Consider the following 115,343-nt stretch of genomic DNA (forward strand, 5'->3'; position numbering starts at 1 on the left):
CAATGCCGCCGCCGAGAGCTTCTTCGCGCTGCTGAAAGCGGAGATCGGCCCCCGCCGCTGGCCCGACCGGATTACCGCCCGCGCTGAGATCTTCACCTTCATCGAGACCTTCTACAACCGCAAACGGCTGCGGAGGCATCCAGTCTGGGGCTACCTCACCCCGCTGGAGACCCGGCAGCGACACGAATAAGAACACGCCCTCGCAGCGTAAGCATCGAGTGTCCAGCATCACGGGGAAACTTCAGGTGCTGATCTCTTCTTTGAGCAGGGCCCAGAAGCTCTCCGCGGCGTTGTCGAAGCACGATCCGGTGCGTCCGCAGTTCTGCCGCAGCCCGAACTTCCCTATGCGTTCGCGGAACTGGGTCGACGTGTATTCGCTGCTGCGATCGCTGTGGATCACGGAAGGTTCGCCGGCTTCCACAACACGCACCGACTACACAGCGTGTGCGGCTGCCAGGGTCCGATCGACGTCGAGCACGACCACAGGCCACCCCCTTGCCGGCCGCTTGGAAGACCTCCACAGTCCGAGGGGACTGACACTCTGCCACCTGTACTGTTCCGGCCGGGGCCGAGCGTCCGTTCTTTGCCGTGCGGCCTGAGGCGGTCACTGGAAGCTGAGACGGTGCGGGTGGGTTGGGTCGGTCTGGCAGGTGTGGACGCGCATCTGGCCGCGGCCGAGATAGACACCGACGGGATCGACGACTCCCGGGTCATCCGTCCGGTCCTCGATGGGCATCCAGCTTCGTGAGCCGCCGTCGCACTCCCATTTGTCGACGGTGAGCAGTGGCGGCATCGGGGTCCCGCACTGAGGGCAGTCGACGGGGGCGGGGTCGGTCAGGTGCCAGGAGGCGTAGCCGCCGACTTTCCAGCCCGGGGCGATGGAGAGGTCGCTCATGTAGTCGATCTCGTCCGGTTCCTCGGCGCGGGCGGCGGCCATGGCCGCTTCGTACTCCTCGTAGGTGGCGTAGCTCGCCGGAGCTGAGGAGTCGTAGGCGTCCTCGGCGTCTTCCTCGTCGAGGAGGCCTTCTTCCCACTCGGCGATCTCCTGCTGGAGGTCCTCGCTCAGCAGGCCGAGGTACTCGTGCTCCACGACCTGCTCCGGGTGGAGGACGCAGGTGGTCGGGACGCACTCCTCGCGACCGGCGACCGGCGGTTCGGGCTGCGGCATCAGTGCGGTGCCGACATCCTCTGCACGCCGCCACTTGAGGACCACCTTGATCGTGCGCTCCGGGCCGTGTACCTCGAAGGGGCACCAGAACACCTGGAGCAGGTCGCATCCGTCGGGCCCGACGAGGTCCGGCACGTCCCGTGCGTAGAGCTGGGCCACGGCCAGAAGCGGCAACGGGTCTGCGTCCTCCAGATCCGGGACGTGGAGTCCGGACGTCATACCCTCCAGGAGCAGTTGCTCCTCGTCGGTGAAGTCCCGTCCTCGCGCCTCGTTCTGGATGCGCCGCCGCAGGCGCACGTCGGACAGGAGGTGGCCCGTGCCCTTGGGGTGGACCGTGGTGCAGACCGGCCACGGCTCGTCGGCCGGCCACAGCAGGGGCCCGGCGACCGAACTCTCCTCCGTCTTGGGTGCACCAGGGCGCGGATGCAGCCGTGTCGCGGTCCGCCGGTGGGCGGCAAGGGCGGGGAAGACCGCCTCGACGTCGACAGGGCGCGGTGGCGTGGTGCGGGTCATGCGAGTCCTCCAAGGCGGTTCGGCGTCGATGCGATATGCCGGTTCGGACGTTGCCGTGATCGTCAAAGGTCTGCCGCCGGCTCGTGCCGTCGACGGCGGTCACTTCCAGGGGCTGGTGGCGCTCGTCATATCGGGCGGTCGCTGTGCTGCCGTCGGGCAACCGCACCCGTATGAGGTTCGCGGCCTCGTCGTAGGTCAGTTCGGTGGTGTGGCCGAGGGGATCGGTTCGGGTGAGGGGGCGGTCGTACGCGTCCCAGGTGAAGTGGGTGGTGTGGCCGAGGGGGTCGGTCTCTGCGACGACTTGGAGGCGGTCGTTGAGTACAAGGACGGCGGTGGCACCGGTGGAGTCTGTGTAGCGGGTGATGCGGTGGCCGGTGTCGGGTGGACGTCGTAGGCGAACCTCGAGGACAGGACGCCGTCGGGGCCGATGGTTCCCTCGACCCGCCCCTGGGCGTCGTACGCGTACTGGAAGGTCGCACCGTTGCGGTCCGTCCAGGACGTGACGCGGCTGTCGGCGTCGTAGGTGAAACGCATGGCCGGCCCGTCGGGACCGTCCGGACCGGTCAGCGTGATGAGGTCGCCGGGCGGGTCGTAGTCGTGGCCCACCACCGTGACAGGGCCTTCGGGGCCGCGGACGGCCAGCCCCGTGACGCGCGAGGCGTCCGCGGTGAGCTGCACGACGTAGTCGCCCGAGTGTGTGACCGCGAGGGGTGTCCCGTCGGGACGGCGGGAGAAAGTGATCTGGTGGCCGTGGCGGTCTTCGATGTCCGAGAGCCAGTAGGCGGTGGACGTGCGGTAGGGACTGCCGGTGAAGAAGTGGACGCGGCCGTTGTGCGGATCGTGGATCTCGTAGCAGGTCTCCTCGCCGTGCACGCCACCGTGGACGAGCGGGAGCTGGTCGCCCTCCAGGGGCAAGACGCGTTCCCCGTCGGACCCGGGCAGGCGGGGGTAGACCAGCAAGGAACCGTCCTCGCGTGCCCATATCGCACTGCGCACCCCGTCGAGCTCGATCCTCTCATCCAGGGTGGAGACCCAACCACGGCCGAACCAGTGGCCGAAGCGGTAGGTCGAGGCATGCGTACGGCGCGGTGCCCGGGGCAGCACCCCGGGCAGCGTCCGGGGCGCGTACCGTTGCCGGAGCTTGAACGGCTGTGACAGCCGGGCGCCTTGGGTCAGGACGGCGTCGCGGGTTGACGGTGGTGGGCCGGGCGAGTCGGCTTTCCGGAGAGTGCGGCGGACGCCGGCGGCGTGTCTCTGGAACGTCCAAGGCGGCGATGGTGACTTTCCGATTGGCTGCCGGACCGGGCCGACTGGCAGTCATAAGCTGGTGGCCGTAAGGAACAGAACGAGGGGCGGGGTGAAGGAGACCATGCGCGGCCTCACCGAGGCGAACCTCAGGACGCTGGCCGGTGCCCGTTCCTTCGAGCGCGGGCTCGGATACCTGGATGCGGTGGCCGGGGTCGAGATCGGTGACGGCTCGGTCATCGCGAGCGTCCACGGCACGGAGCGGTACGAGGTGGAGCTCGTCCTGGACGGGCCCGGCGGGCTGTCCGGTGAGTGCGACTGCCCGTACGGCCTGGAGGGCAACTTCTGCAAGCACCTGGTCGCCCTCGGCCTGACCGTGCTCGCCCGGCCGGAGAGCCTGCCCCGGCAGCGGAAAGCCGCCCGGGACCGTGCACGGGGCCTCGACGGTTGGCTGTCCGCCCTGTCCAAGGACGAGTTGCTCGCTCTGGTGCGGGAACAGATCGGTGAGGACCGGCAGTTGCGGCGCCGACTGGAGTTGCGGGCCGCGAGCGCCCGCGGAGACCTTGCCGCGGTCCGGGGCCGTGTCCGTGAGCTGCTGGACATCTCACCGTTCGCGCAGTACGGGTACGTGGAGTACGCCGATGCCCGCGCCTACGCGGACCAGGCCGGGCAGGCGGTGTCCGCGCTCGGCGCGCTGACGGGCTCCGGGCGGGCCGCCGACGCGATCACCCTGGCGCGGGAAGCGATGCGGCTGCTGGCCGAGGCGGTGGAGAGCGTTGACGACTCCGACGGCCGGCTCGGGCAGGTCGGTGCAGAGCTCGCCGAGGCCCATCTCGACGCGTGCCGTGCGGCGTGCCCCGACCCGGGGGAGCTCGCGGGCTGGCTCGTCGGCCATGCGCTGGGCGACTCGGACGACGGCCTCACCGACATCGATCCGCTCGACTACGAGGACGTCCTCGGTGAAGAGGGGATGGCCGTCCTGCGGAAGCTGGCGGTCGAGGCGTGGCGGGGCAACCGCCGAGGCTGGGCGGAGAAGTGCCTGATGGAGCGTTTGGCCAAGGCGGGAGGCGACGTCGACGCGGTGATCGCCGTGCACGCGGCCGACCTCGCGCCGGACGGCCACACGCACCTGGTCATCGCCCGCGAGCTGGATGCGGCCCGGCGCCCCGACGAGGCCCTGCGCTGGGCGGAACGCGGCATCCGGGACGCCCGGGACCTCGCTGCCGTCGACACAGCCCTCGTCGACCACCTCTGCGAGCGTTACACGCAGGCGGGCCGACTCGCCGACGCCGTCGGCCTGCGCCGCGACCACTTCGGCGCCCGCCGCACCCTGCTCGCGTACCAGCAGCTGCGTGCCGCCGCCCCGCGTCGGTCCGCAGCAGGGCCAACGCGCCCTCGCGCTCGGCCGGCCAGCAGTCCGCGACCACTTCGGCGCCCGCCGCACCCTGCTCGCGTACCAGCAGCTGCGTGCCGCCGCCCGGGCCGCGGACTGCTGGCCGGCCGAGCGCGAGGGCGCGTTGGCCCTGCTGCGGACCGACGCGGGGCGGCGGCAGCAGGGTTGGTACGGCGGCCTCGTCCTGGTCGACGCACTGCTCGACGACAAGGACGTCGACGCCGCCTGGCAGGCCGCCACCGAGACCGGCGCCCATGATCGGCAGTGGCTCACCCTCGCCGACCAGGCCCGTGGCACCCGCCCCGCCGACGCGCTCGGCGTGTACCTGCGCCTGGCCGAACCCCTGACGAAGCAGACCGGCAACCGGGTGTACGAAGGGTTGACCAGCCTGCTGTTGAGCATGCGTGACTGCCACCGCCGCCTGGGATCGCCGGAGGAGTTCACCGGGTACGTCACCACTCTGCGCACGACCCAGAAGCGCAAGCGGAACCTGATGCGGCTCCTGGACCAGCACGGTCTGTGACCCGGCAGGAGCGCTCGCCGCAGGCAGCGCTTGTCCCCCGGACAAGCGGTGACGCGGAGGGCCAGGGAGAGGGCCCCTGCTGGATCCGCGCTGGATCGTGATCCGTCACATGGCGTCTGCGCAGTTTACGGCGGGGTGCTGGTTCTGGCTCCTGCTTCTCGTGACGTGCCCGTTGCCGCACGGTGGTCCTTGAAGCGCGGGTCGATGAGTCGTGATCGTGAGCGACAGTCGGCGAGGCCACATACCGATGTCGGTACGGGCGGTGCCGAAGCCGATCCACGACGCGGCGGTGAAGCGGGAGCCCAACGCCCGTACCGGTGACCCGGCTGAGGGACGTCACCGAAGGACGGCTGCGGCTGGGGAGCGCAGAGAAGGGGGACTGGGCACGGTGGGCCGCGTTCTCGAAGCGGGCCCCCACCGGCTGCGGCATATCCCCGGTGTCGGGCAGCGCACAGTCGACCCGATGCCGGCGGGCGTGCGCCGACTCTCCGAGACTGTGCACGAGTCCGTAGCAATCGTGGACCGCAGGTGCCGCGGGCCACGCGGTGCTCCTGGCGCGGATCCCGGCAGCGGGCGTCGGCGCACGCCTGGACATGACGGACGCGGCGCTCACGCCGCCCGAGTGAGTGACGGGGGAAGCGGTGGCTCACCGCGCGGTCCCGTCCACGGGGGCGCCTCGGGAAGGCGGTCCGGGTCTGCCCGCGTGCCGGCCTTCCTCGCCGGTGCCCTGAGGGGCGACGGGGTGCGCTGACGCGTATGTCTTGGTGCCGGCCGAACCGTCACCCCCCGGCCGCGACCCCCGTCTTCACCCCCGCCCCGCACAGCGGCACCACCGCCGTGCGGCCCTCCAGACCGTGCGCCTGGATCGCCGCCCAGCAGGCCGCGCCCGTGGGCTCGACGAACAGGCCGCGGGCGGCGAGGTCGAGCTGGGCTGCGCGGATCCGGTCGTCCGTCACCGTGTGGAAGGTGCCGCCGCCGGCGCGTACGGCGGAGAGGATCTGACGGGCCCGGGGTGGGGCGGGGATGGCGATGCCCTCGGCGAGGGTGGGTGCCGCCTCCGCCGGGGTGATGTCGTCCGCCCCGGCGTGGAACGCCGAGGCCACGGGGGCGACCGCGGCCGCCTGGACCGCGACGAGCGCCGGACGTTCCGCGATGAGCCCGTGGGCGCGCAGTTCCTCGACGGCCAGGTGGGCGCCGAGCAGCAGGGTGCCGTTGCCGACGGGCAGGACCAGAACCTCGGGCAGTCTGCCGCCGAGGTCCTCCCAGATCTCGTACACATAGGTCTTCGTGCCGTGCAGGAAGTACGGGTTGTGGACGTGCGAGGCGTAGAAGACGCCGTCCTCGTCGGCGGCCGAGCGTGCGGCGCGTGCGGTCGCCTCCCGGTCGCCGGGGACGAGCTCCAGCCGGGCCCCGTGGGCGGCGATCTGCTCGACCTTCTTCGGGGAGGTCGCGGCCGGGACGTACACGGTGCAGTCCAGGCCCGCGCGGGCGCAGTAGGCGGCGATCGAGGTGCCCGCGTTGCCGCTGCTGTCGGCGATCACGCGGCGAGGCTTCAGCCGGCGGGCGAGCTCGGCGAGCATGACCGCGCCGCGGTCCTTGAAGGAAAGGGTCGGCATCAGGAAGTCGAGCTTCGCGGTGACGGTGGCGGTGAGGGGGACCAGCGGGGTCCGTCCCTCCCCGAGCGAGACGGCTCGGGGGCCGCCGCCCGTGGCCTCCGTGGCAGCGAGCGGCAGCGCCTCCTCGTACCGCCACAGTGAACCCACCCTGCCCGTGAGGGAGTCGAGGGAGACGGGCGCCGCGGCGAAGCCGAGGTCCCAGGGGCCGTGGCACTGGGGGCAGCGCCAGGCGAGCGACTTGACCGGCGAACGTACGCCGCACTTCGGGCACTGATAGTCCGTCATGTGATCCAGCATGGCAGTTGTGTGGCACACGTGTTACGGGCCGTCCGAACTCTTGTGGGATTCCTATGGATCAGCCAACCTTTCGGGACGGCAGTGGCGCGGCGAATTCGCGGGCACCCACCCCGTGTAGTTGTCATGCCCCTGTCGAATACCCCCACGACAGCGCACCACTTATGAGGAGGACCCCTCACATGTCCGTGATGCGTAACTCGCAGCGAAGACTGTCCGCGGTCAGCGTGACAGCCGTCGCCGCCCTGGCACTCGGTGCCGCCTCCGCCCTCCCGGCCACCGCGGCAGAGCCCGCCCCGGTGGGCGTGATCGAGAACGCGGGCGCCCCCGGTGCCATCGCAGGCAGCTACATCGTCACCCTCGACGAGTCGGCCGCCGACGCCAAATCCAAGGCGGGCAGGCAACTCGCCGCGGAGTACGGCGCCAAGATCAAGAAGACGTACAGCGCCGCCCTCAACGGATACGCCGTCGAGCTCTCCGAGTCGCAGGCCAGGAAGTTCGCCGCCGACCCCGCCGTCGAATCCGTCGTGCAGAACCGGGTGTTCACCATCTCCGGTACCCAGCCGAACCCGCCCTCCTGGGGCCTGGACCGCATCGACCAGCGCGCGCTGCCGCTCGACCAGAGCTACACCTACCCCGACTCCGCGGGCGAGGGCGTCACCGCGTACATCATCGACACCGGTGTGCGGATCACCCACAACGACTTCGGTGGCCGTGCCTCGTACGGCTACGACGCCATCGACAACGACAACACGGCGCAGGACGGCAACGGCCACGGCACGCACGTCGCCGCCACGGTCGCGGGCGGCTCCTACGGTGTCGCGAAGAAGGCGAAGGTCGTCGGCGTCCGGGTGCTCAACAACTCCGGTTCCGGCACGACCGCCCAGGTCGTCGCGGGCATCGACTGGGTGACGCAGAACGCCGTCAAGCCGGCCGTCGCCAACATGAGCCTCGGCGGCGGCGTCGACACGGCGCTGGACACCGCCGTCCGCAACTCCATCGCCTCCGGCGTCACGTACGCCGTGGCGGCGGGCAACAGCGGCGCCAACGCCTCCAACTACTCCCCGGCCCGGGTGGCCGAGGCCATCACCGTCGGTTCCACCACCAGCAGCGACGCCCGTTCCAGCTTCTCCAACTACGGCAGCGCGCTGGACGTCTTCGCCCCGGGCTCGTCCATCACCTCGGCGTGGAACAGCAGCGACACTGCGACCAACACCATCTCCGGCACCTCGATGGCCACTCCGCACGTCGCCGGTGCCGCCGCGCTCTACCTGGCGGACAACCGGACCGCCACCCCGGCACAGGTGTCCTCGGCGCTGACCACCGCGGCGACCCCGAACGTGGTCGGCAACCCGGGCTCCGGCTCGCCGAACCGGCTGCTGTACGTCGGCGGCGGCACGACCCCGCCGCCCGGGTCGAAGTTCGAGAACACCACGGACTACGCGATCAACGACAACTCCACGGTGGAGTCGCCCGTCACCGTCAGCGGCGTCTCGGGCAACGCGCCCGCCGCACTCCAGGTGCCGGTCAACATCGTCCACACCTACATCGGTGACCTCCGGGTCCAGCTCATCGCCCCGGACGGCACCGCGTACACGCTGAAGTCGTACGGCACCGGCGGCAGCAGCGACAACATCAACACCACGTACACCGTGAACGCGTCCTCGGAGGTCGCGAACGGCACCTGGAAGCTGCGGGTGAGCGACAACGCCTGGTGGGACACCGGCAAGATCGACTCCTGGGGTCTTCAGTTCTGACGCCCGGACCGCCGGACCGTGCCGGGTCCGGCACCTGATCGAGCAGTGAGGGGCGGCCGCGCCGAGCGGCCGCCCCTTCCGCGTATCAGGGCTGCCCGTCGCCCTGCTCCCGCCGTATGATCCGCTGACCCGCGCAGATGTTCGCATGATCTTCACAAGGAGCGCCGTACCCGTGGAACCGTCGTCGCAGGGATGGACGCCTCCGGGCGGGTCCGGCCCGGCGCAGCCGCCCGCCCCGTCCTCGCCGCAGCCCGCCCCGGCGTACCCGTACCCGATGCCGGCGGGCGTACAGCCGGGAATGCCCTACCCGCCCTACGGGGCGGTGCCGCAGCGGCGGGGCACCAACGGCTTCGCCGTCGGCTCCCTCGTGACGGGCATCGTGTGCTGTCTGCCCCCGCTCGGCCTCGTCCTCGGACTGGTCGCGCTGGCGCAGATCAGGAAGAGGGGCGACGAGGGCCGCGGCCTGGCGATCGCGGGCACCGTGCTCTCCGTCGTCAGCACGATCCTCATGACCGTCGCGTTCGCCACCGGCACCGCCGGTGAGGCGTGGGACGGCTTCCGCAGGGCGGCCCGCGACAGCGCCGCCGCGGACTCCACGTTCGACCTGCGGACCGGGCAGTGCTTCGACACCCCGGGCCGCGGCCTGGAGGACGAGGAGGCGGCGTCCGTCCGGATCGTGGACTGCGACAGACCGCACGAGGGCGAGGTGACCGGCACCTTCCCGCTCGACGGGTTCGACGAATGGCCCGGGGAGAAGACCGTCGAGACCGAGGCGGAGCGCCGGTGCGAGGACATCAACAGCGCCTACGCACTGGACCGGTGGGCCGTTCCCGGGACGGCGGAGCCCTACTACTACATGCCGACCAGGGACAGCTGGCGCTTCGGTGACCGCAGCGTCACCTGTGCGCTGGCGAGCGGCGGACCGAAGCTCGCGTCCTCCGTCCGCAGCGACCGGACGACGCTCGACCCGGCGCAAATCGCCTACCTGGAGGGTGAGCTGGCCGTCGACTCCGTCTGGTGGGAGGAGCCGGAGGACCTCTTCGAGGACGACCCGGAGGCCAACCGCGCCTGGGCGGAGCGGATGGCGCGGACGCTCGGAACCGAGGCCCGTGAACTGCGCGCCGGACCCTGGCCCGCGGCGGCCCGCACACACGCGCTGGCCCGCGCGAAGGAGTACGAAACGGCCCGCGGCCACTTCGGCCGGGCGGCGGCGGCCCAGGACGAGGAGAGCTTCTGGGACGCCATGTCGGAGGCGGGCGACGCCTTCCGCCAGGAGACCGAGATCGCCGTCCGGTCCGCTCTCGGCCTCGCCACGGACCCGCCGGAGGAGGCGGACGACGCGGAGGAGGGGGAACCGCTGCCGAGCGACGACACGACGGTCTGAGCCCCGCGGCTCGCAGGTACGCGTGAGCCGCGGTCCACCGCGCCGTGATGTGGGTGGGCTTCGCGGGCGCGCCGCTGGTGTCCAGGTCCTTCACCTGGAAAATCCGCCCGTAGACGTCCCATTGGGTGAAATGGCCGACACGTTTGTGGGCATGGGGCGCGGGTGGACGGTCGTGGCGGGTGCCGGCCGCGGCCGCGTGGGGAGAGCGGGGCGGGAGGGGCGAGGAGCGCGAGCGGGGCGGCGGCGATGGTCGGCCGGGCAAGGGCTCTTCGGCGCATGAGGCTCATTCCTCTGCGTGTGCCGGAGGGCTTCCACGGGCGGTCGTGCTGCCGTGCGCACCGAAGCTATTGGTCTGGACCATTATGGTCAAGGGTGCGGTGCACGTACGCGTGAAGCCGCTCGCCCGTCAGGGGTGAGTGCCCGCCTCCCTGGCGACTATGACTGCGTGTAGTGCTCAGGCCCATACTTGCGGGGATCAACCGTCGGTTGCCACGCTGTTGCTGTCTGTCAACCTGTTGGGAGTGGCCAGTGACATTCGGTGAGCAACCCGCCTATCTGCGCGTTGCGAGCGATCTCCGCCAGAAAATCGTCAGTGGCTCGCTGCCGCCGCACACCCGCCTTCCCTCGCAGGCCCGGATCCGGGAGGAGTACGGAGTCTCGGACACCGTCGCGCTGGAGGCGCGGAAGGTGCTGATGGCCGAGGGGCTCGTCGAGGGGCGATCCGGCTCGGGGACGTACGTGCGGGAGCGGCCGGTGCCGCGCCGCATCGCCCGGTCGGGCTACCGTCCGCCGTCGGGCGCCAGCCCCTTCCGCCAGGAGCAGGCCGCGGAGGGTGCCCGCGGTACCTGGGAGTCGAGCAGCGAGCAGGAGCCGGCGAGTGCCGCGGTCGCGGGCAGGCTCGGCGTCGCGCTCGGCGACCGCGTGATGCGCACGCGGTACGTCTTCCGGGACGCGGGCGAGCCGACGATGCTGTCCACCTCCTGGGAGCCGCTTTCGATCACGGGCCGCACGCCGGTGATGCTGCCCGAGGAGGGGCCGCTCGGCGGCTGCGGCGTCGTCGAGCGGATGGGCGCCATCGACCTCGTGGTGGACAACGTGGTGGAGGAGGTCGGCGCCCGGCCGGGGCTGGCGGAGGAGCTGCTGACCCTCGGCGGGGTGCCCGGCCATGTGGTCATGGTCATCCAGCGCACCTACTATGCGTCGGGCCGCGCTGTCGAGACGGCGGATGTGGTGGTCCCGGCCGACCGCTTCCGGATCGCGTACCACCTCCCGGTGCGCTGAACCGCGTGCCCCGGCCCGCGGCGCGCGCGTCATCGGCGTGTCGGTCTTCGCGGCCGGGGGAGGGGCGGCGCCCTCCGTCACCCTCGGAGTCGGTGGTGCACCGCCGGTTCGGGGGCGGTCCCCTTCGAAGTGGGCGGCGCACAGGGCGCGTTCACGGGCTCCGGGGCGCCGCGAGAGCCGGACCGGAGTTCTCCCGGACCGGCTTCGGGCCGTGCGTGGGTCTCCCGGCGCCGCCCTCCGGCCGCGCCTCTTTCCGTGGCTCGCACAGAGCTGGGGCCGGGAGGAACCGGCTCGGCGCAGGGGCGTCGTCCCCGGCGTCTCCCCGCGGCCGGACTCGCGCCGACGCACGGCCTGTTGAGCGCGCCGGCGTCGTAAGGTGAAGGGCCGCATCACCCGGTCCCGGTTCCGGGTCGTGAACCGCCGGGCCGTCTCGGCGCCGGCGAGCGGGGCGTCCCACCCTCCCCGGCGCGGTCGCCACTCGGCGGAGACGTGAGGCAGCGGGCGCACTCGGCCAGGTGCGCCCCTCGGACGGGAGCGGATGCTGGCCGGATCCGTCTCTCTTCGTGAAAACACGTATCCGCTGAGTGAAGGTCAGGCGTAGGCTCGGGCATATGCAGACTGCGGTTTCCTGGGGATCGTTAGAGAAGTGCAGGCCGGCGGCGGGAGAGGCGCGATGACCGACGGCGGCGCGATGCTGCCCTGGCTGGTGATCCGCCAGGACGACAACGGCAATCGCTATCGCGTGGGAAGGTACGCCACACAGGACGAGGCGCAGAAGATCGCGGACAGCCTCGGTGATCGCGGCCACAAGCAGCTCTACTGGGTGGAGTACATGGGGCAGACGGCACCCTCCTGAGCGCGCCCCGCAGCCGCCGTGCAGGCGACCGAGGGCCGGAGGGGCGCGCCGTGCGGGTTACGCTCCCGCGCATGACGGATCCTGTGAACGCCCGCGTCGTGGTGGCCGGCGCCCTCTACGACCAGGGGCGTCTGCTCGCCGCGCGCCGCAGCGCACCGCCCGAGTTCGCCGGACGGTGGGAGCTGCCCGGTGGCAAGCTCGAACCCGGTGAGTCCCCCGAGGAGGCCCTCGTGCGCGAGTTGCGCGAGGAGCTGGGAGTGGAGGCCGAGCCGGTCGAGCGGGTGCCCGGCGAGTGGCCGCTGGGTCCCGGCTATGTGCTCCAGGTCTGGACGGCACGGCTGATCTCGGGTCAGCCGCGTCCGCTGGAGGACCACGACGAACTGCGCTGGCTCGCCGTCGACGAACTGGACGCCGTGGACTGGCTGCCCCAGGATCGCCCCGCCGTCGAGGAGGCCGTGCGCCGGCTGCCCCGTGACCACCGGGGGAGAACGCGCGGCTGATTTCCTGCGCCGTTCGCGTCACCGCACGTCCCTCTCGGGGATATCTCGCACCGAATTTCGGGTATGTCCAGAATGCCGCCCCAAAGTGGACGGGATTCCGTGGCAGGTCCGGGAAGTGGTCGGCGTGGTCGACACCGAAGGCGCATGCGCCGAGTGGACCTTCCCTGCCGCCCCGGACGCCGTCCGTTCCGCCCGCCACGCCGTCCGTGACGCCCTGCGGAAGTGGGGTCTCGAGCCCGCCGTGGTCGATGTGACGGTGCTCCTGGTCAGTGAGCTGGTGACCAATTCCCTTCGTTACACCTCCGGGCCCATAGGGGTTCGTCTGGTCCGGCCGGCCGTCGACGGAACACCGCCGCCGCGATCCCCCGCGCTACTCGTGGAAGTCTCCGACCCGCTTCCGGATCCGCCCCTGGAGCGTCCCGCCGGGCCCGATGACGAGGGCGGACGCGGGCTGCAGCTGGTGGCCTGCGCGGCCTGCCGCTGGGGGACGCGGCGAGGCAGAACGGGCAAGACCGTGTGGTTCGAGCTGCCCCTGCCTGGTTAGGAGTGTGGGGGGACGACGATCACTGCCTGCTCGGCTCAAAACGAACGAGACCGTGCTGTGATCGTGAACGCCGTGCCGCCAGGTGCCGTAGTGCTGAATACTGCGGGCATGGCCGGTCCGGTGCGGTGAGCTGGAGGGGACGGTCGCGTGAGCGAGATACCTGAGACGGCGAGCGGCGTGGTGTGGCAGAGCAGTCCGCCCGGCTCCATCTACGACTACATCAAGGTCGCGTCGTTCTCGATCGGGCCGGACGGGCTGGTCGACCAGTGGAGCCGGCGTGCGGCCGAGCAGTTCGGCATCTCCGCCGAGGACGTCAGGGGCAAGGATCCGATCGACGTCTTCATCCCCTCCGAGCTCCGCCCGCGAGGCCACCGCAAGGTCTCCGAGATCCTGGACGGCAAGGAGTGGACGGGACTCGTCCCGTTCCGCCTGCCGGGCGAGGGCGGTGCGCACGGACTGGTCGAGGTCTACGTCATGCCGAGCGAGACGGAGAACGGCGAGCGTGCCGCACTCTGCATCGTCGTCGACGTACGCGCTCTCCGGCGGATCGAGACGGACCTCGCGGCTTCGCAGGCGATTTTCGGTCAATCTCCTTTTGGCTTTCTCCTGTTCGGTACGGACCTCACCGTGCTGCGGGCCAACGAGCGCTTCGCGACGGTCTTCGGCGGCGTCGCCGAGGACCACCGCGGCCGGACCGTGTACGACTACCTCTCCCGCCCCGAGGCGGAGCGGATGACCGCCGCCCTCCAGCGGGTGCTGGAAACCGGGGAGTCCGTCACCGACCTCCAGATCGTCGGCAGCGCCCCCGGCACCTCCGACCGGCGGCACTGGGCGGTCAACCTGTACCGCGTGCACAGCGGTTCCGGCCGGCCCGTCGGCGTCGCGGGGCTCGGCATCGACGTGACACGCCGCCACATCGCGGCCCGCGAGGCCGCCAGCGCCCGCCGCAACCTCGCCCTGCTCAACGAGGCCAGCGCACGGATCGGCAATTCCCTCGACCTGGAGACCACCGCGCGCGAGCTGCTCGACGTCGCCGTTCCCGGCTTCTGCGACCTCGCCTCCGTGGACCTCTACCAGGGACTGCTCACGGGCGACGAGGCCCCGCCCGGACGCTGGGGCCCCGCCCGGCCCGAGAGCTACGGCGGCAGCGCCGAGCTGCGCCGCGTCGCCTTCGCCAGCACCGTCTCCGAGACTCTGCTCGGGGGCGCCTCGGGGGCGGGCACGCCGGCCAGCCCCCAGGTCGGCGCCGTCCACCACTACCCCTTCAGCTCCTCCTGCGCCGACGCCCTGCGCACGGCCAGGGTCCGCGCCATCCCCGGCGAGGACGGCAGCCTCGTCCAGTCCACGCTGGCCGTGCCGATGGTCGCCCACGACACGGTGGTCGGACTCGTCCAGTTCTCCCGGGCCAAGGGCAGCGAGCCGTTCGGCGAACGCGACCGGGCGCTCGCCGTCGAGCTCGCCGCCCGAGCCGCGGTCTGCATCGACAACGCCCGCCTGTACCGGCGCGAGCACGAGCGCGCCCTGATCCTCCAGCGCAGCCTCCTGCCGCCCGGCGACCCGGAGGCCGCGGGCCTCGACATCGCCTGCCGCTACCTCCCCGGCAACACCGCCACCGAGGTCGGCGGGGACTGGTTCGACGTCATCGAGCTCCCCGGCCACCGCACCGCCCTCGTCGTCGGCGACGTCATGGGACGGGGCCTGCGCGCCGCCGTCGCCATGGGTGAACTCCGCACCGCTGTGAGGACGTTGGCCCTGCTGGACCTGGAGCCCGCGGAGGTGCTCTCCGCGCTCGACGAGATCGCCCGCGGACTCGGCACGCCGAGCGGCGCCCAGCAGGCCTCCCGGGTCGCCCACAAGTCCCGCGGGCCCGAACTCTCCGAGGTGTACCTGGCGACGTGCGTCTATGCCGTGTACGACCCCGTGACGCGGCGCTGCACCTTCGCCAACGCGGGCCATCTGCCACCCGTCCTCGTCGAACCGGGCGAGGAGGCGCTGATGCTCGACGTACCGCCCGGGATGCCGCTCGGGGTGGGCGGCGAGCCCTTCGAGGAGGTCCAGGTCGAGCTTCCGGAGGGCGCACTGCTCGCGCTGTACACGGACGGGCTCGTCGAGTCGCGTGACCATCCGCTGGACGAGGGGCTCAGTGCCTTCCGCCGCGCCCTGACCGAGCCGGCCCGCGCCGTACCGGAGCCCCGTTCCCCCGACGGTACGGCAGGTGGGGCGGACGGCGGAACGCCCGCCGCCCCCGACCGCGGGTCCCGCTCCCGTTCGCTCGAGGACGTCTGCGACCACGTGCTCGCCACGCTCGACACGAGGCACGGCGAGGACGACATCGCGCTGCTGATGGCCCGTATCCAGGGCCTGGCGACCGAGGCCGTGGGGGACTGGCGGCTGCCGCGCGAACCGCGGTCGGTGGGCCGCGCCCGCGAGCTGGCCCGGGCCCAGCTCAGTGCCTGGGACCTCGATCCGCTCGTCGACACGGTCGAGCTGCTCGTCAGCGAGCTCGTCACCAACGCCCTGCGCTACGGCGAGGGCGAGATCCGGCTGCGGCTGCTGCGTGACCGCACCCTCGTCTGCGAGGTGTGGGACGCCGGCCTCGTACAGCCGCGGCGCCGGCGGGCCCGGGACACCGACGAGGGCGGCCGGGGGCTGCAGCTGGTCGGCCTGCTGAGCGCCGCCTGGGGCTCCCGCCGCACGCCCCGGGGCAAGACGGTGTGGTTCGAACTCGCCCTGCCCGACGGGGACTCGGCGGCCGAACCGAGCGTGGAGCAGCTGCTGAGCATGTTCTGACGCCGGGGGGACGGTCAGGCGTTGCGGACCGTCCGCCCCCGCCGGACACGTCCGCCCCGGCCGGACATGTCCGTGCCCGGACGCGGACGTCCGGGCACGGAGGGGCGAGCGGGTGCTACGTGGTGTGCTCGCCCCGGCGGCGGATCTTGCTGCCCAGCCACACCAGTGGGTCGTACTTCCGGTCGACCGCGCGCTCCTTGAGCGGGATCAGGGCGTTGTCCGTGATGTGGATGCCTTCGGGGCACACCTCCGTGCAGCACTTGGTGATGTTGCAGTAGCCCAGACCGTGGTCCTCCTGGGCGGTGCGCTTGCGGTCGAGGCCCGACTCGGCGGCCGCGTCCAGCGGGTGCATGTCGAGTTCGGCCACGCGCATCAGGAAACGCGGCCCGGCGAAGGCCGCCTTGTTCTCCTCGTGGTCACGCACCACATGACAGGTGTCCTGGCACAGGAAGCACTCGATGCACTTGCGGAACTCCTGGGAGCGGTCCACATCGATCTGCTGCATCCGGTACTCACCCGCCGCGACGCCCTGCGGCGGCACGAAGGACGGCACCTCACGGGCCTTGGAGTAGTTGAAGGACACGTCCGTGACCAGGTCGCGCACCACCGGGAAGGCGCGCAGCGGGGTCACCGTGATGGTCTCGGCACGGTCGAAGACCGACATGCGGGTCATGCACAACAGCCGGGGACGTCCGTTGATCTCCGCGCTGCACGAACCGCATTTGCCGGCCTTGCAGTTCCAGCGCACCGCGAGGTCCGGTGCCTGGGTGGCCTGCAGCCGGTGGACGATGTCGAGGACGACCTCGCCGTCGTGGACCTCGACCGTGAAGTCCTCGAGGCCCCCGCCGTCCTGGTCGCCCCGCCAGACCCTGAACCGAGCGTCGTACGTGCTCATTCGTACAGCTCCTCTTCGGCGAGGTACTTGACCAGCTCTTCCTTCTCGAAGAGGGCGAGCAGGTCGTGGCGGATGGGCTCGGTGGTCTTCCGAACGAGCTCGATCTGGCCGCGGACGACGGGATCGGCGGCCGGAGCACCGGGCTCCACCGGCCCGAAGGACAGCGAGCGGTCGGCGAGTCGGCACAGCAGGTTGACCCGGCGCCACTCCCGCTCCATCGCGGGGTAGTCCTCGCGGGTGTGGCCGCCGCGGCTCTCGGTGCGCTCCAGGGCGGACCGGGCGATGCACTCGCTGACCAGGAGCATGTTCCGCAGGTCCAGGGCGAGGTGCCAGCCCGGATTGAACTGGCGGTGGCCCTCCACGCCCGCCCGCCGGGCTCGGCCCCGCAGATCGGCGAGCCGCTTCAGCGCCTGCCCCATCTCGGACTCCCGCCGGATGATGCCGACCAGGTCGTTCATCGTCTGCTGGAGCTCCTGGTGGAGCGTGTACGGGTTCTCCTGCGGGGCGTCCGGTTCGGGGCCCCCTGCGCTGAAGGGCCGCAGCGCCTCCGCCGCGGCCGCGTCGATCTGCCCCTCGTCGACCGGGGGCCGCTGCCCGGCGAGGCCGGCCGCGTACTCCGCGGCGTGCAGTCCGGCGCGCCGGCCGAAGACCAGCAGGTCCGAGAGGGAGTTGCCGCCGAGCCGGTTGGAGCCGTGCATGCCGCCGGCGACCTCGCCCGCCGCGTACAGGCCGGGCACGCCGACCGCCGACGCGGTGTCCGAGTCGACCGCGATACCGCCCATCACGTAGTGGCAGGTCGGCCCGACCTCCATGGCCTCCGCGGTGATGTCCACGTCCGCCAGCTCCTTGAACTGGTGGTACATGGACGGCAGCCGGCGTTTGATCACGTCGGCCGGCATCCGGGTGGAGACGTCCAGGAACACGCCGCCGTGCGGTGAGCCGCGACCCGCCTTCACCTCGGCGTTGATGGCCCGGGCGACCTCGTCGCGAGGGAGCAGCTCGGGAGGGCGCCGGTTGTTGTCCGGGTCCTCGTACCAGCGGTCTCCCTCCTCCTCCGTCTCCGCGTACTTCTCCTTGAAGACGTCCGGGACGTAGTCGAACATGAACCGCTTGCCCTCGGAGTTGCGCAGCACCCCTCCGTCGCCGCGCACCGACTCGGTGACGAGGATGCCCTTCACCGAGGGCGGCCAGACCATTCCGGTCGGATGGAACTGCACGAACTCCATGTTCAGCAGCGGCGCGCCCGCGAGCAGGGCCAGCGCGTGCCCGTCGCCGGTGTACTCCCAGGAGTTGGAGGTCACCTTGAAGGACTTGCCGATGCCGCCGGTGGCCAGCACGACCGCCGGGGCCTCCACCACGAAGAAGCGTCCGGACTCGCGCTCGTAGCAGAACGCGCCCGATACCCTGTCGCCGTCCTTGAGCACCCGGGTCACGGTGCACTCCTGGAAGACCTTGAGGCGGGCCTCGTAGTCGCCGAACTCCTTCTCGTCCTCCTGCTGGAGCGCGACGACCTTCTGCTGGAGGGTCCGGATCAGCTCCAGCCCGGTCCGGTCGCCGACGTGCGCCAGCCGTGGGTACTCGTGGCCGCCGAAGTTGCGCTGGGAGATCTTCCCGTCCTTGGTGCGGTCGAAGAGCGCGCCCCAGGTCTCCAGCTCCCAGACCCGGTCGGGAGCCTCCTGGGCGTGCAGCTCCGCCATCCGCCACTGGTTGAGGAACTTGCCCCCGCGCATGGTGTCGCGGAAGTGGACCTGCCAGTTGTCGTGGGAGTTCACGTTGCCCATGGAGGCGGCGATCCCGCCCTCCGCCATCACGGTGTGGGCCTTGCCGAACAGGGACTTGCAGATGACGGCCGTACGAGCGCCCGCCTCACGCGCCTCGATGGCGGCCCGCAGTCCCGCACCACCCGCGCCCACGACGACAACATCCCACTGCTGCCGTTCGAGCTCAGTCATCGGTGAGCACCTTTCCCCTAGAAGAAGCGCGGATCGGCGAAGGCGCCGGAGGCGAGCAGGTAGACGTAGAAGTCCGCGAGGGCGACACTGATCAACGACGCCCAGGCAAGCAGCATGTGACGCTCGTTCAGCCTGCCCACGAACCCCCACATCCGGTAGCGCACCGGGTGCTTGGAGAAGTGGCGCAGCCGGCCGCCGATGATGTGCCGGCAGGAGTGGCAGGACAGGGTGTACGCCCAGATCAGCACGATGTTGACGAGGAACACCAGGGTGCCGAGGCCCATGTGGCCCCAGGCGTAGGTCTCGTCGCGGAAGGCGAGCACCGTGTCGTACGTGAGGATGCCCGCCACCGGCAGCGCCGCGTAGAAGAAGTAGCGGTGCATGTTCTGCAGGATCAGCGGGAAGCGGGTCTCACCGGTGTACTTCGCGTGCGGCTCGGCGACCGCGCAGGCCGGGGGCGAGGCCCAGAAGCCCCGGTAGTAGGCCTTGCGGTAGTAGTAGCAGGTCAGCCGGAAGCCTAGCGGGAAGATCAGGATCAGCAGGGCGGGGGACAGGCCCCACCAGGTGCCGAAGATCTCCCAGTTGGGGCCGCCCCTCATGGGCACGCAGTTCTCGGCGAGACAGGGCGAGTAGAACGGCGAGACGTACGGCGCGGCGTAGTAGTCGCTGTTCGAGAAGGCCCGCCAGGTCGAGTAGACGATGAAGGCGAGCAGACCGCCGGCGGTCGCGGCGGGCGCGAGCCACCAGCGGTCGGTCCTGAGGTGGCGGGTGGCGATGGCGGCGCGCGTGGCGCCGCGTACACCCGTGTCGGTATGAGGTTCGGTGCCAGTGGCCAACGAAGCTCCTAGGGCGCGTGCCGGTCGCGCGCACCCAGGCCTTCGTCGTCCGAGTCCGTCCACAGTGAACTGTCGTACGGGGTGTCGGGAATGGTGACCAGGTCTTCGGGGCGGCCGGCCGGCTGGGTCCGGGGTGCGTCCTCCCGCGTGTGCGTGAGGCTCCGCTCCAGCCGTTCGACCGTTCGGGTCAGGTCGTCGAGACGGCGTTTGACGTCCGTCAACTCGTCCTGCAGGGACATGAACTGCCCTCGCTTCCGCGGTCGCGGGTGGCATGCGGGTGTCTGGGGCTGTCCCCCAGAGGGCTGTGCGTGCGCCTGCGAGTGTTGCGCGTCACATCCCTCCTTGTGAAGGCGTGTGCACCGATTCGCGGCGCGCGCCACCCGTTAGGGGCTCCCCGTACGGCCGCATGGGTGGGGTTTTCGGACCGCTCCGTCGTGTCGGCGTCACGCTCCGCCCTCCGTCCCCTTCAGTGTAGGCGCAATAGGTGTGATCATCTCCAAAATCCACCAAAGGTCCAGCTAACCGGACGAAGGGGTACATGTCATGTCCGAGGTCGACGCCCCACGCGGGAGGACATGCTCCCGTACGCCCTGCTTCCGCACCTCCCGGTCCCGGTCCGGCCGCTCCCGCACGCCGCGCTCGGTGGCACTGCTCGCGAGCGGCGTGCTCGTCCTGCCGGTGCTGGCCGGCTGCACGTCCGGGGAGGGCGGGGCCGAGGCCGTGGCGGTGCCCGCGGACATCGGCCAGGCCGGGCGCAACCAGGTCGAGCAGGGCGGCACACTGCGGTGGGCCGTCGACTCCGTACCCACCACGCTCAACGCGTTCCAGGCCGACGCGGACGGCGCCACCGCCCGCGTCGCCGGTGCCGTGCTCCCCTCCCTCTTCACGCTGGACCAGCGGGGCCGTCCGCAGCTCAACCCCGACTACCTGGAGTCGGCCGAACTCGTGGACCGCGAGCCCAAGCAGGTCGTGCTCTACAAGCTCAACCAGGAAGCCGTCTGGACCGACGGGCGGGAGATCGGCGCGCCGGACTTCGTCGCCCAGTGGCGGGCGCTGAACGGCAAGGACTCGGCGTACTGGACGGCGCGCAACGCCGGTTACGAGCGCATTGAGAAGATCGAGCGCGGCAAGAGCGACCTGGAGGTCAGGGTCACCTTCGCCCGGCCGTACGCCGACTGGCGGTCACTGTTCTCCCCGCTCTACCCGAAGGAGACCATGGGCGCCCCCGCGTCCTTCAACGACGGGGCCCGCACGGAGCTGCCGGTGACCGCGGGGCCGTTCGCCCTGCAGAAGGTCGACGGTGAGGACGGCACCGTCACGCTCGTCCGCAACCCGCGCTGGTGGGGTGACCCGGCCAAGCTCGACTCGCTCGTACTGCGGGCGGTGCCGCGCGACCGGCGTGCCGCGGCGCTCGCCACCGGCGCCGTCGATCTGGCCGAGATCGACCGGGGCGTCGCGGACCGTATCGCCGTGGCACGCAAGGGCCAGGGGGGCGGCGGCGGTGACAGCGGGCCGGGCGCGGCAGCGGAGGCGGGGGAGCCCGCCGACTCCGAGCAGGAACGTTCCGCCGGGAGGGTCGGCGAGGGCGGGAGCACGCTGCTCGCACGCGAGCGCGGAGACGCCGGACCGGCGAGGTTCGCCAGCGAGCAGACTGCGTTGCGCGGATTCGTGGTCCGCAAGTCCCTGGAGCCCGCGTACACCCAACTCGCGCTCAACGGCGAGTCGGGGCCGCTGGCGGACGAGCGGGTGCGGCGCGCCGTGGCCCGGGCCCTGGACCGCCGGGAGCTCGCCGAGACGGTGCTGAAGCCCCTCGGCCTGCCCGCGAAGCCCGTCGGCAGCCACCTCGCGCTCGCGGGGCAGCCGGGGTACGCCGACAGCAGCGGCGCCCTCGGCGGCCAGGACACCGCGGAGGCCCGGGCGCTGCTCGCCGACGCGGGCTGGACCCGGGAGGGTGCCCGGGCGGCCGAGTCCGACACGAAGGCGGGACCCGAGAAGAGCCCGGCGGCCGGGAGCAGCCCGACGGTGCAGGGTCCGTCCGCACAGAGTCCGGCGGCGCGGAGCGCGTCCCCGGGTGGTCCCGCCGCGGGCGGCTCGCCCTCCGCAAGTCGCCCGGCGTCGCCCAGCGCCTCGCCGAGCCCGGTGGCCGGAGGCGGTGCCCGCGCCGGGGCCGTCGGCGCGGTCGTCCCCGCCGCGGGCGGGGACGACAAGCCCGGCGCCGACCGTGGCGCGGCGGCCCCCGCAGGCAGTGACGGGGACAAGGCGATGCCCGAGGCGCACAAGCGGGAGGGCGGGGTCGCGGGTGCCTACGCGCCGGTCGGCACCAGGGCCCCGGGCCGGAGCCCGGTCGCGGGACCGCTCGGGAAGGACGGTGAGCCGCTCAGCCTCCGCTTCGTGCTGCCCTCCGGCCCGGGCTCCGAGCCGCTGCGCGCGGTCGGGGACCGCATCCGCAGGATGCTCGACGAGGTGGGGATCCGGACCGAGGTGAAGAAGGTCGCCGAGGACAGCTTCTTCAAGGACCACATCGCCTCCGGGCACTACGACCTCGCCCTCTGGTCCTGGCCGGCCACGGCCTACCCGGCGACGGACGCCCGTCCGATCTACGCCAAGCCCGAGCCCGCGACGGACGGGTCGCTGCTGGTGGAGCAGAACTACACCCGGGTCGGGACGGACCGTATCGACCAGCTCTTCGACGAGGCCGTCTCCGAGCTGGACGAGAGGAAGTCCCGCGACCTGATGAAGCAGGTCGACGCCCGCATCTGGGCCGCGGCGGCGTCCATCCCGCTCTACCAGCGCCCGGAGCTGGTGGCCGCCAAGCACGACCTCGCCAACGCAGGCGCCTTCGGCTTCTCGGCACCGCGCTACCAGGACATCGGCTTCGTGAAGGCGAAGCCGGCGCACGGGGCCGGGGCGGATTCCAGGAGGTAACGGCCCAGGCGGCGCGGCCGCCCCGGCGGGGCCGCCGGTCCCGGGTGCGCCGTGCGGCGGCCGCCCGGTGCCGGCCTACCCGTCCGGCGGAGGAAGCGTCGGCGCAGGCCCTGCCGGACCGGCTCCGCCGCCCCGGGCCCCGGGAGGCGCTGTTCCGCCCCGGCGGAACGATCCCCTCCGGTGATCCGGACCTCAGAAGCAGCTCAATTCCCTTGCCCGCCGGAGCTCCCGGCGGGCAAGGTCGTCCCGGGTCGGATCGGGCCGGGAAGCCCTCTGCGCGGCGGCCCCGTACCATGGACACAGCCGTGGCGCGTCCGCCCGGCGGGCGTAAGAGGAAACAGACGCCGCATCCCACGATCCGAGAGAAGCGCAAGCCACCCATGCCCACGCGCCACGACATCCGCAACGTCGCCATCGTCGCCCACGTCGACCACGGCAAGACGACCATCGTCGACGCCATGCTGAAGCAGGCCGGAGCCTTCGCCGCGCACCAGCTCGACTCCGTCGACGACCGGGTCATGGACTCGAACGACCTGGAGCGTGAGAAGGGCATCACGATCCTCGCCAAGAACACGGCGGTGAAGTACCACCCCAAGGACGGCGGGGCCCCGATCACCATCAACATCATCGACACCCCCGGCCACGCCGACTTCGGCGGCGAGGTCGAGCGCGGTCTGTCGATGGTCGACGGCGTGGTGCTGCTGGTGGACGCCTCCGAGGGCCCGCTCCCGCAGACGCGCTTCGTGCTCCGCAAGGCGCTCCAGCGCCGGATGCCCGTCATCCTGTGCATCAACAAGACCGACCGCCCGGACTCCCGGATCGACGAGGTCGTCAACGAGACCTACGACCTCTTCCTCGACCTGGACGCCGACGAGGACCAGATCGAGTTCCCGATCGTCTACGCCTGCGGCCGTGACGGCATCGCGTCGCTGACCAAGCCGGAGGACGGCACCGTCCCGGCCGACAGCGAGAACCTCGAGCCGTTCTTCTCCACCATCCTGGAGCACATCCCCGCCCCCACCTACGACGAGGACGCCCCCCTCCAGGCCCACGTCACCAACCTCGACGCCGACAACTTCCTCGGCCGTATCGCGCTGCTGCGCGTCGAGCAGGGCGAGCTCCGCAAGGGCCAGACCGTGGCGTGGATCAAGCGCGACGGCTCTATCTCCAACGTCCGCATCTCCGAGCTGATGATGACCGAGGCGCTCACCCGCAAGCCCGCCGAGGTCGCGGGCCCCGGCGACATCTGCGCCGTCGCGGGCATCCCCGACATCATGATCGGCGAGACCCTGGCCGACCCGGAGAACCCGGTCGCGCTGCCGCTGATCACGGTCGACGAGCCGGCCATCTCCATGACCATCGGTACGAACGCCTCGCCCCTGGTCGGCCGCGGCGGCACCGGCAAGGGCGCCGACGCCAAGGCCGCGGTGAAGGACCGCAAGGTCACCGCGCGCCAGGTGAAGGACCGCCTGGACCGCGAGCTCATCGGTAACGTCTCGCTCCGCGTCCTGGAGACCGAGCGCCCCGACGCCTGGGAGGTGCAGGGCCGCGGTGAGCTGGCGCTGGCCATCCTCGTCGAGACCATGCGCCGGGAGGGCTTCGAGCTGACCATCGGCAAGCCGCAGGTGGTCACCAAGGAGGTCGACGGCAAGGTCCACGAGCCGGTCGAGCGCATGACCATCGACGTGCCGGAGGAGCACATGGGCGCCGTGACGCAGCTCATGGGCGTCCGCAAGGGCCGCATGGACAACATGTCCAACCACGGCTCGGGGTGGGTCCGTATGGAGTTCGTGGTGCCGTCCCGCGGCCTCATCGGCTTCCGTACGGAGTTCCTGACGCAGACCCGCGGCACGGGCATCGCCCACTCCATCCACGAGGGCCACGAGCCGTGGTTCGGCACGCTGACGACCCGTAACAACGGCTCGCTGGTTGCCGACCGCTCCGGCGCGGTCACCGCCTTCGCGATGACCAATCTCCAGGAGCGCGGTGTGCTCTTCGTGGAGCCGGGCACCGAGGTGTACGAGGGCATGATCGTCGGTGAGAACTCCCGCTCCGACGACATGGACGTCAACATCACCAAGGAGAAGAAGCTCACCAACATGCGGTCGTCGACCGCCGACGTGTCCGAGTCGATCGTCCCGCCGCGGAAGCTGTCGCTGGAGCAGTCCCTGGAGTTCTGCCGCGACGACGAGTGCGTCGAGGTGACCCCGGAGGCCGTCCGCATCCGCAAGGTGAACCTGGACGCGCGTGAGCGCGCCCGCGCGGCCTCCCGCGCCAAGCACGGCTGACACACGGACGCTCGTCGAGCACGGCCTGATGCGCGCTTGGCCCGGCTGACGCGAGTCGAGCACGGCCAGACGCGCGCCTCATCCAGCCACTGCCGGCCCGGACACGTCTCTTCGGCCCGTAGGCGCTCCACGGAGCGGCTACGGGCCGAAGTGCTGCCCGCCGACCGCCGGGTGCACCCAGGCCGTGAAGAGCGGTCCCGTGCCCGCCGGAGGCGTGCCCCGGTGGTGAGGGGGTATCAGGAGCCGAGTCGGCCGTCGGCCCGCGCCCATGGACCCGGGACGTTCGTCAACTTGATTTGGGCCCTTGGCTCTGACCCTTGCGTCCGTTTAGCGAACGGTGATCACCGGAACATGGGTTAACAGTCCGTTTCGCGGCTGTCTGTCTGTGCTCGTTTTGTCCGGATTTCGGGCCGGACGCATGCGTCGATGTTGTCAAAACGAGACCCTTTAAGTGTGGTTTACAGCCCCAGCCTCCTTAATAGTTGGCTCCATTGAGCTCGGGTCAATGGGTCAAGCGCTGTGGGGAGCGCCGACTCGCGAGCACACTCGGGGCACTTGACAAGCACGCTGGCAGGGGTGTCAGCGCGCGTAGATCCGGTGCCCATCTTGTAGTGACTAGTGGACTCATGAGGAGGAACCCATGCGCGGTGCCAAGAGTGCCAAGTGGGTAGTGGGCGCGATCGTCGTCGCCCTGGCAGCGACCGCCTGCGGCGGGGGCAGTGACAGTGGCTCCAAGGCCGGCAAGGGTACGGTCGACCCCAACGGCATCTTCTCCGTCGAGCTCGGTGAGCCGGAGAAGCTCCTGCACACCGGTGACACGATGGAGTCCAACGGCTCCTTGGTCATGGACGGCCTGTTCTCGCGTCTCGTCGACTACAAGGCCGACGGCTCACTCGAGATGATCAACGCCGAGTCCGTGGAGACCACCGACTCGAAGACGTGGACTGTCAAGCTGAAGCCGGGCTGGACCTTCCACGACGGTACTCCGGTCACCGCCAAGTCCTACGTGGACGCGTGGAACTGGAACGCCGACATCACCAACGCCCAGGGCCTGGCGTCCTGGTTCGCTGACGTCAAGGGCTTCGAGGCCCTGCACCCGGAGAAGGAAGGCGCGAAGCCGACCGCCAAGGCCATGGAGGGCCTCAAGGTCGTCGACGACAACACCTTCACCATCGAGCTGAAGAACCCGGTTCCGTACTTCGCTCACAAGCTCGCCTACATCGTCTTCGCGCCGCTGCCGGAGTCCTTCTACAAGGACCCGAAGGCCGCGGGCGAGAAGCCGGTCGGCAACGGTCCCTACAAGTTCGAGAGCTGGGACCACAAGAAGCAGATCAAGATCGTCCGCTACGACGACTACAAGGGCCCGAACAAGGCGAAGAACGGCGGTGTGGTCTTCAAGAACTACACCAATCTCGAGGCCGCTTACGAGGACCTCAAGTCCGGCAACGTGGACGTCCTGCGCCAGCTCGCCCCGAAGGACCTGCCGGTCTACCGCCAGGACCTCGGCGACCGTGCCGTGGACCAGGCCTACTCCGCCGTCCAGACGCTGGCCATCGCGTTCTACGCCGACCAGTGGAAGAAGCCGAAGGCTGTCGACCCGAAGGTCATCCAGGGTCTGTCCATGGCCATCGACCGCGACACCATCACCAAGACGGTGCTGGAGGGTACGCGTGAGCCGGCCACCGGCTGGGTCGCCAAGGGCGTCCTCGGCTTCCAGCCGAACGCCACGGGCGACGTCACCAAGTTCGACGCCGCCAAGGCCAAGGAACTGATCAAGGCGGGTGGCGGCGTTCCGAACAACGCCATCACCATCCAGTACAACGCGGACGGCGGCCACAAGGAGTGGGTCGACGCGGTCTGCAACAGCATCACCCAGGCCACCGGTGTCAAGTGCACCGGCGACAGCAAGCCGGACTTCCAGGCCGACCTGACCGCTCGTAAGAACCAGCAGGTCAAGTCGATCTACCGCTCCGGCTGGGTGCTGGACTACCCGGTCAACTCCAACTTCATCAGCGACCTGTTCCGCACGGGCGCTGCCGGTAACCAGGGCGGCTTCACCAGCAAGACCCTGGACGCGCAGATCGCGAAGGCCGACTCCGCGTCGTCGCTCGAGGAGTCGGTGAAGCAGTTCCAGGCCATCGAGAAGGACCTGGTCAACTACATGCCGTCGATCCCGCTCTGGTACTACAAGGTCAACGCGGGCTACTCGGAGAAGGTCTCCGGCGTTCAGTACGGCCAGGACGGCGACCCGATCCTGACCGGCGTCGAGGTCAAGAAGTAATCACCCAAGCGTAGTCCGCACGCCGTGTGCGGGGCCGGCCTCCGCCGGTCCCGCCCCGGCGACTTAAGCAGCGGCTGGGGGCCCTTCCACGACATCCGCGTGCTCACTGGGGACGCGGATGCCGGGGGAGGGCTCGTCGGCTGCGGCGGTACATATCAACGGAGGCATGATGGGGCGCTATGTCGCACGACGACTGCTCCAGATGATCCCGGTATTCCTCGGGACAACCTTTCTGATCTTCTTCATGGTCTACAGCCTGCCCGGCGACCCTGTGGCGGGTCTGTTCGGTGACAAGGGCGTCGATCCGGCGACCCTGGCCGCGAAGAGAAAAGAGCTGGGTCTGGATCTTCCGATCTGGCAGCAGTACTGGAACTACATGACCGACATCATCCTGCACTTCGACTTCGGCAACCAGATCCGCAACGGTCGCCCGGTCACTGAAGTGCTGGGTGACGCGTTCCCCATCACCCTGCAGCTCGCCGCGCTGGCTTTCGCCTTCGAGCTGACTTTCGGCATCGCCCTGGGTGTCATCGCGGGCCTGCGCGCCGGACGTCTGGCCGACAACGCGGTCCTGATCTTCACCCTGCTGATCATCTCGGTCCCGGTCTTCGTCCTCGGCTTCATCATCAAGCTGGTCTTCGCCTTCGAACTGGGCTGGATCGCGCCGAACGTCAGCAACGAGCAGAACTGGTCCGAGCTGATCGCACCGGCCATCGTGCTCGGTGGCCTATCACTTGCCTATGTCGCCCGGCTCACCCGTACCTCCATGGCGGAGAACCTGCGCGCCGACTACATGCGCACGGCCGTCGCGAAGGGGCTGCCCAAGCGACGGGTCATCGGCGTGCATCTGATGCGCAACTCGATGATCCCCGTCGTCACCTTCCTGGGCACCGACATCGGCGCCCTGATGGGCGGCGCCGTCGTCACCGAGGGCATCTTCAACGTCAAGGGCGTCGGCGGTCTGATCTACGAGTCGATCACCCGACGTGAGGGCACCACCCTGGTCGGCCTCGTCACCATCCTGGTGCTCGTCTACCTCGTCACCAGCCTGCTCATCGACCTGCTGTACGCGGTCCTGGACCCGAGGATCCGTTATGCCTGACGTGACCAAGACCGCAGTCTCGGCCGAGACCGAGGCCGCCGCCCCCGTCGGCGCGGGCGTCGCGCCCGCGCCGAACAAGGAGAAGGCGCGCAGCCTCTGGGGCGACGCCTGGGCGGATCTGCGCCGCAACCCGTACTTCCTGGTGTCGTCGGTCCTGATCTTCATCCTGCTGGTCATCACCGCCTTCCCGGGCTGGTTCACCAGTGCCTCCCCGACGGCGGGCGACCTGGTGCACCACTACCTCGGCAAGCCGGAGCTCGGCAAGATCGGATCGGACGGCTGGCTGGGCTGGGACGGCCAGGGCCGGTCCGTGTACGCCCGACTGATCCACGGCACGCGTGCCTCGGTCATCGTCGGTATCTGCGTCACCATGATCGTCACCGTCGTCGGCGGCATCTTGGGCATGATCGCCGGATACTTCGGCGGCGTCGTCGACGCGCTCCTGTCGCGGCTCACCGACATCTTCTTCGGCGTCCCGTTCCTGCTCGGCGGCATGGTGATCCTGCAGTCCTTCACGGAACGCACCATCTGGGTGGTCGTCTTCGCCCTGGCGTTCCTCGGCTGGACCCAGATCGCCCGCGTCATGCGCGGTGCCGTGATCACCATCAAGCAGGCCGACTACGTCCACGCGGCGAAGGCGCTCGGCGCCGGCACGACCCGGATCCTGTTCCGGCACATCCTGCCGAACGCCGTGGCCCCGGTGATCGTGGTCGCGACCATCGCGCTCGGCGGTTACATCTCCGCCGAGGCGACCCTGTCGTACCTGGGTCTCGGGCTCTCGTCGCCCATCGTCTCCTGGGGTGTCGACGTTTCCGCCGGTGTCCAGCAGATCCGTACGGCGCAGCACATCCTGCTGTTCCCCTCGATCATGCTGAGCCTCACCGTTCTGGCGTTCATCATGCTCGGCGAAGCAGTCCGCAACGCCCTCGACCCGAAGCTGCGCTGAGGAGGGCGTACGTGACCATCATCGACAACACCGCGACGGTCCCCGCGCCGCGTGACGGCGCCGACAACGGGCCGCTGCTCGAAGTCCGCGACCTGCACGTGGAGTTCCACACCCGGGACGGCGTGGCGAAGGCCGTCAACGGCGTCAACTACTCGGTGAACGCCGGTGAGACGCTGGCCGTGCTGGGTGAGTCCGGCTCCGGCAAGTCCGTCACCGCGCAGGCCATCATGGGCATCCTCGACATGCCGCCCGGAAAGATCCCGCGCGGCGAGATCCTCTTCCGCGGCGAGGACATGCTCAGGATGTCCTACGAGGAGCGGCGGAAGATCCGCGGCCGGAAGATCGCGATGATCTTCCAGGACGCCCTCTCCTCGCTGAACCCGGTACTGACCGTCGGCTACCAGCTCGGCGAGATGTTCCGCGTGCATCACGGTCTCTCCAAGAAGGAGGCCAAGACCAAGGCCGTCGAGCTGATGGACAAGGTCAAGATCCCGGCCGCCGCGGCCCGGGTCGACGACTACCCGCACCAGTTCTCGGGCGGTATGCGCCAGCGCATCATGATCGCCATGGCACTGGCGCTGGAGCCGGACCTGATCATCGCGGACGAGCCGACCACCGCGCTCGACGTGACGGTCCAGGCCCAGGTGATGGACCTGCTCGCGGAGCTGCAGCGCGAGTACGAAATGGGTCTGATCCTGATCACCCACGACCTCGGCGTCGTCGCCGACGTGGCGGACAAGATCGCCGTGATGTACGCGGGCCGGATCGTCGAGACCGCGCCGGTGCACGAGCTCTACAAGCGCCCGGCCCACCCGTACACCCGGGGTCTGCTCGACTCGATCCCGCGCCTGGACCAGAAGGGTCAGGAACTGTACGCGATCAAGGGTCTGCCGCCCAACCTGCTGCGGGTGCCGACCGGTTGCGCCTTCAACCCGCGCTGTCCGAAGGCCGACGACATCTGCCGCACGGACATCCCGGCGCTGCACCCGGTGACCGAACAGGACGGCACCGGGCTGCCCGGCCGCGGCAGCGCGTGCCACTTCTGGAAGGAGACGATCCATGGCTGAGCTCAGCAAGAACGACGGGGCCGTGGACGCGACGCCGAACGTGACCGACGTCGAGACGGTCGCCGCCACCGAGGCGGATGCCGCGGCCGCCATCGAGGCGCCGGTCCACCGCGGTGAGCCGATCCTTCAGGTGCGCAACCTGGTCAAGCACTTCCCGTTGACCCAGGGCATCCTCTTCAAGAAGCAGGTCGGCGCGGTCAAGGCAGTGGACGGGGTCTCCTTCGACCTCTACCAGGGCGAGACCCTCGGCATCGTGGGCGAGTCCGGCTGCGGCAAGTCCACGATCGCCAAGCTGCTGATGTCGCTGGAGTCGGCGACGGCCGGTGAGGTCTTCTACAAGGGGCAGGACATCACCCGCCTCTCCGGGCGGGCGTTGAAGGCCGTGCGCCGGAACATCCAGATGGTGTTCCAGGACCCGTACACCTCGCTCAATCCGCGCATGACGGTCGGTGACATCATCGGCGAGCCCTTCGACATCCACCCCGAGGTCGCGCCCAAGGGCGACCGGCGCCGCAAGGTGCAGGAACTGCTGGACGTCGTCGGTCTGAACCCCGAGTACATCAACCGGTACCCGCACCAGTTCTCCGGCGGCCAGCGCCAGCGCATCGGCATCGCCCGCGGCCTCGCGCTGAACCCGGAGATCATCATCTGCGACGAGCCGGTGTCGGCGCTCGACGTCTCCGTGCAGGCGCAGGTGATCAACCTGATGGAGAAGCTGCAGGACGAGTTCAACCTCTCCTACGTCTTCATCGCGCACGACCTGTCGATCGTCCGGCACATCTCCGACCGGGTCGGCGTGATGTACCTGGGCAGGATGGCCGAGATCGGTACGGACGTCCAGATCTACGACCACCCGACGCACCCCTACACCCAGGCTCTGCTGTCGGCGGTGCCGGTCCCGGACCCCGAGGTCCGTGAGGGCCGCGAGCGGATCATCCTCACCGGTGACGTCCCGTCCCCGGCGAACCCGCCGTCCGGCTGCCGCTTCCGGACCCGGTGCTGGAAGGCCCAGGAGAAGTGCGCCACCGAGGTTCCGCTGCTGGCGGTTCCGGAGCGCTTCGTCGGCCAGAACACCCCGGCCGCACACGAGTCGGCGTGCCATTTCGCCGAGGAGAAGGACGTCGTCCACGCGGGATAGGCGCTCGCGGGCCGAACGTTTCGCGCGATGATCCCAGGGCGCCCTTCCGGCAGGGAGGGCGCCCTGGCGCGTGGTGTGCCGGCATGATCGATCGCATGAGGGGAGGCCCCCTGCCCGATTGGCCGTTGAGGCGGCCGGACGTCAGCGGCGCGACTGCTGCGGCCTCGTCGCGGCGCAGCGGGGACGGTTCGCCGAGGCGCTGGAGGCGGTCGGCGGCCGGCTGCCGTACGCCGAGGCGGTCGCGCACGAGGCCCTGGGCTGGGTGTTCGGTGACACCGGTCGTACGGGTCGGGCCGTCGCGTCGTTCGAGGAGGCGCTGCGCCTCGCCCAGCAGGTGGAGAACCGGACGTGCCAGGTGGACTCGCTCGTCGGCATGGCCAACGTCCACCTGGGGAGGACCGCCTCGACCGCGCCGCGGCGCGGCTCGAAGCCGCTCGCGAGGCCGCCCGGGGGACGGACGTCGGCCTCATCGGCGTGACCCTGGCCGCGGCCGAGGCCGAGCGACGCCTCGGCAGACACGCGGGGGCCCGGGAGGAGATGGAGCGTGCCCTGGGCCGGGCCGCTGCGGGCAGCCCGCTCGACCTCCCCCGGCTGTACCACCTCGGGGCAAGGGTCTGCCTGGACACGGACGACGCGGCAGCTGCCGCGCGGTACTGCCGTCTGGCACTTCGCCTTGCAAGGAGATCGGGCCAGGCACTCGAGCACGCTCGCGTCCTGATCACATTGGGGCACGCCCGCCGGGAGCTCGGCGGGGAGTACCCCGCCCGTGCCACCTGGGGGAGGGCTCACTCCGCCCTGGCCGCGCTCGGAGCGCCAGAACGGCACGAGACGGCCGCGCTGCTGGGCTGACGGCAGCCCCTTCGTACAGCAGCTCCGGTCGGTACCCGCCCGTGGCGTCGTGGCTGCCGTGTCCGCGGTACTCGTCCGGCGCACCGGACAGGCACGCGAGCGGCCCAGCGGTCACACACCCGTTGGGCCCAACGGATGTGTGCTTTCCCCTCCGCCGTCAACACATGAAGTGCCCAGGCCGGAGCTGCGATCATCTGGAGGCACGCCATGCGCGGAGCCGCTCACGTCACCCGGGCCGCCTGCGCGGTCGCCGTCGCCCTCGCGACCAGTGCCTGCGGGGGCGGCGGAGCCCCCGCAGGCGGGCCGGACGGGATCGTGACGTCGTCCTGGGGAGACCCCCAGAACCCCCTGGAACCGGCGAACACCAACGAGGTCCAGGGCGGCAAGGTCCTCGACATGATCTTCCGGGGACTGAAGCGCTACGACCCGAGGACGGGCGAGGCGGAGGACATGCTCGCCGAGCGGATCGACACGACCGACTCCGTCGACTTCACCGTCACGATCAAGAGCGGATGGACCTTCTCCAACGGCGAGCCCGTGACCGCGAAGTCCTTCGTCGACGCCTGGAACTACGGCGCACATCTGAGGAACAACCAGCGCAACGCCTACTTCTTCGGTTACATCGAGGGCTACGACCAGGTCCATCCAGCCTCCGGACAGCCCACCGCGCAGACCATGTCCGGGCTGAAGGTCACGGGCGAGCGGACGTTCACCGTCAAGCTCACCCAGAAGTTCTCCACCTGGCCCGAGACCCTCGGCTACGCCGCCTTCGCTCCGCTGCCGAGCAGCTTCTTCTCCGACCACGACGCCTGGCTGGCCCGCCCCGTCGGCAACGGCCCGTACGCCGTCGACAGCTACACCAGGGGCTCCCGGATGTCCCTGCGACGCTGGGACGGCTATCCGGGTGACGACAAGGCGCGCAACGGCGGCGTCGACCTGAAGGTCTACACCGACAGCAACACCGCCTACACCGACCTGACGGCGGGGCACCTCGACCTGGTCGACGACGTGCCGGCGTCCCAGCTCAGGAACGTCGAAGCCGACCTCGGCGACCGCTACATCAACGCCCCGGCCGGCATCATCCAGACCATCGCCTTCCCGTACTACGACCCGGACTGGAACAAGCCGGGGCAGGAGAAGGTCCGCAGGGGCCTGTCGATGGCGATCAACCGGCAGCAGATCACCGACACGATCTTCCAGCGGACCCGCACCCCCGCCAAGGACTGGACCTCCCCGGTCCTCGGCCCCGACGGCGGCTACGACGCGTCGTTGTGCGGCGGCTCGTGCACCTACGACCCCGCCCGGGCGAGGAAGCTGATCGCCGAGGGCGGCGGCATCCCCGGCGGCCAGGTGAAGATCACGTACAACGCCGACACCGGCTCCCACAAGGAGTGGGTCGACGCCGTGTGCAACTCCATCAACAACGCGCTCGGCAACGACCGGGCCTGCGTCGGCAACCCCGTCGGCACCTTCGCCGACTACCGCAACCAGATCACGCGGTCGAAGATGAGCGGCCCCTTCCGGGCGGGCTGGCAGATGGACTACCCGCTCATCCAGAACTTCCTCCAGCCGCTCTACTACACCAACGCCTCGTCCAACGACGGCAAATGGAGCAACGAGGAGTTCGACCGGCTGGTCGACCAGGCCAACGCGGAGACCGACCCCGCCAGGGCGATCGAGACCTTCAAGCAGGCGGAGGGCGTGGTACGGGACCAGATGGCGGCCATCCCGCTCTGGTACCAGAACGGCAGTGCCGGGTACTCCGAGCGGATCTCCAACGTCTCCCTGAACCAGTTCAGCGTCCCCGTCTACGAAGAGATCACCGTCGGCTGACGCACTCGCCCCGGACCCGAGGAGCGCCTCATGGGACGTTATGTGATCCGGCGTCTGCTCCAGATGATCCCGGTGTTCGTCGGAGCCACGCTGCTGATCTTCCTGATGGTCAACGTGATGGGCGACCCGGTCGCCGGGCTCTGCGGCGAGCGGGAGTGCGACCCGGCCACCGCGGCCCAGCTGCGCAAGGAGTTCGGCCTCGACAAGCCCGTATGGCAGCAGTACCTGACCTACATGGGCAACATCTTCACCGGGGACTTCGGCACCGCCTTCAACGGGCAGCCGGTCACCGAGCTGATGGCCGACGCCTTCCCGGTCACCATCCGGCTCACCCTGGTGGCGATCGTCTTCGAGATCGTCATCGGCATCGGCCTCGGCGTGCTCACCGGACTGCGCCGCGGCCGTCCCGTCGACACCGGCGCCCTGCTGGTGACCCTGGTCGTGATCGCCGTTCCCACCTTCGTCACCGGACTGCTGCTGCAACTTCTGCTCGGTGTGAGGTGGGGCTGGATCCGGCCTTCCGTGTCCTCCGAGGCCCCGCTCGACGAGCTGATCGTGCCCGGACTCGTCCTCGCCGCCGTCTCACTCGCCTACGTCACCCGGCTGACCAGGACCTCCATCGCCGAGAACCGCCGCGCCGACTACGTCCGCACGGCCGTCGCCAAGGGCCTTCCCCGCCGCCGCGTATTGACCCACCATCTGCTGCGCAACTCGCTGATCCCGGTGGTCACCTTCATCGGCGCCGACATCGGCGCGCTGATGGGAGGGGCCATCGTCACCGAGCGGATCTTCAACATCCACGGCGTCGGCTACCAGCTCTACCAGGGCATCCTCCGACAGAACACCCAGACCGTCGTCGGTTTCGTGACGGTGCTGGTGCTGGTGTTCCTGCTGGTGAACCTGTTCGTCGACCTGCTGTACGCCGTACTCGACCCGAGGATCCGCTATGCCTGAGGCCCAGTACGACGGAGGACGGGCCATCGCGCCGACCGGTGGCGGCGGAGTCATGGACCTGGCCACCGCAGAGGGGCAGACCCTGGAGAAGGCGCCCGCCGGCCCGCCCGGGCCCGGCCCCGGCGGCAGACCGCGCAGCCTGTGGTCCGACGCCTGGCACGATCTGCGCCGCAACCCCGTCTTCGTCATCGCGGCACTCGTCATCCTCTTCCTGGTCGTCATCTCGATCTGGCCGCAGCTGATCGCCTCCGGCAGTCCCCTCGACTGCGACCTGGCCAAGGCCCAGCAGGGTTCCCGGCCCGGCCATCCCTTCGGCTTCGACGGCCAGGGCTGCGACGTCTACACCCGGACCGTCTACGGCGCCCGCACCTCGGTGACCGTCGGTGTCTGCGCCACGCTCGGTGTGGCGCTGCTCGGGTCCGTACTCGGCGGGCTGGCCGGCTTCTTCGGCCGCGCCCCGGACGCGCTGCTGTCCCGGCTGACCGACGTCTTCTTCGCCATCCCGGTCGTCCTCGGCGGACTGGTGCTGCTGTCCGTCGTCACCAGCAACACCGTCTGGCCGGTGATCGGTTTCATGGTGCTGCTGGGCTGGCCGCAGATCTCCCGTATCGCCCGCGGCTCGGTGATCACCGTCAAGCAGAACGACTACGTGCAGGCCGCCCGGGCCCTCGGCGCCTCGTCGGCGCGGCTGTTGCTGAGGCACGTCCTGCCGAACGCCGTGGCACCGGTGATCGTCGTCGCCACCATCGCGCTCGGGACGTACATCTCGCTGGAGGCGACCCTGTCGTACCTCGGGGTCGGGCTGCGGCCGCCCACGGTGTCCTGGGGCATCGACATCTCCGCCGCGTCGCCCTACATCCGCAACGCGCCGCACATGCTGCTGTGGCCGGCCGGCGCGCTCGCCGTGACCGTGCTCGCGTTCATCATGCTCGGCGACGCGGTGCGCGACGCCCTCGACCCCAAGCTGCGCTGAGGAGCACCGCCATGAGTCCCGACTCCCCGCCCGACGGTCCCGCCACGCGAGCGCGGGGACCGGCCGTTCCGCCCGCCCGGCCCGGCACGCTGCTCGAAGTACGGGACCTGCGTGTGGAGTTCCGCACCCGCGACGGGATCGCCAGGCCGGTCGACGGCGTCTCCTGGTCCGTCGCCGCGGGCGAGACCCTCGCGGTGCTCGGCGAGTCCGGGTCCGGGAAGTCCGTCACCGCCCAGGCCGTCATGGGCATCCTCGACACCCCGCCCGCCAGGATCACCGGTGGGGAGATCCTCTTCCGGGGAAGGGACCTGCTGAAGCTGAAGGAGGACGAACGACGGAGGATCCGCGGCGCGGGAATGGCCATGATCTTCCAGGACGCGCTGTCCGCGCTGAACCCGGTGCTGACCGTCGGCGACCAGCTCGGCGAGATGTTCACCGTGCACCGCGGCATGTCGCGGAAGGACGCCCGAGTGAAGGCCGTCGAGCTGATGGACCGGGTCCGCATCCCGGCCGCGGGGCAGCGGGTCGGGCAGTACCCGCACCAGTTCAGCGGCGGAATGCGCCAGCGCATCATGATCGCGATGGCGCTGGCCCTGGAACCGGATCTGATCATCGCCGACGAACCCACGACAGCCCTGGACGTGACGGTCCAGGCGCAGGTGATGGACCTCCTCGCCGAGCTGCGCCGCGAACTCGGCACGGGGCTCGTCCTCATCACCCACGACCTCGGAGTCGTCGCGGACGTCGCCGACCGGATCGCCGTGATGTACGCGGGTCGGATCGTCGAGACCGCCCCCGTCCACGACCTCTACAAGGCCCCGGCCCATCCGTACACCCGCGGGCTGCTCGACTCGATCCCCCGCCTGGACCGCAAGGGCGAGGAGCTCTACGCCATCAAGGGTCTGCCGCCGAACCCGATGGACGTCCCGCCCGGCTGCGCCTTCCACCCGCGCTGTCCGATGGCCCGGGACATGTGCCGGACCGACGAGCCGGAGCTGTCCGAGGTGAGCCGCGACCGCGGGAGCGCCTGCTTCTTCTGGAGGGAGTGCCTCCGTGGCTGAGCCGGCCCGGCCGAGCGAGCCGATCATCGAGGTGCGCGGTCTGCACAAGCACTATCCGCTCACCCGGGGCGTCGTCGTCAGAAAACGGGTGGGGGAGGTCCGCGCGGTCGACGGTGTCGACCTCGACCTGTTCGCCGGTGAGACGCTCGGCGTCGTGGGGGAGTCCGGCTGCGGGAAGTCCACCCTCGCGAAACTGCTGGTCAACCTGGAGCGGCCGACCCGCGGCACCATCCGCTACAAGGGCGAGGACATCACCCGGCTGTCGGCGCGGGCGCTGAAGGCCGTGCGCCGCAACATCCAGATGGTGTTCCAGGACCCGTACACCTCGCTCAACCCGCGGATGACCGTCGGGGACATCGTCGGGGAGCCGTACGAGATCCATCCCGAGGTGGCGCCGAAGGGCGACCGGCGACGCCGGGTCCGGGAGCTGCTGGACGTCGTCGGGCTCGACCCCGGGTTCGTCAACCGCTACCCGCACCAGTTCTCCGGCGGCCAGCGCCAGCGCATCGGCATCGCGCGGGGCCTGGCGCTCCGGCCGGAGGTCATCGTCGCGGACGAGCCCGTGTCCGCCCTCGACGTGTCCGTCCAGGCGCAGGTCGTCAATCTGCTGGAGCGGCTGCAGGGCGAGTTCAGCCTCAGCTACGTGTTCATCGCCCACGACCTGTCGATCGTCCGGCACATCTCGGACCGGGTCGCGGTGATGTACCTGGGGCGGATCGTGGAGACCGGCGGGGACGCCGACATCTACGACCACCCCACGCATCCGTACACCCAGGCCCTGCTGTCCGCGGTGCCGGTCCCCGACCCGTCGCTCCGTGAGCGGCGCGCGGCCGCGGGCGGGAACGGCGGGCGGATCATCCTCTCCGGCGACGTGCCCTCGCCGACGAACGTCCCGTCGGGCTGCCGGTTCCGCACGCGCTGCTGGAAGGCGCGGGAGCGGTGCGCGCGGGAGGAGCCGGAACTGGCGGTGCCGGAGCGGTTCAGGGACGTGCGGAGTCCCGCGCGGCACGACTCGGCGTGCCACTTCGCCGAGGAGAGGCGCGTGGTGCCGGCCGGCGACGGGCCGCCCGCGGAGGACTGAGGCCCGCCCCGGAGGCGCCGGGGCGGCACGTGCCGGTCCTGCCTCAGGGCCTAGGCCGTCTCCCGGCGCAGGACGACCAGCCGGGCCTTCTTCTCCGGTAGGAACACCTCGGGCAGGTCGATCTCGGGGAGGACGATCTCCGGGCCCAGCTCGAAGCCGGTGCGGCGGAGCCGGTCGATCGCCTTGGCGTTGCGGACGTCCGGCTCGGCGACGATCCGCCGCACCCTCCCGTCGGCCAGGACGTGGCCGATGAGCACCCTGAGCATGGCTGCGGTGAAGCCCGGCCGCGGACTTCCCTTGGCGGGCCCGATCATCAGATGGAGGCCGATGTCGCCGGGCTCGACCTCGTAGCACTCGCTGACCCGGTCGGCCTCCGGTTCGTAGGTCTGGAACAGCATCACGGGCTCGTCGCCGAGGACGATCAGGAAGGCGTGGTGCGTGGTGAGCGAGTCCAGGTGCTCGTAGATCTCCCGGACCTCGTCGAGGCTCATCCCGCGCATGCCCCAGAAGCGGGCCCGCTCCTCGCCGACCCAGGAGTGGACGACGTCCGCGTCCCGTGCCGGGTCGAGCCGTCGCACGTGCACGGTGCCCAGCCCCTCGATGGTCTCCCGGTGCAGCGGTTCGGCGCTGTCCGCTCTTGCGGATGCCTCAGTGGTCATGTCTCTCCTCGGTGCGGTGCTCGGGGGTGAGCTGGTCGAAGTCGGTGACGACCGGGACGAACCCGCCACGCAGCCACAGCGGCAGCTGGTCGCGGTGGTGGGCGTCGCCCGGGATGCCCCGGGCGCCCAGCGGGACCACCCACAGGCTGTCGTCACGCCGGGCGAGGTCCCACACGTAGCGGGCGGAGGGTCCGCGCGCGCTCAGATCGGTGACGCCGGGGACGCTGGAGGTGGCCAGCACGCAGTCGTGGTCGCCGGACACCCCGGGCCACTCCTCGCCCTCGGGAGCGGCCACCAGCGCCTGCCAAGGTGCCAGCCGGTGACGCTCGCCCCAGGTGGTCCCGGTCCCGCCGGCCGCAGCGACCTCGTCGACGGCGTTCCGGACGAGTGCCGCGCGGTCGATTCCCGGCAGCCGGTCGGTCGTGAGCAGGGTCTCCAACGCGTACCCGACCCTGGCCGGCAGGTGGAGCCAGGGCAGGAACACCTCGGGGTACCCGAACGGACGTCTCAGCGGCTCCAGTTCGGGGTGGGCCGCGAGCCGCCGTACGACGGCCGAGCGGACGGCGGCGAACAGCGCGGCGTCGGCGCTGCCGGCCTCCATCCGCCGGTCCCACTCCAGCAGCCGGGCCCGCAGTGCCCGGGCGCCGGGGGAGAGCCGGTCCTCGTCCAGCGCGGCCACCAGCTCCAGCAGGGGTGCGGCGGACGCCAGCCAGGTGTCGGTGTGGACGGCCGCCATCCCGGGTGCCGTCCAGTTCTTCGACTCGCGCAGCAGTGCGGCGATCCGGTCGGCCCGGTGCGGGGGCGCGAACTCCACCCCCAGGGGAGTGGCGATGCCGCGGGCGTTCGCCATCACGGCGAAGTCCTCCACCTCGGCACGGGGCGTCTCGTGCCACCCCTGCCAGTCGTGGCCGGGCTCCCACGCGGGCACGACCCGCAGCCGGTTGTCCTCGTGCCGCACCGGTACGCGCCCGGCGACCCGGTGCAGCAGCCCGCCCTCGGTGTCCGCGGCGTGCACGACGTTGACCGGCTCGGCCCAGTCGTCGAAGGCGCGGTCCACGTCGCCGACGGTACGGGCCCGCAGGAGCGCCGGGATCGCCTCGAAGCCGAGGGCCGCGGTGACCCGGGGCGGGTAGCGGAGGCTGATGGCCTCCGACACCGCGCCCCTGCCGTCCCCTGCCGGGGCCTCGCACGCGATCACCGGGCCGCGCGCGGTCTCGATCACCTCGACGGTGACCGGGTCGCCTCCGGCCACCTCGATCGTCTCCCGGTGGTGGGCGGCCGGGTGCCAGCCGTCGGGGCCCTCGGCCTCGATCCCGTCACCGGTGCGCCGGAGGCGTTCGCGGTACAGGTCCTGGTAGTCGGCCATGGCGTTGGTGATGGCCCAGGCCACGGAGCCGGTGTGGCCGAAGTGGGCGAGCCCGGGGACACCCGGCACCGCGAGGCCGACGACGTCGACGTCCGGGCACACCAGGTGGATCTGCTGGTAGACGCCGGGGTCCTCGATGAAGCGGTGCGGGTCGCCGGCGATCAGCGGTGCTCCCGTTCCCGTCCGGCCACCGGTGACCAGCCAGCCGTTGCTGCCCGAGGTGCCGGGACCGTCGGTGGCGAACAGGGTGGTCAGTTCGTCGCCGAGCCGTCGCGCCACCTCCTCCCGCCACAGCTTGGTCGGGAAGCCGGCGAACAGGATGTGGGCGGCGATCCAGATGCCGAGCGGTACCCAGGGCTCCCAGCGGCCCGGTTGCAGTCCGGTGGCGGCGAACTCGGGTGCGTCCCCGGCGCCTTCCGCCAGTCCGTCGTTGACTCCCCCGACATAGGCGCCCACCCAGGCCGCCGTGTCCGCGTCCAGGGCCGCGAAGCAGCGCCGGGCGGTGTCCTCGAGCCGGGACTGCCGGGCGAACCGGTCCCAGACCACGGCCTCCGCGCCCAGGAAGGCCGCCGTCGTGCCCCGCACCCGGTGCCGTTCGACCTCGATCTGCCAGGCCCGGTCGGCGGCGGCGTTCCGCCCCTGGGCCCGGGCCAGTTCCAGGGCGCTCGAGGCGCGCAGGTGCGGGATGCCCCAGGCATCCCGGTAGACCTCGGTCGTCACACCGTCCCCCACTCTCCTGCTGGACAAGCCTTTAGGTTAGGCTGACCTAACCTTACTGGTCGTCCGGGGAGGATGCCGCGGTGGGGCATGGCTGGGAGGGCGTGGTCCTCAAGTGGTTCCGGGGCAAGGACTTCGAGTTCACGGTGACGGGGGCGGAGCAGGTCGCCGACCACTACCGCCGGGTGCACCCGGCCGGCGGCGGCATGCTCGCCGCCACTTGGTTCGAGACTCGGCACGAGTCGCACGTCGATCTTCCGCTCCGGGCCGGCGCCGCCCGTCACGAGCTGCGGCGGGTCCCCCGACAGGACGGCGGAGCGGCCCTCGTCGCGGAGGTGAAGGCCGCACTGCCCGGACCGCTCGGCGACGACCGGGCGGACGCCTTTGTCCGGATCGCCTGCGGCACCGCGACGCCCCGGACCCTCGCGGCGTACGCCCGCAAGGAGCTCGGTCTGCCCAAGTGCCGGGTGAGCGCGCTCGGGTACTGGCGGCCGGAAGGTCCCAAAACGCGATGAGTGGCCATCAAGTTCGTTAACAGCCGGGCAACTTGACCGAAGCCACACCGATATACGGACGTGCCACCCTGAACTGCGTACGGCCGTGCGGGTGCCGTAGACCGGCCGGGGCGCACATGCCGCCCCGGCCGGTCGTGCGTCCCACCGGTTCCGTCCGGGTGCCGGCCCCGGCCGGTCGTGGGTTCCGCACCGGTTCCGTCATGGGTCCCGGTCACCGGCCGGTCGTGCGTCCCGGGCCTGGAGCCCGGGCCCCGGTCGGGCCGGGAAGCGTTCCGGGCACTCCGGTGGTTCCGGGCCTGTGACGGCCGCACTCTGCTCTCCGCCCGGCGGCTCGGGACCGCCCTCCACGGCCTTCTGCCGCTCCTCGGCCTTGTCTCGGCGGGCTTCTCCGCCCCGCGCTCGCGGGCCCCGCCCGGCGGCGAGGGGACCGGCCGTCGGACTGTGCGTCAGGCGACCCCCAAGGCGCGCTTCAGGAAGTCCACCTGGAGCAGCAGCAGGTTCTCCGCGACCTGCTCCTGGGGTGTCATGTGTGTGACACCGGTCAGCGGCAGCAGTTCATGGGGGCGCCCTGCGGCGAGCAGTGCCGAGGACAGCCGCAAGCTGTGTGCCACCACCACATTGTCGTCCACCATCCCGTGGATGATCATCAACGGCCGGGCGGGCTCGGCCGGATCGGTCAGGCCGTCGTCCGTGACGAGGGAGTTGGCCGCGTACGCCGCGGGCTGCTCGTCCGGGAGGCCGAGGTAACGCTCGGTGTAGTGGGTGTCGTACAGCCGCCAGTCGGTGACCGGCGCGCCCGCGACCGCCGCGTGGAAGACGTCCGGCCGGCGCAGCACGGCGAGCGCGGCGAGGTAGCCGCCGTAGGACCAGCCCCGGACGGCCACCCGGTCGAGGTCCAGCGGGAACCGGTCGGCCAGCGCGTGCAGCGCGTCGATCTGGTCCTCCAGTGTGACCAGCAGATCGCCCTTGATCGCCTTCTCCCAGCCGGGGGAGCGGCCGGGGGAGCCGCGTCCGTCCGCGACGACCACGGCGAAGCCCTGGTCCGCGAACCACTGGGAGGTGAGATGCGGGTGGTGCGCGGCCACGACCCGCTGTCCGTGCGGCCCCCCATAGGGATCCAGCAGCACCGGGAGCGGGCCGTCCGTCTCCCGGTGGCCCTGCGGAAGCAGCACGGCGCACGGAATTCGCCGTGCGCCCCCTTCAAGGAACTGTGCGCGGGAGGAGATGACCGGTTTCTCTGCGTACGAGGCGATGCCGGCGACCGGCTTGCCCTCCCTCAGCACCTGGACCGCCGCGCCGGTCGGCACTCCGGGCCGTGCCGACGCGAGCACCGTCACGGCCCCCGAGCGAACCGCCCCGTGCACCCCCGCGCCCTCCGAGACCCGCTCGGCCCCCCGCTCGTCGACGCGGTACACATGGATCTCGCCGATCTCCGGATCCGCCGCCTCCGCGCCCGCCGACGCCGAGACCAGCAGGTCCGGCCCGCCCACGTCCAGTACCGCCCTGACGTGCAACTGCGGCCCGGTCAGGAGCCGGTCGCCCACCGCCAGTACCCGGGCCCCGCCCTCGTCCGCGATCCGCACCAGCCGGCCGTCCGGCGCCCACGCGGGCACCCCGGCCGACAGCTCGACCCACGCGGGGTCCTCGTCGGCGTGCACCGTGCGGGTGGCCCCGCTCTCCGTGTCCACGGCGAGATGCAGCGCCGTGCGCTGGTCACGGGTCTGGACGAGCAGCAGTGGGGCGCCGGCCGGTGACCAGTGCACCCGCGCCAGGTACGGGTACCGCTCCCGGTCCCAGAGCACCTCGGTGCGGGCGCCGTCGAGGTCCATGAGCAGCAGCCGAACCTCGGCGTTCGGCGTCCCCGCCGAGGGGTACGCGGTCGCCGCCGGCTCCCGGTCCGGATGCGCGGGGTCGGCGATCCACCAGCGCCGCACCGGTGAGGCGTCCACCCGCGCCACCAGCAGCCGGTCCGACGCGGGCGACCACCAGAAACCGCGCGAACGGCCCATCTCCTCCGCGGCGATGAACTCCGCCACCCCGTACGAGATGTGCTCGCCGTCCGGTTCGGCGAGCGCCCGGTCCCCGTCGCCCTCCGCACCGACGACGCGCAGCGCGCCGCCCGCCGCGTAGGCGACCAGACGCCCGTCCGGCGACGGTCTCGGGTCGACCACCGGCCCGGCGGCGGGCAGTTCACGCGCCGTGCCGGCCCGCAGCTCCGCCGTGAACAGCCGCCCGGACAGGGCGAAGGCCGCCAACTCCGCCTCGCGGTCCACCGCGTAGGCGACGATGCCTCCGGAACCCTCGCGGCTGCGCTCCCGCCGTGCGCGCTCCTCGGCCGGCAACTCCTCGTCCGCGCCGCCCAGCAGCACCCCGGGATCGGCGGCCACCCGCTCGCGCACCTCCCCCTCGAGGTCCAGCACCCAGAGCCGGTGGGATCGGTCCGTCCCCGAAGGGGACCTCAGGAACACCACCCGCGAACCGTCCGGGGCGACCGTGAACGCGCGGGGTGCGCCGAGGGTGAAGCGCTGCGTCCTGGCGTACTGGCGGGGGAAGGAGAGCTGCCGCTTCGACGTCATGCGACCGAACCTAGCCGAGCCGGTCCGCCGATTTCCCGTGGTGCGCTCACGGCGGCCGCAGCCGTGCGCCCCCGTGTGCTGCCGTGCACCGATCGATGCGGCCGAACGGATAGTTATGATCCGTAGCGCTAGGTGGGTAGGAACCTTCCGGCACACGCATGCTGCCCGTTCCCGACCGAATATCTGTGGAGGTGAACCGCCGTGGCACTCTCGATTTCGGCGGTGGTGCTGCTGGCGATCGTCGTCTTCCTGCTGGTCCGGAAATCCGGACTGAAGGCCGGACATGCGGCGGTTTGCATGCTCCTCGGGTTCTACCTGGCCAGCTCCTCGATCGCGCCCACCATCACCGAACTGACGACGAACGTGGCGGGCATGATCGGCGGGCTCAAGTTCTAGTCCCGCGTCAGGCGGCGTTCGCCCCGACGCGGCGCCGGCCGGCGGCCTCGTAGGCTGGGAGCCATGACGGATCTCCCAGCCCGTCGTCTGCTCCTGGTGCACGCGCACCCCGACGACGAGTCGATCAACAACGGCGCCACGATGGCCCGGTACGCCGCGGAGGGCGCCCTGGTCACCCTGGTCACCTGCACCCTCGGCGAGGAGGGCGAGGTGATCCCGGCCGGGCTCGCACATCTCGCCGCGGACCGGGACGACACCCTCGGCGCGCACCGGAGCGGCGAACTGACCGCCGCGATGAAGGAACTGGGCGTCCACGACCACCGCATCCTCGGCGGCGCCGGACGCTTCCGCGACTCCGGGATGATGGGAGTCCCGCAGAACCGCCGTCCCGGCGCGTTCTGGAACACCCCCGTGGAGGAGGCCGCACCGTACCTGGTCGAGGTGATCCGTGAGGTGCGGCCGCAGGTGCTGATCACGTACGACCCGCAGGGCGGTTACGGGCACCCCGACCACATCCAGGCGCACCGCGTCGCCATGCGTGCGGCGGAGCTCGCCGCCGACCCGGCCTTCCGGAGTGACCTCGGAGCGCCGCACCGCATCGCCAAGATCTACTGGAACCGGGTGCCGCGCTCGGCGGCCGAGGAGGGCTTCGTCCGGCTGCGCGCGGCGGACGTCGAGTTCCCGGGCGTCGCCGGCATCGACGACATCCCGGGCGTGGTCGACGACGCGGACGTGACCGCGGAGATCGACGGCACCGGCCACGCCGGGCGGAAGGCCGCCGCGATGCGTGCCCACGCCACGCAGATCGCCGTCGACGGGCCCTTCTTCGCCCTCTCCAACGACCTGGGCCAGCCGTTGTTCACCACCGAGTACTACCAGTTGGTGCGGGGAGCCCCGGGGGTACCCGCCGGTGAACGCGAGCGCGACCTCTTCGCCGGCACGGACGCCGCCCCCACGACGGGCGGCCCGGCCGTCACGACGACACAGGAGACAGAGTGATGAGCGGGTCCGGAGCCTGGCCGGCCAGGCCCCCCAAGGCGGCGCGCGTCGCCGCGTACATCGGCCTGGCCGTGCTCGGCGTCGCCGTCGGCACCGCCGGTTCGCTGGTCCAAGCGGCCTGGTTCCCGCTGGGGTTGCTCCTGGCGCTGCTCGGCGCCGCGGCACTCTTCTACGGCGGACTCCGTGTCACCGGCACCCAACTCGGTGTCCTCACGCCCGCCGCGGGCTGGGTCGCCGCCGTGCTGCTGCTGAGCGCGGGACGTCCGGAGGGCGACGGTGTCTTCGCAGGCGGTCTCGGCGAGATCGTCTTCCTGTTCGGGGGGGCCGTGCTGGCTGTGATGTGTGCCACCATGACGCGGTTGCCGCAACCGGGCCGGCCCTCCGGTCGACTTGGCAAGTGACGTGTCCCATCTGTGGCCGAATTGCCCATACTCGCTGGGACGGCCGGGGAACGCCGCTTCCCGCGGTCGCCGGATACGGATCGGCGGCGGCCAGTATGGTGGTGCGCGCCGCCGAGCCGCCCGCAGCAACGAGAACCAGTAAGAACGGGCGGCGGAGCCAACCGGGAGAACCTGCTTTGAGCCGTGAAACTGACAGTTCGCCCTCCGGCCCCCAGGGGCGTGGCGGGGCCGCGTACCCCTCGGGGACACCGCCGTACGGATCCCGCCAGTATCCGTCGCTGCACCCGACGCAGGACGCTCCGGAGGAAAGAGCCGAACCCGCGTCCGTGCGGCAGCCGGACGAGCCCCGGACCGAGACGACGCTGACGACCCGTATCCGGATCAACATCCCCGGGTCGCGCCCGATCCCGCCCGTGGTCATGCGCACGCCCATGAGCGACGTGGACAAGAAGGGCGCCCCCGCGCCCCGCGAGGGGGCGGCGGAGCGCACGGGCAGCACGCCCCGCCCGGCCGCGCCCGCCCCGTCGGCACCGGCGGCCGCCGGCGCCGGACGGGACGCCGGGAGGCCCGAGGCGCCCGAGAAGCCGGCCGACGAGAAGACCAGCGACTGGTTCGCCCCTCGCAAGGCGCCGAGCCCCACACCCCCGCCGCCCTCCGTGCCGGCCCAGGCGACGGGCCCCGGCCGGTCGCCGAACGCGCCGGGACCGCGTCCCGAGGACACCGGCGCCCACCGGATGCCCGGTGCACCCGCTCCCCGGAACGGGCAGGCGCCCGGCGCCCCCCGGTTCCCCGACGCACCGGGCGGCACCGGCAACCGGCCCCGCAGCGGTCTGGACTCCCTGTCCTCCGACCTGGACGCATCCGGCCGTGCCGCACCAGGGCAGCGGCCCCCGGGCGCCGGTCCGGCGGGCCCCACGACCGGTCCCGCCGCCGGTGTCTCGCCGTTCGCTCCGGGCGCCCAGCCCGGCGGCGCCCCGGGCGCCGGTGTGCCCGGGGCAGGTCCCGCCGGACCGCCGCGGATGAGCGACGACACCGCCGTACTCACTCCTCAGAAGCCCGCGCCCGAAGCCGGCCCCGGCGGCCCGGGCGGCAACGTCTCGGGCGACACGCTGACCAGCGGGATCCCCGTGGTGCCGCCGGAGCACCGTTCGCCGTTCCAGCCCGGGGGCCCCGACGGCGCCGGATCCCCGTGGCCCTCCGGGCCCGGCGGCCAGGGACCCGACTTCCCGGCGCCCGACTTCCCGGGCCCCGCCACCGCGCCGCGGACGACGGCCGGCCCCTCGCCGGCGCCGAGGTCCTCCTCGTCGTCCGCGCCGGCGTCGTCCGGTCCGGCGAAGAAGGGCCGGTCCAAGCTGGTGCTCGCCGGCGCCGGCGCGTTCGGCGCTCTCGCCGTCGCCTACGGCGCCGGGCTGCTGCTGAACCACTCCGAGGTGCCCAAGGGCACCACCGTGCTCGGCGTCGACATCGGCGGCGGGACCAAGGAGGAGGCCCAGGCGAGGCTGGAGGCCGCGCTCGGCAAGCGCGCCACCTCCCCGCTGCGGCTCAGCGTCGGCAGCCAGAAGGTCCAGCTCGCGCCGGACAAGGCCGGCCTCACCCTGGACAGCCAGGCCACCGTCCGCGCGGCCGCGGGCAGCGACTACAACCCCGTCTCGGTCATCGGCTCGCTGTTCGGCGGTGAGCGGGTCGCGCAGCCGGTCATCCCGGTCGACGAGGAGAAGCTCGTCGTCGCCCTGACCGACCTCGCGGGCACGTCCGGCTCGGCCTCCGAGGGCACGATCAGGTTCGAGCCGGGCAAGGCCGTCCCGGTCCCGGGCAAGGCGGGGAAGACGCTGAACGTCCAGCAGTCGATGATCTCGGTGCGGGACGCCTACCGCGCCCAGGTCGAGACGGGGCGCGTGAACAACGTCGAGCTGCCCGTCGCCACCCGCGAGCCGTCGATCACCCAGACCGAGCTGAACCGGGCCATGAAGGAGTTCGCCGAGCCGGCCATGTCCGACCTGGTCACGATCAGGGCGGGCGACAAGGAGATCCAGTTCGGGCCGGCGAAGTCCCTGCCGAGGATCCTGTCGATGAAGGCGGTCGACGGACGGCTCGTCGAGGTCTACAACAAGCAGGCCATCACGGAACTTCTGGACGGGGTCTTCGACGGGATCATGGTCACCAAGGGCGACGGGAAGCAGTACCCGCTGTCCGCGGACGACGTGGCCTCGGCGATGCAGAAGGCGCTGCTCGGCGAGACGCCCGAGGAGCGCACGCAGACGATCGAGCTCGACGGACAGGGCTGAGCCTGCGCCGACGCGCCGTCACGAGCCCCCGCCCGGTCCTCCGGGGCCCGGGGGCTCGCGCGTGCCGCCGCGCGATCCGGAGGGCGGCGGACGTACCGGCGGTGTCGCCTTCCGGGGGTTCGGGCGTACTCGCCCGTCGACGGGCCCTGCGCACCCGCACCCGCCCACCTGCGCACCCGCGAGGCCGCGGAGCCGAGCACGGGCCGCGGAGGGCCCGCACGACCCCCGCGCGGCGCGCCTCAGTTCAGCATCGACCTGGCCGAGTGCGCCTTCCGCCGGATCGCTTCCGCCGTCGCGGGTTCGGCGGCCGAGACGACGTCCGCGAACGCGTCCATCTCCGCCGCCCCCGCCAGGAAGTCGCCGCGCTGGACGAGGAGTTGCGCGCGGTCGTAGCGGAGGCGAGCCGGGTGGGAGGGCAGGAGGAGGGAGAGGTCGACGGCCCAGAGTGCGACGTCCGTGTGCTCGGGGCGGGCGGCGGCCCAGGCGCGGATGTTGTTGAGGATGCGGAGGACGATGTCCAGTGGGCCCGCGGGAGTCAGCATCGACGGCTCGAGCGGGGCGCCCGTCGTGCCGACCACGAGGAGTTCCGCGTCCGGTCCCGTCAGCAGACGTCCGCCCGCGAAGGGGTCCGCCATCACCGGGTGCTCGGGGTCGCCGAAGCCGACGACGAAGTGGCCCGGGAGGGCCAGTCCGTACACGGGCGCGCCGGCGCGGCGGGCCACCTCCATCCAGACGACCGACAGCAGGATCGGCAGGCCTCGGCGGCGGCGCAGCACCTCGTGCAGCAGGGACGACTCCAGCCGCTGGTAGCAGTCCGGGGTGCCGTGGAAGCCGCAGCGCTCGCCGAGCAGCGACGACAGCGCGGCCACCCAGTTGTGGGGGCCGGTGGTCCCGTACGGCAGCAGGCCCGCGAGCCGGTCCAGCTCGATCTCGGCGGCGTCGAGCCCCGCCTCGTCCAGCCGCGGATCCGCTTCCGCACCCACGAGCAGGCACAGTGTCGCGAGGTCGGGCCGCTCGGAGCGCGCCTCCTCGGCGAAGCGGCGACGCCGGCCCGCGGCCTCGGGGAGTGGCGGTTGCATATGCGTCTCGTACCCGTTCAGGAAGATCGGGAGTATCGGAAGTGGTGGTAGAGGTGGTGGACGGCGAATCCCATCCCCTCGTACAGGGTCCGTGCCCCTTCGTTGCCCGACTCGACCTGCAGCCAGGCCGCCGAGGCCCCCTCGTCCAGCGACCGCCGCGCCAGGGCCGCCATCACGGCCGTCGCGAGCCCCTGCCTCCGGTACGCGGGGTCGACCTCCACCGTCATGAACCCGGCCCAACGTCCGTCGACCACACAGCGGCCGATCGCCGCCGGAACGTCGGATGCGCCGGGGACGGTGGCGAACCACACCGACGGGCCGCCACCCAGTACTTCCAGTACATCCGGCCCCGGCACACCGAACCGCTGGTAACGCCGTAGCCAGGGTTCGTCCACGGATCGGTCCAGCCGCACCCGCTCCACGTCCGCGTCCAGGTCACCGATCGGTGCGAGCCCGCCGACGCGCAGCTCGGCGCTCACCTCGCGCTCCCAGCCCCGCTCCGCCAGTCCGGCGCACAGCCCCTCCTGGGTCCCCTCGGCGCCGGTCGCGGTCTGGACGTAGGCCGGAAGGCCACGATCGGCGTACCAGCCCCGTACGCGCGCCAGGGCGGCGTCCAGGGGTATGCCCGGGTCGCCGAGCGGCAGCACCGAGTTCGCCCGGCGGGTGAAGCCGGACGCCGCACGCAGCACCCACTCGCCCAGCGCTTCGCTCTCCACCGGCTGCCAGGCGCGGGCCGAGACACGCGCAAGCTCCTCGAACGACGCTGCCGGCACGCCCCGTCGACGGGCCGGCGCCGCGGGGACGACCTTGCCCGCGACCAGAGAGGATTCCGGGATGCGGACGGTCTCCCCGGTCCTTCGTGTGATCAGCAGCACACCCCCGGTCCACGATGTGAGAACCCCGACGGCGTCGGTGAACTCCACCGATCCGTCCGCCGGCTCGGCGCGCCGCCGCACCGACACGCGTTTTCCCACGTCAGAGGGGGTGATGCGAACCTCCAGTCGTCCGCCTGCGGTGAATTCCACAGCTCAGTCCTCCCCTCCTGTTCGGATCATCCCCAGGAACGGAGATACTAGGTGCGGGCATCGACGACGCCGCGCTCCCGCGCAGCCCCGCGGCGAGCCGCAGACCGGACGCCGCGCCCTACCGAGGAGGAACGACAGCGTGACCTACGTCATCGCGCAGCCTTGTGTCGACGTCAAGGACAAGGCGTGCATCGAGGAGTGCCCCGTCGACTGCATCTACGAGGGCCAGCGGTCCTTGTACATCCACCCGGACGAATGCGTCGACTGTGGTGCCTGTGAGCCGGTCTGCCCGGTCGAGGCGATCTTCTACGAGGACGACACTCCCGAGGAGTGGAAGGACTACTACAAGGCGAACGTCGAGTTCTTCGACGAGCTCGGTTCGCCCGGTGGCGCCTCCAAGCTGGGCCTGATCGAGCGCGACCACCCCTTCATCGCCGCGCTGCCGCCGCAGAACGGCTGATCGTGCGTCCCCGGTCCCGTACGGTGCGTCCGCCGTACGGGACCGCGGCGTTTGCGCCGGTACCCGAGGGCCCGGCGCGGGACAGCGCACAGCCCTGAGCCGGCGGCCCCGACCGGTCGGCGGTCCGCCGCACGAACGAGAAAGTGAGCACCGTGTCCGCCGTATCGTCCCGACTCCCCGTCTTCCCGTGGGACAAGCTGGAGCCGTACAAAGCGACCGCCGCGGCCCACCCGGACGGCATCGTCGACCTCTCCGTCGGCACACCCGTCGATCCGGTACCGGACGTGGTCCGGCGGGCCCTCGTCGAGGCCGCGGACTCGCCCGGCTATCCGACCGTGTGGGGAACACCCGCGCTACGGGACGCGCTGGTGTCGTGGTGCGCGCGGCGTCTTGGTGCGGTGTCCTTCGCTCACACCAATGTGCTGCCGGTCGTGGGGTCCAAGGAACTCGTGGCCTGGCTGCCGACCCAGCTCGGCCTGGGTGCCGGCGACAAGGTGGCCCACCCCCGCCTGGCCTACCCGACCTACGAGGTCGGCGCGCGGCTCTGCGGGGCCACCCCGGTCGTCTACGACGACCCGGTAGCCGACCTCGACCCGGCCGGTCTGAAGCTGCTGTGGCTGAACTCGCCGTCCAACCCGACCGGCCGGGTCCTCGCCGGGGACGAGCTGACCCGGATCGTGGCCTGGGCGCGCGAGCACGGGGTGCTCGTCTTCAGCGACGAGTGCTACCTGGAGCTGGGCTGGGAGGCGGAGCCCGTCTCGGTGCTGCACCCGGACGTCTGCGGCGGCACGTACGAGGGCCTCGTCTCGGTCCACTCGCTGTCGAAGCGCTCCAACCTCGCCGGCTACCGTGCGGCCTTCGTCGCGGGCGACGCGGCCGTCCTCGGCGAGCTGCTGAAGATCCGCAAGCACGGCGGGCTGATGACGCCCGCCCCGGTGCAGGCGGCCACGGTCGCGGCACTCGGCGACGACACGCACGTCGCCGAGCAGCGGGCCCGGTACGCAGCCCGGCGTCTCGCCCTGCGCGACGCCCTGCTGAAGCACGGCTTCCGGATCGAGCACAGCGAGGCGAGCCTCTATCTGTGGGCGACACGGGACGAGCCGTGCTGGGACACGGTGGCGCACCTGGCCGAGCTGGGCGTCCTCGTCGCGCCCGGCGACTTCTACGGCGAGGCGGGGGAGCGGTTCGTGCGGGTCGCCTTCACGGCGACCGACGAGCGGGTACAGGCGGCGGTCAAGCGCCTCGGGTGAGCACGGTGGGCGTCCGCGGCGGTCGGCTCCGCGGGTGCCGGCGCGGCTTCGGGCCCGCACCCGCCGCAGGCGCTGCAGGAAGGACTCACCGACGGACCTCGTTGCCGGAACGTGACGGAACTTGCCGGCATCGCCGGACTTCGTGACGGACGGGCTTCCGTGGCGCGACACGGCGGCACGGCCGGCGGCACACGGAAGGGTCCTCGGGAATCCGCCGATTCCCGAGGACCCTTCCGTGTGCTCCGCGCGCTCCGGCTGGGTCAGAGGGGCAGATCCTGCACCGGCAGCTCGCCGGCCGGCAGCGTGGCGCCCGCGTCCGGGAGGCCGCCGCCGACCGGCGCCTGGGCGGCGGGCAGACCCTGCGTGGCCGCGGAGCCTGCGGTCTCGCCGAGGACGCCGGCGGTGCTGCCCGCGGCCTGTCCGGCGGTCTCCTGAGCCGCCGGGAGGCCGGTCTCGGCCGCGTCGCCCAGGGTGTCCGCGGCGGCCGGGAGCGTCGTGCCGACCACCCTGCCGCCGGCCTGGTTCGCCGTGTCGGCGGCCTCGCGCGCGGCGCCGTCGACCGTGGAGCCGGCCGCGGCGCCGTCGAGCTGGGTCAGGCCGCCGTTGCCCAGGTCCTGGGTGGGGAGGTCCACGGCGTTCGCGGAGCCGGCCGCACCGACCACGGGAGCTGCCCCGGCTGCGACGAGCAGCGCGGCACGGGCGATCCGACGGGTCAGGGGGAGGGACATGATGCTCCTTCGACGAGAGAACGTTGGGTGGTGACTGTGGTGCGTGTCCGGCGATCGGACGCACTGACAACCCCTCGAAGGGCGGTGAAGGTTGCGGTGGCACAAGGTAAAGAGTTTGCAATGCATCGCATTATCGGCTGTGGACAAAAACGGGCGAACAATGTATGCGCGGACTGTCTGCTGAACCGTCACTTCTCTTGTTGCGCAAGGAAATTGAGGACCCGACGTGGATTCGCCGAGGCGCGGCGGGGAAACTCCTCGGCGATGTGCACCGCATAACTCTGGAGAGTGTCCGGTCGGACGGATGCGCGATCGGAAAAGCCGCATCCGCCATCGCCCGGGGTACCGGAATTCCGCCGGGCCGCCTTCACGGCCGAAGGCCGGTCCTCGCCGCGGCGGGAACCGCGGTCCCCGGAGAGTGGGTTCCGTGCGGCCGGGCGCCCCGTCCGGTCCGCCGCCCGACGGCGTACGCGCCCGTCTCCCGGCGCGGTCCGCCCCGGCGCCGTCCCCGAGGCGCGGCCGGCACGCCGGGGCAGGGCTCAGCGGGCGATCCGGATCCGCACCGCGGAGCCGTCCGGCCCGGCGGTGCGCCAGCCTTCGTCGGCCTTCTCCGCACTCCAGACCCTTCCGGCGAACGAGACCTCGGCGATCCGCAGTTCCGCAGCCTTCGCCACCGCCCAGTGGGCCAGTTCCCAGCCGCGGCGTTCGGCGTCGTCGGCACCCCGGGCGGTGGCGACGACCGGAACCGTCAGTTCTGAGGACTGCGGGGCGCCCGCCCTGCCCTTGCCGCCGGCCGCGGGCAGAACGCCCGCCCCGAAGGAGCGCGCCAGCTCCGAACGGACCTTCGCCGGGTCGCCGGGCTTGGTGGAGGGTGCCGCCGTGCAGGTCAGGGACGCCGAGGCGCGGCCGGTGAGCGCCGCCGAGAGCAGCGAGGCGTCCGGCTCGTGCTTGGCGTACGCCTGGGGGAAGCCGCTGCGCTGGACGCGCTGGGCGGCGACCGTCAGCGGCAGCCGCGAGTAGCCCGGCACCTCGGCGAGGTGGTCGTAGAACGCCCCGGCGGAGAACACCGGGTCGAGGATCTGCCTCGGGGTGCCCCACCCCTGCGACGGGCGCTGCTGGAACAGGCCGAGGGAGTCGCGGTCGCCGTGGCGGATGTTTCGCAGCGCGGATTCCTGGAGGGCCGTCGCCAGCGCGATGGTGACCGCCCGCTCCGGCATCCCCCGGGTCGTGCCGACGGCCGAGATCGTGGCCGCGTTGGCCGCCATCTCCGGGCTGAGTTCGTAGGAGCCCCCGTCCTTCCCGTCGTCGGGGCCGGGACGGTCCGGGTCCTCTCCGTCGCCGGAGCGGACGACGCACCGCGGCGCGCCGTCGCCGCTCACGTACTGCACGACGACGTACGCGACCAGGGCCAGCAGTACGGCGAAGGCGGCCGTGAGGCGAAGGGGGCGGCCGCGCCGGGTGGGGGAGGCGGTCTTGGTCACGGCGCCCACCGTACTGGAGCCCCGTGAACGCCCGGGCCGGCACCTCGCACGGGACTCCGGCGCCTCGCGGCCGACCCCGGTCCCCACGCGGACTCCGGTCCCGCGCGCGGGATCCGGGTGCCCGGCACGGGATCCCGGCCCGGGCCGTCGACTCCCCCGCGCCGCCCGCCCACCCGGGGCCGGACCCGATCGCCCCTCCTCGGACCCGGGCCCGCCTCCCGGCGCCCGCGAGCCTCGCGACATTGCGCCGGCCCGGAGCCGGTGCCGCCCGGCCCCGCCGGAGGCGCACCCGCGGGTCGGCAGGCGCTCGAGCCGGGGCGCTAGGGTCGGGCCATGCCCGAAAGCGCGCTTGATCTCACCCTGGACGGCCCGGCACTCACCGCACGGCTCGTCGACTTCCCGTCGGTCAGCGGGGACGAGAAGCCCCTCGCCGACGCGATCGAGCGGGCGCTGCGTGCCCTGCCCCACCTCACGGTCGACCGGCACGGCAACAACGTGGTCGCCCGGACGAACCTCGGCCGCTCCGAGCGCGTGGTCCTGGCCGGGCACATCGACACCGTGCCGATCGCGGACAACGTCCCCTCCCGGCTCGACGAGAACGGTGTCCTGTGGGGCTGCGGCACCTCGGACATGAAGTCGGGGGTCGCCGTCCAACTGCGGATCGCCGCGACCGTACCCGAGCCCAACCGCGACCTGACGTTCGTCTTCTACGACAACGAGGAGGTCGCCGCACATCTGAACGGTCTCGGACATATTGCGGACACCCACCCCGACTGGCTGGAGGGCGATTTCGCCGTCCTGCTCGAGCCCTCAGACGCTCAGGTGGAGGGCGGCTGCCAGGGAACTCTCCGTGTCCACCTCCGTACGGCCGGGGAACGCGCACACTCCGCCCGCAGCTGGATGGGGTTCAACGCCATCCACGCCGCCGGCCCGATCCTGGCCCGGCTCGCCGCCTACGAGCCGCGCCGCCCCGTGATCGACGGCCTGAGGTACCACGAGGGGCTCAACGCCGTCGGGATCGAGGGCGGTGTCGCGACGAACGTCATCCCCGACTCGTGCACCGTCGTGATCAACTACCGCTACGCCCCGGACCGGACCATGGCGGAGGCGGAGGCCCATGTCCGTGAGGTGTTCGCGGACTGCGACGTCGCCGAGTTCGTCGTCGACGACCACACCGGCGGGGCGCTGCCCGGCCTCTCGCACCCGGCCGCCGCCGCTTTCATGTCGGCCGTCGGCGGTACGGCACAGCCCAAGTTCGGCTGGACCGACGTGTCGCGCTTCAGCTCACTGGGCGTCCCCGCGGTCAACTACGGTCCGGGCGATGCGCTCTTCGCCCACAAGCGGGACGAGCACGTGTCCGTCGACAAGATCACGCACTGTGAGGAGCGGCTGCGGCAGTGGCTCACCGCGTGACGGCCGTCGCGTGACGTCACCGTACGGACCCGAGGCCGGGCCGCCCCCGCGGCGTCACCGTGCGGATCGCGCGGCTGCCGCTCCGTGACGAGCAACGGGTGAACGGCCACAGCCTGACTTCCTCGTATCCGACCTCCGGAATTTCGCTCTTGTCCATCTCCGGCGACCTACCCTGACCTGGAACGTGCACCACAGCGGAGGGAGCAGGTCATGGGCAATCCCGAGGAAGCACGGCCGGAGGAGCAGCGGCTGGGTCCGGTGGTGCGGCGCAGGGATCAGATCCAGCCCGGCACCACGGACCAGCGCCTGCTGGACACCGAGGGCGATTCGCAGTGGGTGCACACCGATCCGTGGCGGGTCATGCGCATCCAGTCGGAGTTCGTCGAGGGCTTCGGCGCCCTCGCCGAACTGCCCAGCGCCATCAGCGTCTTCGGTTCCGCCCGGACCGCTCCCGGTACCCCCGAGTACGACGCCGCCGTACGGATCGGCAGGGCCCTGGTCGACGCCGGCTTCGCCGTGATCACCGGGGGCGGGCCGGGAGCGATGGAGGCCGCCAACCGCGGTGCGCGGGAGTCGGGCGGTATCTCGGTCGGGCTGGGCATCGAGCTGCCCTTCGAGCAGGGCCTCAACCCGCACGTCGACATCGGCGTGAACTTCCGCTACTTCTTCGTCCGCAAGACGATGTTCGTCAAGTACGCGCAGGGCTTCGTGGTGATGCCGGGCGGTTTCGGGACGCTCGACGAACTGTTCGAGGCGCTCACCCTCGTCCAGACCGGGAAGGTGACCCGCTTTCCCGTCGTGCTCTTCGGGTCGCGGTACTGGTCCGGTCTGGTCGACTGGCTGCGCGGCACGGTCGTCGCCGAGGGCAAGGCGTCCGCGCGCGACCTGCTGCTCTTCCACGTCACGGACGACGTGGACGAGGCGGTCGCCCTGGTGACCAAGGAGACCGGCCCGCCGCCGCCGATCCCGTACGAGGGCTACGAGGCCTGAGCGGGCGCGGGGTCCGGCCGGCCGGCGGAGCACGGCCGGTGCGGGTGCCACCGGATCCCGGCGGACGGCCGTCCGGGTCAGGTCCGGGGCGGCGGACTGCCGTGCCGGGCCCGCCGCCGGGTCCCGGTCGGCCGGGGTTCCGGCCAGACGCCGGTCCCGGACGCCCTCGGTCCTACGCGAGTCCCCGGCGGGCGACCGCCGGGGGCCGGTGCCCGGCGATCGACGCCACCATGTCCAGCACCTGACGGGTCTCCGCCACCTCGTGCACCCGGTACACCCGGGCACCGAGCCAGGCCGACACCGCGGTCGTCGCAAGCGTGCCGATCACCCGCTCCTTGACCGGGCGGTCGAGGGTCTCGCCGACGAAGTCCTTGTTCGACAGGGAGACCAGCACCGGCCAGCCCGTCTCCACCATCTCGCCGAGCCTGCGGGTCGCCTCCAGCGAGTGACGGGTGTTCTTCCCGAAGTCGTGGCCCGGGTCGATGAGGATCCCGTCCCGGCGCACGCCGAGCGCGAGCGCCCGCTCCGCCAGAGCGTCCGTCACCCGCAGGATGTCCGCCATCACGTCGTCGTACGCGATCCGGTGCGGCCGCGTCCGGGGCTCGGCCCCGCCCGCGTGCGTGCAGACCAGGCCCGCCCCGTACCGGGCCGCCACCTCCGCCAGTGCGGGATCAACCCCGCCCCAGGCGTCGTTGAGCAGGTCGGCGCCCGCCTCGCAGACGGCGGCGCCCACGTCGTGCCGCCAGGTGTCGACGCTGATCACCACGTCCGGGAAGCGCCTGCGCACCTCGGCGACGAAGCCGACCGTGCGGCGCGCCTCCTCCTCGGCGGTCACCTCCTCACCGGGACCGGCCTTCACGCCGCCGATGTCGATGATGGCGGCACCCTCGGACACCGCCTGCTCGACACGGGTCAGAGCCGGCTCGTCGCGGTACGTGGCGCCCCGGTCGTAGAAGGAGTCCGGAGTCCGGTTCACGATCGCCATGATCACTGGCTCGTGCGCGCCGAACTCGCGCCGCCCCAGCCGCAGAGTCCCGTCGTGCATCCCCTGCATCCGCTGTTTCCTCCTCGCGATCGGTCGCCTGCGACCTTAACCGTCAGTGGCGCATGGCACGATCGGCAGCGGACGGTTTCCTGCTCCGGGGAGAGGCGCGCTGTGTTCTGGTTCTTGCTGATCGCGATGGTCGTGGTCGTCGCCGCGGTCACCCTGGCGGTGGTCGGCGGCGGTGACAAGGCGGTGCTTCCCGACGTGGCGCCCGAGCGGCTGGTGGACCCGCTGCCGCTGACACGTCCCGTGAGCCGTGCCGACCTCGAGGCGCTGCGCCTGCCCGTGACGGCGCGGGGCTATCGGATGCTCGACGTCGACGAGGTCCTCGGGCGGCTCGGCGCCGAGCTCGCCGAGCGGGACGCGCGGATCGCCGAGCTGGAGTCCGCGCTGGCGGGCCGGCAGGCGACGGCGGTCAGCCCGGCCGGACTCTTCGACGAGCGGCCCGGGGACGAACCGGGGGAGCGGCCCGGGTTCTTCGGGAAGGCCACCGGCGACCGCCCGGCCGCGGAGAACGGCGCGGAAGCGCCGGACATCCGGGAGGCCCCGCCCGGGCGCTCCGGTCCCCCCGGTGAGGACGCCGGCCGGGGCGACGGGGAGCAGCCGCGATGAGCGGCGGTGCCGTGGCCGGCCCGGACGGGCGGCTGCGCTGTCCCTGGGGGCTGTCCACCGAGGACTACGTCAGGTACCACGACGAGGAGTGGGGCCGTCCCGTCCGCGGGGACGACGCCCTGTTCGAGCGGCTCGCGCTGGAGGCGTTCCAGTCGGGGCTCTCCTGGATCACCGTCCTGCGCCGTCGCGAGGGCTTCCGGGAGGCGTTCGCCGGCTTCCGGATCGCCTCGGTCGCGGCGTTCACCGACGCCGACGCGGAGCGCCTGCTCGCCGACGCGGGCATCATCCGCAACCGTTCCAAGATCGAGGCGACCATCGCCAACGCCCAGGTGCTGGCCGACTGGGGTGAGGGTGAGCTCGACGCCCTGATCTGGTCGTACGCGCCGGACCCGGCCGTCCGCCCGGCGCCGCGCACTCTCGCGGACGTCCCGGCGGTCACGGACGAGTCCACCGCCCTCTCCAAGGACCTGAAGAAGCGCGGTCTGCGCTTCATCGGCCCCACGACGGCCTACGCGCTCATGCAGGCCTGCGGTCTGGTCGACGACCATCTCGCGGACTGCGTGGCGCGCGGGGGCCGGGGCGCCGACTGACCGCGCCCCGAGCCCGGGCCGGCGGCCACCGGCCGGTACCGAGGCGGCACCGGCCGGTGGCGTGAGGGCTCAGTGGCCCACGTACTTCGGCTTCTCCTTGGCGATGAAGGCCTGGACCGCGATGGCGTGGTCCTCCGAGGCCCCGGCCCTGGTCTGGAGTTCGTCCTCCTTCTCCAGCGTCTCGCCCAGCGTGTGGCCCGCCCCGTACGCGAGCGACTCCTTGATCGCGGCGTAGGCGAGCGTGGGGCCGTCGGCCAGGGCGCGGGCGACCGCCGTGGCCTCCACCGCCAGGTCGTCGGCCGGTACGAGCTTGTTCACGAAGCCCAGGTCGAAGGCCTCCTGCGCGGAGATCGACCGGGGGAAGAGCAGCAGGTCGGCCGCCCTGCCGGGGCCGATCAACCGAGGGAGCGTCCAGGAGACCCCGGAGTCCGCCGTCAGCGCGACCCCGGCGAAGGACGTCGTGAACTTGGCGGTGTCCGCGACGACCCGGTAGTCCGCGGCCAGGGCGAAGCCCATGCCGGCACCCGCGGCGACGCCGTTCACGCCCGCCACCACCGGCTTCGGCATCTCGGTGATCGCCCGCACGATCGGGTTGTAGTGGTCGCGCACGGTGTTCATCGTGTGGCCGGTGCCCGACTCCCGGTCGGAGACCAGCAGCGAGATGTGCTCCTTGAGGTCCTGGCCGACACAGAACGCGCGACCCGTCGCCGTCAGCAGGACCGCCCGTACACCGGCGTCCGCCCCTGCCGCCTGGAGGGCGTCCCGGAGGGCGACCTTGGCCTCGACGTTCATCGCGTTCATGGCCTCGGGCCGGTTGATCGTGATCGTCGCGAGTCCGTCGCTCACCTCGTACAGCACGGTGTCGGCCATGTCGGGGTCCCCTTCGCACCTCGGGCAGTGATGTCGAGCCCAGCATGGCGGAGATCGCCGGGGCCGACCTACGCCCCGGTATGTGACCTGCGTCAAAGAATTCCCCGGCCCCGGTTCGGTGCGCTGGTCTCGGGCGGGGCGAAGTATCGCAGGCGGATCCCCGAATTATGTGGTTTTGCGAAAGCGCGTTGCGCAAGCGATGCCGACCGATGTTGGTCATCGGGTCCTGCGATGCGGGATAATGGCTGGGAAGCAATGTGTTCGATGCCGGTGACGTGTGCCCACCCAGGGGCCGTCGGCTGACGATGAGCTGGTTTCAGGAAGGGGAACGAGCATGGCGGCCATGAAGCCGCGGACGGGCGACGGCCCGCTCGAGGTGACCAAGGAGGGGCGGGGCATCGTCATGCGCGTTCCGCTCGAAGGCGGCGGTCGGCTTGTCGTCGAGCTGACTCCGGACGAGGCCGACGCCCTTGGCGACGCCCTCAAGAAGGTCGTCGGCTGACGCGGAAGCGCCCACACCTTTAAGGACTGCCCCGGCACGGCAACCTCGCTGCGCCGGGGCAGTGCCGTTTCCGCGACTCCGCCCACCCGACCCCGCGCGCTTCACGGGTGAGTGCCGTCCGCGACCGCGACCGCCCCGCGTCCCGTGCCCGCGGAGGCCGGAGCGTTCCGCACCCGCGACCGCCGGGCGGTACACCCGTCAGCCGCGGCGCACCGCGCAGAGCAGCCCGTCGCCCACCGGGAGCAGCGACGGCAGCAGTTCCTGGCTCTCCCGCACCGTGCGCAGCAGCTCGCGTACGCGCAGCACCTCGCCCGGCTGGGCCGCCGAATCGACCGTTCGGCCGTCCGCGAAGACACCCTCGAAGCACACGAGTCCCCCGGGCCGCAGCAGGCGCAACGATTCAGCTAGATAGTCGAGCGACTCCAGCCGGTCGCCGTCGCAGAAGACGAGGTCGTACCCGCCGTCCGCGAGCCTGGGCAGTACGTCGAGGGCGCGCCCGGGGATGAAGCGGGCCCGGTTCCCGGCGAAGCCGGCGGCACGGAAGGCCTCGCGCGCGAACTGCTGGCGCTCCGGCTCGGGGTCGACCGTGGTCAGCACACCGTCCGGCCGCATGCCGTGGAGCAGGTAGATACCGGAGACGCCGGTGCCGGTGCCGATCTCCGCCACCGCCTTGGCGTCCGCCGTGGCCGCCAGCAGACGCAGGGCCGAGCCCGTGCCGGGCGACACCGAGGGCAGCCCCGCCTCCCGGGCCCGGTCGCGGGCCCAGTGCAGTGCTTCGTCCTCGGCGACAAAGGCGTCGGCGAACGCCCAGCTCGTCTGCCGGTTGGCGGTGATGACCCTCTCCTGTCCCCGTAGTTGGCGCAACCGTGACTGTATCCGCTGCGCACGGGAACCCGCAGATGGGACCGGGCGTTATGGAAGAGCGGGGAAAGGCGCGGGGCGAATCGCACCCGTTCCCAAATTCGCGTAAAGATTCTTATCCGGAGCTAACGGGCGAGGTGGCTATGGTAGGGGCTCCACTGGACACCACCAGAGCCGACAGGGGAGGTGCGGCTGCGCCTGTGGACCGGAGAGGGGTGCTGAGGCGCCTTCTCGGGTCGGCGGGTGAGCCGAAATCCGTGACCGACACCGCTGACGCCCGATCCGGCCAGGCCGGCTCCGTACCCACCGCGACGTTCGCACCGGATGCGGAACCGCAGCCGTGGACACCTCCCTCGTGGGAGGACATCGTCGGCACGCACAGCGGTCGGGTCTACCGCCTCGCCTACCGTCTGACCGGAAACCAGCACGACGCCGAGGACCTCACCCAGGAGGTCTTCGTCCGCGTCTTCCGCTCCCTGTCGACCTACACGCCGGGCACCTTCGAGGGCTGGCTGCACCGCATCACGACGAACCTGTTCCTGGACATGGTCCGCCGCAAGCAGCGCATCCGCTTCGACGCACTGGGCGACGACGCGGCCGAGCGGCTGCCCAGCCGGGAGCCGTCCCCGCAGCAGGTCTTCAACGACACCCACTTCGACGCCGACGTCCAGCAGGCGCTGGACACCCTGGCCCCCGAGTTCCGCGCCGCCGTGGTGCTCTGCGACATCGAGGGCCTGTCGTACGAGGAGATCGCCGCCACGCTCGGCGTCAAGCTCGGCACCGTCCGCAGCCGGATCCACCGCGGCCGCTCCCATCTGCGCAAGGCCCTGCGGCACCGCTCTCCCGAGGCGCGTGCCGAGCAGCGCTCCCTCGCAGGAGTGGCCGGGGAGGGCGGGACGGCGTGAGCAGCACCAGTCCGACCCCTGCGGAGCAGCATCTGGGGGACCGGCTCGCTGCCCTGGTCGACGGCGAGCTCAAACACGACGCGCGCGAGCGCGTCCTGGCCCATCTCGCGACGTGTCCCAAGTGCAAGGCCGAGGCCGACGCACAGCGTCGGCTGAAGAGCGTCTTCGCCACGGCCGCACCGCCGCCGCCGTCCGAGGGCCTTCTCGCACGGCTCCAGGGGTTGCCCGCGGGTCCGCCCGGAGGTGATGACGACGGGCGGGGAGGTCCTCATCGCCGGGGACGTCCCGGCGACGGCGTCTTCGGCGTGACCTCGGAGGGCTTCGGATACGTCCCGGGCGGCCACGGTCTGCCCGACGGCGGGCCGGGCTCCGGGTTCCGCATCCACGACGTGGCGCGTCAGGAGGCCGAGCGCTCCGCGTGGCGCGGCCGGAGGTTCGCCTTCGCCGCGGCCAGCGCGGTGTCGTTCGCCGCGATCGCGCTGGGCGGGTCGCTGCCGCTCGCCGCCACGGGCGACGCCTCCGCCCGTGGGGACAACCGGGGCAACAACGTGACCCCCCTGCGCACGGCCACGACCGGCGCGGGCACGGAGGCCAACCGCAGACGGGGCGGCGGGACCGGCGTCACCGGGATCAGCAGCACCCCCGTGGTGGCGATCGCCCCGCAGACCCTGGTCCGGACGCGGCCGCCGTCCCCGCCCTTCGCGGCGTCGTCACCGCTCACCGACGGCGGTGCCGTACCGCCGTCGGCGCGGCCGACCGCCTCGGCGTTCCAGCTGGCCACGGCTCCCGGGCCCAGCGCGTCCGCGTCCCCGCAGCCCAGCCGTTTCGCCGCCCCGCACCGGCGCTGATACGGAGGGCCGCTCCGGGGAGGCCGGGCGCACTGTAGGACGCCATCCGCAAACCTGGTTGAATCCAGGGGACGGTGCCCGGCGGGCACACGGAGCGGCAGTTGCGGGGAGAGCATGGAGAACGGGAAGCCGACGGGTCCCAAGCCGAAGTGGTGGAGCCGTCCGGCCCACCCCGAGCCGTCGTCGCCCGCCGACGCGGCCCGCTCGGCGGAGGAGCCCGAGGTCGGCGCGGTCGAGGCCCGTGCCCCGGGCAGTGACGACCGGGTGCCCGTCGCGCCGGGAGCTCTCGTGGACGACCAGCCGGAGTACCCGCTTCCCGCGCCCGCCCCCCTCGCGCCCGCGGCGCAGCAGGCGCCGGCACTCGGCCGCCCCGGGAGCGCACCGGCCGAGCCCGGCGCCGACGAGGATCCCGCCGTCGCGCTGCCGCCCGGTGGGACACACGAGGGCGACCTGCCCCGGGAGCCCGCTCCGGACGACATCCGCGCGAGCGGGCCGGCCGCCGCGCACGACACGGGCGCGGACACCCGCGCCGACGCGCCTGCCGCCGACAAGGGCGCCGGCCACACCTGGGCGGGCACTCCGGCCGCCGCGCACGACGCGGACACCCGCCGGAACGGCAGCGTGGGTGCCCCGTACTCCCAGCCGGTCCGGAACGCCGCCCCCGTCTCCACCGATGAGGCCCCGCATCCGGCCGGCGTCCCCGCGGCCGGGCATCCGGACGGGGGCGCGCGGCCCCTGCACGAGCCGGACGAGTACCGCACACCGCCGTACGGCGGCCCCGGGCCGTGGGCTTCCGCGCCGCCGGTGCAGCACCCCGGCGGGGCCGGCGGAACGCCGCCGCGGTACCCGGCCGGCAGCGGCTACCCGGGTTCCGCCACGGCTCCCGGCGCGCCCGCACCGCACCCCGCCCCCGTGCCGGAGCAGTGGCGGCAGTACGACCCCTGGGGTGCACCCGGCGGGACCCTGGTCCGGACCGGTGAGCCGCCGAGGCGGAAGTCCCGGCGGGGCATGGCCTTCGCCGGCGCGCTGATCTTCGCGCTGCTCGCCGGAGTCCTCGGCGGCGGCGTGGGCGCGTACCTGGAGCGCAACGGGGGGATCACCAGCGTCGAACTGCCGCAGGCGGGGCCGGAGCGCACCGACCGCGCGCCCGACAGCATCGCCGGGATCGCCGCCAGCGCCCTTCCCGGTGTGGTGACGCTGCACGTCAGTGGAGGCGGTGAGCAGGGCACCGGCACCGGCTTCGTGCTGGACGCGCAGGGACACATCCTCACGAACAACCACGTGGTCTCCCCGGCGGGCAGCTCCGGCGACATCTCCGTCACGTTCAGCGGCGGCGAGACTGCCCGGGCCACCCTCGTCGGCAAGGACAGTGGCTACGACCTCGCCGTGGTCAAGGTCAGGGGTGTCTCCGGCCTCAAGCCGCTGCCGCTGGGCAACTCCGACAACGTCCGGGTCGGTGACCCGGTCGTGGCCATCGGCGCCCCCTTCGATCTCCAGAACACCGTGACCGCCGGAATCATCAGCGCCAAGGAGCGCCCGATCACCGCCGGCGGGGAGAAGGGCGACGGCAGCGACATCAGCTACGTCGACGCCCTGCAGACCGACGCACCGATAAACCCCGGGAACTCCGGCGGGCCGCTCGTGGACTCCAGGGCCCGGGTCATCGGTATCAACAGCGCCATCCGCGCCGCGGACAGCGGGTCCGGCCCCGACGCCGGATCCGGGCAGGCCGGCTCGATCGGTCTCGGCTTCGCCATCCCCATCAACCAGGGCAAGCGGGTCGCCGAGGAGCTGATCAACACCGGAAAGGCCACTCACCCGGTGATCGGCGTCAGCCTCGACATGCAGTACTCGGGAGACGGCGCGCGCGTCGGCGAGAAGGGCAAGGACGGCGCCCCGTCCGTGACCGCGGGCGGCCCCGCGGCCAAGGCCGGCATCCGCCCGGGCGACGTCATCACCAAGGTCGACGGCCAGCGGGTGCACAACGGCGAGGAGCTCATCGTCAAGATCCGTGCGCACCGGCCCGGCGATCGGCTGGAACTGACGGTGCTCCGCGCCGGCAGGGAGCAGACGAGGGCGGTGACGCTCGGTTCGTCGACCGGCACGTGACGGACATCCCGAAGGTACCGTCGGGACAGATTTGCCGGGTACCGTGGAGCAGGTCCCGCTCGTCCCAGCGCTGCGGGCACGGAGAACGAGAACACGAGGAGCAGCAAGGTGTTCAACGACATAGGCGCACTCGAGCTCGTGACGCTCGTGGTCCTCGCCGTGCTGGTCTTCGGCCCGGACAAGCTGCCCAAGGTCATCCAGGACGTCTCGCGCTTCATCCGCAAGGTCCGCGAATTCTCCGACAACGCGAAGCACGACATCCGCAGCGAACTGGGCCCGGAATTCAAGGACTTCGAGTTCGAGGACCTGAATCCCAAGGCCTTCATCCGGAAGCAGCTCTCCGACAACGAGGACCTCAGGGAGATCCGCAGCAGCTTCGACCTCAAGAAGGAGATCAACGAGGTCGCGGACGCCGTGAACGGCAAGGAGCCCGCCGACCCGGTGCGGGCCGGTGTCGGCGGCACGCCGGACGCGGGTGCGACCCCGGATCTCCTCAAGAAGCGCGAAAAGCCCGATCAGGGCGAGCGGCCGCCCTTCGACGCAGACGCCACCTGAGGCCCCCTACCGCCGTCAATCCCAACGAGTCGGTGACGGGTGGCTATCCTCCATCTGTCCGGGATAGAGGACGCCCGCGGGGGGCGGGCCGTTCCGGACCTCGCTGACCAAGGAGGCGGCCGGGTAGATGGAGACGACCAGTCGGGTAGAGGCGCAGGATTCGCCCAGCAGTTCCACCGCTGAGGGGGTGCCCGCAGCCCGGCGTACCGTCGACGGCTATCTGCGGGCGCCCTTCCCCTGGTACGGCCTGGACGAGGCCTTCACCGGGCCGCGCTGGCTGATGCAGGTCGGTACGGCCGCCGACGGCTCGGTCCAGCACGGCTCCATGGGGCACGGCGAGGAGCCGTCGATAAAGTCCGACGCCACCGGCGCGGAGAAGGAACGCTTTGCCGTGGTCGTCACCGTCGCGTCGAGCCCGGTGCGGCACACCGGTGACGGTACGGGCGTCCTGGACGCCACGACCGTCTCCTCGGCCGCCTGGCTGGCTGGCTCGGGCCTGCTGGCATGCACCTGGCCGGCACAGCTCGACCACACCCTGCGGGACGACTGGCTGGACCAGCAGACGGAGACCGCCTTCGAGCTCGCGGACGACCTCACCGGGCCCGCCTGGTCGGAGCTGTCCCTGCCGGTGGACGGGGTGCCCGTGCGGTTCCACTACCGCGAGTCCGAGTTCGGCTGGGTGCTCGCCGGTTCGACCGGAAACGGGGTGCACATCGGGGCCTACGGGCGGGGGATGAGCGCGTACGGGCTCGGCTTCTCCGTGGTCCAGGACCTCGAGGCGTACGCCTAGACCGCGCGGACCCCGCGCCGGGCCGCTGCCCCGGTTCGACGACTGCCCACAACCCCGGGGGTTGTGGGCAGTCCCGCGACGCCGTCGGGAGGGGGCCTCAGAACTTGTTGCGCGGGGTGATGCCGAGCGACATGCCCGACAGACCGCGCTGACGGCCGCCGAGCTTGCCCGCGATGGCCCGCAGGGCGGAACCGGCGGGGGAGTCGGGATCGGTGAGGACCACGGGCTTGCCCTCGTCGCCGCCCTCCCGGAGCCGTACGTCGATGGGGATCTGGCCGAGCACCGGCACCTGGGCGCCCGTGGTCTTCGTCAGTCCGTCGGCGACCACCTGGCCACCGCCCGTGCCGAAGACGTCGACCATCTCGTCACAGTGCGGGCACGGCAGCCCCGACATGTTCTCGACGACACCGACGATCTTCTGGTGGGTCTGGACGGCGATGGAACCGGCCCGCTCCGCGACCTCCGCCGCGGCCTGCTGCGGCGTGGTGACGACCAGGATCTCGGCGTTGGGCACCAGCTGGGCCACGGAGATCGCGATGTCGCCGGTGCCCGGCGGCAGGTCGAGCAGCAGCACGTCCAGGTCGCCCCAGTAGACGTCCGCGAGGAACTGCTGCAGTGCGCGGTGCAGCATCGGGCCGCGCCAGACGACCGGTGCGTTGCCCGGGGTGAACATACCGATCGAGATGACCTTCACACCGTTCGCGGACGGCGGCATGATCATGTTCTCGACCTGGGTGGGACGGCCGTCCGCGCCGAGCATGCGCGGCACGCTGTGGCCGTAGATGTCGGCGTCGACGACACCGACCTTCAGCCCGTCGGCGGCCATGGCAGCCGCCAGGTTGACGGTCACGGAGGACTTGCCCACACCGCCCTTGCCGGAGGCGACCGCGTAGACGCGCGTCAGCGAGCCCGGCTTGGCGAACGGCACCTCGCGCTCGGCGGTCGTGCCGCGCAGCGAGGCCGCGAGCTCGCGGCGCTGCTCGTCGCTCATCACGTCCAGGGAGACCTCGACGCCGGTGACGCCCTCGACGCCCGAGACGGCGTCCGTGACGCGCTGGGTGATCGTCTCGCGCATCGGGCACCCGGAGACGGTGAGGTAGACCGTGACGGCGACCGCGCCGTCGGATCCGATCTCCACCGACTTGACCATGCCGAGATCCGTGATCGGCTTGTTGATCTCGGGGTCGTTCACCGTCGCCAGTGCGTCGCGCACCGCGTCTTCCGTAACCATACGCACGATGGTACGGCGCGGGATCCCGCCCCGGGGGCCCCCGTCAGCGGTCGCCTTCGTCACGTCCGTCGGGGTGCCCGGACGGGAATGGCGCGGCCGCCGCGGGCGGTTGCGCCGGATCCCCGTCCGCGCCGGTCCCGGCCGCTCCCGGCTCCGCCCCGTCGGAGTCCGGCATCCCGTACTCGGCCTCCCGCCAGTGGTCGGGCAGCAGATGGTCAAGTACGGCGTCGACGGTGACCGCGCCCAGCAGGGCCCCGTCGTCGTCCACCACGGGTGCCGCGACCAGGTCGTAGGCGGTCAGGCAGCAGCTGACCGCCGGCAGCGGGGTGTCCGGTTCCAGCGGGGGCAGCTCGGTGTCCACGAGGGGCGCGACGGGCGCGTCCGGTGCGCTCCGCAGCAGCCGCTGGACGGGCACCGTGCCCAGGTACGGGCCCGTGGGAGGCTCGCCCGGTGGCCGGCAGACGTACACCTGGGCCGCCAGCGCCTGCATCAGGTCCCGCTCCCCGAGCCGGGCCAGGGCGTTGCCGACGGTGGCCTCCGGCGGCACCACGACCGGCTCGGTCCTCATCAGGGCCCGTGCCGTTCGACCCTGCTCGGCCTCCCCCTCCGTGTCCTCCCCGGAGCTCGGGCGATTCCCCACCGGGGACGCCGCCGAGGTCTCCTCGGGCGGCAGGCCGCTCAGCGCCGACCAGTCGACCGCCAGAGCCTCACCGCGGTTGCGGGTGGTTCCACCCCGGTCGCGGTGCGCGCAGATCCGGGCGGCCTCCCACTGCCCGCGGGCCGGGTGCCGGTGAACCTCGACGTCCAGGACCGTGACCTGCTCGCCCGAGTCCGCGAGTCGCACCCGCCGGTCCAGCAACTGGCCGAGGACGAGCCGCTCGTCCGGCCGCAGGCCGAATCGGCGCATGCTCACGGGGCCGGACAGCGTGACCTGGCCGGACTCGAGGCCGGTCGCCCGGGAGACGGGCACGAAGACGGGGCCGTGCCCGAGGACCTCGACGACCAGACCCACCAGCCGTGGCGGACGGTCGGCCCGGAAGGTGGCCACGAGGTCCCGCACGCGCCCGACCGGGTCGCCGCCGGGACCGAAGACCGGGACCCCGGCGAGATGCGAGAGGAAGATCCGAGGGCCGTCTGCCGTCATGCTCAGCGCCTCCTCCACTGCCGCGGCGGGGCACTGGGGCAGACCGCCGGGTTCGTACGAGGAGCGAAACGGATTGCTCCGAAATGGCATCGTTCAACGGCTTCAGGCTAGCCCGTACCGATCCGTGGTGCTGTCGCCGGAGGTCCGGACGACTGCCCTCCGGTAAGCCCTCCGACCCCGGGTACGCTGCGGTCTGCCACCCCCACGCGTATGAGAGGCAGTGCGCTCGTGACCGCTCTCCCCCCGGGTCCGGCAGCCCCTGTGCGCCGGGCCGCGCTCCCCCTCGCGCTGTGCGCGGCGCTGGCCATAGCCCTCACCGGGTGCGGCGAGGACCCGGACGCGGGGACGAACGGCGTCGGGAAGCTGGAGGCGACCGCCATCGAGAAGAAGGCCAAGGCGGCGGCCGACGCGGCGGACGCGGTGCGGGTGGCGGGCACGCTGGTGTCCAAGGGCGGCACGTACAAGCTGAACATGCGGCTGAAGAAGTCCGGCGGGGTGGGCTCGGTGACCTCGAAGAACTCCACCTTCGAGCTGCTGCGGGTCGAGGACGCCCTCTTCCTGAAGGCCGACGCGGGTTTCTGGGTGCACGCCGACTCCGACGGCAAGGGCGACGACGCGGAGCCCGGCGAGGAGGACGTGGCCGCTGCCGAGAAGCTGGACGGCAAGTACGTCAAGGTGCCCGAGGACGACCCGGCCTACAAGCAACTGCGCGGCTTCACCGACATGAACGTCCTCCTCGACGGGCTGCTGGGCCTCCACGGCAAGCTCAGCAAGGGCGACCGCGCCACCGTCGGCGGAGTCCGCACGATCGAGATCATGGGCGGCGAGGGCAACGGAGGGACGCTCGCGGTCTCGCTCGAGGGCAAGCCGTACCCCCTCCAGTTGGACCGGGCGGGCGACGCGGGCGTCCTCACACTGGGGGAATGGGGCCAGGACTTCCCGCTGGAGGCCCCCGACAAGGACGAGACGGTCGACTACGGCCGCCAGCTCCCGCGCGCGAACGACTAGCGTGGCTCTGCGGGGGATCCCCAAGATCCCCGACAGCGTCACACCCCGGCCAAGGGCGCCCGGCCCGGCTCCGGTGCCGGGAGCGTCCGTCGCCGGCCCCGGTACGCGGTGGTCCCTGCGAACCCCGCACACGACGGTGAGCACGGTCCCGGGTTCGCGGCGGTGCCGATGCCGCGCAGCGCGTCCCCCGCGGCCGACTGTGGTCGACGACGACCGGGACCCGCCGACCGGGGACCGCGGACACCGGTCCGTGGCCGGTACGACCTCAGTGGCGCCTGCGGCCGCGGCGGAGGAGCCGGGGCAGGGCGGCCGGGATGGGCCGACGGGTCGTGGCCGGTGTGGGCAGCGGCACGGCGGCCAGGGAGTCCTCGGGGTGGTCGGTGCTGGACCCGCGCGGCTCCAACCGCAGCACCCGGCACTCGCGACCCCAGCGCTCGGTCATCCGCTCGCCGTCCGGGGCGTTGAGCCGCTTGCCCTTCAGCTCGCCGACGGCCGCCTCCCAGGCCTCGGAGCCCGGCGTCAGCTCGCTCACCGCGGCGGTCCACGAGACCAGCCGGCCACCCTTGTCCTTGCTGCGCACGGTGACCTCGGCGGTGGAGCCGTCGGCCAGTCCGGGCAACGGCTGCTCGCCCGGCCCGTCGCCGACGACATGGGCCGCGCCGTCGTGCCACGCATGCCACAGCGCTCGGTCCGGGCCGCTGCCGCGCACCCAGATCAGACCGGACTTCTTGGTGGCCTCCTCCACGAGGGCCTGCCCGAGCAGGGGGTCCTCGGCGGGGCGGGCGGAAGCGTCGTTCATGCCCGCAGCCTATTAGCCTAGAGCCAGCCGTTGCGCTTCAGCGTGCGGTGGATGGTGAGACAGGTCCCGACGATGCCGATGAGCACCATGGGGTAGCCGTACCGCCAGTGGAGTTCGGGCATGTGGTCGAAGTTCATGCCGTAGATCCCGCAGACCGCCGTCGGGACGGCGATGATCGCTGCCCAGGACGTGATCTTGCGCATGTCCTCGTTCTGGGCGACGGTCGCCTGCGCCAGATTGGCCTGCAGGATCGAGTTCAGCAGCTCGTCGAAGCCGATGACCTGCTCCTGCACCCGGGCCAGGTGGTCGGCGACGTCGCGGAAGTACTTCTGGATGTCCGGGTCGACCAGCCGCATCGGGCGCTCGCTCAGCAGCTGCATGGGCCGCAGCAACGGGGTCACGGCCCGCTTGAACTCCAGCACCTCACGCTTGAGCTGGTAGATCCGCCCGGTGTCGGTGCCTCGGGTGCTGCCCTTCGACGGCGCCGAGAACACGTCGATCTCGATCTCGTCGATGTCGACCTGCACGGCGTCCGCGACCGCGATGTAGCCGTCCACGACATGGTCGGCGATGGCGTGGAGCACCGCGGAGGGGCCCTTGGCGAGCAACTCGGGGTCTTCCTGCAACCGGTGGCGGAGATTGCGCAGGGAGCCCTGGCCGCCGTGCCGGACGGTGATCACGAAGTCGGGCCCGGTGAAGCACATCACCTCGCCGGTCTCGACGACCTCGCTGGTCGGCGTCAGCTCCGTGTGGTCCACGTAGTGGACGGTCTTGAAGACCGTGAACAAGGTGTCGTCGTACCGCTCCAGCTTGGGCCGCTGGTGCGCGTGCACGGCGTCCTCGACGGCCAGCGGGTGGAGGCCGAACTCGGCGGCGATGCCGGAGAACTCCTCCTCCGTCGGCTCGTGCAGGCCGATCCAGGCGAAGCCGCCACCCTCACGCACCCGCAGCATCGCCTCGCGCGGGGTGAGGCAGCCGGTGTTCTCCAGGCGCTTGCCGTCACGGTAGACGGCGCAGTCCACGACGGCGGTGGACGCGGAGGGGTCACGGGTGGCGTCGTACGCGCTGTACGGGCCGCTGCCCTTGCGCAGGGTGGGGCGGACCGCTTGACGCAGGTCACGGATCATCGACATGGCAGGCTCCTTCACGGAGAGGCCGCCGGTGCGAGGCGTGGCACAGCCCGGAATGAGGACGTGTCTCCATACGTCCGCAAAGCGGGCGGCACCGCGGGACGCGGTGACGGCGTTCGCTACAGACAGTCAGGCAGGGGAGTCGTGCTCTTCCGTCATGCGCGGTGCCATGGAACTGACGGTGTGAGAAGCCCTCAGCGGAACGAGGGGAGGAGTCGCGCGGAAGAGCGGTTGGTACTGCACGGTCGACTTCGATCCATCGCAGCCCCACCTCCTCCGGCCGGTCCCCCGTGGGGGAAGACGTGTCGTCGGGATCCGAGAACCATGCTTCTGCATGTCGTCCCGAGCAGGCGGCCAAGCCTATCAGCCGACTGAGGGCCAATCCCTTCCTTTGCCCGTTCCTGATGCGATCTATGCTCGCGGGATGGGAGAAGTTCTTGCTCTGGTCGAGGCGCGGCTGCGCAGCGCGCTGGGTGAACCGGACGCGCGCGCCGCGGTGACCTTTCTCGGTACGGAACGGATCGAGGTGCTCCGGTTCGTCGACGGGGACATCGTCCGCTATGCCACGCTGGGCATGTCGGCCCAGCCGATGACCGACCCCCAGGACACCCTCGCCGACCCGGTGAAGGGGCCGCGCGCGGAGCTCGTCCTGTCGGTGCGCGCCGGGCTGGCCGATACCGACAAGGTGCTGCGGCCGCTCGCCGTTCTGGCCTCTTCCCCGCAGGTGGAAGGGGTGATCGTGGCCCCCGGGAACTCACTGGACGTGGGCGAGCCGCTGTGGCCGGGTGCCCCGTTCACCTCGGTGCTGGTCGCCGAGTCCGGCGGTCTGGTGGAGGATCTCGAACTCGGCGCCCCCATGGACCCGGTCCGGTTTCTGCCGCTGCTGCCGATGACGCCGAACGAGGCCGCGTGGAAGCGGGTGCACGGTGCGGGAAAGCTCCAGGAGCGGTGGCTGACGCACGGTACGGACCTCCGTGATCCGCTGCGGAAGCCCGTGCCCCTGACGTGATGTCGGCTGCCGTCGGCGATGTGTGAAGTGACCTATCTCATGGCCGAGTCGGCGGAGCCTGCTGAGCCGGCCGAGTGGGCCGAGCCGGACCGACACCGTCGTGCGGGCCGGACGGCCAGGGGCGGAGGTCAGTCGATACGGGGCGCACGGACCGGTGCGGCCCCGGGCGGCTTCCGTGAATGAGCGCCGTCCGCCGGGCCGGGGCGATCGTCGCCACTCACTCCGCCGCGGCGCCGGCAACGACGAGCTGCTCCACGAGGGCCGCCGCGGTGCACGGGAACCCGATCGTCATCGGGCCGAGGTGCCGAAGGGCGGGTGGCGCCGGCCGGCGTCACCCGGCACGGCGCCGACGAGCGGACCGCAGACCATGCCGGTCCGAGTGCCGACCCGTGCAGCGGGATCGCCTCGGTGCTCCCGCCCGACGCCGCGCCGATGACGGCGGCGAGTGGGGTCGAGGCGAAGAGGACGTTCCCGAGGTCCCGTCCGGTGCGGAAGCCGACGGGTTCGCCGACCGCAGGCGCAGGATGCCTCCCGCTCCGTCGGCGACCCCTGCTCGCCGCCGGCTGAGGCCCCGTCCGGCAGTGCGCGTCCCTCGGGTGGGCGGATCCTCTGCGGGTACGGGTACCCCTCCGTGTTCTCCCGTTCAGACCGTTGCCGTATGCACTCAGTAAGTTAGGGACGCTAACTGATGTTGGCTGCAAATGCTCTTCCCTGCTGAGGGCGGGTGAAACCGCCGTGCGGGACGGGTGATCGTCCTTGACGCGGCGCCGGACGGGTAGGACCGTTGAGCGCTATGAGGGGCGAACCCAGTTGCCCGAAGTGTGGTGGCCGGGTCAGGGCGCCCGGTCTCTTCGCCGACACGTGGCAGTGCGACGTGCACGGTTCCGTGTATCCGCTGCAGCCCGTGATCCCGCCGAGCGTCGAGGCCCTCAGCGTGGTGGTGGCCCGTGCCCAGGTGCCCGTGTGGATGCCGTGGCCGCTCCCGGTCGGCTGGCTCTTCACCGGCGTCGCGTACGCCGGCGACGACCGCAGCGGCGGCAGGGCCACGGCCGTGGCCTGTTCCGGCCCCGGGCCGCTGGGCGGTGTGGGGGAGTTGCTGCTCGTCGCCGAGGAACTCGGTGTCGGCCTCGGCGCCCGCTTCGCCGGGATCGACGGGCCGGACCCGGGTCCGCACATGACCGTCGACACCTCACCCCAGGCCAAGGTGCTGGCAGTGGGCCGGCCGACGCCGCTGTGGCACGTCAACGACGCCCCGGAGGACCGGGCGGTGTTCGCGGGCGAGGCGCGGGGGCTCTGGCTGTGGGCGGTCGTCTGGCCCGAGTCGACCGGGCTGCTGATGTACGACGAGCTGATACTGACCGATCTGCGGGACGCCGGCCAGGAACTCGAACTGCTGCCCTGCGGGGCGCTGTCGCCACGCCTGCTGATGTGACGGCGCGCGGTCCGTGCCCGGGGCGCCGGCGCGGTCGGGCAGGGCCCGATCCCGGTGATCCGGGGTCGGCAGGGCCCGGTGCGGGTGATCCGGGGTCGGCAGGCCCGGGGCGGTTGTGCATGTGCGAGGACCGTCGGACGAGGTCCGGTGACGGAGCCCGGTACCTGGGGCCTCTGCGTGCGGGCCGGGCAGGGGTCCGCCGCCGGGGCGGTGTCCGGGGGCCGTCGCGGGGCTTCCGTGAGCGCGGCCCCGGCCCTCGGCGTGCGCACGGCCCGTGACGGTCTTCACGTGACGAACCGGTCGGGGCGGTGCTCGGGCCACCGTTACGATTGAGCGTCAGCCCGTCCGTCCCGAGCCCTGGAGTCCCGCGTCGTGCGCATCGACCTGCACACCCACTCCACGGCCTCCGACGGGACGGACACCCCGGCCGAGCTGGTCCGCAGAGCGGCCGCCGCCGGGCTCGACGTCGTGGCGCTCACCGATCACGACACCGTGGGCGGCCACGCCGAGGCGATCGCCGCGCTGCCCGAGGGGCTGACCCTCGTCACCGGCGCGGAGCTGTCCTGCCGGACCGACGGTGTGGGCCTGCACATGCTGGCGTACCTCTTCGACCCCGAGGAACCCGAGCTGGCGCGCGAGCGCGAGCTGGTGCGGGACGACCGGGTGCCGCGCGCCAGGGCCATGGTCGGCAGGCTCCGGGAGCTGGGGGTGCCGATCACCTGGGAGCACGTCTCCCGGATAGCCGGCGACGGCTCGGTCGGCAGGCCGCACGTCGCCGCCGCGCTCGTCGAACTCGGCGTCGTCCCCGACGTGTCCGCGGCCTTCACGCCCGACTGGCTCGCGAACGGCGGCCGTGCCTACGTGGAGAAGCACGAACTCGACCCGTTCGAGGCGGTCCGCCTGGTGAAGGAGGCCGGCGGGGTCACGGTCTTCGCCCACCCGCTCGCCGTGAAGCGCGGCGAGGTCGTGTCCGAGGACGTCATCGCCCGGCTGGCCGCGGCCGGTCTCGACGGTATCGAGGTCGACCACATGGACCACGACGGGCCGACTCGGGCCAGGCTGCGCGGACTCGCCGCTGAACTCGGTCTGCTGCCCACCGGTTCCAGCGACTACCACGGCAGCCGCAAGACCTGTCTGCTCGGCGACCTCACCACCGACCCGGAGGTCTACGGCGAGATCACCCGCCGTGCCACCGGCGCGTTCCCGGTCCCGGGCACGGGCGGAGCTCCCCGCCGCCAGGTCTGACCGCCGTACTCGGTTCCGGGCCCGGCCCGGGGCTCGCCGTGCGTGTGCCGCGTCCGCCGCCCGAGCCGCCGCGGAGCACGTACGGCCGCTCCCGCGTACGGACCTCGCGGCCCCCGCTCGTCCACCACCCCAGTTGTCCGACACCCCTGCAAGGCCTCACCGTGTTCGACCTCGCCGTCTTCGGCTCCCTGTTCCTCACCCTGTTCGTGATCATGGATCCTCCCGGGATCACCCCGATCTTCCTGGCCCTCACCTCCGGCCGCCCCGTCAAGGTCCAGCGCCGGATGGCCTGGCAGGCGGTCGCCGTCGCCTTCGGCGTGATCACCGTCTTCGGCATCCTCGGTCAGCAGATCCTCGACTACCTCCATGTCTCCGTGCCCGCGCTGATGATCGCGGGCGGTCTGCTCCTGCTCCTCATCGCGCTCGATCTGCTCACGGGGAAGACCGACGAACCCAAGCAGACCAAGGACGTCAACGTGGCCCTCGTGCCGCTGGGCATGCCGCTGCTGGCGGGTCCCGGTGCGATCGTCTCCGTCATCCTCGCGGTGCAGAACGCCGGCAGCACCGCCCAGCAGGTGTCGGTGTGGGCCGCGATCGTCGCGATGCACGTCGTCCTGCTGCTGACCATGCGCTACTCGCTGCTGATCATCCGTGTGATCAAGGACGGCGGCGTGGTGCTGGTGACCCGGCTGGCGGGCATGATGCTCTCGGCGATCGCCGTTCAGCAGATCATCAACGGCATCACCCAGGTGATCCAGGGCTCCTGACCGGCGACCGCCGGCGGATCTCTCCCCGCACGCACGACGCCCCCGAACGGATACTTTCCGTTCGAGGGCGTCGCGCCGGAAGGCGTTACGAAGCCGCGGCCTCGGTCGGCCGGATGTAGATACGCTGGCCGATCGCTGCGGCCTGCTGCACCATCCGGCTCACGGAGGCGGCGTCCACGACGGTGCTGTCCACGGCGGTGCCGTCGACGTCGTCGAGTCGCATGATTTCGAAGCGCATGAAGAGCTCCCCTCTGGCCGTCTGTGTATGTACCTCTCAACGGAATGCCGTCTGCAAACATTCCCTACGCTAAGGAAAATTTTTGGATGGCTAACTACTGGCAGGTAGGGCCCGGCCCGCTCACAATGGGGTCGACATGAACGACTCTGAGCTGTCCGAGATGAGCGCCCGCGTGGAGCGCACCAACGAGCTGCTCCAGCGCATGCTCGCCGAGGTCGCCAAGACCCCGTCCACGCATGCCATCTTCGTCGACGCGGGTTACGTCTATGCTGCGGCCGGGTTGCTTGTGGCGGGTACCGAGGACCGGCGCTCGTTCGACCTCGACGCCGAAGGGCTCATCGAGGCGTTCATCGACAAGGCCCGCACGATCTTCGCGGACAGCCGGCTGCTGCGCGTCTACTGGTACGACGGCGCCCGGCGCCGCATCCACACGGCCGAGCAGCAGGCCATAGCGGAACTGCCCGACGTGAAGGTCCGGCTGGGCAACCTCAACGCCAACAACCAGCAGAAGGGCGTCGACTCCCTCATACGCACCGACCTGGAGTCACTCGCCCGGCACCGGGCGATCAGCGACGCGGCGCTCGTCGGCGGGGACGAGGACCTGGTCTCCGCGGTGGAGGCCGCCCAGGGATACGGCGCCCGGGTCCATCTGTGGGGCATAGAGGCGGCGGAGGGCCGCAACCAGGCGGAGCCGCTGCTCTGGGAGGTCGACAGCCAGCGCACCTTCGACCTCGACTTCTGCCGCCCCTACGTCACACGCCGACCGGTGACGACCTACGAGGACGACAGCCCGCCCCCGTCCCGTGACGACGTGCGCTTCGTGGGCGCGCAGATAGCCGCCACCTGGCTGGCCGAACGCGGACGGGAACCGATGGCCGAGCTGCTGCCCGGACACCCCTACCTGCCCGGCCCGGTCGACCAGGACCTGCTCATCGAGGCGGAGAAGCTCCTGAAGCACTCCCTGCGGGGCTACGCCCATCTGCGACGGGCGCTGCGGGACGGCTTCTGGGACCACCTGCACGGTCAGTTCTGATGCCGGGTGGGCGATCCGGACCCGACACGGCCCGCGCCGCCGCCGGACGATCGGCTCCGGGAGCGGACGGCCGCTCCGGAGCCCGAGAGACGGCACGGGCACGGCCGGGTTGTCCCGGCCCCACGGCCGGCTCCCGGGGCGCACGTCAGTTCCGCGACCAGAAGTCCACCATCGCCGCCGCGGTCGGTGCCGGGCGGTCCGTGTTCGGCGAATGCTCGGCACCCTCGATCACCGTGCGGAGCGCCCCCAGACGCACCGCCATCTCGTCCAGCAGCGGCACCGGCCAGGTGTCGTCCCGCTCGCCCGACAGCACGTGCTTGGGCAGCGGTCCCACGGCGGCGAGCTCGTCGATCCGGTCCGGCTCCACCGTCAGCTGGCGGCCGGTGGCGAGGAGCTGGGCAGGGCGGTGGCGCAGCCAGCGGCGCCGCAGGTCCTCACCGTCGGTGGCGGCCTCCTCCGGCGGGTCGAGTGCCTGCATGGCCTCCCATACCTCGCTCATGTCCATCACCGCGAGCGCATCGCTCAGCAGCTTGACCTTGTGCTGCTGGGCGGGGGCGATACGGGCCGGGCCGGACGACACCAGCGTCAGGGTCCGGAACGGGCGTACGTCGAGGAGGACCGCGGCCCGGGCGATCTGACCGCCCAGTGAGTGCCCGACGAGGTGCACGGGCGCGTCACCGGTCGCCTCGGCCTGGGCGAGCACGTCCCGCGCCAGCTCGGACTGCGCGTAGGCCGCCTCGTCGTCGGGACCGTCGGTCTCGTACTGGCCGCGTCCGTCGACTGCGACGGCCCGGAAACCGGCCGCGGCGATCGGCTCCAGCAGCGCGATGAAGTCCTCCTTGCTGCCGGTGTACCCGGGCAGCAGCAGCACGGTCCCCCTGCGGGCACCGGCCCTCTCGTCCGGCTCGGCGTCCAGTGCGGCGAAGTCCCCGCGGCTGGTGCGGAGCGCGCGGGCGCGGGCGCAGGAAGGCGGGCGGAAGGTGGGCGGCCGGCTCATGTGGACGAGAGTACCGGGGCGTTCGGCGTTGCCGGGCGGCGCACGGACCGCCGCGGTACGGCAGAGGGCCCGCCGTCCCTGGTTGGGATGACGGGCCCTCAGCGAACGGCTTACGCCTCCGGCTGGGCGGCCTTGGCGCGAGTGCGGCGGCGGCGCGGCTTGGCCGGTTCTTCGGCGGGGGCCTCGGCGGCCGGTGCTTCGGTGGCGGTTTCGGCCGCGGTGGCCTTGGCGCGCGTACGGCGGCGCGGCTTGGCCGGCTCCTCCGCGGGGGCCTCGGTGGTCGGCGCCTCGATCGTCGCCACGGCGGAACCCTCGGCGGATCCCTCGGCGGTCGCGCCCACCCGGGTCCGGCGGCGACGGCGCGGGGTGCGCGGCGCCTGGTCCGCCGTCTCCCCGACGGCGGTCGGAGCCTCGGTGGTCACGGTCCCCTCCGCCTCCAGCGGGGCACCGCCGCGCGTGCGACGCCGCTGACGCGGGGTACGGGCGGGACGCTCGGAGCGCTCGGCCGTCTTCGTGCGGGATCCGGAGCGCGCCCCGCGGCCGCCGGGCTCGCCGAGGTCCTCGAGGTCCTCCGCGTCCAGACCGGCGCGGGTGCGCTCGGCCCGCGGCAGGACACCCTTGGTGCCCGCGGGGATGCCCAGCTCCTCGAAGAGGTGCTGGGACGTGGAGTACGTCTCGGCCGGGTCGTTGAAGTCCAGGTCCAGCGCCTTGTTGATCAGCTGCCAGCGCGGGATGTCGTCCCAGTCCACCAGCGTCACGGCGGTGCCGGTCGCGCCCGCGCGGCCCGTGCGGCCGATGCGGTGGAGGTACGTCTTCTCGTCCTCCGGCGTCTGGTAGTTGATCACATGCGTGACGCCCTCGACGTCGATGCCGCGTGCGGCGACGTCGGTGCACACCAGCACGTCGACCTTGCCGTTGCGGAAGGCGCGCAGCGCCTGCTCGCGTGCGCCCTGGCCCAGGTCGCCGTGCACGGCGCCGGAGGCGAAGCCGCGACGGGCGAGCTGGTCCGCGATGTCCGCGGCCGTGCGCTTGGTGCGGCAGAAGATCATCGCCAGGCCGCGGCCCTCGGCCTGCAGCATGCGGGCGACCATCTCGGGCTTGTCCAGGGAGTGCGCCCGGTACACGCGCTGCGTGATGTTCGCGACCGTCGCGCCCTCGTCGTCCGGCGCGGTGGCGCGGATGTGGGTGGGCTGCGACATGTAGCGGCGCGCAAGGCCGATCACCGCGCCCGGCATGGTCGCCGAGAACAGCATGGTCTGGCGGCGCACCGGCAGCAGCTGGATGATCTTCTCGACGTCGGGCAGGAAGCCCAGGTCGAGCATCTCATCGGCCTCGTCGAGGACGAGCGCCTTCACGTGCGAGAGGTTGAGCTTCTTCTGGCCCGCGAGGTCCAGGAGCCGGCCGGGCGTGCCGACGACCACGTCGACGCCCTTCTTCAGCGCCTCGACCTGCGGCTCGTAGGCACGTCCGCCGTAGATCGCGGTCACGCGGACGTTGCGCACCTTGCCGGCGGTGAGCAGGTCGTTGGTGACCTGCGTGCACAGTTCACGGGTGGGCACGACCACGAGCGCCTGCGGAGTGTCGGTCAGCTCCTCGGGCTTCGCCCGCCCCGCCTCGACGTCGGCGGGCACGGTGACGCGATCCAGCAGCGGAAGGCCGAAGCCCAGCGTCTTGCCGGTGCCGGTCTTGGCCTGGCCGATCACGTCGGTGCCGGAGAGCGCGACCGGGAGGGTCATCTCCTGGATGGGGAAGGGGGTCGTGATGCCGACGGCCTCCAGGGCCTCGGCGGTCTCGGGGAGGATCCCGAGTTCTCGGAAAGTCTTGGCCTGCGTAGTCAGGGTGTTGCCTCTTCTGTGAGACGCGGCGCGAGGCGAACGCTGGGGGTCCTACCGCACCTGGGTACGGGTGCCGGCTGTGGATTGGCCGGAAGGCGCGGGACCACTGCCGTCGCTCGAGCGCTCGTGCCGCTGAGGTCCCCTCATGTGGCGGAATGCGCACAGAGGGCTGTCGGGTCGGAGCCGATCGGGCCACCGACCGGGCATCCTCATTCAGAGGGCCCGCCGAATATCCGGCAGGCTTAATACCACTGTACCCCGGATTCGCGCATCTGTGTTGGCCGAATTCCCGGCGACCCTGTCGCGACGGGGGCTGACCAGGCCCTTCCAGGGTGTGGACGGCCAGCTATTGTGCGCTTCATGGAGACGCCTGACAACGCCACCGCGCCCGCCGCCGACGCGGCCGAAGAACCGACCGGGATCGCCGCCCAGGACTGGGCCGCGGCCTCCGCCGACCCCCAGTACCGTGCCGCGGTCGTGGATCTGCTCGGGGCGCTCGCCTACGGCGAGCTGGCGGCCTTCGAGCGTCTCGCCGAGGACGCGAAGCTGGCGCCGACGCTGGCCGACAAGGCCGAGCTGGCCAAGATGGCCTCCGCGGAGTTCCACCACTTCGAGCAGCTGCGGGACCGGCTGACCGCGATCGACGCCGAGCCGACGAAGGCCATGGAGCCCTTCGCGGCCGCCTTGGACGAGTTCCACCGCCAGACCGCTCCTTCCGACTGGCTGGAGGGCCTGGTCAAGGCGTACGTCGGCGACTCGATCGCCAGCGACTTCTATCGCGAGGTGGCCGTGCGGCTGGACTCCGACACCCGCGCCCTGGTGCTCTCGGTGCTGGACGACACCGGCCACGGGAACTTCGCCGTGGAGAAGGTCCGTGCCGCGATCGAGGCGGATCCGCGGGTCGGCGGCCGGCTCGCGCTCTGGGCGCGTCGGCTGATGGGCGAGGCGCTCTCCCAGGCCCAGCGGGTCGTGGCCGAGCGCGACGCGCTGTCCACGATGCTCGTGGGCGGGGTGGCGGACGGGTTCGACCTGGCGGCGGTCGGCGAGATGTTCACCCGGATCACCAAGGCGCACACGAAGCGGATGGCCGCGCTGGGTCTCGCCGCATGACGACCGGTCGGGAAGCACGGAGCGGCCCGGTTGCCGGAGGACCGCACGGGTGCCCCGACGGGAGTGCGGTGGGCGGCGCGTCAGACGGCGGCTGATCGGCGCAGCCGTCGCGTCGTCGGCCGGATCAGCAGCGACAGCGTGACGGCGGCGACGAGCACCGCCCCGAGCAGGGTGCCGAGCAGATGTCCGGATCCGAGGGCCGTGTGCGTCAGATACGCGCCGAACAGTGCGCCGAGTGTGCCCGCCGGGTACACCACGCGCTGGGTGGGGAGCCGGTCCGGAAGCCGTCGCTGGGCCGCCCAGGAGAGCGCGAGTCCGAGCAGGAAGGAGCCGAGAGCCTCCAGGATCACCACGGATCACCTCACGGACGGCGGGAGGGCGTGTCTGGTCGTAGCCCGTCCTACCCGGACCGACCGGAAAACAACCATCCGTTCCACCCGTTCACCGCTGGACACAGGCCCCCGCGGCGGGGTAGGGACCGGACACGCGGAAGGGCACCGCGGGCGACGCCCGCGGTGCCCTTCCGGCAGTCGGTGCCTAGAGCGCGCCGAAGCCCACGCGGCGCGTGGTCGGCTCGCCGATCTCGACATAGGCGATGCGGTCGGCCGGTACCAGCACCTTGCGTCCCTTGTCGTCGGTCAGGCTGAGCAGCTGCGTCTTGCCGGCCAGAGCGTCGGCGATGGCCTGCTCGACCTCCTCGGCGGTCTGACCGCTCTCCAGAGCGATCTCCCGGGGCGCGTGCTGCACGCCGATCTTGACCTCCACGGCTATGTCCCTCCGAACGGTCAGCGATGCGCGGTCAGCCGCGCCGTACGCAGCACACATTAGCCCGGTGAGGCGACGTCACACGGCTCAGCCGTGCACGCCCGCAGCGAACAGCGGCGGCCGGGCCGTCACCGGTCGTCGCCGTGGCCGCCCTCGGCGGAGTGCAGCGGGAAGCCGGCGATGCCGCGCCAGGCCAGCGACGTCAGCAGCTGCACCGCCGTGTCGCGCGGAATGCCCGAGCTGCTGGAGAGCCAGTAACGGGCGACCACCTGCGAGACACCGCCGAGCCCCACGGCCAGCAGCATGGACTCGTCCTGCGAGAGACCGGTGTCCTCGGCGATCACCTCGGAGATGGCCTCGGCACACTGCAGCGAGACGCGCTCGACGCGCTCGCGCACGGCGGGTTCGTTCGTCAGGTCCGACTCGAAGACCAACCGGAACGCGCCGCCCTCGTCCTCGACGTACGCGAAGTACGCGTCCATGGTGGCCGCGACGCGCTGCTTGTTGTCCGTCGTCGACGCGAGGGCGCCGCGCACCGCCTGCAGCAGCGACTCGCAGTGCTGGTCCAGCAGTGCCAGGTAGAGCTCCAGCTTCCCGGGGAAGTGCTGGTACAGCACCGGCTTGCTGACGCCGGCGCGCTCCGCGATGTCGTCCATCGCCGCCGAGTGGTACCCCTGGGCGACGAAGACTTCCTGGGCCGCGCCGAGAAGCTGGTTGCGTCGGGCACGGCGCGGCAGGCGGGTGCCTCGCGGGCGCGCCGCCTCTGTCTGCTCGATGGCTGTCACGCCGCCTCCCACGTTCGATGTCACAAGCACAGTGTTCCGTGCGTGCGCTCTGCGCTCGCGCCCGCCATCGTACTTTTCGGTAACCGTGGTGTGCGCGGTGCGGGCGCAGAATTTCACGTACCGGACGCCCGCGGTAGTGGTGGCCCCGGGAAACCGGACAGATCAGCGATAGTCCTCCTCGTCGAGGGCCACCACCCTGGCCTGTTCCAGGGCGTCCGCCTCGTTCGCCTTCGACGGGTCGATGCGGGTCAGCGGCTCGTCGCCGACCTGCCGCACCTCGGCGTGCTGCTCGGCGGCGTCGGCCTCGGGCGTCTCCTCGTCGAGCTCCTCCAGCTCCTCGGGTTCGTTCGGCGTCCCCTGGTCGTCCTCCGTGAAGGTTTCCGGGTCCGTCGGGTCGGCAGCCATCTGGATCCCTTTCCTCTGCGGCCTCAGCCAGGAGCGAGTACCCCGTAATCGAGCGTATGAGCATGCCCGGCCGAACGCTATGCGGTGTGTGATGCCGAACACAGGTTCCGTCGCGTGATCGTCTCGTAACATTGCCCCCATGTCTTCGACCGAGCTGCCGGGAACCCGCGCCGCCGACCCGGCTCCGCGGATCCGTTCCGTGCGGGTGGCCGAGGGGGAGGAGCTGCGCTCGGTGGCCCTCCCGGGGCTGACGCTCACGGTGCGTGCCCGCCCGCCCGCCCGGGCCGGGCTGCCCCCGGCGCTCTTCGTCCACGGGCTGGGCGGCTCGTCCCAGAACTGGACGCTGCTGATGGCGGCGCTCGACGGCATCGTGGACGGCGAGGCCGTCGACCTGCCCGGCTTCGGGGAGTCACCGCCGCCCGACGACGGCAACTACTCGATCACCGCCCACGCCCGTGCGGTGATCCGTCTGCTCGACGCGAGCGGACGCGGCCCGGTCCATCTGTTCGGGAACTCCCTGGGTGGCGCGGTCGCCACCCGGGTCGCGGCCGTCCGCCCCGATCTGGTGAGCACCCTCACGCTCGTCTCGCCCGCGCTGCCGGAACTCCGCGCACAACGCGGCGCCTGGCCCACCGCGGCGCTCGGCCTGCCCGGCGTCGCCCCGCTTTTCCAGCGGCTGACGCGCGGCTGGACGCCCGAGATGCGGGTCCGCGGTGTGCTGTCCCTCTGCTACGGCGATCCGGGCCGGGTGACCGACGAGGCCTTCCTCCACGCGGTGGAGGAGATGGAGCGCCGACTGGGACTGCCCTACTTCTGGGATGCCATGGCCCGTTCCGCGCGCGGCATTCTTGACGCGTACACGCTGGGAGGCCAGCACGGTCTGTGGCGCCAGGCGGAGCGCGTGCTCGCGCCCACGCTGCTGGTCTACGGCTGCCGGGACCAACTGGTCTCGTACCGCATGGCCCGCCGGGCGAACGCCGCGTTCCGCGACTCGCGGCTGCTGACCCTCCCGGACGCGGGCCACGTCGCCATGATGGAGTATCCGGAGACGGTCGCAGAGGCCGCACGGCAACTGCTCGACGACAGCACGAGGAGCTGATCCGGGGCGTGGGACGACACAGCCGCAAGGGCCCCGCACCCAAGGCCGCCGACACCGGGGGCGCTTCCGGTGGCGGCGCGGGCTCGCCCGCGGGTTCCGGCACCGGGCGGCGCAGGCGGGCAGGCGGTCCGCCGGAACACTCGGGGCCCGCGGCCGACGGCACACCGGCGCACGGCGTACCGCAGGTGCGCGGCGGTCACCCCCAGCAGTACGAGACGGGCGGCGGCTGGGGCGGCCAGCCCTCGGCCGGCGGCCGGTACGGCGACTGGCAGGGCGTTCCGCGGGACCACACCGCCGCCACCACGGGCCGGCACCCCGGCACCGCTTCCGCCGCCACGACCGGGCAGTTCCCGGCCTTCGCGCCCGGCGCCCGGCAGCGGCCGCCGATCGGTGCCGGCGCCCGGATCCCGGGTCCGCGCCGGGAGTTCGTCGATGCCTTCGACGCGCCGCCGCCCGGGGAGGAGCGGGCGCCGGAGGCGGGGGCGGCCGCCGAAGACGGCGGCAGTGACGACGAGACCCCCGCCAAACACGGCCGCGGCCGTACGGTCACGGGCGTCGCGGCCGCCGCCGTGACGACCGTCCTGGCGGTCGTCGTCGCCGGACAGGTCACCGACGCCGGGCCGGCGTCGACGGCCCCCCAGGCGGCCGAGGGCACCGAGCGGATCTCGGAGGACGACGCGTCCCGCTCCGACCAGCGCGCGGTGCCTCCGCGGCAGACGGCTCCGGCCGCCCCCGCAGCACCGCCCACGTACGCGCAGCTGATGTCCCGGCAGTTCCCCCTCGACCCCGGGCTCAAGGGCTCGGGCAAGTTCGAGGCGGTCCCGGGCCTGGACCGGGCGCCCGGCACGGGCCGGAAGATCCGCTACCGGGTGGACGTCGAGCAGGGGCTCGGCCTGGACGGGAAGCTGTTCGCGGACGCCGTCCAGAAGACCCTCAACGACGACCGCAGCTGGGCGCGCGGCGGGGCCATGAGCTTCGAGCGGATCTCCTCGGGAGAGCCCGAATTCGTCATCACGCTGGCGAGCCCGGGCACCACCGGGATCTGGTGCGCCAAGTCCGGTCTCGACACCACCGTCGACAACGTCTCCTGCGACTCCGCCTCCACCGAGCGCGTGATGATCAACGCGTACCGCTGGGCCCGGGGTGCGGAGACCTACGGGGCCAAGGCGATGCTGTCCTACCGTCAGATGCTCATCAACCACGAGGTCGGCCACCGCCTCGGACGCGGCCATGTGAACTGCCGTACACCGGGGGCCCTCGCCCCCGTGATGCAGCAGCAGACGAAGTCGCTGGACATCGACGGGATCAAGTGCCGTCCCAACCCCTGGGCGTATCCGGAAGGTTGATCCGGGGGCCGTGTCGGGGCGGCCGTTCGCGAACCGCCTCCCCGGGCGGGTGCCCGGTCCGGGGCGCTACGTCGCGGCGCTGCTGCGGCCGCTCCTGCCGTCCGGGGGCCCCGACCGTGTTCCAGGGCCCGTTTCCCGCAGCTCCTGGTGGCGGGGAGGCGGTGGCTGTCGATCGCCGGCTCCGCAGTGCGGCCCGGCCGCGTCGCCTCGCCGGGCGCCGTCGAGGAGGTGCTCGGATCTCCCCGGGTCCGTACGCGAAGGAGCTCTCGCGGCCCTACGGTGCTCGACGCGGGGCGCGGAGGGGGTTCGCCGCGGTCTGACGGAACGTGACGGAAACCGCTTGTAGCGCGACCGAACGCTACGAGGGCGGGAAAGTTACGTGCATTCACCCCTTCCGGTGGCGCGATGGACAACCGTCCGTCGCGCCACCGGCTTGTCCGCATAACTTTTTCCCGCTGCGGGCCGCCGGACCGGAGGCGGCCGGCCACACAGGAGATCGGGGGTGCACTCGTGCGGATCGGACTGCTCACGGACGGTGGTTATCCGTATGCGACGGGTCAGTCCAGGCTCTGGTGCGACCGGCTCGTGCGCGGGCTCACCCAGCACGACTTCGACGTCTACGCCCTCAGCCGCTCCGCCCACCAGGAGGACCAGGGCTGGGTGGAACTGCCGCACCACGTCCAGCGGGTGCGGACGGCGCCCCTCTGGGCGCCCGAGGACGACGGGCGCACCTACGGGCGCCGTGAACGGCGCGTGTTCGCCGCCCACTTCGCCTCCCTCGCCTCCGCAGTCTGCTCCGACGGCGCCCCGGAGGCGTTCGCCGAAGGGCTGTACGGTCTCGCCGGACTCGCCCGGGAGTGCGGCGGACTGTACGCGGCCCTGCGATCCGAACTCGCCGTGCGCACACTGGAGTCCGCCTGCCGGGCCCCAGGCGCCCGCCGGGCCGTGCACACCGCCGCGGTTCCGGACTACCTCGCCTTCACCGACGAGCTCGAGCGCGCGCTGCGCCCGCTCTCACTCGACTGGTACGGGGACGACTCCCTCGGCGCGGTCGACCTCTGCCATGCAGCCTCCGGCGGCACGGCGGCCCTGCCCGGGCTTCTGGCCAAACGCTTCTTCGGGGTTCCGCTTCTGGTCACCGAGTACGGGGTACAGCTGCGCGCCCACTACCTCGCGGCCTACGACGCGCCCCTCGCCGCCCCGGTCCGCGCGCTGCTGGCCGCCTTCCACGGGTGCCTCGCCTCCGAGGTCTACCGGCGGGCGTCCGTCATCACGCCCGGGAACACCCACGCCCGGCGCTGGCAGGAGAAGTGCGGTGCCGACCCGGCCCGGCTGCGCACGGTCTACCCCGGCATGGACGCCGAGCGCTTCACCGCGGTCGGGGAGGGGGACGACTCCGGCGATCCGCACACCCTCGTCTGGGTCGGCCGGATCGAGCCGGCCAAGGACCTCATCGCACTGCTCCACGCCTTCGCCGAGGTGCGCAAGGAGAAGCCCGAGACGCGGCTCAGGATTCTCGGCGCACCCGTGACGGGACCCGGGTCCGGCGCCTACCTCGCGCACTGCAGGGCCCTGGCCGCACAGCTCTTCCCCGACGAGGCCGCGGACGCGCACACGGTCGGCGACAACCCCGTCTCGTTCGAGGAGATAGGCGGCCCGGAGGCCCCGGACCTCGCGGACGCCTATGCCGCCGGGGCCGTGATCGTCCTGTCCAGCGTCGTCGAGGGTTTCCCGATCAGCCTGGTCGAGGCGATGTTCTGCGGCCGGGCGACCGTGTCCACCGACGTCGGCGCGGTCGTCGAGGTCATCGGCGGCACGGGGCTCGTCGTCCCCCCGCGCAACCCCCGGGCGCTCGCGGACGCCTGCCTGGCACTGCTGCGCGACCCCGAGCGTCGTGAACGGCTCGGCGCCGCGGCCCGGGCCCGGGCGCTCGAACTCTTCACCGTCGAGCAGAACCTCGCCGCCTTCCGCGGCATCTACCTGGAGCTCATCTCCCACAGTCCGGTCCACCGCGACTCGGACGCCGTCGACGGCGACGGTGAGCCCGTGCCCTTCGCCACCCCGGCGGAGGCCCATGTCCCCGGTCACTGGACCGGCGGCCGCACCCGCCCCCGCTGGGCGGACCCCGCATCCGTCAACGCCGCGGCCGCACCAGGAGGGCCCGATGTCTGAACCCACCGACCCCACCCCCACGGGCAGAACCATCACCGCGCGGCAGCCGGATGCCGGGCGCCGCCCGGTCGCCGTGGGCGTCGCACCCCGAGGGCCCGCCGTCGCCGCGGCCCCGGGCGCCCGCTCGAAGCCGGTGGCGAACGAGCGGGCCGCAGGGGGAACCGGCGGAGCCGCTCGCACCGGGAGCAGCCGGCGGGGGCCCGCCGACCCGGTGAAGGCGCTCATGCACCGCCACCGCGAACTGTGCGAACGGGCCGTCGACCCGCTGGAGATCGCCGCCGGTCTGGAGGCGCACGGCGTCACCGACCGGACCGCCGCACGCTTCCGGCACCGCGACGTCTTCTCCCTCGCCGAGGAGCTGTACGCCCGGGTCCCTCGCGGCGAGGAGAGCGGACCGCCCGCCGGGGACGAGGACGCCGTCGCCCGCCCCGCACACCTGCTGTCCGCGATGGCGCCGGGCGCGGTCGCCGTCCTCACGGCGGCCGGCCTCCGCCTCACCGAGGACGGAGCCCGGCTCGGCGTGGGCGCGGCCGGGGCCGCCGGGCTGGCCGTCGCGCTCGCCTGGAGCCTGCGGCGCGGACCGTTGCGCGCCCCCGGGCGCACCGCGCCCGTCGCGCGCCTCCTGGTGTGCTGGCTCGTGGCGTACTCCCTCCTCGGCGACGGGCTGCTCGCCGGACTCGTCGCCGGTGGACCCGACGGACCGTGGCCGCCCGCGCCCGGCCCGCTCGTGGGCCTCGCCCTCGCCGTGGCCCCCGCCGCCTGGACCGCGCGGCTGTTCGCGGCCAGGGCGCGGCGCAGGCTGGGAGCCAGCAGGGCGCTCGAGGAATTCGCGGCGGGCACACGGCCTCTACTGCTCAGCGGCATCGCCCTGCACACCGGTTGCCTCATCGCCCTGCTCGTGCTGACGTCCCAGGTCCTGCCCGTGGCGCTCGCCCCGGCCGTCGCCCTCGGGCTGCTGCTCTTCCTCGCCCGGCTGCTGACCGTGCACGGCTTCCCGCACGCGGCCGCCGCCGGCCTCGGCTTCGCATGCACAGGCGAGGCGCTCGCCCCGGCCGCGGTCCTCGTCGGCCGCCTCCCCGGCTGCGACTTCCTCGCCCGGCCCGTAGTGGCAGCGGTGCACACCTGGGGTGCCGCCGCCGTGCCCGCACTCGTGTGCGGCGCCGCCGCCCTCGGACTGCTCGTCCACGCGACCGCCGTGCTCTCGCGGGCCTCGGCCCACACCACATGACCCCTCACACCCCCACGCACTCCAGCTCCCCACGCGCTCCCGCGGAGCCGACGCCGCGGGCGTAACCCACCACTCCACCGATCCCCCGAGGAGACAGAAGACGATGACCCCGCACCACCCAGCACCGGCCCGTCGGCCCCGAGGAGCCGCGCGATGAGGGTGCTGCTGCTCGGAGCAAACGGATTCCTCGGCCGGTTCGTCGCCGACCGGTTGCTGGCCGACCCGGCCGTGCACCTGACCGCGCTCGGGCGCGGCGACGACGCCGACGTACGGTTCGACCTCGCGGGCGGCAGCCCGGGGGCGCTCACCCGGTTCCTGGACGCCGTCCACCCGGGGGTCGTGATCAACTGCGCCGGCGCCACCCGCGGAGGCGCACGCGACCTCACCCGGCACAACACGGTGGCCGTCGCCACCGTCTGCGAGGCCATGCGCCGCAGCGGATGCGCCGCCCGGCTCGTCCAGCTCGGCTGCGCCTCCGAGTACGGGCCCTCGCAGCCCGGTTCCTCGACCGCCGAGGACGCCGTGCCGCGACCCGGCGGGCCGTACGGCGTGTCCAAGCTCGCCGCGACCGAGCTGGTTCTCGGGTCCGGGCTGGACGCCGTCGTCCTGCGGGCCTTCTCGCCCGTCGGCCCCGGCACCCCGGCCGGCTCACCACTCGGTCGGCTGGCCGAGGCCATGCGCCGCGCCATGCAGGCCGGGGACGGCGAGCTGAAGCTGAGCGGACTGGGCGTCCAGCGCGACTTCGTCGACGTGCGGGACGTGGCGCGCGCCGTGCACGCCGCCTCGCTCTCCGCCGCGCAGGGCGTCGTCAACATCGGAACCGGCCGAGCGGTGCGGCTACGCGACGCCGCCGCCGTGCTGGCCCGGGTCGCCGGATACGCGGGGGCACTGCACGAGCTGGACGGCCCGCCCCACCGCCCCGGGCACCCGGTCATCGGCGCGCCCCGGGGCCCCGAGTCCGTCCCGGAGCAGCTGGGCGCCACGCCCTACCCCTACCCCGACGGCTGCGGCAGCTGGCAGCAGGCGGATGTACGAACCGCCCGCGACCGGCTGGGCTGGCGGCCGCGGATCAACCTCGAGGAGTCCCTCGCGGACATCTGGATGGAGGCGGCATGCCGCATCTGATCAGCACGGACCGCGCACTCTCCGCCACGGGCGCCGACCGGCTCGGTTTCGGTGTCCCGGGCTATGCCCACCCCCTGGTCGCCCCGGTCGAATGGGCCGAGCTGACCAGACCGGGAACCCCGCTGCACTGGGCCGTCCTCAACGTCTCGGACGGTCCGGGCAGCAGACCCGACCCGCACTGCCTGGAGGCGGCGGGCAAGCTCACCAACGCCGGAGTCCGGGTGCTGGGCCGCATCGACCTCGCCCACGGCACGCGGACCTTCGCCGAGATCGTCTCCGACGCCCATCGCTACCTCGACTGGTACAAGGTCGGCGGCTTCCTGCTGGACCGCTGCCCGGTAGAGCGGGCGGACCTGCCCCAGGTGCGCCGCGAGACGGCCACGCTGGAGGCGGTGCTCGACGGCGGGCACATCGTTCTGGGCCACGGCGAGCACCCCCATCCCGGCTACGCGGAGGCGGCCGACCAACTCGTCACATTCTCCGGAGCCTGGACCGACTACCGCTGGTCGCAGGTGGCGGAGTGGACCGCGGACCACCCTCCGGAGCGCTTCGTGCACTTCGTCCACGGGGTGCCCCGGACGCATCTGGACGAGGCGATGAGGATCGCCCGCTGGCAGGGTGCCGGGACGATCTTCTTCACCGACCGTTCGGGTCCGGATCGGGGACAAAGTGGGGCATTCGACTCGTTGCCCGGCTACTGGGACGAAATTGTCTCGCGGATTGGACCGGGTGTCTCGGAATGAGAAGGTGCGTGGCACTGTTACAGCCAGAGCAACCGTACTGACGCAACCACCAACGACGGAGTCCCCGTGTCGCTGCCACCCCTGGTCGAGCCGGCCGCCGAGCTCACCGTAGACGAGGTCCGCAGGTACTCCCGCCACCTGATCATCCCGGATGTCGGGATGGACGGGCAGAAGCGGCTGAAGAACGCCAAGGTGCTCTGTGTGGGCGCCGGTGGCCTGGGCTCGCCGGCGCTGATGTACCTGGCGGCGGCGGGTGTCGGCACGCTCGGCATCGTGGAGTTCGACGAGGTCGACGAGTCGAACCTGCAGCGTCAGATCATCCACAGCCAGTCGGACATCGGCCGTTCCAAGGCCGAGTCCGCGCGTGACAGCGTCAAGGGCATCAACCCGTACGTGAACGTGGTCCTTCACGAGGAGCGGCTCGAGGCCGAGAACGTGATGGACATCTTCGGCCAGTACGACCTCATCGTCGACGGCACGGACAACTTCGCCACCCGCTACCTGGTCAACGACGCGTGCGTGCTGCTCAACAAGCCGTACGTATGGGGGTCGATCTACCGCTTCGACGGCCAGGCATCGGTGTTCTGGTCCGAGCACGGCCCCTGCTACCGCTGCCTGTACCCGGAGCCCCCGCCGCCCGGCATGGTGCCCTCCTGTGCGGAGGGCGGCGTGCTGGGCGTGCTCTGCGCGTCCATCGGGTCCATCCAGGTCAACGAGGCCATCAAGCTGCTGGCCGGCATCGGCGAGCCGCTGGTCGGCCGACTGATGATCTACGACGCCCTGGAGATGCAGTACCGCCAGGTGAAGGTTCGCAAGGACCCGAACTGCGCGGTCTGCGGTGAGAACCCGACCGTCACCGAACTCATCGACTACGAGGCCTTCTGCGGCGTCGTGTCCGAGGAAGCCCAGGAGGCGGCGCTCGGCTCCACGATCACTCCGAAGCAGCTCAAGGAGTGGATCGACGACGGCGAGAGCATCGACATCATCGACGTCCGAGAGCCGAACGAGTACGAGATCGTCGCGATCCCCGGCGCGCGTCTGATTCCCAAGAACGAGTTCCTGATGGGCAGTGCCCTCCAGGACCTGCCGCAGGACAGGAAGATCGTCCTGCACTGCAAGACGGGTGTCCGCAGTGCGGAAGTCCTGGCGGTGCTCAAGTCGGCCGGCTTCGCCGACGCCGTGCACGTCGGTGGAGGCGTGATCGGCTGGGTCAACCAGATCGAGCCGGACAAGCCGGTCTACTAGTGGCGGGTCAGGCAAGTTTTGCCCGTCAAGGAGCGGCGTCCGGTGCACGGGGTCTCCCCCGGCCCTCTGGGCCGAGGGGAAGGATCGCAAGGCGCCGGATCCTCGTAGTGGGCCTACTCGGTTGATTCGGCAACGCCGCGAGTCGCCGTGCCGGGCGTCGCGACGGGGCGAACGTTGCCTGGCGCGGCACTAGATGGATCCGCGCTCCGGAGTGAAGGGGTCGGCCCGCATCGGGCCGGCCCCTTTCGCATGGGGTTTCGGCGTGTGGATGGTGCCGCCCTTCGCCGCCTGCGCCGGTGGGTGGGAGGATGCCCGCTCTCCTTCGCGCGCGGGGAGCGAGGGCGGTGGCCGCCCATTCCCGCGCCGTATCGGCCGGTGGGCGGGCCGGAGACGGCGTCTTGTCCCGGCCGTGCCGGCGAACTGGTGCCGTGCCGCCCGGAGAGCCTGGCGGAACGGCACGCCCTAGCCGCAGGTCCTGCCGTCCTCCGGTACCTCGCCGTCCAGCAGATAGCCGTTCACGATCCCCGTCACGCATCCGTTCGACGGGGTGTAGCCGCCGTGGCCCTCGCCCTTGTTGGTGAGCAGGATGCCGACACCCTCGCCCAGTTCGTCCGCCATCCGCCGGGCGCCCTCGTACGGTGTCGCCGGGTCACCGGTCGTACCCACGACCAGGATCGGGCCCGCGCCCTTTGCGCTGGTTTCGGGCGTCTCGTGCTCCCCGGGGACCGGCCAGTCCGCGCACCATCCCGCCGTGTCCCATGCCAGGAACGGACCGAACACCGGGGATATCCGCTCGAATTCCGGCAGCAGGGCCTTCGCCTCGGCCGGGGTCGGGCGCTGTTCTGCGTCCACGCACGATATCGCCCGCTGCGAGTGGGACTGAGTGCCGTAACTTCCGTCCGGTTCACGGTCGTTGTACGAGTCGGCCAGGGCCAGCAGCTTCGTTCCGCGCCCCCGCTCCGCCTCCTCGAGGGCCGCCGTGAGAGTGGGCCACATGGTCTGTGAGTAGAGGGGCAGCACGATTCCCGTGAGCGCGAGGCTCTGGTTCAGCTCACGGTCGTCGCCGGCCGGAAGCGGCTTCCGGTCGATCCGCTCAAGCAGCGCCGCTATCCGGGCCGTGCCCCGCTTCGGGTCCTCGCCCCTGCTCGTGAGGTAGTTGTCCAGGGCGCGCTGGAAGCCGGTGGTCTGGTTGCGGGCGTGCCCCACGGTGTCCGCCGTCGGGTCGACCGCCGCGTCCAGCACCGTCCGTCCCACGTTCTCCGGGAAGAGATGGGCGTACGTGCCGCCGAGCTGGGTGCCGTACGAGATGCCGAAGTAGTTGAGCTTGAGGTCGCCCAGGACATGGCGGACGACGTCCATGTCGCGTGCGGCGTTCGCCGTGCCCACATGGGCGAGGAGCTTTCCGGCGCGGCGCGCGCAGCCCTCGCCGAAGTCCCTGGCGTCCGCGAAGTAGGCCGCCTCTTCGGCGGTCGTGTCGGGGGTGAGGTCGACGCGCTCGGCGGCCTCCTCCGTGCCCGCGTCGTCGCGGCACACCACGCCCGCACTCCCCGACACCCCGCGCGGGTCGAAACCCACCAGGTCGTAGCGCGAGTTGAGCTTCTCGTACTCCACCGACGCACGGGGCAGCAGATCGACGCCGGAGACTCCGGGGCCACCGAAGTTGAACAGCAGCGAGCCGAGGCGTCGGTCCTCGTCCCGCGCCGGGCGGCGGATGAGCGCGATGGAGATCGTCTCGCCTTCCGGGGCGCCGTAGTCGAGCGGGACCTTCACCGACGCGCAGGTCCAGCCCTCCGCGCCCGCGCAGGGCTCCCATCGCGGACGCTGCTTCGTGAGCGCGTCGGGAAGACCGTGGGCGGCGTCGCCCTGCCTCACCGGGAGGGATGCCGCGGGGCGGCCCCCGCCGTCCGCCCCCGGACCACCGCCCGTGTCACAGGCCGCCAGCGCCCCGCCGGCCAGCGCCAGCGCCACGGCCGCCGCGGCCGGCCTCGTCAGCAAAGACATTCTTGCCCCCCGTGCATCGCCTGTCCGCTCCACTGCTGAGCCATCCTAGGTGCCGTCACTGACAGTGACGAGGGAGCCCGGGCAAGCCCGGCCGGTGCCGGGCCGCTCGCCGGGCGACCCGCGCACCGTGCGGCCCGTCCGTCACCGGCAGACGGTTCCGGAAGCCGGGACCTTCCCGTTCAGCAGGTACTGGTCCACCGCGGCCGCCACGCACTTGCTGCCGCTGTTGTAGGCGCCGTGGCCCTCGCCTTCGTACGTCAGCTCGACCCCCACGCCCTTGCCGAGCGCCTGGACCATGGCCCGGGCGCCCTCGTACGGCGTCGCCGGGTCGCCGGTGTTGCCGATGACGAGGATGGGGGCCGCGCCGGGCGCACTGACGTCGGGCGTCTCCCACTGCCCGGGCACCGGCCAGTGCTTGCAGCCCATCAGACCCCACCCGAGGTAGTCGCCGAAGATCGGCGAGGCCTCGCGGAACTCGGGGAGCCTGGCCTTCGTCTGCTCCATCGAGTACCGCTCCTTGAAGTCCACGCAGTTGATGGCCGCGTTGGCCGCCTGGAGGTTGCTGTACTGCCCCTCCCTGTTGCGGCCGTTCATCGCGTCGGACAGTGCGAGCAGCAGCGAGCCGTCACCGCCGTCCGCCTCGTCGAGTCCCTGCTCCAGCAGCGGCCAGTACTCCTTGGAGTAGAGGGCCTGGGCGATGCCGTTGGTCGCCTGGGTCTGGGTGAGCTCGCGGTCGCCGATGCCGGGGATCGGCTTCTTCTCCAGCCGGTTCTGGAGGTCGATGACGAACTGCTGGATCTCCTCAGGCGTGCTGCCCGGCAGCTGGCAGGCGTCACCCCGCGCGACGCAGTCCTCCGCGAAGTTGGTGAACGCCAGCTGGAAGCCCCTGGCCTGGCCGAGCGAGCCCTCCACCGCGGTGCTGGTCGGGTCGACGACGGCGTCGAAGACCGCCCGTCCGACGTTCTCCGGGAAGAGGTGTGCGTAGACGCCGCCGAGCTCCGTCCCGTAGGAGATGCCGAAGTAGTGCAGCTTGTCGTCGCCGAGGACCTGGCGCATCAGATCCATGTCCCGTGCTGCGTTGGTGGTGCCTACGTGGGGCAGGTCCGGGCCTGAGTTCTCCTCGCAGGCCGCGTCGTACCTGCTCAGGTTGTCGCTGTACGTCTTCTCCTCGGCACTGTCGTCCGGGGTGGCGTCCTGGGCGTAGTACTGGTCCAGCTCCGGGTCGTCGAGGCACTCAACGGGCTGGCTGCGGCCGACGCCCCTCGGGTCGAAGCTCACCAGGTCATAGCGGGCGCGCAGCCGCTCGAAGTCCTGTGCCGCCGCCGGCAGCGTGCTGACCCCGGAGCCGCCGGGGCCGCCGAAGTTGAAGATCAGCGAACCGATCCGGTCGGCCTGGTCACGGGCCTTCGCCCGGATCAGGGCCAGCTCGATGGTCTCGCCGTCGGGCTTCGCCCAGTCACGCGGGACCTCCATGAAGGAGCACTCCCACTTCGTGCCGCCGGGCAGCGGAGAGGGCGCGGTGCCGCCGCCCTCGGCCTCCGAGGGAGCCGGGCACGGCTTCCAGTCGAGGTTCTGGCTGCCGAGGTCGCGGTCGCGCTGCTCCCCGTTTCCGTTTCCGCCTCCGCCGTCGGAGCAGCCGGCGGTGACGAGGAGCATGGTGGCGGTCGCGGCGGCGAGCAGGGTTCCGGCACGCCGTGCGGCGATGCCGCCACGGCGCCCGGGGCCGTCGGCGGTGACGAGGCCGGGGCCGGCGTCGTCCTGCGCCGCGTCGCCAGGACGAATGGCCGGGGCGTCCCCGTACGGGCCGTGCGCCGCCGGCAGGCCGGGGGCGTCGGTGTCCCGGCCGTCTCCGCCGGGGTCGGGGCCGGCGGCGTGGCGGCCGGTGGGGGAGGTCGGCATGACCCCATCCTGCGGCCCCGCGCGGCGCGCCGCCTGTCGGCGGCCGCCGGGCGAGGCCCGGCGGCCGGAGCGCCCGGCGCGTACGCCTAGAGCGCTCCCTTGCGGGTGAGGTGGTTGAAGGACAGCCATCCCGGCAGCACCGGCAGCCACAGCGTCAGCAGCCGGTAGAGCAGCACCGCCGGGGCCGCGACCTCGGCGGGCAGCCCCACCGCGATGAGGCCGAAGGTCAGCGCACCCTCCACCGCTCCCACACCGCCCGGGGTGGGAGCGGCGGACCCCAGCGCGTTGCCGGCCAGGAAGACGACGGCGATGCTGGCGTAGCTGAGTTGCTGCTCGCCGTTGCCGAAGGCCCGGATGGAGGCGTCCAGGCACATGACGAAGGAGCCGGTGAGCAGCAGCATGCCGCCGATTCCCGTGAGGAGCTTCCCCGGCCGCTGGAGTACGTCCAGCATGCGCGGGACGACCCCGGCGAACAGGGACCGCAGTCGTGTGGCGACGAACTTCCGCAGGAACGGGATGGCGGTCACCACCAGCACGAGCACGGCCACCGTCAGCAGTCCCGCGATGACCGTCCTCGACGGTGTGAACGACGACGTCTTCTCCGTGCCGGTGAGGTACCCGAAGGCCAGCAGCAGCAGGATGTGGGCGCCGAGGCCGAAGAGCTGCGAGGCGCCCACGCTCGCCACCGCCAGTCCGGGGCGGACGCCGGAGCGCTGGAGGAAGCGGGTGTTCAGGGCGACTCCGCCCACGGCGGCCGGGGCCACGATCTTCACGAACGAGCCCGCGACCTGCGCGACGACGGTCCGCAGGAACGGAACCCGCTCGGGCACGAATCCCAGCAGGCTCATCGCCGCCGCGACATAGCTCAGTGCCGAGAACAGGACCGCGGCGGCGACCCAGCCCCAGTCGGCCCGGCCGACCACTCCGAGATCGGTCCGCGTGAGCTGCGACAGCAGGAAGTAGGCGGCGATGGCCCCGGCGATCAGACTGACCAGCGTGCGCGGCCTGATCCGCTCCAGCCGGGCCGGTTCCACCGGCGCCTGCGGCCGGATCAGCAGCACCTGGTGCCGGATCTGGGCAAGGAGGTCCTCCTCGCGGGCCTCGTCGAGCGCCTCGTCCATGGCCCGCTTCTCGGCCTGCTTCTCGGCGCGCAGCGACCTGCGGGCTGCCTTGCGGTCGTCCTCGGCGCCGTCGGGGCCCTGCTCAGCCCTGGCCTGCCGCGCCGACTCCGCTGCCGCGAGCACCGCCTCACGCTCGCGCTGCGCCCGTTCCCTGGCGAGCCGCCGCAGTGTCGCGCGGGTGGAGCGGCTGAGCGCGATCGGCTGCAGCAGGGGCAGACAGGCCGCGACCGTGTCGGAGCCCAGCACCTCGACGGCCGCGGCGACCGCGCGCCCGGCCCCCACGCGCAGGCCCACCGTGGTCAGCAACTGCGCGATGTCCATGCGCAGCACCACGTCGCCGGCCGCGATCTCACCGCCGCGCAGATCGGTCAGCACGACCCTGCCGGAACGATCCACCAGGATCGCGTCGCCGGTGAGCCTGCGGTGCGCGATACGGCGTGACTGCAGCGCCCGCACCTGCCTGAACGCCCCGTGGACCACCTCGTCGGTGATCTCCTCGTCGGGCATGGAGTCGAGCGAGCGGCCGCCGAGGTGCTCGTACACGAGCATGACGGCGTCCGGGCCCAGCTCGGACGTGGCGATCAGCTTGGGCGCGTTGGCGCCGGCGGCGATGGCGGCGTAGGCGAGCAGTGCCTCCTGCTCCAGCGCCTGCCGCAGCGACTGGGTGGAACGACGGGTGGTGATGCTCCGCAGCGTCAGTCGGCGCCACACCCGGTAGAAGTAGCCGTGCGCTTGCTGCTCGCGGTCGACGACGGTGACGTCGAGCGGCGGGCCGTCCTCCAGGGTGACGAGGTACCTCCGCCCCCTGTCGCCCTGGTCGGCGGAGTCCGGTACGTCCTCGGCCCGCATGGCCGTGACAGGGCGGAATCCGACGTGTCGCAGTCCGGCGAGGAGGGTTTGGCCGGTCGGTCGTACGTTCGGGGAGCCGACCGTGTAGAGCGTGCCGTACGCGACGGTCCAGCCGATCAGCACGGTCAGGATGATCGAGAACGGTGTGGTGTAGCCGGCGACGAGCATCGCGAAGGCGTCGAGCAGGAGCACGCCCCACAGCGCGACCCGCCAGCGGGGCCTTCGTGCCATGCCGACCGCCGTCATATAGGCGATCACGGGCGCCAGGTAACCGTGGACCGGGTCGGTGAGCCCGCCGCCCGAGGCGGGCTGGGTCAGCGCGTCCTGGATCTGGCTGGGTGCGGCCTTGGCGACCCACAGATCGGTGGCGAGCGTCACCCCGTGAGCGAGTACGGCCGCGAGCACGCCGTCGGCGATGCGCAGTCCGTCCCGCTTGATCAGCCGTTCGATGGCGAAGGCGACCGGGACGAGGAGCACGGCGATGCTCGACATCAGTCCGGCGAGTTTCACCAGCAGGTCGGGGGCTTGGCCGGTGCCCTTGGAGATGTCCGACTCGAGGCCGCTGGTCGTGCCGTGGGCGAAGGCGGCGAGACCCAGGACGACGGCGATCGCCAGGATGCCCGCGAGCAGACGCGTCAGATCGGAGGGGCGGTGGACGCGGGCAGGCAGCAGGGGCTCGTCGCCGGAGAGCCGGTCGATGTGGGCCACGTCGCCGCCGTCACCGCAGACCCCGTCCGTGCGCTGCCGTTCGCGCTCCGCCGGGCGGCGCCCGGAGTCGGCCGCGGGGCGCGGGGAGCCGGCCGGCCGGGTGCGCTCCCCGGCGTCGCCGGGCGCGGGGGAGGCCCCGGAAGGGGCCGGGGAGGACTCCGTGGCCGGGTCGGCCGGCGGGATCTCCCGGTTCTTGGCGGGCTCCTGGTGCGGCCCGGCGGTTCCGGAGCGCGACTCGGAGCCGGAGGTGCTCGCCGCCGCGGGAGGCTGCACGCCCAGCTCCTTCGTCGTGTCGGTCTCTTCTTGATCTCGTATCACCAGTCACCGCCCGGACGATGGTGGCACGGCGAGCCGACAGAGGATGGCATCAGGGTGCGACGCGGAGATACGCGCTGCGCTGCTTGCCCTTCTATGTCTTGGTATGTGCGATCAGCGGCGCCCCCGGCCCGCTGTCGGTGGCATGGGGCAAGATGGGCCGGATGAGCGATGAGGTGCCGGAACTGCCGGAGTACGCGGAGCGGGTGCTCGAGGTCGCCGAGCACATCCCGCCCGGCCGGGTCATGACGTACGGGGACGTCGCCGAATGGCTCGGTGAGGGAGGGCCGCGCCAGGTCGGCCGGGTGATGGCTCTCTACGGAGGGTCGGTTCCCTGGTGGCGTGTGGTGCGCTCCGACGGTGCCCTGCTGGCCGGCCACGAGTTGCGGGCACTGCAGTACTACCGCGCCGAGGGCACCCCGCTGCGGCAGGCGCCGCCCGGCGCGGAGGGTCATGTGCCGCGCCTGGACATACGGCGGGCGCGCTGGGACGGCGGGGCCGACCCGGCCGACGGGGCGGGCGGAGGAGCTCACATCTGACAGCTTCCGCCATTCGGCGGTGCGATGAGAGGTCCGGAGTCCGCGGCCCGTGTCCGCGGTGGTCCCGGGCGGTCCGTCCGTGGCGGTGGTGAAGCAGCAGCCCACGACCGTGCCGAGCGGTCCGTCCGCGGCGGGGGCACCCGCGGGCGTAGCGTCTTCCCCACCGCCGGCGGCGCCCGCGCTGCCGGCCACGTCCTCCAGCGGCCCCCAGGCCCGCCCGCCCCGCCCGTGCACCCGCACCGGGCCCGTCGTCACCACCGTCAGCACACCCACCAGGACCGGCGATCCACGTGAGTTCCTCCTCCTCCACCGGGCGTACACCGCACCGTCGGGTACGGCAGGGGTTCCCCCAGGGCCCGCAAGGCCACAAGGGGCGGACCCCGGGCGCGTACCGACTGGTGCGTACCTCGCCGGGCCCGGTGGATCCCCCTCTCCTGGACGCCGCCCAGCGCGCGGTGGTTGACCACGAGCGCGGGCCGCTGCTGGTACTCGCCGGGCCGGGCACCGGAAAGACGACGACCCTCGTCGAGGCGGTCGCCGCCAGGATCGAGCGGGGGGCCGACCCGGAGCGGCTGCTGGTGCTCACCTTCAGCCGGAAGGCGGCGGTCGAACTGCGCGACCGGATGGCCGTGCGCCTCGGCGGCGCACGGGCACCGCAGGCCACCACCTTCCACTCCTACTGCTACGCGCTGGTGCGGGCCCACCAGGAGGCGGACCTGTTCGCCGAACCGCTGCGCCTGCTGTCCGGTCCCGAGCAGGACGTGACCGTCCGCGATCTGCTGGCGGGACAGCTCGACCTGGAACGGGAGGGGCGGGCCGGCGTGCGCTGGCCCGCCGAGCTGCGGGCATGCCTCACCACCCGCGGCTTCGCCGACGAGGTGCGTGCGGTGCTCGCCCGCAGCCGGGAGCTCGGTCTCGGCCCGGACGCGCTGTCGGCCTTCGCCCGCCGAACGGGACGGCCCGACTGGGGCGCGGCAGCGGCCTTCCTCGCCGAGTACCTGGACGTGCTGGACCTCCAGGGGGTCCTCGACTACGCCGAACTCGTCCACCGGGCGTCGCTCCTCGCCGAGCGGCCGGGGACGGGCGAGCACATCGCCCAGCGGTACGACGCCGTGTTCGTCGACGAGTACCAGGACACCGACCCCGCCCAGGTCCGGCTGCTGAGGGCGCTGGCGGGGGACGGCCGCACCCTGGTCGCGTTCGGCGATCCCGACCAGTCCATCTACGCCTTCCGGGGTGCGGACGTGAACGGCATCCTCGACTTCCCCGCGGCCTTCCGGCGTCGCGACGGCCGCCAGGCCCCCGTCGCGGTACTGAGGTCGTCCCGTCGCTCCAGCGCCGTCCTGCTGTCGGCGACCCGTCTGCTCACCCAGCGGATGCCGCTGCCCCGGCTGCCCGCGGACAAGGTCCGTGCCCATCGCGAGCTCACCGCCGCCCGCTCCGGCGGCCGGGTCGAGGTGTACACGTACCCGACCGCCTCCACGGAACTCGACAACGTCGCCGACATCCTGCGGCGCGCCCACCTGGAGGAGGGCGTGCCGTGGAACGACATGGCGGTCCTCGTCCGCGCGGGCAACCGCAGCCTCCCGGCGACGCGGCGCGCGCTCACCGTGGCCGGTGTGCCGGTAGAGACGGACGGCGACGACATCCCCCTGCGCCACGAGTCCGCGGTGACGCCCCTTCTGACCGCCCTGCGCACCGCCGCGAGGCCGCTCGTCACGAGTGGTTCCGGGCCGGGCGAGGAAGGCCGGGCCGGGGGCGGCGACAGGGACGGAGGCCGGGACGGTGCCGAGGGCGGCGAGGCCGACGGCGACGGGTTCGTGGACGGAGACCGGGAGGAGGACGGCCGAGGCGCCGGCGGGCGGCACGACCACGGCCGGAATGCCCGCGCCCGGGAAGCGGACGGCGGGGACACGGCCGAACGTCCCGCCGCTGCCCCAGGTCCCGGCGCGGTCGCGGGTCCCGGTCCGGACGCTGCCCCCGCCGGCGGCCCTGTCGCGGGTCCCGGTCCGGACGCCGCCTCCGGCCCCGGCGGGGACGCCGTCTCCGCTCCCGGCGGGGGATCGGACGCGGGCACGGGCAGCGGGCAGGGCACCGGCCCCGGTATGCCGTTCCGGGAGGAACCCCCCATTGACGCCGACACCGCCGCCACCCTCCTCACCTCACCCCTCGGCGGTATGGACACAGCCGATCTCCGGAGGCTCGGCCGCGCCCTCCGCGACGAGGAACGGGCGGCGGGCAACCGCCTGCCGCCCCCCTCCGACGTCCTCATCGCCCGTGCCCTCGCCGAGCCCGAGCGGCTCACCGCGCACGACCCCGCCTACGCCCGTGCCGCCCAGCGGCTCGGCGCACTGCTGCGCAAGGCCCGTGAGCTCCTCGACGGCGGGGGCACCGCCGAGGAGGCGCTGTGGGAGCTGTGGACCGGCACGCCCTGGCCTCAGCGCCTGGAGCGGACCGCCCTCCGCGGCGGCCCGGCAGGCCGCAACGCGGATCGCGACCTCGACGCCGTCTGCGCGCTGTTCGAGACCGCAGCGCGCGCCGAGGAGCGCACCGGCGGCCGCGGCGCGCTGAACTTCCTGGACGAGCTGGAGGCCCAGGACATCGCCGCCGACACGCTCGCGCGCCGGCCCGAACGCCCCGCGGCCGTCCGTCTCATGACTGCCCACCGGTCCAAGGGCCTCGAATGGGGCCTCGTCGTCGTCGCCGGCGTGCAGGAGGGTCTCTGGCCGGACCTGCGCCGCCGCGGTTCCCTGCTGGAGGCCGACCGGATCGGCCGCGACGGGCTCGCCGAGCCCCTCACGCCCGGCGCCCTGCTCGCCGAGGAACGCCGGCTGTTCTACGTCGCCGCCACGCGCGCCAGGGACCGCCTCGTGGTCACCGCCGTCAAGGCGCCTTCCGACGACGGCGATCAGCCCTCGCGCTTCCTCACCGAACTCGGAGCCGAACCGCGCGACATCACAGGCCGCCCGCGCCGCCCGCTCGCCGTCGCCCCGCTGGTGGCCGAGCTCAGGGCCACCACCGTCGACCCCGAGGCATCCGACGCGCTCCGCGACGCCGCCGCGCGACGGCTCGCCCGGCTTGCCGCTCTCACCGACGACGAGGGCCAGCCGCTCGTGCCCGCAGCGCACCCCTACCGCTGGTGGGGACTGCAGGACCCGACGCACAGCGGGGTTCCCCTCCGCGACCGCGACCACCCCGTCGCCCTGTCCGGAAGCGCCCTCGACCAGCTCGCGAACACCTGCGCCCTGCAGTGGTTTCTGGGGCGCGAGGTCAGGGCGGACGCCCCGGCCACCGTCGCCCAGGGCTTCGGCAACGTCGTTCACGTCCTCGCCGACGAGGTCGCCTCGGGCCGCACCCCCGCGGACCTGGCCGTCCTGATGGAACGTCTGGACTCCGTGTGGGACGGCCTCGTCTTCGACGCACCGTGGAAGTCCGTCCAGGAGAAGGAGCACGCGCGCGCGGCGCTCGAACGCTTCCTCCGCTGGCACGTCATGGACCGCGGGGGCCGTACCCCCGTCGCCACCGAGCACGACTTCGACGTCACCCTGGAAGCCGGCCCGTACGAGGTACGTATCCGCGGCTCCATGGACCGCGTCGAACAGGACGAACAGGGCAGGGCGTACGTCGTCGACTTCAAGACCGGCAGGCAGACGCCGACGAAGGACGAGGTCGCGCGCCACCCCCAGCTCGCGGTCTACCAGCTCGCCGTCCGCGAGGGCGCCGTCGACGAGGCCTTCGACGCCCGGCGCCCCGCACCCGGTGGCGCCGAACTCGTGCACCTGCGCCAGGCCGCCCCGAAGAAGGAGGGCGGGGACGCACTCCCGCGCGTCCAGTCCCAGGAACCGCTCTCCGGCGCATGGGTCGGCGACCTGCTCGCCACCGCGGCGGGGCGGGTCCTCGACGAACGCTTCACCCCGAGCACCGGCTCGCAGTGCGAGCACTGCGCCTTCCGTTCCTCGTGCAGCGCCAGGCCCGAAGGACGTCACATCGTCGAATGACGGCCGGGAGCTCCCCGGCACCACACCGCCGGACGACGCCGGACGACGCCCTACGCCGGACGACGCCGGAGGCTCCACGGCCCACGGGCGCGGCGGGGGAGCGGGGACGGCCGCCCGCTCGCCCGCACGCGAGCACCGGTGGCGGGCGCTGTCGGTGGTCGCCGTTAGCCTCTCTGGGGTGTCCGCACGCATCACCGACCCAGAGCAGCTCAAGGAGCTGCTTGGCATCCCGTTCACCCCGGAGCAGACGGCCTGCATCACCGCGCCGCCCGCGCCGCAGGTCATCGTGGCCGGAGCGGGCTCCGGGAAGACGACGGTGATGGCCGCCAGGGTGGTGTGGCTGGTGGGCACGGGGCAGGTGGCCCCCGAGCAGGTCCTCGGGCTGACCTTCACCAACAAGGCCGCCGCTGAGCTCGCCGACCGCGTCCGAACCGCCCTCGTCCGGGCCGGGGTCACCGACCCGGATGTGATCGACCCGGACGACCCGCCGGGTGAACCCGGCATCTCGACCTACCACGCCTTCGCCGGACGGCTCCTCACGGATCACGGTCTCCGACTCGGCCTGGAGCCGACCTCCCGGCTGCTCGCCGACGCCACGCGCTACCAGCTTGCCGCACGCGTGCTGCGCGAGGCCCCGGGCCCGTACCCCGCGCTGACCAAGTCCTTCTCGGCACTCGTCAGCGATCTGCTCGCGCTCGACGCGGAGCTGGCGGAGCACCTCGTGGCGCCCGAGGAGCTCCGGGCCCACGACTCCGCGCTGCTGAGCGACCTGGAGGGCGTCAGGCTCGGCAACGCCGACCTGCGCAAGGTTCCCGACGCGGCCGCAGCCCGGCGGGAACTGCTCGACCTCGTCGTCCGCTACCGCGACGCCAAGCGTTCCCGCGATCTCCTCGACTTCGGCGACCAGATCGCCCTGTCCGCGCGGCTCGCGCTCACCCGCCCCGAGGTGGGCCGCATCCTGCGCGACGAGTTCCGGGTGGTCCTGCTGGACGAGTACCAGGACACGTCCGTGGCCCAGCGCCTGCTGCTCTCCGGCCTGTTCGGCAGGGGCGCCGCCCCGGACGGCAGGCCGGGAGAGGGCACGGGCCATCCCGTGACCGCGGTGGGCGACCCCTGCCAGGCGATCTACGGCTGGCGCGGGGCGTCCGTCGCCAACCTCGACGACTTCCCCGAGCACTTCCCTCACGCGGACGGCCGCCCCGCCACCCGCTTCTCGCTGAGCGAGAACCGCCGCAGCGGCGGCCGCCTCCTCGACCTCGCCAACGGCCTCGCCGAGCCGCTGCGTGCCCGCCACGAAGGCGTCGAGGCACTGCGGCCCGCGCCAGGGGCGGAGCGCGACGGATCCGTGCGCATCGCGCTGCTGCCCACCCACGCCGAGGAGATCGGCTGGCTCGCCGACTCGATCGCCCATCTCGTCCGCACGGGCAAGGAACCGGGAGAGATCGCGGTGCTGTGCCGCACGGCGGGCGACTTCGCGGCGATCCAGGGCGCGCTCGTCGCCCGTGACGTCCCCGTGGAGGTCGTCGGCCTCTCCGGGTTGCTGCACCTTCCGGAGGTCGCCGACCTCGTCGCGGTCTGCGAAGTCCTCCAGGACCCGGGCGCGAACGCCCCGCTGGTCCGGCTCCTCACCGGGCCGCGCTGGCGCATCGGCGCCCGCGACCTGGCCCTGCTCGGGCGCCGGGCGCGCCTGCTGGTCCATCGCGCCGGGGACGACGACGCGGATGCCGACCAGCGGCTCGCCGCCGCCGTCGAGGGCACCGACCCGGCCGAGGTCGTCTCGCTCGCCGACGCCCTCGACACGTTCCTGGAACAGAGCGGACCGGACGACGGCCTGCCGTTCTCCGCCGAGGCCCGGGTCCGCTTCGCCCGCCTCGCCACCGAGCTGCGGGACCTGCGGCGCTCCCTGGCCGACCCGCTGATGGACGTCCTCCACCGCGTCCTCGCCACCACCGGCCTGGAGGTGGAGCTCTCCGCCTCGCCGCACGCCCTCGCCGCCCGGCGCCGCGAGACCCTCGCGGGCTTCCTCGACGTCGCGGCGTCCTTCGCCGCACTCGACGGCGAGGCGACGCTGCTGGCCTTCCTCGGCTTCCTGCGGACCGCCGAGCAGTACGAGAAGGGCCTCGACAACGCGCTGCCCGGGGGCGAGAACACGGTGAAGGTGCTCACCGCCCACAAGTCCAAGGGACTGGAGTGGGACGTCGTCGTGGTCCCCGGCCTGGTCGCCGACCAGTTCCCCAGCACCCGCTCGCGTGAGTCGTGGACCTCCCAGGCGAAGGTCCTGCCCCATGCGCTGCGGGGCGACTCCGCGACCCTGCCCGGCATCACCTCCTGGGACGCGAAGGGACTCAAGGCATTCAAGGAGGAGATGAAGGAGCACCAGCACACGGAGGAGCTCCGGCTGGGCTACGTGACGTTCACCCGACCCCGCTCGCTGCTCCTCGGCTCGGCCCACTGGTGGGGCCCCACCCAGAAGCGCCGCCGCGGCCCGTCCGCGTTCCTGGAGGCGCTGTACGACCACTGTGCCGCGGGCTTCGGCGAGATCGAGGCATGGGCCGAGGAACCGGAGGAGGACGCGGAGAACCCGGCGCTCCACGCCGCGACGGCGGTGCAGGCGTGGCCGCTCCCGCTGGATCCCACGGCGACCGCGCGCCGGAGGGAGGCCGCGGACACGGTGCTGGCCCATCTGTCGCTGATCACCGGCCCCGGGGACGCGACGGCGCCGGGGCGGCCCGGGGCCGTGCTCCACGGTGCCCGTACCGGACCGCACGACCGCGAGGGCGTTCCCTTCGACGGGTCGGGTTCGGCCGAAGCGACCGGCTCCCTCGCCGACGGCCCGTCCGGCGAGGACCTCTGGCCCGAGGAACTCAACGACCCCGCCGACGAACCGTGGCCGGACGAGCCATGGCCGGAGGGGCTGGGCGACCCGGCGGACGTCGCGCCCGGCGGGGACGAGCAGCCCGCCTGCACCACGCCCCGGGGGGACTTCGCACTCGCCGCGGGCCCCGGACAGGACGACGGGCCTTCGGCCTGCGCGCCGGGCCCCCCGGCGCCTCGCGGGCCCGCGTCCGGCGACGTCGCCCCCGTCCCCCCGGCGTCCGGCCCCGCCTCGGTCCCCGCCGCGTCCGCCCCGGTCCCACACGACGGGGCCGGTTCCGTTCCGGACGCCCGCTCGCTGCGCCACCCCAGGCTGCCCGCTCAGCGCGCCGAACCCCTCACTCCCGAGGACGCCAGGGTGATCGCCTCCTGGGACCGCGATCTCGAAGCGCTCACCGGCGAGCTCCGCCGCGCCCGCGAATCCGTGCGCGAGGTTTCCCTCCCGGCAGCGCTGTCCGCGTCCCAGCTGCTGAGGCTGGCAGCGGACCCGGACGGCTTCGCGCGGGAGCTGGCGCGGCCCATGCCCCGTCCGCCCCAGCGCGCAGCCCGCCGGGGCACGCGATTCCACGCATGGGTGGAATCGCGCTTCGAGGAACTGCCGCTGCCCATGCTCGGGCCCGACGAACTGCCGGGCGGCGACCGGGACGGGGCGGGCATCGAGGACGAGCGGGAGCTGGCCGCACTGAAGGAGGCGTTCGAGCGCACGCCGTACGCAGGCCGTGTCCCGTACCGGCTGGAGGCGCCCGTCCAGGTCACCCTGGCGGGCAGGGTCGTCAGGGGCCGGATCGACGCCGTCTACCGTGACGCGGCGACGGGCGCGTTCGAGATCGTGGACTGGAAGACCGGCCGTGGCCGCGACGCGGATCCGCTTCAGCTCGCCGTCTATCGCCTGGCCTGGGCCGAGCAGCACGGCCTCCCTCCCGAGTCGGTCGGCGCCGCGTTCGTCTACGTGCGCACCGGAGAGGTCGTCCGCCCCGGCGAGCTGCCCGGCAGGGCCGGCCTCGAACGGATCCTCATGAGCGGCACGTCCGGCACGGACGGTACGGACGGTACGGATGACGGGGAGGACACGGAAGGCAGGGCGGCCGGAGAGGCCGGGGAAGGCTCACCCGCCCCGGGCGCCACTCGGCCCGGCGGTCCCGGGCCCGCCCGCAGCGGGCCCCGGCCCGTGCCCGACCGGGCGGTCGGCGAGACGGCCCCCGGCGCCGGATAGGCTCGATGCCATGAGCGACACCCCGGACAACGCCGTCCGTACGTACATAGCGGAGCATCGCGCCGCATTCCTCGGCGACCTCGCCGAGTGGCTGCGCATCCCGTCCGTCTCCGCGCAGCCGGAGCACGACAAGGACGTACGGCGCAGCGCGGAATGGCTGGCGGCGAAGCTCACGGAGACCGGCTTCCCCACCGCCGAGGTCTGGGAGGTCCCCCCGGCCGCGCCGGGCGAGGCCCAGGGAGCTCCGGCGGTCTTCGCCGAATGGCCGTCCACCGACCCGGACGCCCCCACAGTGCTCGTCTACGGACATCACGACGTGCAGCCCGCTGCCCGGGAGGACGGCTGGGACACCGATCCGTTCGAGCCGGTCGTCAGGGACGGCCGGATGTACGGCCGCGGCGCCGCCGACGACAAGGGCCAGGTCTTCTTCCACACCCTCGGCGTGCGCGCCCACCTCGCCGCCACCGGCCGTACGAGCCCGGCCGTCAACCTCAAGCTCCTCGTCGAGGGCGAGGAGGAGTCCGGATCGCCGCACTTCCGCGCCCTGGTCGAGCAGCGCCGGAGCCGGCTCGCCGCCGACGTCGTGATCGTCTCCGACACGGGGATGTGGTCGGAGACGACCCCCACCGTTTGCACCGGCATGCGCGGCCTCGCAGACTGCGAGATCGCGCTGTACGGACCGGACCAGGACATCCATTCCGGTTCCTTCGGCGGCGCCGTGCCCAACCCGGCCACCGTCGCCGCGCGGATCGTCGCGGCCCTGCACGACGAGCACGAGCGGGTGGCGGTCCCCGGGTTCTACGAGGGTGTCCGCGAGCCGACCGCCACGGAACGCGAACTCCTCGCCGAACTGCCGTTCGACGAGTCCGAGTGGCTGCGTACGGCCAAGTCGTACGGGACGTTCGGCGAGGCGGGCCACACCACCCTGGAGCGCATCTGGACCCGCCCGACCGCCGAGGTCAACGGTATCGGCGGCGGCTACCAGGGGCCCGGGGGCAAGACGATCATCCCGGCCTCGGCGCGGCTGAAGCTCTCCTTCCGGCTCGTCGCCGGTCAGGATCCGGACCGGGTGGAGGAAGCGGTCCGCACCTGGGTCGCGTCCCGGGTCCCCGCCGGTATCCGCCACGAGATCGCTTTCGGTGCGGCGACCCGGCCCTGCCTCACACCGCTGGACCACCCAGCCCTGCAGTCGCTCGCCCGGTCGATGAGCCGTGCCTTCGACGGGCAGAAGATCCGCTTCACGCGGGAGGGCGGTTCGGGGCCCGCCGCCGACATCCAGGACGTGCTCGGTGCGCCGGTGCTGTTCCTGGGTATTTCCGTGCCGTCCGACGGCTGGCACGCGCCCAATGAGAAGGTCGAACTGGCCCTGCTGCTGAAGGGCGTCGAAACCGCCGCGTACCTGTGGGGCGACCTGGCCGGCGCCCTCCAGTGAGAGACAACCGGTCATCCGCAGAAAACCGGTCAACCCGGGGGAGTGGGAAGCACCTGTGAGCACCTTCGATCACGTCGCCGACGGCCGTTCCATCGGCCTGACGGCGCCCAGCGGCATCGACCGCGCCGCACACCACCGACTCGACGAGGCCTGGCTGGCGGCTGCCTGGAGCCACCCGACGACACGTGTGTTCGTCGTCTCCGGCGGTCAGGTGCTGATCGACGACACCCCCGACGGCCGCACCGAACTGGTGACGACCCCGGCCTTCGAGGCGCCTCCCACCGAGACCCACCGCTACTTCCTCGGCACCGACGAGGACGGCGTCAGCTACTTCGCCCTCCAGAAGGACTCGCTCCCCGGCCGCATGGACCAGTCCGCCCGCCCGGCCGGGCTGCGCGAGGCCGGTCTGCTGCTGTCCCCGAGGGACGCGGGACTGATGGTGCACGCGGTGGCCCTGGAGAACTGGCAGCGGCTCCACCGCTTCTGCTCACGCTGCGGCGAGCGGACCGTCATCGCGGCCGCCGGGCACATCCGCCGCTGCCCGGCCTGCGGCGCCGAGCACTATCCCCGCACGGACCCCGCCGTGATCATGCTCGTCACGGACGAGGACGACCGCGCGCTGCTCGGCCGCCAGGTCCACTGGCCGGAGGGCCGCTTCTCCACCCTCGCCGGCTTCGTCGAGCCCGGCGAGTCCATCGAGCAGTCGGTGATCCGGGAGGCGTACGAGGAAGCGGGCGTCACCGTCGGCGAGGTCGAGTACGTCGCCAGCCAGCCGTGGCCCTTCCCGTACAGCCTGATGCTCGGCTTCATGGCCCGTGCCACCTCGTCGCAGATCTCCGTGGACGGCGAGGAGATCCACGAGGCCCGCTGGTTCTCCCGGGAAGACCTGTGCGCCGCCTTCGAGTCCGGGGAGGTCCTGCCCCCCTACGGGATCTCGATCGCCTCACGGCTGATCGAGCTCTGGTACGGAAAGCCGCTGCCGAAGCCGGGCTCGCCCACCTGAGGCCGCCCCGACTTCCGTGCCACCGCCGGGCCGCGCCGTCTGTGCCCGGTGCGGCCCGGGCCGTGCGTTCCGGCACGACGACGCCCCCTCCGGTGGTCTCCACCCGAGGGGGCGTTTCGTCGGTGCGGGGCCGGTGCGTCAGATCGCGAGGGCCTGCTTCACCTGAGCCAGGCTGGGGTTCGTCATGACGATGTCCTCGCCGCCGTTCGGCGGCACCACGAGGACGGTCGGCACGGTCTGGTTGCCGTTGTTCGCCTTCTCGACGAACGCGGCCGACTGCGGGTCCTGCTCGATGTTGATCTCGACATACGAGATCCCCTCGCGGTCCAGCTGGCTCTTCAGCCGCCGGCAGTAGCCGCACCAGGTGGTGCTGTACATCGTCAGAGTTCCCTGCATGTCTCCCGCTCCTCTGGGCCGGTGGGGGTGGGTGCCCCACGGGGGTTTCCGGGGATTGAACGTACGCGACCCCGCCGCCATTCCCCATTCCCGGTGGTACCGGTACTACCAGTACCAGCGGTATGACCGATCCCGTCCCCTGTGGACAACCGTCCCGGTGATCTCGCCGGACCTGGCAGCATGGCGGGGTGACAGCAGCAACGCACTCCTCCCTCTTCCCTCAGGTCCCCGAGTCCGCCGACGCGGTGCTCGACGGGCTCGACCCCGAGCAGCGGGCGGTGGCGACCGCCCTGAGCGGCCCGGTGTGCGTCCTGGCCGGCGCAGGTACGGGCAAGACGCGGGCGATCACCCATCGCATCGCTTACGGAGTGCGTGCGGGGATACTCCAGCCTGCGAGTGTGCTGGCCGTCACGTTCACCAACCGCGCCGCGGGGGAGATGCGAGGCCGGCTGCGGCAGCTCGGAGCGGGCGGGGTGCAGGCCCGCACGTTCCACTCGGCGGCCCTCCGCCAGCTCCAGTACTTCTGGCCGAAAGCCGTCGGTGGGGAGCTGCCGAGGCTGCTGGAGCGCAAGATCCAGCTCGTCGCCGAGGCGGCTGCCCGCTGCCGTGTGCGGCTCGACCGCAACGAGCTCAGGGACGTGACCAGCGAGATCGAATGGGCCAAGGTCACCCAGACCGTCCCCGCCGACTATCCGGCCGCGGTAGCCAAGTCCCTCAGGGACGCGCCTCGTGACCCGGCGGAGATCGGCCAGATCTATGCGCTGTACGAGCAGCTGAAGCGCGACCGCTCGGTGATCGACTTCGAGGACGTCCTGCTGCTCACGGTCGGTATCCTCCAGGACCGCCACGACATCGCCGACCAGATCCGCCGCCAGTACCAGCACTTCGTGGTCGACGAGTACCAGGACGTGTCGCCGCTCCAGCAGCGGCTGCTGGAGCTGTGGCTCGGCGACCGGGACAGCCTGTGCGTCGTGGGCGACGCCAGCCAGACCATCTACTCCTTCACCGGCGCCACCCCCGATCATCTGCTGGACTTCCGCACCCGTCACCCCGGGGCGACGGTGGTGAAGCTCGTGCGCGACTACCGGTCGACCCCCCAGGTCGTCCACCTGGCCAACGGTCTGCTGGGGCAGGCGCGCGGCCGCGCCGCCGAGCACCGGCTGGAACTGGTCTCGCAGCGCGACCCCGGCCCGGATCCTTCCTACACGGAGTACGCGGACGAGCCCGCCGAGGCCGAGGGCACCGCCCGCCGGATCCGCGACCTGATCGCCGCGGGCGTCCCGGCCGGTGAGATCGCCGTGCTGTTCCGGGTCAACGCCCAGTCCGAGGTCTACGAGCAGGCCCTCGCCGACGCGGGCGTGCCGTACCAGCTGCGCGGCGCGGAGCGGTTCTTCGAGCGCGCCGAGGTCCGGGAGGCCGGGGTCGCGCTCAGGGGAGCGGCTCGCGCCGGGGGGAACGACGCCCTGCTGGACGACGCGGAGGACCTGCCCTCGCAGGTCAGGGCCGTGCTGTCCACCAAGGGCTGGAGCACCGAGCCCCCCGCCGGCTCGGGCGCGGTGCGCGACCGCTGGGAGTCGCTGGCCGCGCTCGTCAGGCTGGCCGAGGACTTCGCCCGTGCCAGGCCCGGGGCCGGACTCGTCGACCTCGTCGCCGAGCTCGACGAGCGCGCCGCCGCCCAGCACGCCCCGACCGTCCAGGGCGTCACCCTGGCCTCGCTCCACTCGGCCAAGGGCCTGGAGTGGGACGCCGTGTTCCTGGTCGGACTCACCGAGGGGATGATGCCGATCACCTACGCCAAGACCGACGAGCAGGTCGAGGAGGAACGCCGGCTCCTGTACGTCGGCGTCACCCGCGCCCGACTCCATCTGTCGCTCTCCTGGGCGCTGTCCCGCTCGCCCGGGGGCCGCGCCTCCCGCCGCCCCACCCGCTTCCTGAACGGGCTCAGGCCGGGCTCCGCGGCCCCCGGTACCCGAACGGCCGGTGGTGCCGGAGGAATCGAGCGCGGCGCCGGAGGACGGCGGAAGCGCCGCGGACCTGTGCTGTGCCGGGTGTGCGGCAAGACGCTCACCGACGCGGGCGAGATGAAGCTGATGCGCTGTGAGGACTGCCCCTCCGACATGGACGAGGCGCTGTACGAGCGGCTGCGCGAGTGGCGTTCGGAGCAGGCCAGGGAGCTGGGCCAGCCGGCGTACTGCGTCTTCACCGACAAGACCCTGATGGCGATCGCCGAGGCCGTGCCCGGCAGCGAGGGGGAGCTCGCGGGGATCTCGGGCGTGGGCGGACGCAAGCTGGGCCGCTTCGGTGCCGATGTCCTGGCCATCTGCGCAGGCCAGGAGGTCGGTGGGAGCGACGAGGACGACTGATGCAAACTCGTCGAGAAAATAGTTTGCGCGCGCGCCAGTCATCCCCATAGGTTCTTAACCACGGGAACGGCGGCTTCTCCGAAGCCCTGTTGCCGTGCTGTACTTATCCGAATACATGTGATCGGCCCCGGCCGGTCCCCGAGACGCCGAGAGGAGGCGATTCCAGTGATCAGCATCTACACCAGCTCCATCCGTACGACCGTCAAAATGACCGATCGCTCGGTCGTCTCCGCCTGCTCGCTCGACCTCTCCGGTTCGGCGTTCATTGCCACCGGTCTGTCCGGCTACGCGGCCGGTCGGCCGGTCGCCCTCGGCGCGGGTCTGCCCGTCCGGGAGCGCAATGAGCGACCGACCAAGGCACTGGAAGCAGGAGCAGTGGCGGCGGAGGCCAAGGCCTGCGCTCTCGCGGCGGCCAGTGCCGGAACCCAGAAGCAGACGACGCAGCACCACACGATGTGGGCCTTCCGTGGGCTCGAACCCTGGAGTGATCCAGCCTGATCCAGGATCAGGCCGGCGCCTTCAGGGCCGCGGAACCCCACCCGGGATCCGCGGCCCTTCTGTTTTCCCCGATGAGGAAACAGAGCGAAGGGGCCTCGGGACCAGCAAGACCCGGTACCAGCCGAAGCCCGGTCCACAGACCGGACAGAACAGACGAGGAAAACACCACCGTGCAACTCGAAGCGCACGCCCCGTCCGTACCGCCTTCCGAAACGATCCCCCCGCCCGGCCTCACGGAGGACTCCACCTTGACCCCCCTCACTGCGCTCACCGCGCTCGACGACGCCATCGAGAACCTCGGCGTCCCCGTTCCCTGCCGTTCATACGACCCGGAGGTCTTCTTCGCCGAGTCGCCGGCGGACGTCGAGTACGCCAAGTCCCTCTGCCGCACCTGCCCCCTGGTCGAGGCCTGCCTCGCCGGCGCCAAGGAGCGGCGTGAGCCTTGGGGCGTCTGGGGCGGAGAGCTCTTCGTCCAGGGTGTGGTCGTCGCCCGCAAGCGGCCGCGTGGCCGTCCGCGCAAGAACCCGGTCGCGGCATGATCGCGCACCCAGGCACCGTCGACCGTCCCCTCAAGCACGATCCCCAGAAGCAGGCCCCGATGACCTCTTCCACCAGCGAGCCGTCCGGCTCCGCGACCCCGTACGTCACCACCATCGGCGCGAACGCCTCGCGTCAGAACAGGACCCGTGAGATGCAACTCATCCCAGAAGCCCTGGCCCGTGCGCATATGCACGAGCGCCTGCGGGAAGCCGAGGCGGAGCGCCGGGCCATGCGCCTGGTGGCTGCTCGGCGGATGCACCGGCGTGCCGAGCGCGCGTCCCTGCGCGCCCGCCGTGCGCTGGCCATGGCCGTCATGCAGTAATCCGGAGTCGGGCCGCCGCCACCGACTGCGGCCCGACCATCCGATGAATCAGTGCCTCCCGCGGGGGCCGGTCCGAGGGACCGGCCCCCGCGGTGCGTTGTCCCCTCCCGTACGCCCTGCGGGGTTATCGTCGCGTGGTGGACGAACAGACTCATCACCCTGCCCAGCCGGGTGCCGAGAACGTCGTGTGTTCCCGGTGCGGCGCGGTCGCCGAGGGTACTCCTCCCACCTGGATCTGCTCCGTGGAGAACGGCCGACGGCACTACTTCTGCGAGGAGTGCGCCCGGGCCAATATCAGGGCCATCGAGGGACGGCTCGACTCGTCCTGGTGGTGAGCGTCCCTCGGGCCGGGCCCCTTGCTCCGGGCCGGACCCACCCGCCCGGTCCCGACCGGGGGAGCCCGTGCCGCGCCCGACCGGGGCCCGGGAAGGTCAGACCTCCGCCGCCACGTCGCCGGCCCCGGTGTCCGCGTCGGCGGAGGTCTCCGTGCCGGTGCCGGACTCGGGGCCGGCCAGGAAACCGGGCAGCCAGGACTCCAGTTCGTGCCGCAGCCGTACGGTCGCGTTCAACTGGCACAGCACGCCAATCGTGCTCAGCGTCACACGGTGGATCAGCAGATAGGCCGGCGGGAGGTTGAGCTGCTTGCCCAACTGGTGTGCGGGAGACCGCGGATCGGCTATCCGCGCCGCCTGGGTCCGCATCCAGCCGCGGGTGAAGGTGAACCGGTCCGCCTCCGCGGGTTCGATGATCGGCAGCAAGTACTCCAGCACGGCGTCCGGGTCGAGGTCGACCGACTCCTTGACGAAACCCTCCTCGCACAGCACCCCGTAGACCGCGTCGGCCTCTCCCTCCAGCGTCATCCGGAGGGAGTCGCCGATGGTCCTGGGCAGTCCACCGGGCAGCCGGTCCACCGTGCCGAAGTCCAGGACACCGAGCCGCCACTCGGCCGGATCCCCTTCGCCCTCGGAGGCACCGGCCGCGGGGAGCAGCCGGAAGTTCCCCGGATGGGGGTCGGCGTGCAGCAGCCCCGTCCGCGCGGGGCCGGAGAACAGGAACCGGGCCAGCAACTGGCCGGCGCGGTCGCGCTGCTCCTGGGTGCCGTCGCTGATCACCTCTGCCAGCGGTGTCCCGTCGATCCACTCCGTGACCAGCACCTGGTCTGCCTGGTGCACCACGCCGGGCACCACCACGTCCGGGTCGCCCGCGAACTCCGCCGCGTGCTCCCGCTGGGCCCGGGCCTCCAGGTCGTAGTCCAGCTCCTCCGCGACCCGGTCGTGCAATTCGGCGATCAGCGGCTTGATGTCCATCC

98 protein-coding genes and 1 pseudogene (1 of these 99 running past the window's edge) are annotated in these 115,343 nt (G+C 72.2%); 65 read left to right on the plus strand and 34 right to left on the minus strand.

Translation table 11 applies throughout. The features are described from left to right. Positions 1-190, plus strand: a 190-nt coding sequence (locus tag QMZ92_RS03320) for an IS3 family transposase (RefSeq protein WP_283295717.1), incomplete at its 5' end; no start/stop codon positions are given. A gap of 51 nt (positions 191-241) precedes the next feature. Here QMZ92_RS03320 and QMZ92_RS03325 read toward each other — a convergent pair. From QMZ92_RS03325 to QMZ92_RS03335, 3 genes are all read right to left on the minus strand, one after another. After that, on the minus strand, positions 242-400 hold the full coding sequence (locus tag QMZ92_RS03325) for a hypothetical protein (RefSeq protein WP_283295718.1): 159 nt from the start codon (positions 398-400) through the stop codon (positions 242-244). Positions 401-604: 204 nt separating this feature from the next. Continuing rightward, positions 605-1,681, minus strand: a complete 1,077-nt coding sequence (locus tag QMZ92_RS03330; RefSeq protein WP_283295719.1) for a hypothetical protein — start codon at positions 1,679-1,681, stop codon at positions 605-607. A 195-nt stretch (positions 1,682-1,876) separates the two neighbouring features. After that, positions 1,877-2,785, minus strand: a complete 909-nt coding sequence (locus tag QMZ92_RS03335; protein ID WP_283295720.1) for a DUF6531 domain-containing protein — start codon at positions 2,783-2,785, stop codon at positions 1,877-1,879. 265 nt (positions 2,786-3,050) lie between these two features. On the opposite strand from QMZ92_RS03335, the gene QMZ92_RS03340 reads away from it, so the two are divergent. Together QMZ92_RS03340 and QMZ92_RS03345 are read left to right on the plus strand one after the other, a co-directional pair. Continuing rightward, the gene (locus QMZ92_RS03340; RefSeq protein ID WP_283295722.1) at positions 3,051-4,577 is read left to right on the plus strand and encodes an SWIM zinc finger family protein; all 1,527 of its coding nucleotides are present in this window, start codon (positions 3,051-3,053) and stop codon (positions 4,575-4,577) included. A 512-nt stretch (positions 4,578-5,089) separates the two neighbouring features. After that, positions 5,090-5,368: pseudogene (locus QMZ92_RS03345) on the plus strand (ATP-dependent helicase); the annotation flags it as partial. Positions 5,369-5,621: 253 nt separating this feature from the next. Here the strand turns inward: QMZ92_RS03345 and QMZ92_RS03350 are convergent. Beyond that, positions 5,622-6,743: a pyridoxal-phosphate dependent enzyme gene (locus QMZ92_RS03350; protein ID WP_283295723.1), complete on the minus strand. Its 1,122-nt coding sequence runs from the start codon at positions 6,741-6,743 to the stop codon at positions 5,622-5,624. A gap of 191 nt (positions 6,744-6,934) precedes the next feature. On the opposite strand from QMZ92_RS03350, the gene QMZ92_RS03355 reads away from it, so the two are divergent. The 7 genes from QMZ92_RS03355 to QMZ92_RS03385 all read left to right on the plus strand — a co-directional run bounded on the left by QMZ92_RS03355 (position 6,935) and on the right by QMZ92_RS03385 (position 15,864). After that, complete coding sequence (locus tag QMZ92_RS03355; protein ID WP_283295724.1) at positions 6,935-8,509, plus strand: S8 family peptidase; 1,575 nt, start codon at positions 6,935-6,937, stop codon at positions 8,507-8,509. 145 nt (positions 8,510-8,654) lie between these two features. Beyond that, entirely contained in the window at positions 8,655-9,893 is a 1,239-nt protein-coding gene (locus QMZ92_RS03360; RefSeq protein ID WP_283295725.1) for a DUF4190 domain-containing protein, read from the plus strand. Between the two features lie 528 nt (positions 9,894-10,421). After that, positions 10,422-11,174 (plus strand): GntR family transcriptional regulator, encoded by a 753-nt coding sequence (locus QMZ92_RS03365; protein ID WP_138053372.1) that lies wholly within the window; start codon positions 10,422-10,424, stop codon positions 11,172-11,174. A gap of 673 nt (positions 11,175-11,847) precedes the next feature. Continuing rightward, positions 11,848-12,030 (plus strand): SPOR domain-containing protein, encoded by a 183-nt coding sequence (locus QMZ92_RS03370; RefSeq protein ID WP_283295726.1) that lies wholly within the window; start codon positions 11,848-11,850, stop codon positions 12,028-12,030. Between the two features lie 71 nt (positions 12,031-12,101). Beyond that, a complete protein-coding gene (locus QMZ92_RS03375) occupies positions 12,102-12,530 on the plus strand; it encodes a (deoxy)nucleoside triphosphate pyrophosphohydrolase (RefSeq protein WP_283295727.1) in 429 nt (142 codons plus the stop codon). Positions 12,531-12,645: 115 nt separating this feature from the next. After that, positions 12,646-13,074 (plus strand): ATP-binding protein, encoded by a 429-nt coding sequence (locus tag QMZ92_RS03380; RefSeq protein WP_283295857.1) that lies wholly within the window; start codon positions 12,646-12,648, stop codon positions 13,072-13,074. 147 nt (positions 13,075-13,221) lie between these two features. Next, entirely contained in the window at positions 13,222-15,864 is a 2,643-nt protein-coding gene (locus QMZ92_RS03385; protein WP_283295728.1) for a SpoIIE family protein phosphatase, read from the plus strand. A gap of 115 nt (positions 15,865-15,979) precedes the next feature. Here the strand turns inward: QMZ92_RS03385 and QMZ92_RS03390 are convergent, their stop codons facing one another. From QMZ92_RS03390 to QMZ92_RS03405, 4 genes are read right to left on the minus strand one after another with little or no spacing between them, the layout of a single operon-like run. Further along, a complete protein-coding gene (locus QMZ92_RS03390; RefSeq protein WP_283295729.1) occupies positions 15,980-16,759 on the minus strand; it encodes a succinate dehydrogenase/fumarate reductase iron-sulfur subunit in 780 nt (259 codons plus the stop codon). Further along, positions 16,756-18,711, minus strand: a complete 1,956-nt coding sequence (locus QMZ92_RS03395; protein ID WP_283295730.1) for a fumarate reductase/succinate dehydrogenase flavoprotein subunit — start codon at positions 18,709-18,711, stop codon at positions 16,756-16,758. The genes QMZ92_RS03390 and QMZ92_RS03395 overlap by 4 nt, the downstream gene beginning before the upstream one ends. Positions 18,712-18,728: 17 nt before the next feature. Next, a complete protein-coding gene (gene sdhC / locus QMZ92_RS03400; protein WP_283295731.1) occupies positions 18,729-19,547 on the minus strand; it encodes a succinate dehydrogenase subunit SdhC in 819 nt (272 codons plus the stop codon). A gap of 8 nt (positions 19,548-19,555) precedes the next feature. After that, on the minus strand, positions 19,556-19,786 hold the full coding sequence (locus QMZ92_RS03405; protein WP_283295732.1) for an Rv0250c family protein: 231 nt from the start codon (positions 19,784-19,786) through the stop codon (positions 19,556-19,558). A gap of 304 nt (positions 19,787-20,090) precedes the next feature. On the opposite strand from QMZ92_RS03405, the gene QMZ92_RS03410 reads away from it, so the two are divergent. From QMZ92_RS03410 to QMZ92_RS03475, 14 genes are all read left to right on the plus strand, one after another. Then, positions 20,091-22,472 (plus strand): ABC transporter substrate-binding protein, encoded by a 2,382-nt coding sequence (locus QMZ92_RS03410; protein WP_283295733.1) that lies wholly within the window; start codon positions 20,091-20,093, stop codon positions 22,470-22,472. A 380-nt stretch (positions 22,473-22,852) separates the two neighbouring features. Then, complete coding sequence (gene typA / locus QMZ92_RS03415; RefSeq protein WP_283295734.1) at positions 22,853-24,760, plus strand: translational GTPase TypA; 1,908 nt, start codon at positions 22,853-22,855, stop codon at positions 24,758-24,760. Positions 24,761-25,400: 640 nt separating this feature from the next. Further along, positions 25,401-27,041, plus strand: a complete 1,641-nt coding sequence (locus QMZ92_RS03420) for a peptide ABC transporter substrate-binding protein (RefSeq protein WP_283295735.1) — start codon at positions 25,401-25,403, stop codon at positions 27,039-27,041. 169 nt (positions 27,042-27,210) lie between these two features. Further along, a complete protein-coding gene (locus QMZ92_RS03425) occupies positions 27,211-28,143 on the plus strand; it encodes an ABC transporter permease (protein ID WP_283295858.1) in 933 nt (310 codons plus the stop codon). Continuing rightward, the gene (locus tag QMZ92_RS03430) at positions 28,136-29,089 is read left to right on the plus strand and encodes an ABC transporter permease (RefSeq protein ID WP_283295736.1); all 954 of its coding nucleotides are present in this window, start codon (positions 28,136-28,138) and stop codon (positions 29,087-29,089) included. Before QMZ92_RS03425 ends, QMZ92_RS03430 begins: the two co-directional genes overlap by 8 nt. Before the next feature lie 11 nt (positions 29,090-29,100). Beyond that, positions 29,101-30,156 (plus strand): ABC transporter ATP-binding protein, encoded by a 1,056-nt coding sequence (locus tag QMZ92_RS03435; protein ID WP_283295737.1) that lies wholly within the window; start codon positions 29,101-29,103, stop codon positions 30,154-30,156. Beyond that, complete coding sequence (locus QMZ92_RS03440) at positions 30,149-31,294, plus strand: ABC transporter ATP-binding protein (RefSeq protein ID WP_283295738.1); 1,146 nt, start codon at positions 30,149-30,151, stop codon at positions 31,292-31,294. The genes QMZ92_RS03435 and QMZ92_RS03440 overlap by 8 nt, the downstream gene beginning before the upstream one ends. A 118-nt stretch (positions 31,295-31,412) precedes the next feature. Then, positions 31,413-31,772: a tetratricopeptide repeat protein gene (locus tag QMZ92_RS03445; RefSeq protein WP_283295739.1), complete on the plus strand. Its 360-nt coding sequence runs from the start codon at positions 31,413-31,415 to the stop codon at positions 31,770-31,772. Next, complete coding sequence (locus QMZ92_RS03450; protein ID WP_283295740.1) at positions 31,769-32,143, plus strand: hypothetical protein; 375 nt, start codon at positions 31,769-31,771, stop codon at positions 32,141-32,143. Before QMZ92_RS03445 ends, QMZ92_RS03450 begins: the two co-directional genes overlap by 4 nt. A 207-nt stretch (positions 32,144-32,350) precedes the next feature. After that, complete coding sequence (locus QMZ92_RS03455) at positions 32,351-33,976, plus strand: peptide ABC transporter substrate-binding protein (protein ID WP_283295741.1); 1,626 nt, start codon at positions 32,351-32,353, stop codon at positions 33,974-33,976. Between the two features lie 30 nt (positions 33,977-34,006). After that, positions 34,007-34,930 (plus strand): ABC transporter permease, encoded by a 924-nt coding sequence (locus tag QMZ92_RS03460; RefSeq protein ID WP_283295742.1) that lies wholly within the window; start codon positions 34,007-34,009, stop codon positions 34,928-34,930. Continuing rightward, on the plus strand, positions 34,923-35,903 hold the full coding sequence (locus QMZ92_RS03465) for an ABC transporter permease (RefSeq protein ID WP_283295743.1): 981 nt from the start codon (positions 34,923-34,925) through the stop codon (positions 35,901-35,903). The genes QMZ92_RS03460 and QMZ92_RS03465 overlap by 8 nt, the downstream gene beginning before the upstream one ends. Positions 35,904-35,914: 11 nt before the next feature. After that, on the plus strand, positions 35,915-36,964 hold the full coding sequence (locus QMZ92_RS03470; RefSeq protein WP_283295744.1) for an ABC transporter ATP-binding protein: 1,050 nt from the start codon (positions 35,915-35,917) through the stop codon (positions 36,962-36,964). Continuing rightward, the gene (locus QMZ92_RS03475) at positions 36,957-38,045 is read left to right on the plus strand and encodes an ABC transporter ATP-binding protein (protein WP_283295745.1); all 1,089 of its coding nucleotides are present in this window, start codon (positions 36,957-36,959) and stop codon (positions 38,043-38,045) included. The genes QMZ92_RS03470 and QMZ92_RS03475 overlap by 8 nt, the downstream gene beginning before the upstream one ends. A gap of 50 nt (positions 38,046-38,095) precedes the next feature. Here the strand turns inward: QMZ92_RS03475 and QMZ92_RS03480 are convergent, their stop codons facing one another. Further along, the gene (locus tag QMZ92_RS03480; RefSeq protein ID WP_283295746.1) at positions 38,096-38,704 is read right to left on the minus strand and encodes a GNAT family N-acetyltransferase; all 609 of its coding nucleotides are present in this window, start codon (positions 38,702-38,704) and stop codon (positions 38,096-38,098) included. Continuing rightward, the gene (locus tag QMZ92_RS03485; protein ID WP_283295859.1) at positions 38,694-40,790 is read right to left on the minus strand and encodes a penicillin acylase family protein; all 2,097 of its coding nucleotides are present in this window, start codon (positions 40,788-40,790) and stop codon (positions 38,694-38,696) included. Before QMZ92_RS03485 ends, QMZ92_RS03480 begins: the two co-directional genes overlap by 11 nt. A gap of 80 nt (positions 40,791-40,870) precedes the next feature. On the opposite strand from QMZ92_RS03485, the gene QMZ92_RS03490 reads away from it, so the two are divergent. Continuing rightward, positions 40,871-41,302, plus strand: a complete 432-nt coding sequence (locus QMZ92_RS03490; RefSeq protein ID WP_283295747.1) for an SIP domain-containing protein — start codon at positions 40,871-40,873, stop codon at positions 41,300-41,302. Between the two features lie 446 nt (positions 41,303-41,748). Here the strand turns inward: QMZ92_RS03490 and QMZ92_RS03495 are convergent, their stop codons facing one another. Beyond that, positions 41,749-43,878: a S9 family peptidase gene (locus QMZ92_RS03495; protein ID WP_283295748.1), complete on the minus strand. Its 2,130-nt coding sequence runs from the start codon at positions 43,876-43,878 to the stop codon at positions 41,749-41,751. Positions 43,879-44,079: 201 nt separating this feature from the next. On the opposite strand from QMZ92_RS03495, the gene QMZ92_RS03500 reads away from it, so the two are divergent. The 4 genes from QMZ92_RS03500 to QMZ92_RS03515 all read left to right on the plus strand — a co-directional run bounded on the left by QMZ92_RS03500 (position 44,080) and on the right by QMZ92_RS03515 (position 47,959). After that, positions 44,080-44,274: a DUF2304 family protein gene (locus QMZ92_RS03500; protein WP_093652482.1), complete on the plus strand. Its 195-nt coding sequence runs from the start codon at positions 44,080-44,082 to the stop codon at positions 44,272-44,274. Between the two features lie 63 nt (positions 44,275-44,337). Further along, the gene (gene mshB / locus QMZ92_RS03505) at positions 44,338-45,273 is read left to right on the plus strand and encodes an N-acetyl-1-D-myo-inositol-2-amino-2-deoxy-alpha-D-glucopyranoside deacetylase (RefSeq protein ID WP_283295749.1); all 936 of its coding nucleotides are present in this window, start codon (positions 44,338-44,340) and stop codon (positions 45,271-45,273) included. Next, on the plus strand, positions 45,273-45,674 hold the full coding sequence (locus QMZ92_RS03510) for a DUF6113 family protein (protein ID WP_283295750.1): 402 nt from the start codon (positions 45,273-45,275) through the stop codon (positions 45,672-45,674). The genes mshB and QMZ92_RS03510 overlap by 1 nt, the downstream gene beginning before the upstream one ends. Before the next feature lie 176 nt (positions 45,675-45,850). Beyond that, entirely contained in the window at positions 45,851-47,959 is a 2,109-nt protein-coding gene (locus QMZ92_RS03515; protein WP_283295751.1) for a hypothetical protein, read from the plus strand. Between the two features lie 239 nt (positions 47,960-48,198). Here the strand turns inward: QMZ92_RS03515 and QMZ92_RS03520 are convergent, their stop codons facing one another. Together QMZ92_RS03520 and QMZ92_RS03525 are read right to left on the minus strand one after the other, a co-directional pair. Further along, the gene (locus QMZ92_RS03520) at positions 48,199-49,038 is read right to left on the minus strand and encodes a transglutaminase family protein (protein WP_283295752.1); all 840 of its coding nucleotides are present in this window, start codon (positions 49,036-49,038) and stop codon (positions 48,199-48,201) included. Between the two features lie 17 nt (positions 49,039-49,055). Further along, a complete protein-coding gene (locus tag QMZ92_RS03525; RefSeq protein WP_283295753.1) occupies positions 49,056-50,063 on the minus strand; it encodes a GNAT family N-acetyltransferase in 1,008 nt (335 codons plus the stop codon). 139 nt (positions 50,064-50,202) lie between these two features. On the opposite strand from QMZ92_RS03525, the gene fdxA reads away from it, so the two are divergent. Then, on the plus strand, positions 50,203-50,523 hold the full coding sequence (fdxA, locus tag QMZ92_RS03530; protein ID WP_010474859.1) for a ferredoxin: 321 nt from the start codon (positions 50,203-50,205) through the stop codon (positions 50,521-50,523). A gap of 152 nt (positions 50,524-50,675) precedes the next feature. Continuing rightward, positions 50,676-51,773 (plus strand): succinyldiaminopimelate transaminase, encoded by a 1,098-nt coding sequence (dapC, locus tag QMZ92_RS03535; RefSeq protein ID WP_283295754.1) that lies wholly within the window; start codon positions 50,676-50,678, stop codon positions 51,771-51,773. Positions 51,774-52,033: 260 nt separating this feature from the next. Here the strand turns inward: dapC and QMZ92_RS03540 are convergent, their stop codons facing one another. Both QMZ92_RS03540 and QMZ92_RS03545 read right to left on the minus strand, forming a co-directional pair. Beyond that, a complete protein-coding gene (locus QMZ92_RS03540) occupies positions 52,034-52,501 on the minus strand; it encodes an ATP-binding protein (protein ID WP_283295755.1) in 468 nt (155 codons plus the stop codon). 539 nt (positions 52,502-53,040) lie between these two features. Continuing rightward, positions 53,041-53,982 (minus strand): VldE C-terminal domain-containing protein, encoded by a 942-nt coding sequence (locus QMZ92_RS03545; protein WP_502961984.1) that lies wholly within the window; start codon positions 53,980-53,982, stop codon positions 53,041-53,043. A gap of 333 nt (positions 53,983-54,315) precedes the next feature. Here QMZ92_RS03545 and dapE point away from each other — a divergent pair, with 333 nt between their 5' ends. Further along, complete coding sequence (gene dapE, locus QMZ92_RS03550) at positions 54,316-55,395, plus strand: succinyl-diaminopimelate desuccinylase (RefSeq protein ID WP_283295757.1); 1,080 nt, start codon at positions 54,316-54,318, stop codon at positions 55,393-55,395. Positions 55,396-55,605: 210 nt separating this feature from the next. Next, positions 55,606-56,385, plus strand: coding sequence for an LOG family protein (locus QMZ92_RS03555; protein WP_138053342.1), 780 nt, complete (start codon positions 55,606-55,608; stop codon positions 56,383-56,385). Positions 56,386-56,557: 172 nt separating this feature from the next. Here QMZ92_RS03555 and folP read toward each other — a convergent pair whose 3' ends face one another. Continuing rightward, on the minus strand, positions 56,558-57,430 hold the full coding sequence (gene folP, locus QMZ92_RS03560) for a dihydropteroate synthase (protein ID WP_283295860.1): 873 nt from the start codon (positions 57,428-57,430) through the stop codon (positions 56,558-56,560). Positions 57,431-57,541: 111 nt separating this feature from the next. On the opposite strand from folP, the gene QMZ92_RS03565 reads away from it, so the two are divergent. Continuing rightward, the gene (locus QMZ92_RS03565) at positions 57,542-58,042 is read left to right on the plus strand and encodes a hypothetical protein (protein WP_502961985.1); all 501 of its coding nucleotides are present in this window, start codon (positions 57,542-57,544) and stop codon (positions 58,040-58,042) included. Continuing rightward, complete coding sequence (locus QMZ92_RS03570) at positions 58,039-58,632, plus strand: DNA-3-methyladenine glycosylase I (RefSeq protein ID WP_283295758.1); 594 nt, start codon at positions 58,039-58,041, stop codon at positions 58,630-58,632. The genes QMZ92_RS03565 and QMZ92_RS03570 overlap by 4 nt, the downstream gene beginning before the upstream one ends. A 69-nt stretch (positions 58,633-58,701) precedes the next feature. Here the strand turns inward: QMZ92_RS03570 and chcB are convergent, their stop codons facing one another. Then, a complete protein-coding gene (gene chcB, locus QMZ92_RS03575) occupies positions 58,702-59,502 on the minus strand; it encodes a 2-cyclohexenylcarbonyl CoA isomerase (protein WP_283295759.1) in 801 nt (266 codons plus the stop codon). Between the two features lie 334 nt (positions 59,503-59,836). On the opposite strand from chcB, the gene QMZ92_RS03580 reads away from it, so the two are divergent. Further along, the gene (locus QMZ92_RS03580) at positions 59,837-60,004 is read left to right on the plus strand and encodes a DUF3117 domain-containing protein (protein ID WP_003966491.1); all 168 of its coding nucleotides are present in this window, start codon (positions 59,837-59,839) and stop codon (positions 60,002-60,004) included. 198 nt (positions 60,005-60,202) lie between these two features. On the opposite strand, the gene QMZ92_RS03585 is transcribed toward QMZ92_RS03580, so the two are convergent. Then, positions 60,203-60,868, minus strand: coding sequence for an O-methyltransferase (locus QMZ92_RS03585; protein WP_283295760.1), 666 nt, complete (start codon positions 60,866-60,868; stop codon positions 60,203-60,205). Between the two features lie 140 nt (positions 60,869-61,008). Here QMZ92_RS03585 and sigE point away from each other — a divergent pair, with 140 nt between their 5' ends. From sigE to QMZ92_RS03610, 5 genes are all read left to right on the plus strand, one after another. After that, positions 61,009-61,770: an RNA polymerase sigma factor SigE gene (gene sigE / locus QMZ92_RS03590; protein ID WP_283295761.1), complete on the plus strand. Its 762-nt coding sequence runs from the start codon at positions 61,009-61,011 to the stop codon at positions 61,768-61,770. Beyond that, positions 61,767-62,618 carry an anti-sigma factor family protein gene (locus tag QMZ92_RS03595; RefSeq protein ID WP_283295762.1) on the plus strand — a complete coding sequence of 284 codons (852 nt, stop codon included), beginning with the start codon at positions 61,767-61,769 and terminating at the stop codon, positions 62,616-62,618. The genes sigE and QMZ92_RS03595 overlap by 4 nt, the downstream gene beginning before the upstream one ends. A 114-nt stretch (positions 62,619-62,732) precedes the next feature. Then, positions 62,733-64,727 carry a trypsin-like peptidase domain-containing protein gene (locus QMZ92_RS03600; RefSeq protein WP_283295763.1) on the plus strand — a complete coding sequence of 665 codons (1,995 nt, stop codon included), beginning with the start codon at positions 62,733-62,735 and terminating at the stop codon, positions 64,725-64,727. A 108-nt stretch (positions 64,728-64,835) separates the two neighbouring features. Further along, positions 64,836-65,282 (plus strand): sec-independent translocase, encoded by a 447-nt coding sequence (locus QMZ92_RS03605; RefSeq protein WP_283295764.1) that lies wholly within the window; start codon positions 64,836-64,838, stop codon positions 65,280-65,282. Between the two features lie 127 nt (positions 65,283-65,409). Further along, positions 65,410-66,072 carry a hypothetical protein gene (locus QMZ92_RS03610; protein WP_283295765.1) on the plus strand — a complete coding sequence of 221 codons (663 nt, stop codon included), beginning with the start codon at positions 65,410-65,412 and terminating at the stop codon, positions 66,070-66,072. Positions 66,073-66,169: 97 nt separating this feature from the next. Here the strand turns inward: QMZ92_RS03610 and QMZ92_RS03615 are convergent, their stop codons facing one another. Both QMZ92_RS03615 and QMZ92_RS03620 read right to left on the minus strand, forming a co-directional pair. Beyond that, entirely contained in the window at positions 66,170-67,303 is a 1,134-nt protein-coding gene (locus QMZ92_RS03615; RefSeq protein ID WP_283295766.1) for an Mrp/NBP35 family ATP-binding protein, read from the minus strand. A 43-nt stretch (positions 67,304-67,346) separates the two neighbouring features. Continuing rightward, positions 67,347-68,447, minus strand: coding sequence for a CBS domain-containing protein (locus QMZ92_RS03620; RefSeq protein WP_283295767.1), 1,101 nt, complete (start codon positions 68,445-68,447; stop codon positions 67,347-67,349). Between the two features lie 228 nt (positions 68,448-68,675). On the opposite strand from QMZ92_RS03620, the gene QMZ92_RS03625 reads away from it, so the two are divergent. Beyond that, positions 68,676-69,455 (plus strand): hypothetical protein, encoded by a 780-nt coding sequence (locus QMZ92_RS03625; RefSeq protein WP_283295768.1) that lies wholly within the window; start codon positions 68,676-68,678, stop codon positions 69,453-69,455. A gap of 265 nt (positions 69,456-69,720) precedes the next feature. On the opposite strand, the gene QMZ92_RS03630 is transcribed toward QMZ92_RS03625, so the two are convergent. Next, positions 69,721-70,254, minus strand: a complete 534-nt coding sequence (locus tag QMZ92_RS03630; protein ID WP_283295769.1) for a hypothetical protein — start codon at positions 70,252-70,254, stop codon at positions 69,721-69,723. 17 nt (positions 70,255-70,271) lie between these two features. Beyond that, the gene (locus QMZ92_RS03635; protein WP_283295770.1) at positions 70,272-71,387 is read right to left on the minus strand and encodes a magnesium and cobalt transport protein CorA; all 1,116 of its coding nucleotides are present in this window, start codon (positions 71,385-71,387) and stop codon (positions 70,272-70,274) included. Between the two features lie 421 nt (positions 71,388-71,808). On the opposite strand from QMZ92_RS03635, the gene QMZ92_RS03640 reads away from it, so the two are divergent. From QMZ92_RS03640 to QMZ92_RS03660, 4 genes are all read left to right on the plus strand, one after another. Next, positions 71,809-72,393, plus strand: a complete 585-nt coding sequence (locus QMZ92_RS03640; protein ID WP_283295771.1) for a suppressor of fused domain protein — start codon at positions 71,809-71,811, stop codon at positions 72,391-72,393. A 793-nt stretch (positions 72,394-73,186) separates the two neighbouring features. Next, positions 73,187-73,825 carry a DUF6758 family protein gene (locus QMZ92_RS03650; RefSeq protein ID WP_283295772.1) on the plus strand — a complete coding sequence of 213 codons (639 nt, stop codon included), beginning with the start codon at positions 73,187-73,189 and terminating at the stop codon, positions 73,823-73,825. A 372-nt stretch (positions 73,826-74,197) separates the two neighbouring features. Next, on the plus strand, positions 74,198-75,070 hold the full coding sequence (locus QMZ92_RS03655) for a PHP domain-containing protein (protein ID WP_283295773.1): 873 nt from the start codon (positions 74,198-74,200) through the stop codon (positions 75,068-75,070). A gap of 161 nt (positions 75,071-75,231) precedes the next feature. Continuing rightward, positions 75,232-75,837, plus strand: coding sequence for a MarC family protein (locus QMZ92_RS03660; protein ID WP_283295774.1), 606 nt, complete (start codon positions 75,232-75,234; stop codon positions 75,835-75,837). 85 nt (positions 75,838-75,922) lie between these two features. Here the strand turns inward: QMZ92_RS03660 and QMZ92_RS03665 are convergent, their stop codons facing one another. Beyond that, complete coding sequence (locus QMZ92_RS03665) at positions 75,923-76,075, minus strand: DUF8834 family protein (protein ID WP_269728501.1); 153 nt, start codon at positions 76,073-76,075, stop codon at positions 75,923-75,925. Positions 76,076-76,211: 136 nt separating this feature from the next. Between QMZ92_RS03665 and QMZ92_RS03670 the strand changes: the two genes are divergently transcribed. Continuing rightward, the gene (locus tag QMZ92_RS03670) at positions 76,212-77,108 is read left to right on the plus strand and encodes an NYN domain-containing protein (RefSeq protein WP_283295775.1); all 897 of its coding nucleotides are present in this window, start codon (positions 76,212-76,214) and stop codon (positions 77,106-77,108) included. 145 nt (positions 77,109-77,253) lie between these two features. Here QMZ92_RS03670 and QMZ92_RS03675 read toward each other — a convergent pair whose 3' ends face one another. Continuing rightward, positions 77,254-78,105 (minus strand): alpha/beta fold hydrolase, encoded by an 852-nt coding sequence (locus tag QMZ92_RS03675; RefSeq protein ID WP_283295776.1) that lies wholly within the window; start codon positions 78,103-78,105, stop codon positions 77,254-77,256. 110 nt (positions 78,106-78,215) lie between these two features. After that, positions 78,216-79,841: a DEAD/DEAH box helicase gene (locus QMZ92_RS03680; protein WP_283295777.1), complete on the minus strand. Its 1,626-nt coding sequence runs from the start codon at positions 79,839-79,841 to the stop codon at positions 78,216-78,218. A 459-nt stretch (positions 79,842-80,300) separates the two neighbouring features. On the opposite strand from QMZ92_RS03680, the gene QMZ92_RS03685 reads away from it, so the two are divergent. Further along, positions 80,301-81,050, plus strand: coding sequence for a ferritin-like fold-containing protein (locus QMZ92_RS03685; RefSeq protein ID WP_283295778.1), 750 nt, complete (start codon positions 80,301-80,303; stop codon positions 81,048-81,050). A gap of 80 nt (positions 81,051-81,130) precedes the next feature. Here QMZ92_RS03685 and QMZ92_RS03690 read toward each other — a convergent pair whose 3' ends face one another. From QMZ92_RS03690 to QMZ92_RS03705, 4 genes are all read right to left on the minus strand, one after another. Then, on the minus strand, positions 81,131-81,400 hold the full coding sequence (locus QMZ92_RS03690; protein WP_283295862.1) for a hypothetical protein: 270 nt from the start codon (positions 81,398-81,400) through the stop codon (positions 81,131-81,133). A gap of 187 nt (positions 81,401-81,587) precedes the next feature. After that, positions 81,588-81,815 carry a DUF3107 domain-containing protein gene (locus tag QMZ92_RS03695; protein WP_283295779.1) on the minus strand — a complete coding sequence of 76 codons (228 nt, stop codon included), beginning with the start codon at positions 81,813-81,815 and terminating at the stop codon, positions 81,588-81,590. A 128-nt stretch (positions 81,816-81,943) separates the two neighbouring features. Beyond that, positions 81,944-82,600, minus strand: a complete 657-nt coding sequence (locus QMZ92_RS03700) for a TetR/AcrR family transcriptional regulator (protein WP_138053317.1) — start codon at positions 82,598-82,600, stop codon at positions 81,944-81,946. A gap of 162 nt (positions 82,601-82,762) precedes the next feature. Next, complete coding sequence (locus QMZ92_RS03705) at positions 82,763-83,005, minus strand: Rv3202a family protein (RefSeq protein ID WP_283295780.1); 243 nt, start codon at positions 83,003-83,005, stop codon at positions 82,763-82,765. Positions 83,006-83,144: 139 nt separating this feature from the next. Here QMZ92_RS03705 and QMZ92_RS03710 point away from each other — a divergent pair, with 139 nt between their 5' ends. The 7 genes from QMZ92_RS03710 (at position 83,145) to moeZ (ending at position 91,963) form a co-directional block, all read left to right on the plus strand. Beyond that, positions 83,145-84,104 carry an alpha/beta fold hydrolase gene (locus QMZ92_RS03710; protein WP_283295781.1) on the plus strand — a complete coding sequence of 320 codons (960 nt, stop codon included), beginning with the start codon at positions 83,145-83,147 and terminating at the stop codon, positions 84,102-84,104. 8 nt (positions 84,105-84,112) lie between these two features. After that, entirely contained in the window at positions 84,113-85,450 is a 1,338-nt protein-coding gene (locus tag QMZ92_RS03715; protein WP_283295782.1) for a DUF3152 domain-containing protein, read from the plus strand. 510 nt (positions 85,451-85,960) lie between these two features. After that, positions 85,961-87,622 (plus strand): DUF3492 domain-containing protein, encoded by a 1,662-nt coding sequence (locus tag QMZ92_RS03720; protein WP_283295783.1) that lies wholly within the window; start codon positions 85,961-85,963, stop codon positions 87,620-87,622. Then, positions 87,615-88,850 carry a hypothetical protein gene (locus QMZ92_RS03725; protein ID WP_283295784.1) on the plus strand — a complete coding sequence of 412 codons (1,236 nt, stop codon included), beginning with the start codon at positions 87,615-87,617 and terminating at the stop codon, positions 88,848-88,850. Before QMZ92_RS03720 ends, QMZ92_RS03725 begins: the two co-directional genes overlap by 8 nt. A 153-nt stretch (positions 88,851-89,003) precedes the next feature. Next, the gene (locus QMZ92_RS03730; RefSeq protein ID WP_283295785.1) at positions 89,004-89,975 is read left to right on the plus strand and encodes an NAD-dependent epimerase/dehydratase family protein; all 972 of its coding nucleotides are present in this window, start codon (positions 89,004-89,006) and stop codon (positions 89,973-89,975) included. Continuing rightward, positions 89,963-90,718 (plus strand): spherulation-specific family 4 protein, encoded by a 756-nt coding sequence (locus tag QMZ92_RS03735; protein WP_283295786.1) that lies wholly within the window; start codon positions 89,963-89,965, stop codon positions 90,716-90,718. The genes QMZ92_RS03730 and QMZ92_RS03735 overlap by 13 nt, the downstream gene beginning before the upstream one ends. A gap of 66 nt (positions 90,719-90,784) precedes the next feature. Then, complete coding sequence (moeZ, locus tag QMZ92_RS03740) at positions 90,785-91,963, plus strand: adenylyltransferase/sulfurtransferase MoeZ (protein WP_283295787.1); 1,179 nt, start codon at positions 90,785-90,787, stop codon at positions 91,961-91,963. Positions 91,964-92,425: 462 nt separating this feature from the next. Here moeZ and QMZ92_RS03745 read toward each other — a convergent pair whose 3' ends face one another. The 3 genes from QMZ92_RS03745 to QMZ92_RS03755 all read right to left on the minus strand — a co-directional run bounded on the left by QMZ92_RS03745 (position 92,426) and on the right by QMZ92_RS03755 (position 98,814). Further along, on the minus strand, positions 92,426-93,964 hold the full coding sequence (locus QMZ92_RS03745; RefSeq protein WP_283295788.1) for an alpha/beta hydrolase: 1,539 nt from the start codon (positions 93,962-93,964) through the stop codon (positions 92,426-92,428). Positions 93,965-94,105: 141 nt separating this feature from the next. Further along, positions 94,106-95,863, minus strand: a complete 1,758-nt coding sequence (locus tag QMZ92_RS03750) for an alpha/beta hydrolase (RefSeq protein ID WP_283295789.1) — start codon at positions 95,861-95,863, stop codon at positions 94,106-94,108. Positions 95,864-95,949: 86 nt separating this feature from the next. Continuing rightward, positions 95,950-98,814: a lysylphosphatidylglycerol synthase domain-containing protein gene (locus QMZ92_RS03755; protein WP_283295790.1), complete on the minus strand. Its 2,865-nt coding sequence runs from the start codon at positions 98,812-98,814 to the stop codon at positions 95,950-95,952. A gap of 206 nt (positions 98,815-99,020) precedes the next feature. Here QMZ92_RS03755 and QMZ92_RS03760 point away from each other — a divergent pair, with 206 nt between their 5' ends. From QMZ92_RS03760 to nudC, 5 genes are all read left to right on the plus strand, one after another. Further along, positions 99,021-99,395, plus strand: a complete 375-nt coding sequence (locus QMZ92_RS03760) for an MGMT family protein (RefSeq protein ID WP_283295791.1) — start codon at positions 99,021-99,023, stop codon at positions 99,393-99,395. A 290-nt stretch (positions 99,396-99,685) separates the two neighbouring features. Continuing rightward, the gene (locus QMZ92_RS03765) at positions 99,686-103,393 is read left to right on the plus strand and encodes an ATP-dependent helicase (protein WP_283295792.1); all 3,708 of its coding nucleotides are present in this window, start codon (positions 99,686-99,688) and stop codon (positions 103,391-103,393) included. 178 nt (positions 103,394-103,571) lie between these two features. Continuing rightward, a complete protein-coding gene (locus QMZ92_RS03770; protein WP_283295793.1) occupies positions 103,572-107,480 on the plus strand; it encodes a UvrD-helicase domain-containing protein in 3,909 nt (1,302 codons plus the stop codon). A 10-nt stretch (positions 107,481-107,490) separates the two neighbouring features. Further along, entirely contained in the window at positions 107,491-108,912 is a 1,422-nt protein-coding gene (locus QMZ92_RS03775; RefSeq protein ID WP_283295794.1) for a dipeptidase, read from the plus strand. 55 nt (positions 108,913-108,967) lie between these two features. After that, on the plus strand, positions 108,968-109,915 hold the full coding sequence (nudC, locus tag QMZ92_RS03780) for an NAD(+) diphosphatase (protein ID WP_283295795.1): 948 nt from the start codon (positions 108,968-108,970) through the stop codon (positions 109,913-109,915). A gap of 138 nt (positions 109,916-110,053) precedes the next feature. Here nudC and QMZ92_RS03785 read toward each other — a convergent pair whose 3' ends face one another. Next, the gene (locus QMZ92_RS03785; RefSeq protein ID WP_138053303.1) at positions 110,054-110,311 is read right to left on the minus strand and encodes a mycoredoxin; all 258 of its coding nucleotides are present in this window, start codon (positions 110,309-110,311) and stop codon (positions 110,054-110,056) included. A 188-nt stretch (positions 110,312-110,499) separates the two neighbouring features. Between QMZ92_RS03785 and QMZ92_RS03790 the strand changes: the two genes are divergently transcribed. The 5 genes from QMZ92_RS03790 (at position 110,500) to QMZ92_RS03810 (ending at position 114,369) form a co-directional block, all read left to right on the plus strand. Continuing rightward, the gene (locus tag QMZ92_RS03790; RefSeq protein WP_283295796.1) at positions 110,500-112,674 is read left to right on the plus strand and encodes an ATP-dependent DNA helicase UvrD2; all 2,175 of its coding nucleotides are present in this window, start codon (positions 110,500-110,502) and stop codon (positions 112,672-112,674) included. 165 nt (positions 112,675-112,839) lie between these two features. Next, positions 112,840-113,172, plus strand: coding sequence for a hypothetical protein (locus QMZ92_RS03795; protein WP_283295797.1), 333 nt, complete (start codon positions 112,840-112,842; stop codon positions 113,170-113,172). Positions 113,173-113,342: 170 nt separating this feature from the next. Further along, entirely contained in the window at positions 113,343-113,711 is a 369-nt protein-coding gene (locus tag QMZ92_RS03800; protein ID WP_093652527.1) for a WhiB family transcriptional regulator, read from the plus strand. Further along, positions 113,708-114,034, plus strand: a complete 327-nt coding sequence (locus QMZ92_RS03805; RefSeq protein WP_502961986.1) for a putative WhiB-interacting protein — start codon at positions 113,708-113,710, stop codon at positions 114,032-114,034. The genes QMZ92_RS03800 and QMZ92_RS03805 overlap by 4 nt, the downstream gene beginning before the upstream one ends. Before the next feature lie 137 nt (positions 114,035-114,171). Further along, positions 114,172-114,369 carry a hypothetical protein gene (locus QMZ92_RS03810; RefSeq protein WP_283295798.1) on the plus strand — a complete coding sequence of 66 codons (198 nt, stop codon included), beginning with the start codon at positions 114,172-114,174 and terminating at the stop codon, positions 114,367-114,369. A 96-nt stretch (positions 114,370-114,465) separates the two neighbouring features. Here QMZ92_RS03810 and QMZ92_RS03815 read toward each other — a convergent pair whose 3' ends face one another. Further along, positions 114,466-115,343 carry the 3' portion of an ABC1 kinase family protein gene (locus QMZ92_RS03815; protein WP_283295799.1) on the minus strand. 544 nt of this gene lie beyond the right edge of the window, so the window shows 878 of its 1,422 coding nt (coding positions 545-1,422); the start codon falls outside the window, past its right edge; it ends in the stop codon at positions 114,466-114,468.

Origin of the sequence: Streptomyces sp. HNM0645, from assembly GCF_030056615.1 — a bacterium.
Taxonomy (GTDB): domain Bacteria; phylum Actinomycetota; class Actinomycetes; order Streptomycetales; family Streptomycetaceae; genus Streptomyces; species Streptomyces marianii.

Excerpts from the sequence above, each read along its gene's own strand:
- QMZ92_RS03395 (WP_283295730.1), bottom strand. The coding sequence starts at position 18,711 with ATGACTGAGCTCGAACGGCAGCAGTGGGATGTTGTCGTCGTGGGCGCG.
- QMZ92_RS03640 (WP_283295771.1), top strand. The coding sequence starts at position 71,809 with ATGGGAGAAGTTCTTGCTCTGGTCGAGGCGCGGCTGCGCAGCGCGCTG.
- QMZ92_RS03330 (WP_283295719.1), bottom strand. The coding sequence starts at position 1,681 with ATGACCCGCACCACGCCACCGCGCCCTGTCGACGTCGAGGCGGTCTTC.
- QMZ92_RS03360 (WP_283295725.1), top strand. The coding sequence starts at position 8,655 with ATGATCTTCACAAGGAGCGCCGTACCCGTGGAACCGTCGTCGCAGGGA.
- QMZ92_RS03680 (WP_283295777.1), bottom strand. The coding sequence starts at position 79,841 with ATGACCCTCCCGGTCGCGCTCTCCGGCACCGACGTGATCGGCCAGGCC.
- QMZ92_RS03775 (WP_283295794.1), top strand. The coding sequence starts at position 107,491 with ATGAGCGACACCCCGGACAACGCCGTCCGTACGTACATAGCGGAGCAT.
- QMZ92_RS03580 (WP_003966491.1), top strand. The coding sequence starts at position 59,837 with ATGGCGGCCATGAAGCCGCGGACGGGCGACGGCCCGCTCGAGGTGACC.
- sigE (WP_283295761.1), top strand. The coding sequence starts at position 61,009 with ATGGTAGGGGCTCCACTGGACACCACCAGAGCCGACAGGGGAGGTGCG.
- QMZ92_RS03425 (WP_283295858.1), top strand. The coding sequence starts at position 27,211 with ATGGGGCGCTATGTCGCACGACGACTGCTCCAGATGATCCCGGTATTC.
- QMZ92_RS03420 (WP_283295735.1), top strand. The coding sequence starts at position 25,401 with ATGCGCGGTGCCAAGAGTGCCAAGTGGGTAGTGGGCGCGATCGTCGTC.
- QMZ92_RS03375 (WP_283295727.1), top strand. The coding sequence starts at position 12,102 with ATGACGGATCCTGTGAACGCCCGCGTCGTGGTGGCCGGCGCCCTCTAC.
- chcB (WP_283295759.1), bottom strand. The coding sequence starts at position 59,502 with ATGGCCGACACCGTGCTGTACGAGGTGAGCGACGGACTCGCGACGATC.
- QMZ92_RS03555 (WP_138053342.1), top strand. The coding sequence starts at position 55,606 with ATGGGCAATCCCGAGGAAGCACGGCCGGAGGAGCAGCGGCTGGGTCCG.
- QMZ92_RS03675 (WP_283295776.1), bottom strand. The coding sequence starts at position 78,105 with ATGAGCCGGCCGCCCACCTTCCGCCCGCCTTCCTGCGCCCGCGCCCGC.
- QMZ92_RS03410 (WP_283295733.1), top strand. The coding sequence starts at position 20,091 with ATGTCCGAGGTCGACGCCCCACGCGGGAGGACATGCTCCCGTACGCCC.
- QMZ92_RS03540 (WP_283295755.1), bottom strand. The coding sequence starts at position 52,501 with ATGTCCCTCCCCCTGACCCGTCGGATCGCCCGTGCCGCGCTGCTCGTC.
- QMZ92_RS03725 (WP_283295784.1), top strand. The coding sequence starts at position 87,615 with ATGTCTGAACCCACCGACCCCACCCCCACGGGCAGAACCATCACCGCG.
- QMZ92_RS03730 (WP_283295785.1), top strand. The coding sequence starts at position 89,004 with ATGAGGGTGCTGCTGCTCGGAGCAAACGGATTCCTCGGCCGGTTCGTC.
- QMZ92_RS03465 (WP_283295743.1), top strand. The coding sequence starts at position 34,923 with ATGCCTGAGGCCCAGTACGACGGAGGACGGGCCATCGCGCCGACCGGT.
- QMZ92_RS03635 (WP_283295770.1), bottom strand. The coding sequence starts at position 71,387 with ATGTCGATGATCCGTGACCTGCGTCAAGCGGTCCGCCCCACCCTGCGC.
- QMZ92_RS03340 (WP_283295722.1), top strand. The coding sequence starts at position 3,051 with ATGCGCGGCCTCACCGAGGCGAACCTCAGGACGCTGGCCGGTGCCCGT.
- QMZ92_RS03600 (WP_283295763.1), top strand. The coding sequence starts at position 62,733 with ATGGAGAACGGGAAGCCGACGGGTCCCAAGCCGAAGTGGTGGAGCCGT.
- QMZ92_RS03705 (WP_283295780.1), bottom strand. The coding sequence starts at position 83,005 with ATGGCTGCCGACCCGACGGACCCGGAAACCTTCACGGAGGACGACCAG.
- QMZ92_RS03350 (WP_283295723.1), bottom strand. The coding sequence starts at position 6,743 with ATGACGGACTATCAGTGCCCGAAGTGCGGCGTACGTTCGCCGGTCAAG.
- QMZ92_RS03610 (WP_283295765.1), top strand. The coding sequence starts at position 65,410 with ATGGAGACGACCAGTCGGGTAGAGGCGCAGGATTCGCCCAGCAGTTCC.
- QMZ92_RS03455 (WP_283295741.1), top strand. The coding sequence starts at position 32,351 with ATGCGCGGAGCCGCTCACGTCACCCGGGCCGCCTGCGCGGTCGCCGTC.
- QMZ92_RS03665 (WP_269728501.1), bottom strand. The coding sequence starts at position 76,075 with ATGCGCTTCGAAATCATGCGACTCGACGACGTCGACGGCACCGCCGTG.
- QMZ92_RS03430 (WP_283295736.1), top strand. The coding sequence starts at position 28,136 with ATGCCTGACGTGACCAAGACCGCAGTCTCGGCCGAGACCGAGGCCGCC.
- QMZ92_RS03710 (WP_283295781.1), top strand. The coding sequence starts at position 83,145 with ATGTCTTCGACCGAGCTGCCGGGAACCCGCGCCGCCGACCCGGCTCCG.
- QMZ92_RS03805 (WP_502961986.1), top strand. The coding sequence starts at position 113,708 with ATGATCGCGCACCCAGGCACCGTCGACCGTCCCCTCAAGCACGATCCC.
- QMZ92_RS03495 (WP_283295748.1), bottom strand. The coding sequence starts at position 43,878 with ATGACGTCGAAGCGGCAGCTCTCCTTCCCCCGCCAGTACGCCAGGACG.
- QMZ92_RS03745 (WP_283295788.1), bottom strand. The coding sequence starts at position 93,964 with ATGTCTTTGCTGACGAGGCCGGCCGCGGCGGCCGTGGCGCTGGCGCTG.
- mshB (WP_283295749.1), top strand. The coding sequence starts at position 44,338 with ATGACGGATCTCCCAGCCCGTCGTCTGCTCCTGGTGCACGCGCACCCC.
- QMZ92_RS03670 (WP_283295775.1), top strand. The coding sequence starts at position 76,212 with ATGAACGACTCTGAGCTGTCCGAGATGAGCGCCCGCGTGGAGCGCACC.
- QMZ92_RS03405 (WP_283295732.1), bottom strand. The coding sequence starts at position 19,786 with ATGTCCCTGCAGGACGAGTTGACGGACGTCAAACGCCGTCTCGACGAC.
- QMZ92_RS03570 (WP_283295758.1), top strand. The coding sequence starts at position 58,039 with ATGAGCGGCGGTGCCGTGGCCGGCCCGGACGGGCGGCTGCGCTGTCCC.
- QMZ92_RS03390 (WP_283295729.1), bottom strand. The coding sequence starts at position 16,759 with ATGAGCACGTACGACGCTCGGTTCAGGGTCTGGCGGGGCGACCAGGAC.
- QMZ92_RS03615 (WP_283295766.1), bottom strand. The coding sequence starts at position 67,303 with ATGGTTACGGAAGACGCGGTGCGCGACGCACTGGCGACGGTGAACGAC.
- QMZ92_RS03355 (WP_283295724.1), top strand. The coding sequence starts at position 6,935 with ATGTCCGTGATGCGTAACTCGCAGCGAAGACTGTCCGCGGTCAGCGTG.
- QMZ92_RS03480 (WP_283295746.1), bottom strand. The coding sequence starts at position 38,704 with ATGACCACTGAGGCATCCGCAAGAGCGGACAGCGCCGAACCGCTGCAC.
- QMZ92_RS03460 (WP_283295742.1), top strand. The coding sequence starts at position 34,007 with ATGGGACGTTATGTGATCCGGCGTCTGCTCCAGATGATCCCGGTGTTC.
- QMZ92_RS03620 (WP_283295767.1), bottom strand. The coding sequence starts at position 68,447 with ATGACGGCAGACGGCCCTCGGATCTTCCTCTCGCATCTCGCCGGGGTC.
- QMZ92_RS03370 (WP_283295726.1), top strand. The coding sequence starts at position 11,848 with ATGACCGACGGCGGCGCGATGCTGCCCTGGCTGGTGATCCGCCAGGAC.
- QMZ92_RS03750 (WP_283295789.1), bottom strand. The coding sequence starts at position 95,863 with ATGCCGACCTCCCCCACCGGCCGCCACGCCGCCGGCCCCGACCCCGGC.
- QMZ92_RS03520 (WP_283295752.1), bottom strand. The coding sequence starts at position 49,038 with ATGCAACCGCCACTCCCCGAGGCCGCGGGCCGGCGTCGCCGCTTCGCC.
- QMZ92_RS03630 (WP_283295769.1), bottom strand. The coding sequence starts at position 70,254 with ATGAACGACGCTTCCGCCCGCCCCGCCGAGGACCCCCTGCTCGGGCAG.
- folP (WP_283295860.1), bottom strand. The coding sequence starts at position 57,430 with ATGCACGACGGGACTCTGCGGCTGGGGCGGCGCGAGTTCGGCGCGCAC.
- QMZ92_RS03510 (WP_283295750.1), top strand. The coding sequence starts at position 45,273 with ATGAGCGGGTCCGGAGCCTGGCCGGCCAGGCCCCCCAAGGCGGCGCGC.
- QMZ92_RS03650 (WP_283295772.1), top strand. The coding sequence starts at position 73,187 with ATGAGGGGCGAACCCAGTTGCCCGAAGTGTGGTGGCCGGGTCAGGGCG.
- dapE (WP_283295757.1), top strand. The coding sequence starts at position 54,316 with ATGCCCGAAAGCGCGCTTGATCTCACCCTGGACGGCCCGGCACTCACC.
- typA (WP_283295734.1), top strand. The coding sequence starts at position 22,853 with ATGCCCACGCGCCACGACATCCGCAACGTCGCCATCGTCGCCCACGTC.
- QMZ92_RS03735 (WP_283295786.1), top strand. The coding sequence starts at position 89,963 with ATGCCGCATCTGATCAGCACGGACCGCGCACTCTCCGCCACGGGCGCC.
- QMZ92_RS03440 (WP_283295738.1), top strand. The coding sequence starts at position 30,149 with ATGGCTGAGCTCAGCAAGAACGACGGGGCCGTGGACGCGACGCCGAAC.
- QMZ92_RS03760 (WP_283295791.1), top strand. The coding sequence starts at position 99,021 with ATGAGCGATGAGGTGCCGGAACTGCCGGAGTACGCGGAGCGGGTGCTC.
- QMZ92_RS03685 (WP_283295778.1), top strand. The coding sequence starts at position 80,301 with ATGGAGACGCCTGACAACGCCACCGCGCCCGCCGCCGACGCGGCCGAA.
- QMZ92_RS03785 (WP_138053303.1), bottom strand. The coding sequence starts at position 110,311 with ATGCAGGGAACTCTGACGATGTACAGCACCACCTGGTGCGGCTACTGC.
- QMZ92_RS03470 (WP_283295744.1), top strand. The coding sequence starts at position 35,915 with ATGAGTCCCGACTCCCCGCCCGACGGTCCCGCCACGCGAGCGCGGGGA.